Source organism: Novosphingopyxis baekryungensis DSM 16222 (assembly GCF_000420305.1).
GTDB lineage: Bacteria > Pseudomonadota > Alphaproteobacteria > Sphingomonadales > Sphingomonadaceae > Novosphingopyxis > Novosphingopyxis baekryungensis.
Window position 1 is genome coordinate 1 of the sequence record NZ_ATUR01000008.1, and the last position, 112607, is coordinate 112607.

At 62.9% G+C, this 112607-nt stretch carries 116 protein-coding genes (1 of these 116 running past the window's edge); 62 read left to right on the plus strand and 54 right to left on the minus strand.

Annotation, left to right across the window (positions count from 1 at the left end; genetic code table 11):
- Both G410_RS0112950 and G410_RS0112955 read left to right on the plus strand, forming a co-directional pair.
- Positions 1-336 (plus strand): IS5/IS1182 family transposase (locus G410_RS0112950; RefSeq protein ID WP_022673638.1); only part of this gene is annotated, 336 nt, incomplete at its 5' end.
- 46 nt (positions 337-382) lie between these two features.
- A complete protein-coding gene (locus tag G410_RS0112955; RefSeq protein ID WP_022674092.1) occupies positions 383-1084 on the plus strand; it encodes a DUF4145 domain-containing protein in 702 nt (233 codons plus the stop codon).
- A gap of 202 nt (positions 1085-1286) precedes the next feature.
- Here the strand turns inward: G410_RS0112955 and G410_RS18055 are convergent, their stop codons facing one another.
- Together G410_RS18055 and ubiG are read right to left on the minus strand one after the other, a co-directional pair.
- Complete coding sequence (locus G410_RS18055; protein ID WP_156851961.1) at positions 1287-2258, minus strand: hypothetical protein; 972 nt, start codon at positions 2256-2258, stop codon at positions 1287-1289.
- Positions 2259-2753: 495 nt separating this feature from the next.
- Positions 2754-3485 (minus strand): bifunctional 2-polyprenyl-6-hydroxyphenol methylase/3-demethylubiquinol 3-O-methyltransferase UbiG, encoded by a 732-nt coding sequence (gene ubiG, locus G410_RS0112970; RefSeq protein WP_022674094.1) that lies wholly within the window; start codon positions 3483-3485, stop codon positions 2754-2756.
- A gap of 89 nt (positions 3486-3574) precedes the next feature.
- Between ubiG and G410_RS0112975 the strand changes: the two genes are divergently transcribed.
- From G410_RS0112975 to G410_RS0112995, 5 genes are all read left to right on the plus strand, one after another.
- Entirely contained in the window at positions 3575-4846 is a 1272-nt protein-coding gene (locus tag G410_RS0112975; protein ID WP_022674095.1) for an aspartate kinase, read from the plus strand.
- A gap of 122 nt (positions 4847-4968) precedes the next feature.
- The gene (locus tag G410_RS0112980; RefSeq protein WP_022674096.1) at positions 4969-5973 is read left to right on the plus strand and encodes an NAD(P)H-dependent flavin oxidoreductase; all 1005 of its coding nucleotides are present in this window, start codon (positions 4969-4971) and stop codon (positions 5971-5973) included.
- Between the two features lie 49 nt (positions 5974-6022).
- Positions 6023-6544 (plus strand): PH domain-containing protein, encoded by a 522-nt coding sequence (locus G410_RS16780; RefSeq protein WP_022674097.1) that lies wholly within the window; start codon positions 6023-6025, stop codon positions 6542-6544.
- On the plus strand, positions 6541-8130 hold the full coding sequence (locus G410_RS16785) for a PH domain-containing protein (RefSeq protein WP_022674098.1): 1590 nt from the start codon (positions 6541-6543) through the stop codon (positions 8128-8130). Before G410_RS16780 ends, G410_RS16785 begins: the two co-directional genes overlap by 4 nt.
- 88 nt (positions 8131-8218) lie before the next feature.
- Complete coding sequence (locus tag G410_RS0112995; RefSeq protein WP_022674099.1) at positions 8219-10018, plus strand: DUF885 domain-containing protein; 1800 nt, start codon at positions 8219-8221, stop codon at positions 10016-10018.
- Between the two features lie 37 nt (positions 10019-10055).
- Here the strand turns inward: G410_RS0112995 and G410_RS0113000 are convergent, their stop codons facing one another.
- From G410_RS0113000 to G410_RS0113035, 8 genes are all read right to left on the minus strand, one after another.
- Positions 10056-10643, minus strand: coding sequence for a hypothetical protein (locus G410_RS0113000; protein ID WP_028971445.1), 588 nt, complete (start codon positions 10641-10643; stop codon positions 10056-10058).
- Positions 10644-10683: 40 nt separating this feature from the next.
- Positions 10684-11205 (minus strand): demethoxyubiquinone hydroxylase family protein, encoded by a 522-nt coding sequence (locus tag G410_RS0113005; RefSeq protein ID WP_022674101.1) that lies wholly within the window; start codon positions 11203-11205, stop codon positions 10684-10686.
- The gene (locus G410_RS0113010; protein WP_022674102.1) at positions 11202-11684 is read right to left on the minus strand and encodes a disulfide bond formation protein B; all 483 of its coding nucleotides are present in this window, start codon (positions 11682-11684) and stop codon (positions 11202-11204) included. Before G410_RS0113010 ends, G410_RS0113005 begins: the two co-directional genes overlap by 4 nt.
- A 7-nt stretch (positions 11685-11691) precedes the next feature.
- A complete protein-coding gene (locus G410_RS0113015) occupies positions 11692-13044 on the minus strand; it encodes a S41 family peptidase (protein WP_022674103.1) in 1353 nt (450 codons plus the stop codon).
- Positions 13045-13168: 124 nt separating this feature from the next.
- Positions 13169-14311 carry a murein hydrolase activator EnvC family protein gene (locus tag G410_RS16790; protein WP_084489227.1) on the minus strand — a complete coding sequence of 381 codons (1143 nt, stop codon included), beginning with the start codon at positions 14309-14311 and terminating at the stop codon, positions 13169-13171.
- A 4-nt stretch (positions 14312-14315) separates the two neighbouring features.
- On the minus strand, positions 14316-14738 hold the full coding sequence (locus G410_RS0113025) for a 23S rRNA (pseudouridine(1915)-N(3))-methyltransferase RlmH (RefSeq protein WP_022674105.1): 423 nt from the start codon (positions 14736-14738) through the stop codon (positions 14316-14318).
- A gap of 47 nt (positions 14739-14785) precedes the next feature.
- Positions 14786-15115, minus strand: coding sequence for a ribosome silencing factor (gene rsfS / locus G410_RS16795; RefSeq protein ID WP_245559370.1), 330 nt, complete (start codon positions 15113-15115; stop codon positions 14786-14788).
- Positions 15116-15183: 68 nt separating this feature from the next.
- Positions 15184-15831: a nicotinate-nucleotide adenylyltransferase gene (locus tag G410_RS0113035; RefSeq protein ID WP_022674107.1), complete on the minus strand. Its 648-nt coding sequence runs from the start codon at positions 15829-15831 to the stop codon at positions 15184-15186.
- A 221-nt stretch (positions 15832-16052) separates the two neighbouring features.
- Between G410_RS0113035 and G410_RS0113040 the strand changes: the two genes are divergently transcribed.
- Positions 16053-17198, plus strand: coding sequence for a M23 family metallopeptidase (locus G410_RS0113040; RefSeq protein WP_022674108.1), 1146 nt, complete (start codon positions 16053-16055; stop codon positions 17196-17198).
- Positions 17191-17631: a bactofilin family protein gene (locus G410_RS16800; protein WP_051137305.1), complete on the plus strand. Its 441-nt coding sequence runs from the start codon at positions 17191-17193 to the stop codon at positions 17629-17631. Before G410_RS0113040 ends, G410_RS16800 begins: the two co-directional genes overlap by 8 nt.
- A gap of 24 nt (positions 17632-17655) precedes the next feature.
- Here G410_RS16800 and G410_RS0113050 read toward each other — a convergent pair whose 3' ends face one another.
- The 3 genes from G410_RS0113050 to G410_RS16810 form a co-directional block, all read right to left on the minus strand.
- Complete coding sequence (locus tag G410_RS0113050) at positions 17656-19164, minus strand: YifB family Mg chelatase-like AAA ATPase (protein ID WP_028971446.1); 1509 nt, start codon at positions 19162-19164, stop codon at positions 17656-17658.
- Between the two features lie 203 nt (positions 19165-19367).
- Positions 19368-19931, minus strand: a complete 564-nt coding sequence (locus tag G410_RS17485) for a PEPxxWA-CTERM sorting domain-containing protein (protein WP_084489229.1) — start codon at positions 19929-19931, stop codon at positions 19368-19370.
- A 108-nt stretch (positions 19932-20039) separates the two neighbouring features.
- Positions 20040-21251, minus strand: a complete 1212-nt coding sequence (locus tag G410_RS16810; RefSeq protein ID WP_022674112.1) for an asparaginase — start codon at positions 21249-21251, stop codon at positions 20040-20042.
- A gap of 181 nt (positions 21252-21432) precedes the next feature.
- Here G410_RS16810 and G410_RS0113065 point away from each other — a divergent pair, with 181 nt between their 5' ends.
- Together G410_RS0113065 and G410_RS16815 are read left to right on the plus strand one after the other, a co-directional pair.
- Positions 21433-22659, plus strand: a complete 1227-nt coding sequence (locus tag G410_RS0113065; protein WP_022674113.1) for a GAF domain-containing sensor histidine kinase — start codon at positions 21433-21435, stop codon at positions 22657-22659.
- Between the two features lie 286 nt (positions 22660-22945).
- Positions 22946-23311: a hypothetical protein gene (locus G410_RS16815; RefSeq protein WP_156851962.1), complete on the plus strand. Its 366-nt coding sequence runs from the start codon at positions 22946-22948 to the stop codon at positions 23309-23311.
- A 317-nt stretch (positions 23312-23628) separates the two neighbouring features.
- Here the strand turns inward: G410_RS16815 and G410_RS0113075 are convergent, their stop codons facing one another.
- Positions 23629-25119 carry an amidohydrolase family protein gene (locus tag G410_RS0113075; RefSeq protein ID WP_022674115.1) on the minus strand — a complete coding sequence of 497 codons (1491 nt, stop codon included), beginning with the start codon at positions 25117-25119 and terminating at the stop codon, positions 23629-23631.
- Positions 25120-25304: 185 nt separating this feature from the next.
- On the minus strand, positions 25305-26840 hold the full coding sequence (locus tag G410_RS0113080) for a replicative DNA helicase (protein WP_084489254.1): 1536 nt from the start codon (positions 26838-26840) through the stop codon (positions 25305-25307).
- A 132-nt stretch (positions 26841-26972) separates the two neighbouring features.
- Between G410_RS0113080 and G410_RS0113085 the strand changes: the two genes are divergently transcribed.
- The 5 genes from G410_RS0113085 (at position 26973) to ctrA (ending at position 30127) form a co-directional block, all read left to right on the plus strand.
- Entirely contained in the window at positions 26973-27455 is a 483-nt protein-coding gene (locus tag G410_RS0113085) for a UPF0262 family protein (protein WP_022674117.1), read from the plus strand.
- Between the two features lie 68 nt (positions 27456-27523).
- Positions 27524-28210, plus strand: a complete 687-nt coding sequence (locus G410_RS0113090) for a GH25 family lysozyme (protein WP_022674118.1) — start codon at positions 27524-27526, stop codon at positions 28208-28210.
- A complete protein-coding gene (locus G410_RS0113095) occupies positions 28207-28671 on the plus strand; it encodes a cytidine deaminase (RefSeq protein ID WP_022674119.1) in 465 nt (154 codons plus the stop codon). The genes G410_RS0113090 and G410_RS0113095 overlap by 4 nt, the downstream gene beginning before the upstream one ends.
- A gap of 10 nt (positions 28672-28681) precedes the next feature.
- Complete coding sequence (dcd, locus tag G410_RS0113100) at positions 28682-29236, plus strand: dCTP deaminase (RefSeq protein ID WP_022674120.1); 555 nt, start codon at positions 28682-28684, stop codon at positions 29234-29236.
- Between the two features lie 183 nt (positions 29237-29419).
- Positions 29420-30127, plus strand: a complete 708-nt coding sequence (gene ctrA / locus G410_RS0113105) for a response regulator transcription factor CtrA (protein WP_022674121.1) — start codon at positions 29420-29422, stop codon at positions 30125-30127.
- A gap of 62 nt (positions 30128-30189) precedes the next feature.
- Here ctrA and G410_RS0113110 read toward each other — a convergent pair whose 3' ends face one another.
- The 3 genes from G410_RS0113110 to G410_RS16820 form a co-directional block, all read right to left on the minus strand.
- Entirely contained in the window at positions 30190-30942 is a 753-nt protein-coding gene (locus G410_RS0113110; RefSeq protein WP_342662471.1) for a metallophosphoesterase family protein, read from the minus strand.
- A gap of 139 nt (positions 30943-31081) precedes the next feature.
- Complete coding sequence (locus tag G410_RS0113115; RefSeq protein ID WP_022674123.1) at positions 31082-32251, minus strand: saccharopine dehydrogenase family protein; 1170 nt, start codon at positions 32249-32251, stop codon at positions 31082-31084.
- Between the two features lie 2 nt (positions 32252-32253).
- A complete protein-coding gene (locus G410_RS16820; RefSeq protein WP_022674124.1) occupies positions 32254-32745 on the minus strand; it encodes a DoxX family protein in 492 nt (163 codons plus the stop codon).
- Positions 32746-32941: 196 nt separating this feature from the next.
- Here G410_RS16820 and G410_RS0113125 point away from each other — a divergent pair, with 196 nt between their 5' ends.
- The 3 genes from G410_RS0113125 to G410_RS0113135 all read left to right on the plus strand — a co-directional run bounded on the left by G410_RS0113125 (position 32942) and on the right by G410_RS0113135 (position 35952).
- On the plus strand, positions 32942-34360 hold the full coding sequence (locus G410_RS0113125; protein WP_022674125.1) for an aldehyde dehydrogenase family protein: 1419 nt from the start codon (positions 32942-32944) through the stop codon (positions 34358-34360).
- Positions 34361-34669: 309 nt separating this feature from the next.
- Positions 34670-35395 (plus strand): chorismate mutase, encoded by a 726-nt coding sequence (locus tag G410_RS16825; RefSeq protein ID WP_022674126.1) that lies wholly within the window; start codon positions 34670-34672, stop codon positions 35393-35395.
- Positions 35396-35406: 11 nt separating this feature from the next.
- Complete coding sequence (locus tag G410_RS0113135; RefSeq protein WP_022674127.1) at positions 35407-35952, plus strand: prephenate dehydratase domain-containing protein; 546 nt, start codon at positions 35407-35409, stop codon at positions 35950-35952.
- Positions 35953-35981: 29 nt separating this feature from the next.
- Here the strand turns inward: G410_RS0113135 and G410_RS0113140 are convergent, their stop codons facing one another.
- The 4 genes from G410_RS0113140 to G410_RS0113155 form a co-directional block, all read right to left on the minus strand.
- Positions 35982-40193, minus strand: a complete 4212-nt coding sequence (locus G410_RS0113140) for a translocation/assembly module TamB domain-containing protein (RefSeq protein ID WP_022674128.1) — start codon at positions 40191-40193, stop codon at positions 35982-35984.
- Positions 40190-42391, minus strand: a complete 2202-nt coding sequence (locus G410_RS0113145; protein ID WP_022674129.1) for an autotransporter assembly complex protein TamA — start codon at positions 42389-42391, stop codon at positions 40190-40192. The genes G410_RS0113140 and G410_RS0113145 overlap by 4 nt, the downstream gene beginning before the upstream one ends.
- Positions 42392-42529: 138 nt before the next feature.
- A complete protein-coding gene (locus G410_RS0113150; RefSeq protein WP_022674130.1) occupies positions 42530-42982 on the minus strand; it encodes a DUF1465 family protein in 453 nt (150 codons plus the stop codon).
- A gap of 187 nt (positions 42983-43169) precedes the next feature.
- Entirely contained in the window at positions 43170-43367 is a 198-nt protein-coding gene (locus G410_RS0113155; protein ID WP_022674131.1) for a YdcH family protein, read from the minus strand.
- A 226-nt stretch (positions 43368-43593) separates the two neighbouring features.
- On the opposite strand from G410_RS0113155, the gene G410_RS17805 reads away from it, so the two are divergent.
- From G410_RS17805 to ftsH, 6 genes are all read left to right on the plus strand, one after another.
- The gene (locus tag G410_RS17805) at positions 43594-43758 is read left to right on the plus strand and encodes a YdcH family protein (RefSeq protein WP_022674132.1); all 165 of its coding nucleotides are present in this window, start codon (positions 43594-43596) and stop codon (positions 43756-43758) included.
- Positions 43759-43852: 94 nt separating this feature from the next.
- Complete coding sequence (gene ptsP, locus G410_RS0113165) at positions 43853-46120, plus strand: phosphoenolpyruvate--protein phosphotransferase (protein WP_022674133.1); 2268 nt, start codon at positions 43853-43855, stop codon at positions 46118-46120.
- A gap of 94 nt (positions 46121-46214) precedes the next feature.
- Complete coding sequence (locus tag G410_RS16830) at positions 46215-47033, plus strand: helix-turn-helix domain-containing protein (protein ID WP_022674134.1); 819 nt, start codon at positions 46215-46217, stop codon at positions 47031-47033.
- Between the two features lie 143 nt (positions 47034-47176).
- On the plus strand, positions 47177-48097 hold the full coding sequence (locus G410_RS0113175) for a tol-pal system YbgF family protein (RefSeq protein ID WP_022674135.1): 921 nt from the start codon (positions 47177-47179) through the stop codon (positions 48095-48097).
- Positions 48021-49040, plus strand: coding sequence for a tRNA lysidine(34) synthetase TilS (tilS, locus tag G410_RS0113180; RefSeq protein ID WP_156851963.1), 1020 nt, complete (start codon positions 48021-48023; stop codon positions 49038-49040). Before G410_RS0113175 ends, tilS begins: the two co-directional genes overlap by 77 nt.
- Positions 49041-49302: 262 nt before the next feature.
- Positions 49303-51258: an ATP-dependent zinc metalloprotease FtsH gene (gene ftsH / locus G410_RS0113185; RefSeq protein WP_022674137.1), complete on the plus strand. Its 1956-nt coding sequence runs from the start codon at positions 49303-49305 to the stop codon at positions 51256-51258.
- 170 nt (positions 51259-51428) lie between these two features.
- Here ftsH and rpoZ read toward each other — a convergent pair whose 3' ends face one another.
- The 3 genes from rpoZ to G410_RS0113200 all read right to left on the minus strand — a co-directional run bounded on the left by rpoZ (position 51429) and on the right by G410_RS0113200 (position 53465).
- Entirely contained in the window at positions 51429-51764 is a 336-nt protein-coding gene (gene rpoZ / locus G410_RS0113190) for a DNA-directed RNA polymerase subunit omega (RefSeq protein ID WP_022674138.1), read from the minus strand.
- Between the two features lie 98 nt (positions 51765-51862).
- A complete protein-coding gene (locus G410_RS16835; RefSeq protein WP_022674139.1) occupies positions 51863-53227 on the minus strand; it encodes a PQQ-dependent sugar dehydrogenase in 1365 nt (454 codons plus the stop codon).
- Positions 53228-53285: 58 nt separating this feature from the next.
- Positions 53286-53465: a hypothetical protein gene (locus tag G410_RS0113200; protein ID WP_022674140.1), complete on the minus strand. Its 180-nt coding sequence runs from the start codon at positions 53463-53465 to the stop codon at positions 53286-53288.
- 157 nt (positions 53466-53622) lie between these two features.
- Between G410_RS0113200 and G410_RS0113205 the strand changes: the two genes are divergently transcribed.
- Positions 53623-53832 carry a hypothetical protein gene (locus G410_RS0113205; RefSeq protein ID WP_022674141.1) on the plus strand — a complete coding sequence of 70 codons (210 nt, stop codon included), beginning with the start codon at positions 53623-53625 and terminating at the stop codon, positions 53830-53832.
- Positions 53833-53841: 9 nt separating this feature from the next.
- Here G410_RS0113205 and argC read toward each other — a convergent pair whose 3' ends face one another.
- The 3 genes from argC to G410_RS0113220 form a co-directional block, all read right to left on the minus strand.
- Positions 53842-54768 carry an N-acetyl-gamma-glutamyl-phosphate reductase gene (argC, locus tag G410_RS0113210; RefSeq protein WP_022674142.1) on the minus strand — a complete coding sequence of 309 codons (927 nt, stop codon included), beginning with the start codon at positions 54766-54768 and terminating at the stop codon, positions 53842-53844.
- Positions 54769-54857: 89 nt separating this feature from the next.
- Positions 54858-55253, minus strand: coding sequence for a MarR family transcriptional regulator (locus G410_RS16840; RefSeq protein ID WP_022674143.1), 396 nt, complete (start codon positions 55251-55253; stop codon positions 54858-54860).
- A gap of 74 nt (positions 55254-55327) precedes the next feature.
- Entirely contained in the window at positions 55328-56710 is a 1383-nt protein-coding gene (locus tag G410_RS0113220; protein WP_022674144.1) for a leucyl aminopeptidase family protein, read from the minus strand.
- Between the two features lie 56 nt (positions 56711-56766).
- Here G410_RS0113220 and G410_RS0113225 point away from each other — a divergent pair, with 56 nt between their 5' ends.
- Entirely contained in the window at positions 56767-57612 is an 846-nt protein-coding gene (locus G410_RS0113225; RefSeq protein ID WP_022674145.1) for a PdaC/SigV domain-containing protein, read from the plus strand.
- A gap of 12 nt (positions 57613-57624) precedes the next feature.
- On the opposite strand, the gene G410_RS0113230 is transcribed toward G410_RS0113225, so the two are convergent.
- Positions 57625-59130 (minus strand): flavin-containing monooxygenase, encoded by a 1506-nt coding sequence (locus G410_RS0113230; RefSeq protein ID WP_022674146.1) that lies wholly within the window; start codon positions 59128-59130, stop codon positions 57625-57627.
- Between the two features lie 224 nt (positions 59131-59354).
- The gene (gene rimO, locus G410_RS0113235; RefSeq protein ID WP_022674147.1) at positions 59355-60734 is read right to left on the minus strand and encodes a 30S ribosomal protein S12 methylthiotransferase RimO; all 1380 of its coding nucleotides are present in this window, start codon (positions 60732-60734) and stop codon (positions 59355-59357) included.
- Between the two features lie 191 nt (positions 60735-60925).
- On the opposite strand from rimO, the gene G410_RS0113240 reads away from it, so the two are divergent.
- Complete coding sequence (locus tag G410_RS0113240) at positions 60926-61318, plus strand: DUF1761 domain-containing protein (protein WP_022674148.1); 393 nt, start codon at positions 60926-60928, stop codon at positions 61316-61318.
- 9 nt (positions 61319-61327) lie between these two features.
- On the opposite strand, the gene G410_RS0113245 is transcribed toward G410_RS0113240, so the two are convergent.
- The 3 genes from G410_RS0113245 to surE all read right to left on the minus strand — a co-directional run bounded on the left by G410_RS0113245 (position 61328) and on the right by surE (position 64417).
- Entirely contained in the window at positions 61328-62389 is a 1062-nt protein-coding gene (locus tag G410_RS0113245; protein ID WP_022674149.1) for a potassium channel family protein, read from the minus strand.
- Positions 62389-63537: a LysM peptidoglycan-binding domain-containing M23 family metallopeptidase gene (locus tag G410_RS0113250; RefSeq protein WP_028971456.1), complete on the minus strand. Its 1149-nt coding sequence runs from the start codon at positions 63535-63537 to the stop codon at positions 62389-62391. Before G410_RS0113250 ends, G410_RS0113245 begins: the two co-directional genes overlap by 1 nt.
- Before the next feature lie 106 nt (positions 63538-63643).
- On the minus strand, positions 63644-64417 hold the full coding sequence (gene surE / locus G410_RS0113255) for a 5'/3'-nucleotidase SurE (RefSeq protein WP_022674151.1): 774 nt from the start codon (positions 64415-64417) through the stop codon (positions 63644-63646).
- Positions 64418-64526: 109 nt separating this feature from the next.
- On the opposite strand from surE, the gene G410_RS0113260 reads away from it, so the two are divergent.
- The 6 genes from G410_RS0113260 to G410_RS0113285 all read left to right on the plus strand — a co-directional run bounded on the left by G410_RS0113260 (position 64527) and on the right by G410_RS0113285 (position 67846).
- Positions 64527-64967 (plus strand): host attachment family protein, encoded by a 441-nt coding sequence (locus tag G410_RS0113260; protein WP_028971457.1) that lies wholly within the window; start codon positions 64527-64529, stop codon positions 64965-64967.
- A gap of 132 nt (positions 64968-65099) precedes the next feature.
- The gene (locus G410_RS16845) at positions 65100-65486 is read left to right on the plus strand and encodes a hypothetical protein (protein ID WP_028971458.1); all 387 of its coding nucleotides are present in this window, start codon (positions 65100-65102) and stop codon (positions 65484-65486) included.
- A gap of 51 nt (positions 65487-65537) precedes the next feature.
- Complete coding sequence (locus G410_RS18220) at positions 65538-65978, plus strand: hypothetical protein (protein ID WP_211215026.1); 441 nt, start codon at positions 65538-65540, stop codon at positions 65976-65978.
- A gap of 225 nt (positions 65979-66203) precedes the next feature.
- A complete protein-coding gene (locus G410_RS18225; RefSeq protein ID WP_022674154.1) occupies positions 66204-66344 on the plus strand; it encodes a hypothetical protein in 141 nt (46 codons plus the stop codon).
- A 531-nt stretch (positions 66345-66875) separates the two neighbouring features.
- Positions 66876-67352, plus strand: a complete 477-nt coding sequence (gene dksA, locus G410_RS0113280) for an RNA polymerase-binding protein DksA (RefSeq protein WP_022674155.1) — start codon at positions 66876-66878, stop codon at positions 67350-67352.
- A gap of 101 nt (positions 67353-67453) precedes the next feature.
- On the plus strand, positions 67454-67846 hold the full coding sequence (locus G410_RS0113285) for a PilZ domain-containing protein (RefSeq protein WP_084489256.1): 393 nt from the start codon (positions 67454-67456) through the stop codon (positions 67844-67846).
- 72 nt (positions 67847-67918) lie between these two features.
- On the opposite strand, the gene G410_RS0113290 is transcribed toward G410_RS0113285, so the two are convergent.
- The 5 genes from G410_RS0113290 to G410_RS0113310 form a co-directional block, all read right to left on the minus strand.
- Complete coding sequence (locus tag G410_RS0113290; RefSeq protein ID WP_028971461.1) at positions 67919-68623, minus strand: 6-phosphogluconolactonase; 705 nt, start codon at positions 68621-68623, stop codon at positions 67919-67921.
- Between the two features lie 59 nt (positions 68624-68682).
- On the minus strand, positions 68683-69444 hold the full coding sequence (locus G410_RS0113295; protein WP_022674158.1) for a proteasome-type protease: 762 nt from the start codon (positions 69442-69444) through the stop codon (positions 68683-68685).
- 75 nt (positions 69445-69519) lie between these two features.
- Complete coding sequence (locus G410_RS0113300; protein WP_022674159.1) at positions 69520-70320, minus strand: transglutaminase family protein; 801 nt, start codon at positions 70318-70320, stop codon at positions 69520-69522.
- Positions 70321-70325: 5 nt separating this feature from the next.
- Positions 70326-71267: an alpha-E domain-containing protein gene (locus G410_RS0113305; protein WP_022674160.1), complete on the minus strand. Its 942-nt coding sequence runs from the start codon at positions 71265-71267 to the stop codon at positions 70326-70328.
- Between the two features lie 3 nt (positions 71268-71270).
- The gene (locus G410_RS0113310) at positions 71271-72668 is read right to left on the minus strand and encodes a circularly permuted type 2 ATP-grasp protein (protein ID WP_022674161.1); all 1398 of its coding nucleotides are present in this window, start codon (positions 72666-72668) and stop codon (positions 71271-71273) included.
- A 156-nt stretch (positions 72669-72824) separates the two neighbouring features.
- Between G410_RS0113310 and G410_RS0113315 the strand changes: the two genes are divergently transcribed.
- The 9 genes from G410_RS0113315 to G410_RS17495 all read left to right on the plus strand — a co-directional run bounded on the left by G410_RS0113315 (position 72825) and on the right by G410_RS17495 (position 81309).
- Complete coding sequence (locus G410_RS0113315; RefSeq protein WP_028971463.1) at positions 72825-73004, plus strand: hypothetical protein; 180 nt, start codon at positions 72825-72827, stop codon at positions 73002-73004.
- 5 nt (positions 73005-73009) lie between these two features.
- Entirely contained in the window at positions 73010-74191 is a 1182-nt protein-coding gene (locus G410_RS0113320; RefSeq protein WP_022674163.1) for a BaiN/RdsA family NAD(P)/FAD-dependent oxidoreductase, read from the plus strand.
- A gap of 44 nt (positions 74192-74235) precedes the next feature.
- A complete protein-coding gene (locus tag G410_RS0113325) occupies positions 74236-76119 on the plus strand; it encodes an ABC-F family ATP-binding cassette domain-containing protein (protein ID WP_022674164.1) in 1884 nt (627 codons plus the stop codon).
- An 80-nt stretch (positions 76120-76199) separates the two neighbouring features.
- Positions 76200-76604 carry a hypothetical protein gene (locus G410_RS0113330; RefSeq protein WP_156851964.1) on the plus strand — a complete coding sequence of 135 codons (405 nt, stop codon included), beginning with the start codon at positions 76200-76202 and terminating at the stop codon, positions 76602-76604.
- A 114-nt stretch (positions 76605-76718) separates the two neighbouring features.
- On the plus strand, positions 76719-78611 hold the full coding sequence (locus tag G410_RS0113335; protein ID WP_028971465.1) for a M1 family metallopeptidase: 1893 nt from the start codon (positions 76719-76721) through the stop codon (positions 78609-78611).
- A gap of 159 nt (positions 78612-78770) precedes the next feature.
- A complete protein-coding gene (locus G410_RS17815; protein ID WP_022674167.1) occupies positions 78771-79604 on the plus strand; it encodes an RcnB family protein in 834 nt (277 codons plus the stop codon).
- Positions 79605-79713: 109 nt separating this feature from the next.
- Positions 79714-80109 (plus strand): hypothetical protein, encoded by a 396-nt coding sequence (locus G410_RS0113345; protein WP_022674168.1) that lies wholly within the window; start codon positions 79714-79716, stop codon positions 80107-80109.
- 3 nt (positions 80110-80112) lie between these two features.
- Complete coding sequence (locus G410_RS0113350) at positions 80113-80529, plus strand: VOC family protein (RefSeq protein ID WP_022674169.1); 417 nt, start codon at positions 80113-80115, stop codon at positions 80527-80529.
- A 141-nt stretch (positions 80530-80670) separates the two neighbouring features.
- A complete protein-coding gene (locus G410_RS17495; RefSeq protein ID WP_162604099.1) occupies positions 80671-81309 on the plus strand; it encodes an SOUL family heme-binding protein in 639 nt (212 codons plus the stop codon).
- 57 nt (positions 81310-81366) lie between these two features.
- Here G410_RS17495 and G410_RS0113360 read toward each other — a convergent pair whose 3' ends face one another.
- From G410_RS0113360 to G410_RS0113375, 4 genes are all read right to left on the minus strand, one after another.
- Complete coding sequence (locus G410_RS0113360; protein ID WP_022674171.1) at positions 81367-81948, minus strand: YqaA family protein; 582 nt, start codon at positions 81946-81948, stop codon at positions 81367-81369.
- A gap of 189 nt (positions 81949-82137) precedes the next feature.
- The gene (locus G410_RS0113365; protein ID WP_022674172.1) at positions 82138-83712 is read right to left on the minus strand and encodes an alanine/glycine:cation symporter family protein; all 1575 of its coding nucleotides are present in this window, start codon (positions 83710-83712) and stop codon (positions 82138-82140) included.
- Positions 83713-83970: 258 nt separating this feature from the next.
- Positions 83971-84528 carry a type 1 glutamine amidotransferase domain-containing protein gene (locus tag G410_RS0113370; RefSeq protein WP_022674173.1) on the minus strand — a complete coding sequence of 186 codons (558 nt, stop codon included), beginning with the start codon at positions 84526-84528 and terminating at the stop codon, positions 83971-83973.
- A gap of 205 nt (positions 84529-84733) precedes the next feature.
- Entirely contained in the window at positions 84734-85282 is a 549-nt protein-coding gene (locus G410_RS0113375; protein WP_022674174.1) for a hypothetical protein, read from the minus strand.
- Positions 85283-85542: 260 nt separating this feature from the next.
- Between G410_RS0113375 and G410_RS16860 the strand changes: the two genes are divergently transcribed.
- Positions 85543-86652 carry a sensor histidine kinase gene (locus tag G410_RS16860; RefSeq protein WP_022674175.1) on the plus strand — a complete coding sequence of 370 codons (1110 nt, stop codon included), beginning with the start codon at positions 85543-85545 and terminating at the stop codon, positions 86650-86652.
- Positions 86642-87367 (plus strand): LytR/AlgR family response regulator transcription factor, encoded by a 726-nt coding sequence (locus G410_RS0113385; protein WP_022674176.1) that lies wholly within the window; start codon positions 86642-86644, stop codon positions 87365-87367. The genes G410_RS16860 and G410_RS0113385 overlap by 11 nt, the downstream gene beginning before the upstream one ends.
- 41 nt (positions 87368-87408) lie before the next feature.
- Here the strand turns inward: G410_RS0113385 and G410_RS0113390 are convergent, their stop codons facing one another.
- Together G410_RS0113390 and thiS are read right to left on the minus strand one after the other, a co-directional pair.
- Positions 87409-88191 carry a thiazole synthase gene (locus G410_RS0113390; protein ID WP_028971468.1) on the minus strand — a complete coding sequence of 261 codons (783 nt, stop codon included), beginning with the start codon at positions 88189-88191 and terminating at the stop codon, positions 87409-87411.
- A gap of 150 nt (positions 88192-88341) precedes the next feature.
- Positions 88342-88542 (minus strand): sulfur carrier protein ThiS, encoded by a 201-nt coding sequence (gene thiS / locus G410_RS0113395; RefSeq protein WP_028971469.1) that lies wholly within the window; start codon positions 88540-88542, stop codon positions 88342-88344.
- A 106-nt stretch (positions 88543-88648) separates the two neighbouring features.
- Here thiS and aroQ point away from each other — a divergent pair, with 106 nt between their 5' ends.
- From aroQ to G410_RS0113440, 9 genes are all read left to right on the plus strand, one after another.
- Positions 88649-89089 carry a type II 3-dehydroquinate dehydratase gene (gene aroQ / locus G410_RS0113400; protein WP_022674177.1) on the plus strand — a complete coding sequence of 147 codons (441 nt, stop codon included), beginning with the start codon at positions 88649-88651 and terminating at the stop codon, positions 89087-89089.
- A 43-nt stretch (positions 89090-89132) separates the two neighbouring features.
- Positions 89133-89633 (plus strand): acetyl-CoA carboxylase biotin carboxyl carrier protein, encoded by a 501-nt coding sequence (gene accB, locus G410_RS0113405; protein ID WP_051137303.1) that lies wholly within the window; start codon positions 89133-89135, stop codon positions 89631-89633.
- Between the two features lie 52 nt (positions 89634-89685).
- Positions 89686-91047: an acetyl-CoA carboxylase biotin carboxylase subunit gene (gene accC, locus G410_RS0113410; protein WP_022674179.1), complete on the plus strand. Its 1362-nt coding sequence runs from the start codon at positions 89686-89688 to the stop codon at positions 91045-91047.
- 114 nt (positions 91048-91161) lie between these two features.
- The gene (locus tag G410_RS0113415; protein WP_022674180.1) at positions 91162-92211 is read left to right on the plus strand and encodes an aldo/keto reductase; all 1050 of its coding nucleotides are present in this window, start codon (positions 91162-91164) and stop codon (positions 92209-92211) included.
- Positions 92212-92240: 29 nt separating this feature from the next.
- Positions 92241-92900: a DsbA family oxidoreductase gene (locus G410_RS0113420; protein WP_022674181.1), complete on the plus strand. Its 660-nt coding sequence runs from the start codon at positions 92241-92243 to the stop codon at positions 92898-92900.
- A 54-nt stretch (positions 92901-92954) separates the two neighbouring features.
- Positions 92955-93698: an energy transducer TonB gene (locus G410_RS0113425; protein ID WP_022674182.1), complete on the plus strand. Its 744-nt coding sequence runs from the start codon at positions 92955-92957 to the stop codon at positions 93696-93698.
- Positions 93699-93814: 116 nt separating this feature from the next.
- Positions 93815-94942 carry an acyl-CoA dehydrogenase family protein gene (locus G410_RS0113430; protein ID WP_051137312.1) on the plus strand — a complete coding sequence of 376 codons (1128 nt, stop codon included), beginning with the start codon at positions 93815-93817 and terminating at the stop codon, positions 94940-94942.
- 37 nt (positions 94943-94979) lie between these two features.
- Entirely contained in the window at positions 94980-95891 is a 912-nt protein-coding gene (locus G410_RS0113435) for an SDR family NAD(P)-dependent oxidoreductase (protein ID WP_022674184.1), read from the plus strand.
- A gap of 156 nt (positions 95892-96047) precedes the next feature.
- Positions 96048-97130, plus strand: coding sequence for a hypothetical protein (locus G410_RS0113440; RefSeq protein ID WP_022674185.1), 1083 nt, complete (start codon positions 96048-96050; stop codon positions 97128-97130).
- Between the two features lie 3 nt (positions 97131-97133).
- Here G410_RS0113440 and G410_RS0113445 read toward each other — a convergent pair whose 3' ends face one another.
- Positions 97134-97475, minus strand: coding sequence for a DUF2794 domain-containing protein (locus G410_RS0113445; protein ID WP_022674186.1), 342 nt, complete (start codon positions 97473-97475; stop codon positions 97134-97136).
- The gene (gene epsC / locus G410_RS0113450; RefSeq protein ID WP_022674187.1) at positions 97475-98167 is read right to left on the minus strand and encodes a serine O-acetyltransferase EpsC; all 693 of its coding nucleotides are present in this window, start codon (positions 98165-98167) and stop codon (positions 97475-97477) included. The genes G410_RS0113445 and epsC overlap by 1 nt, the downstream gene beginning before the upstream one ends.
- A 156-nt stretch (positions 98168-98323) precedes the next feature.
- On the opposite strand from epsC, the gene G410_RS0113455 reads away from it, so the two are divergent.
- Together G410_RS0113455 and G410_RS16865 are read left to right on the plus strand one after the other, a co-directional pair.
- Complete coding sequence (locus G410_RS0113455) at positions 98324-99253, plus strand: hydrogen peroxide-inducible genes activator (protein WP_028971471.1); 930 nt, start codon at positions 98324-98326, stop codon at positions 99251-99253.
- Between the two features lie 118 nt (positions 99254-99371).
- On the plus strand, positions 99372-100208 hold the full coding sequence (locus G410_RS16865; protein WP_022674189.1) for a fasciclin domain-containing protein: 837 nt from the start codon (positions 99372-99374) through the stop codon (positions 100206-100208).
- Between the two features lie 6 nt (positions 100209-100214).
- On the opposite strand, the gene G410_RS16870 is transcribed toward G410_RS16865, so the two are convergent.
- From G410_RS16870 to hisB, 7 genes are all read right to left on the minus strand, one after another.
- Positions 100215-101390, minus strand: a complete 1176-nt coding sequence (locus tag G410_RS16870) for an acyltransferase family protein (protein ID WP_022674190.1) — start codon at positions 101388-101390, stop codon at positions 100215-100217.
- Positions 101391-101601: 211 nt separating this feature from the next.
- A complete protein-coding gene (gene groL / locus G410_RS0113470; protein WP_022674191.1) occupies positions 101602-103257 on the minus strand; it encodes a chaperonin GroEL in 1656 nt (551 codons plus the stop codon).
- A gap of 47 nt (positions 103258-103304) precedes the next feature.
- Complete coding sequence (gene groES / locus G410_RS0113475; protein ID WP_022674192.1) at positions 103305-103592, minus strand: co-chaperone GroES; 288 nt, start codon at positions 103590-103592, stop codon at positions 103305-103307.
- A 318-nt stretch (positions 103593-103910) separates the two neighbouring features.
- Complete coding sequence (gene hisF, locus G410_RS0113480; protein WP_022674193.1) at positions 103911-104678, minus strand: imidazole glycerol phosphate synthase subunit HisF; 768 nt, start codon at positions 104676-104678, stop codon at positions 103911-103913.
- Positions 104675-105403 (minus strand): 1-(5-phosphoribosyl)-5-[(5-phosphoribosylamino)methylideneamino]imidazole-4-carboxamide isomerase, encoded by a 729-nt coding sequence (hisA, locus tag G410_RS0113485; RefSeq protein ID WP_022674194.1) that lies wholly within the window; start codon positions 105401-105403, stop codon positions 104675-104677. The genes hisF and hisA overlap by 4 nt, the downstream gene beginning before the upstream one ends.
- Positions 105400-106020, minus strand: a complete 621-nt coding sequence (hisH, locus tag G410_RS0113490) for an imidazole glycerol phosphate synthase subunit HisH (protein ID WP_022674195.1) — start codon at positions 106018-106020, stop codon at positions 105400-105402. The genes hisA and hisH overlap by 4 nt, the downstream gene beginning before the upstream one ends.
- Before the next feature lie 97 nt (positions 106021-106117).
- Positions 106118-106711: an imidazoleglycerol-phosphate dehydratase HisB gene (gene hisB, locus G410_RS0113495; RefSeq protein ID WP_022674196.1), complete on the minus strand. Its 594-nt coding sequence runs from the start codon at positions 106709-106711 to the stop codon at positions 106118-106120.
- 110 nt (positions 106712-106821) lie between these two features.
- On the opposite strand from hisB, the gene G410_RS0113500 reads away from it, so the two are divergent.
- The 6 genes from G410_RS0113500 to gmk all read left to right on the plus strand — a co-directional run bounded on the left by G410_RS0113500 (position 106822) and on the right by gmk (position 111822).
- Positions 106822-107298, plus strand: a complete 477-nt coding sequence (locus G410_RS0113500) for an SspB family protein (RefSeq protein WP_022674197.1) — start codon at positions 106822-106824, stop codon at positions 107296-107298.
- Positions 107299-107461: 163 nt separating this feature from the next.
- Positions 107462-107905, plus strand: coding sequence for a hypothetical protein (locus G410_RS17820; protein ID WP_084489238.1), 444 nt, complete (start codon positions 107462-107464; stop codon positions 107903-107905).
- 209 nt (positions 107906-108114) lie between these two features.
- Positions 108115-109506 carry a class II fumarate hydratase gene (gene fumC, locus G410_RS0113505; protein ID WP_028971472.1) on the plus strand — a complete coding sequence of 464 codons (1392 nt, stop codon included), beginning with the start codon at positions 108115-108117 and terminating at the stop codon, positions 109504-109506.
- A gap of 283 nt (positions 109507-109789) precedes the next feature.
- A complete protein-coding gene (locus tag G410_RS0113510) occupies positions 109790-110701 on the plus strand; it encodes a mechanosensitive ion channel family protein (RefSeq protein WP_022674199.1) in 912 nt (303 codons plus the stop codon).
- A 3-nt stretch (positions 110702-110704) separates the two neighbouring features.
- Complete coding sequence (locus G410_RS17500; protein ID WP_022674200.1) at positions 110705-111097, plus strand: hypothetical protein; 393 nt, start codon at positions 110705-110707, stop codon at positions 111095-111097.
- Positions 111098-111183: 86 nt separating this feature from the next.
- Entirely contained in the window at positions 111184-111822 is a 639-nt protein-coding gene (gene gmk / locus G410_RS0113520) for a guanylate kinase (protein ID WP_022674201.1), read from the plus strand.
- A gap of 58 nt (positions 111823-111880) precedes the next feature.
- Here gmk and G410_RS0113525 read toward each other — a convergent pair whose 3' ends face one another.
- On the minus strand, positions 111881-112607 hold the 3' portion of the coding sequence (locus G410_RS0113525; RefSeq protein WP_033317672.1) for a hypothetical protein. The gene runs 158 nt beyond the window's last position; only the last 727 of its 885 coding nucleotides appear in the window; its start codon lies beyond the right edge, outside the window; the stop codon is at positions 111881-111883.

A 112607-nucleotide genomic window follows, 5' to 3' on the forward strand; every position in this document is an offset into this window, starting at 1 on the left:
TCCGACTTCAAAGGCTTCGATGCTCTGGTGGATGATGACCTACCGACGGCTCGCGTGTTCTTGGCTGACCGGGGCTACGACAGCGACCATATCCGAAGCACCATTGCGCTACGTGGCGGAACGCCGGTGATCCCGGCCAAGGCCAACCGCAAAGAGCCAATACCCCACGACACCGTCACCTACGCGTTGCGAAACCGCATCGAACGGTGCTTCGCGAAGCTCAAATGCTCACGCCGTCTCGCAACCCGATACGACAAAACATCAGCAAGCTACCTCGGCTTCATACATATCGCCGCCGCTCGCCTCTGGACCAATCAGTTTGTCAACAGAGCCTAGAACTGCTCCACCGGTTGATGAACCAGGCTTTACATAGGGGAATCGCATGTTCGACACCTTTAATCGCAGAGACAATTTGGATGGGCGCAAGAAATTACAATGCAATTACTGTAAGCGTCAGACGATCCACACGCTTGAAGCCCAGTGCGTCGGCGAATGGCAGGAAGAATTTAGCCATGGGCACCGTGCTGATGGTGGGACTGAATTCTCGCTCTATCGCTGCGGAGCCTGCGACGAGATTTGCTTTGAGACTTCATCGTGGTGCAGCGAAGAATTCGATCATGATCAACTGGGAAACACCTATTTGCCTCGGACAGAGGCCCAGTATCCGCCCCCTTCCTCTGCTGATTTCGCGTTCGACACCGATTTCACACCATATGACCTCAATGAGCTAATCGATGAAATGCTGTATGCATTGGCAGGCAGCAAGCTCAAGCTCGCGACCGTTGCTTTGCGGATGGTTGTAGAGTTCATCGTCACCGATACCAAGTGCTCCGGTCGGAATCTGATGAAGAAGATCGACGACTTACATACCAAAGGCCACGTTGATGAAACTCAGTTAGCATTACTTCACAAGATTAGGGAAAAGGGCAATGCGGGCGCCCATGAGCGGATAGCAATGAATCGGAACGAGATGGTTGCGGGAATCGGCATTGTAAATCTGCTGCTGGAAAAGCTCTATAATAGTCCCAAGCGACAGGATGAGATCGTCAAGAAAGCCAACCAGGCATTCCAGAACGGTGATTAGGCTGTATCGTTAGCCTTCGGCTTCAGGTTATAATGGACATTGGTGCACCACAAAGGCTGGTCGCGACCGCGTTTGGAGTCAACGACTTCGAAGCTGAATGATCGCAATTGGGGCACTTTGCCGACTGGCAGAATTTGGGCCGTAAGCGGCCAGGTAGCTCTTGGTGTGGTACTGGTGAAGAACGGAGATTCAGCTGCCCTCCTCACAGCGCCTCCCAGTAAGCTACAAGCCCTTTGCAATATATCTTACCCCTCAAGCCCCCCCCGAACCTCCCAATTGCTTTCTTGAAGTCGACTGCACGCTGCCCGGGCGGTACGGTAGAAAGAAGCGTAGGGTAAAGCTTGGCGTAGTAATTTACGGCTTCAAAGTCCCCGATGTGATTGTGCAAGAGAAAACGGTCTGTTTCTTGCGCAAAGCGCCATGCGGCGGTTCCGAGGCGAGCAACAGTTGTGCGAGTTACTTTTTCCATGGGCGCAATCTCGATTTGACCATGCTCCCTTGAAGCGTCAATATCCCGGCCAAACGCATGACCAAAGCGGTTCCGAACATTTCGGATCTCTTCCAGATCTCCATGCTTTTCCCGCATCGTTTCTGGTATGGGGCCAAAAAGACGTTCAATTGCCGCTAACCGGCTGCTCCAATCACCCTTAGTGCAGGCTATCACGTGCTCGGTGGTATTAGTGCGCGGTCCAGTCCCTTGCTTGAGTACATAAGCGCCATCGATTGCTCTACTTGGAGCGCTGATCAGGACGCTTGGATCTGACAAGATTGCAATTCCAACGACAGATGCCAAGTATGTTTCAAGATTGGAAGAAATAGTGGTTACGTTGCTGAGATTCACCCAATTATCAAATGAATTGAAGCCGTTCGACCAGTCTTTTACGTCCTCGAAGTTATCGATGCCGGTAGGGCATCCTGCAAATGCCTGCCCGATGGGGTCGGTCAGCGTCGCTCCGTTCTGCTTAAGTTGCCGATAGGTGTAGAACGATGACGCACGATGCGCTTCAATCAATCGATACAATTCTCGATTGTACTTTTTGTAAACTTGGAAAGCCCAAGTCGACTGGTCGTGCGGTTGCCACCGCTCGAAGGGTCTTTTGCTTTTGGACAGATACACCTCCCATTTTCTGGCATGATGGCGCGCAACAGAGCTATTTAAAAGCAGATTTGTCATTCACGGCCTGCGAATACGGTAGGTAATACGTTTACAGACCGGAGCCAGCGCACTTGGCGCTTGATCGGTGTGCGATAAAACTACCGAACCTGCTTACTGGAGTGATGATCCCATTTCGCTTTAGTTCTTCTCGCTTGCTAATCTACCGTGTCAGCCCCAACCAATATCGCCATCTAACTGGGTCTGAGCGAACGGCGGTTTACGGGTGGCGCTTCAGTCAGTGCGAATGACCCAGAATGGGGCGCAAAGCTGACTTCAGGTTGGGCTGGTTTTTACTTCTGCTATGATGTCGCAGCCACGGTCGGCACGCGCCATATCTTTCGGCTGCCAGAATGCCATGAGCAATCGCTCCAGCTCAATGCGCTCCGGTGTGAAGGTTTTTGGGCGGGCCAGGTCGACCCTTCTTTTAGTTCTTGTAGGAAATATTCGGTCGCGCTGGCGCAATGCGTTCGCGTTCACTTTGTCAACTTTGCGCCAGAATCGGTCGCGCTCCGCCTAGGTCTTCACCGCCGCCAGGATATAGTTGAGCATCTTGTTGTCGCTCAGATGCAGCCCCTGGCCGGGCCCGAAGGCGATGCCTTCGCTATCGATCACGGTCAGGCCCGCGTCGGTCAACAGCGCCTCGCATTCTTCGGGGGTCAGGAACTTGTCCCAGTCATGCGTGCCGCGCGGAATCTGGCCAAGCCGTTCGGCGCCTTCGACGAGCAGCGCGCGGGACGCCGGCGTGCGGTTGGGCGTGGACAGGATCAGCAGGCCGCCATCGGCCAGCTTGCCGGCCAGGGCGGCGGCAAAATGGTCCGGGCTGTCGACATGCTCGATCACCTCCATGCAGGTGACGAGATCGAACGGCCCGGCCTCCAGCGTCTCGACCGGCTCCGCGCGGTAATCGATCGCCAGCCCGGACTGCGCGGCATGGGCCTGTGCCGCCGCGATATTCTCCGGCGCAGCGTCGATGGCGGTAACCGCCGCGCCCAGCCGCGCCAGCGGTTCGGCCAGCAATCCGGCACCGCAGCCGACATCGAGCGCGGTCCTGCCTTCCAGCGGGGTCCATTCGCATTTGTCGCAGGCGAAATGCCGGTCGATATGCCGTCTGATATAGCGCAGCCGCACGGGATTGAGCTTGTGCAGCATCGCGCTGGAGCCCTTTGGGTCCCACCAGTCCGCTGCCATCTTGCCGAAATGCGCCGCCTCGGCGGGATTGATCGTCGCTATGCTTGCCTTGCTCATTGACGCTGCCTATCAGTTGCGCGGCGTTCCAACCAAGCAATTTTCTTTCGTTCAACCCGCAAAGCACGACAGGAGCAGCAGCACCCGCCATGGCCCGCATCGTCATGAAATTCGGCGGCACCTCCATGGCCGGGACCGAGCGTATCCGGCGCGTGGCGCAGATCGTCAAACGCCAGGCCGATGGCGGACATGAAGTCGCCGTCGTCGTCTCCGCCATGGCCGGCGAGACCGACCGGCTCGTGCAGTTCTGCCGGGAAGCCAACCCGCTGTTCGATCCGGCCGAATATGACGTGGTGGTGGCCAGCGGCGAGCAGGTAACCAGCGGCCTGCTGGCGATGACGCTGCAGGCCATCGGCGCCAGCGCGCGCAGCTGGATGGGCTGGCAGCTACCACTGCATACCGATACCGCCTATGCCAAGGCGCGGATCGGATCGATCGACCAAAACAATTTGCTTGGCTCTATGCAGGCCGGCCAGATCGCGGTGATCCCCGGCTTTCAGGGCATGACGGCGGAGCGGCGCCTGTCCACGCTGGGCCGCGGCGGATCGGACACCAGCGCTGTGGCCGTGGCCGCCGCAATCAAGGCGGACCGCTGCGATATCTATACCGATGTGGACGGCGTCTATACCACCGATCCGCGCATCGTCAGCCGCGCGCGCAAGCTCAAGATGGTGACCTATGAGGAGATGCTGGAGCTGGCCAGCGTGGGCGCCAAAGTGCTGCAGACGCGCTCGGTCGGCCTCGCCATGAAAGAAGGCGTGCGGGTGCAGGTCCTCTCCAGCTTCGTAGAGGAAGGCGCGCCGCCCGCCGACAGTCTGCCCGGCACGATGATCGTGAGCGACGAGGAACTCGCCGCCGCCCAGGAAAAGGACCCCAGCATGGAACGCCAGCTCATCACCGGCATCGCGCATGACAAGAACGAAGCCAAGATCACCCTCACCCGCGTGCCCGACACGCCCGGCGCGGTGGCACGCATCTTCGGCCCGCTGGCGGACGCGAACATCAATGTCGACATGATCGTGCAGAATGTCGGGCGCGATCGCGGCGAGACAGACGTTACCTTCACCGCGCCCCGGGCCGATCTTGCCAGCTGCACCGAGATCCTGGAGAATCAGCGCGAGGCGATCGGTTTCAACCGCATCATCACGGACAGCCGCATCGCCAAGATATCCGTCGTCGGCGTGGGCATGCGCAGCCATGCCGGTATCGCTGCCGATATGTTCAAGGCACTGAGCGACCGCAAGATCAACATTCAGGCGATCACCACGTCCGAGATCAAGGTGAGCGTGCTGATCGACGAGGACGAGACCGAGCTGGCCGTGCGCGTGCTGCACACCGCTTATGGTCTGGACGCGGACTAGGACTGGCTCCTACAACGGCGACCTTCCGGGCCCGCTCCGGAACCCGGCGCCATGGCAATTTGGCCGGGTCCTTGATCCCGGATCGACGTCCGGGATGACGTTGCAAGAAAGTATGTAGAGACATGACCCACCCGAATCTGCGCCGCCTGATGTCCCGCGGTACCGACTTTCTCGGCTGCGATTACGCGATCATGTGCGGCGCGATGAGCTGGGTGAGCGAACGCCATCTCGTCTCCGCCATTTCCAATGCCGGCGGGTTCGGTGTGATCGCCTGCGGCGCGATGACGCCCGAGCTGCTCGACAAGGAAATCGCGGCGACCAAGGAACATACGATCAAGCCGTTCGGCGTGAACCTGATCACCATGCACCCTGACCTCATGGAGCTGATCGCCGTCTGCGGGCGGCACAAGGTCACCCATATCGTGCTGGCGGGCGGTCTGCCGCCGCGCGGGTCAATCGACGCGATCCGCGAGACCGGGGCCAAGATCATCTGCTTTGCGCCCGCGCTCAGCCTCGCCAAGAAGCTGGTGCGCACCGGGGTCGATGCGCTGGTGATCGAGGGCATGGAAGCGGGCGGCCATATCGGCCCCGTGTCCACCAGCGTGCTGGCGCAAGAAATTCTGCCGGAAGTGGCCGATCAGTTGCCCGTTTTCGTGGCCGGTGGGATCGGACGTGGCCGGGCCATCGCCAGCTATCTGGAGATGGGCGCGGCGGGCGTACAGCTGGGCACGCGGTTCGTCTGCGCGACCGAGAGCATCGCGCATGAGAATTTCAAGAAAGCGTTTTTCCGCGCCTCGGCCCGCGATGCCGTGGCCAGCGTGCAGGTCGATCCGCGTCTGCCCGTCATTCCCGTACGGGCGCTCAAGAACAAGGGCACGGAAGCCTTTACCGCCAAACAGCGCGAAGTGGCCGCCACGCTCGACGAAGAAAAGCTGGAGATGAGCGAGGCCCAGCTGCAGATCGAGCATTATTGGGCCGGCGCGCTGCGCCGCGCGGTGATCGACGGCGATGTCGAGAACGGATCGCTGATGGCGGGCCAGTCGGTCGGCATGGTCACAAAGGAAGAGACCGCGGCCGAGATTATCGCGGCGCTGGCGAACGAAGCAGAGACCGCGCTGGCAAGATAAGGCCGCCAGCTGTCTTGCAATCGCAACACAGCCCGGCGATAAAAGCGGCATGACCGACGCAACCCCGCCCCCCTTCGCAGTCGAACCACTTTGGGGCACGTCCGATGGGCTTACCCGTGTCGAAGCGGACTATCGCTGGGTGATGACGATCCGCAGCGCCTTTTTCGGGCTGGCGCTGCTGGCGGCTGGGGGGATCGTTGAATATATATTGTCGCAGGAGACAGCCGCGCCGCCGGGAACGGTGATGGGCCCGGTCGCGCTGATCGTCCTGTGCCTGCTGGTGCTGCTGCCTGCACGCCGTTGGCACAGGCTGGGCTATGATATCAGCGATGACCGGTTGCGCGTGGCGCGTGGCTATCTGTGGCGCACCGACACCATCGTTCCCTTCGGTCGCATCCAGCATATCGATGTCGATCAGGGGCTGCTCGACCGCGCGTTCGATCTTGCCACCCTCGTGGTGCACACCGCGGGCACGCACAATAGCACCGTCAGCCTGCCTGGTCTGGGTGAAGCGCGGGCCGCCGAAATGCGTGAGCGTATCCGTGCGCACATCACACGCGAGACGCTGTGAGCGATATCGCCACCGAACCTGTTCGCCCGCAGCCCTGGGCCGATGCCAAAGACATCGCGGCGCAGGCGGCAGAGGGCGTGCCCCAGCGCACCGATCCGCGGTCCGTGGTGGCCGGCTTGGTCGCCAGCTTGCCGCAGATGCTCTATGTCATTCCGGCCTTGCTCGTGGGCGGAGACCAGGCACTGCCTTATCTGACCTTCGTCATTCCCGTGCTGATCGCGTTCGCCTCCTTCGGCCATTGGCTGCACTGGTGGCATTTCACCTATTGCATCCGGGCGGAAGATATCCGGGTCGAACAAGGCATATTCAGTCGCAAGAGCCGGTCCGTACCGTTCGAGCGCATTCAGGATGTCGGCATCGAACGCAAGCCCGTGGCCCGCCTACTGGGTCTGGCCGCCGTGAAGATCGAAACCGGTGGCGGCAAAGGCGAGGATGCTGAACTCAGCTATCTGAAACTGCCCGATGCAGAGGCGCTGCGCGATCTGATCCGCGACCGTAAACATGGCGTGGTCGGGACGGCCCCAGCGGCGGCGTTGGCAGGCGAAGATCTGACGGACAGCGGCGCAGAAGCCTCTCTGTTCACCATGGACAATCGGCGATTGCTGCTGGCCGGGCTGTTCAATTTTTCGCTGATCCTGATCGGTGTGATCGGCGCGCTCCTTCAGCAGTTCCAGAACCTGCTGCCGGATTATGTCTGGGACCCGCGTTTTTGGCTGGCTGAACTGGGCGGCATCGATGTCGCCATGATCCGCTCCATCGGGCTGGTCGCCCAGATCGTGGCCGGGCTTGCCCTTGTCCTGATGCTGTTGGCCATTGGCGTGATCAGCGGCATCGTGCGCACCGTGCTACGCGATTACGGATTTCGCCTGGACCGCGTGCCGGCCGGTTTCCGCCGCCGCCGTGGCTTGCTCACGCTGACCGATGTGGTGCTGCCCAAGCACCGTGTTCAGGCCGGGCTGATCCTGACCGGGCCGATCCGGCGTCACTTCGGCTGGAGGGAACTGAAGTTCCAGAGCCTGGCGCAAGACAGCAAGGCTGGCAGTGATCACAGCGTCGCGCCGCTCGCCAGCAGCGCTGAGATCGATCCGATCCTGGCGGAGGCAGCTCTGCAGAACAGCGCCGTGCCTGCCCAATATAGCCGCACGCGCATGGCCCCCTTCCTGTTCTTGTGGTGCATTCTCGCCATGGTCCTGTGCATCGGCGCAACCATGCTATGGCTGCTCGTGCACCCGCTGGCCGGCACGGCGATCTATGCCATTGCAGGGTTCCTGCCGCTGCTCGCCTGGCTGCGCTGGCGGCACCATCGCTACGCGCTCGTCGGCGGGCAGCTTTATGTGCACGCCGGCTGGTGGCGCCAGCGTTTGAGCCTGCTCCCAGCCATCAGGACGCAGACGGCAGACCTCAGTTACAGCCCGATCGACCGGCTGTTCGGCACCGCCAGCCTGGTGCTGGGCGTTGCCGGTGGATCGGCCAGTTTTCCGTTGCAGATACGCGCACTGCCGGAACTCGACGCGATCGATCTGCGTGAGCGGATCATGGCCGCTGTGACCAGTATCGACTTCTCCGATATGCATGCGCCAGCCTGACGCTGGTCAAGCCGCTCCGCGCAGCTTAGGCATAGGGGTACAAGCCTGTATTCAAGCAAAAGAACAGTCGTTGACGGGGAGAATGAGCATGCGCAACCTATTCGGATCGATCGCAGCTGCCGCCTTGGTGGTGTCGTTGCAGGCACCGCTCGCGGCGCAGCAGAGCAGCGATGCGCTGGCCGCCGAACCCAATCAGGACCAGGCGATTCTGAACGACGTGATGGATGGCTATTGGGCCTATGTGCTGGAACAGAACCCGGTGCTCGCCAGCTCCGTTGGCGTGGACGATTATGCCGGGCAGGTCGGCGATTATTCGCTGGAAGCCGCCGACCGGCAGGCCGCGCAGGCACAGCGTTTTCTGGACCGGCTGAAAACGATCGATCCGAGCGCGCTGGATGACAATGGGCAGGTCAACCTGGCCATCCTGCAACGCATGCTGGGCGAGCAGATCGAAAGCAATCGCTTCGGCCAAAGGGTGGTCAATTTCACCAGCTATTCCAGCTGGCATCAGAATTTTGCGGGGATGGCCAACAATCTGCCGTTCCGCACCAAAGCGGATTACCGCAGCTATATTGACCGGCTGGCGCAGTTTCCCGCCATCAACGCGCAATCGATCGCCGTCGCCAATCAGGCGATTGCCGGCGGCTATACGCAGCATTGCGTCACCCTGCAGGGCTTCGAAGGCACGATCACAGGCCTCATCACCGAAGATCCGGCCGAGAGCCGTTTCTACGAACCGTTCACCCGGCCGCGGCCCTCCACGATCAGCGAAGCAGAATTTGCCGCGCTGGGCCGTGAGGCGGCAGAAGTGATCCAGGCAAAGATCTATCCGGCACTGGCCGAGCAACGCGACTGGTATGTGCGCGATTACGCCCCGGCCTGTGCGCAGGAGATCGGCGTGTCCGCCCAGCCCGGCGGTACCGATTATTATGCGTTCCGTATCCGCGAGATGACGACCACGGACATGAGCGCGGACGAGATCCATCAGCTCGGCCTCACCGAAGTGGCGCGCATCCGCAGCGAAATGGAAACGGTGGCGAAAGCGGCGGGCTATGCCAGCCGGGAAGCCTTCATCGCGCATTTGCGGACCGATCCGCAATATTATGCTGACGATGCCGAAACACTGATGGAAAAGAACGCGCGGCAGGCCAAGACCATCGATGGCAAACTGCCTGGTCTATTCGGTCGCCTGCCCCGCCTGCCCTATGGCTTGCGGGCAATCCCGGCAGAGACCGCCGAAGGCACAACCACGGCCTCTTACAATCCGGGCTCTCCGGAAATCGGCGTGTCGGGCACCTATTATGTGAATACATCCAAGCTGGACCAGCGGCCCTATTGGGAGATCCCCGCGCTGACGGCACATGAGTCCGTGCCGGGTCATCATCTGCAGATCGCGCTGCAGCAAGAGCTGGACATGCCCGAATTCCGCAAGCAGCTCGCGTTCTTCACCGCATTTGTCGAAGGCTGGGGTCTTTATTCCGAACGGCTGGGCATCGAAATGGGCATCTATGACACAGCGGCCAAGGACATGGGCCGGCTGAGTTATGAGATGTGGCGCGCCTGCCGCCTCGTCGTCGATACCGGGATCCATTCCAAAGGCTGGTCGAAGGACCGCGCGGTAGCGTTCATGACCGATAACAGCGCGCTCACCGCCGCCAATATTGATGCCGAGGTGAACCGCTACATTTCATGGCCCGGCCAAGCGCTGGCGTACAAGATCGGCGAGCTGAAAATCCGGGCGCTCCGCACACGTGCAGAAGAAGCGTTGGGCGATCGGTTCGATCTGCGCGCGTTCCACGATGTGGTGCTGGGCCAGGGCGCTGTACCCCTCGACCTGCTGGAGCGCCGGATAGCCAGCTGGATCGCGCAGGAACAGCAGGCGAGCTGAGAGGGTCCGCCTGACAATTCAGCAATAGCCGCTGCTCTTAGCCTTCAGGTTCGGGCAGCGGCGCGTCCACTGGCGCCGGATCGGCCACCGCATCGGGATCCTGTCCGGCGGCAATCATCGCCTGACGGCGTTCGCGCTCATCGCGCTTGGCCAGTTCTTCCTGCACCAGACGTTCGGTCTCCGCAGCTTCCGCATCAATGGCAGACAGGCGTTCGGCGCGGGCTTCTTCCACCAGGCGCCCGGCCTGCATATTGCTGCCTTGCGCGCGCTCGGCATAGGCCTGCTGAATCAGCTGCTGGGTGCATCCGGTCACGCCGCCGGGACCAACCGGGGTACAGCTGCCAATGCCGCCCTGCCCCAGGGTTTCGAGCCGCTTTACACGTGCTGTCTGGCTTTCATTCTGCGGGCTGTCGCTGGAACGCAGATCCTGCGGAATGCGGTAACGCTCGCTTTCATCATAGCGTTTGCAGACCACGATCTCGTCGGCCGTGCTTTGCGGGCAATCGTCCTGGCCGTATACCGCGAGCACCTGCACGCGATCGCCTGCTTCATCCTGCGCCTGCGCCGGGGTGACAAGCGCCATGCCGAAACCGGCGGCGGCCATGGAAAGATAGATTGATTTCATCGACATAGCTCGTTCTCCGGCAGTTCGCGTGAACCGCGCCTTAAATGCGTTTCGAAACCGCGATGGCCACGCGGCACCCCATACGGATCGCCGCGCTCATCAACGGATAGCCCGGCGTATTTTCTGCGCCGGACGCGATCGCCGTGTCGCGATGTTCCAGTTCCTCTTCCCTGAAATCCGCGATCATGGAAGAGAGTTCCGGATCATCGGTGCCTAGCTCATCGAGCTGTTGGCTGTAATGCCGGTCGATCTCCGTTTCCACCGCCGCTGTGCAGGCCATGGCCGCCTCAGGCGATATGGCCGCTGTCACAGCGCCGAGCATGAAGCCCGCCCTGTCCCAGAACGGTCGAAGCGCTGTCGGACGCACGCCGCGCTTGGCCATCAGCGCATCGAATTCGGAGCAGTGCCGCTCCTCCTGCGCCGCCATATGCGCGATCGACCGGGCCACCGGCACACGGTCTCCCATGATCGCCAGCTGGCCCGCATAAATTCGTGTGGCACCGAACTCGCCAGCCTGATCGACACGGATCATGCTTTCGATCGCTTTGCTGCCAAGGGTCATCGTGATGGTCCTTTTGCTGCCGGTAGGAAGATCGCGATGGCACCGGCCACCGAGATCAGGAAATTATAGCCCGCAAGGGAAATGCCGAACAGCGACCATTGCACCTGATCGCACCGGACGATCGGCGCATTCATGATCGCATCGAGATAGCTGCCCTCCCCAGCGGCAACCGTAGTGGTGCAGCTGGTGATGCCTTCCCACCAGCCATATTCAACCCCTGCATGAAAGCCGCCGATGAGCCCGGACAGCAGGATCGCCACAGCCGCCAAAAGCACCGGCCACCGCGCCAGGTTTTTTCGCGGGACAAAGGCGATGACGGCCAGGGCAAGCGCCGCAAAATGCGGCCAGCGCTGCCACCAGCACATTTCGCACGGATAAAGATCGAACGCATATTGGCCGATATAGGCACCGCCGAGCAGCCCCGCCGGTATGAGCAGCGCCAGCCATCGCGCAGTCGTCAATCCCTGTATGCCGGCCATGCCTCCGTCAGTTCCGGGCCGAAGCCGCAGCCTTCAGGGCAGGCACGGAATTTCTGGCCTGCGCGGTCTTGCCGAGCCGCCCGATCGTTTGCAGCGCATAATGCAACTGAAAATCCTTGATCCCCTGCTTTTCCAGCTCTTCGGCGGTCATGGAGAAACGCGGATCATCCTTGTCGTCCTGTTCCAGCGTCTTGTCGTCCGCCGCCAGCTCATTGATGAGATGCTTGCGCAGATCGGACTCGCGAATGCGGGTGCGCGATGCATAATCCGGATCGCTGAGCTGCGGCACGCGGATATCCGGATCGATCCCGCCTTCCTGCACCGACCGGCCCGACGGGGTGTAATAGCGCGCGGTGGTCAGGCGCAGCCCGGTATCGTTGGTGAGCGGCACGATGGTCTGGACCGATCCCTTGCCGAAGCTGCGCTCGCCCATCACGAGCCCGCGATGGCGATCCTGCAAGGCCCCCGCCACAATCTCGGACGCGGATGCCGAACCGGCATCGATCAGCACGATGACCGGCAAACCATCGGCATAGTCGCCCTGCTTGGCGAAGAATTTCAGCGTATCGGCGCGGCGGCGGCCACGCTGCGATACGATCTCTCCGTCATTCAGGAACACGTCCGAAATGTTCACCGCCTCATCCAGCAGACCACCCGGATTGGAGCGCAGATCCAGAATATAGCCGAGCGGTTTCCTGCCCAGCTTGGTCTGGATGGACCGCATGGCCTCCACTACGTCCTGTCCGGCTCCATCGGTAAAGGTGGTCACCGTGATCACGCCGATATCGCCCTGCACATCCCATTTGACCGGCTGCAGATCGATGATCGCGCGCGTCAGGGTCACGTCGAACGGCTTGTCGCGGCCGGGCCGGAAAATGGTCAGCGTAATGTCCGATCCCGGCTCGCCGCGCATTTCTTCCACCGCATCGTCCAGCGTGCCGCCATAGATCAGCTTGCCGTCCAGATGGGTGATGTAATCGCCAGACTTGATACCGGCCTTGTCTGCCGGTGTGTCGGCCGTCGGCGCGATCACCTTGACCGCATCGTCCTCCAGCGTGACGGTAAGGCCCAGTCCGCCATATTCGCCGTCCGTCTGCGTGCGCAGATCCTCATATGCGCGCTCGTTCAGATAGGAACTGTGCGGATCGAGGCTGGACAGCATGCCGGAGATGGCGCCTTCGATCAGTTGATCGTCGTTAACATCGTCCACATAGAATGCCTTGATCCGCTGCATCACGCCCAGAATGTCGTTCACTTCGCGCGCCGAGCCCGCATCGACCTGCGACATGGCGGCGGTGGAGAGCGGCAGCAGCGATACCGCGCTGACAAGGGCAAGAGCTCGGGCGAAACGGCTGTTCATGTAACGGTGCAGACCTTTGGCTGGGAAGGCAGAACGGAGACTTGATCTCGATATAGGGCCATCGCGGCCCGCTTTCCAAATGGATTAACCCGGCATCGCTGTCCTTGGCGTGAACGGAGCCGCGTCAGAGCATGGCGGCGACATCCACCGGGCGGCCATGGCGGCGCAATTCCACGGTGATGCGCCCGCCACTGCGGCCCAGCAACTGCCCGGCACGAACGACACTGCCCTTCCGAATGGCCAGCCCGTTCATGCCAGTCAGCAAGCTGGTCCATCCCGCGCCATGATCCACGATAACGATCTGGCCGAAGCTGCGATAAGGCCCGGCAAAGCGCACAATGCCGGCTGCCGGCGCGGCCACCTTGGTGCCCGTCGGCGCTGCTATAGTCAGGCCACGCTCACGATATCCGCTGGGATTGATTTCACCGAACCCCGTTTCGACCATGCCGGAAACAGGCAGGCGATATACCGACGCGCTACGCTGCGCCGCGACCTGGCGCACGGCGATCCGGGGCGGTGACAGCTCGGCCAACCGAGCGGAAATGGCGGCGGCGCTGGCCCCTTGTTTGGTCGCGGCAACGATGTCCCGCGCTTCTTCACCAAGCGCCAGCGCGCGCGCGCGCTGGCGCACGGCTCCGCCCATCAGCCGGTTGGCCGCATTGCGCTCCTGCACCTCCGCGATGGCCAGCGCTTCGCGCCGTTGCCCCAGAGCAGCGCGCGCGCCATCGATACGGCGGAGCGTGGCAACACGGGCCGATCGCAGCGCCGCGATCCGGCGGAGCGCCAAACGGATCTGCTGCGTGCGCGCGTCGATCCGCGGCACGGTGCTATCCAGAATTGCGCGCACATGTACCAGCTCATCCAGCGAATTGGGCCGCAGCAAGGCATAGCCCGCCGGCTGGCGCGACACCCGCTCCAGCGCACCGGCCAGCCGCATCAAAGGCGCACGGGCGACGGCCAGTCGCCGCTCCTCCGCCATCCGCTGCCGGCCGATGGCGGCAAGGTCCGCCCGCGCCGTGCGCAGGGCGCTTTGCTGCGCAGCAATGTCCTGCTCGAGGATGCGGCGACGCGCGGCGGTGCGCGCCACGTCACGTTCGGCCAGCTCTGCCTTCAGGCGCAGGGCATCGCCGCGTGCATCGGCAGATTCCGCTTCGGCGCGTGCGTTCGCCACTGTTCGCTCGGGCGCCGCCGTCCGCTCGGGAGCCACCGCCGGGCTAGCACTGACAAGCAGCGGTGCAGCTGACAGAAGGACCACAGCACGCAGCATGCGCCTACCCTTCCCGGTGATAGGGGTGGCCGGCAAGGATCGCCGTTGCGCGGTACAATTGCTCGGCCAGCATCGCGCGTGCCAGAAGATGCGGCCAGGTCGCCCGGCCAAAGGACAGCAACAGATCGGCAGAGGCGCGGTCCTGCGCATCGAAGCCATCCGCGGCGCCGATCATGAAACGGGTCTCCCGCACGCCATCGTCGCGCCACAGCGCCAGCTGATCGGCCAGGTCGGTGGAAGACAAGGTCCGGCCGGTTTCATCCAGCATCACGATACGGGTCTGTGCCTCGATATCCGGCACCTTGCCGCCGCGATCGGGCAGTTCACTCAGTCGGGTAGGCCAGCGCATGCGCTTGAGATAGCGCGTCACCAGATCGGCCTCCGGTGACCGGCCGATCTTTCCGCGTGCGACAATGTGTAGCAACACGCGGCCTGTCCCCTAATCTGCCGCCTGATGGTTCCCGACTGGAACGGTCAGGCCTGGCCGGTCTCGCCCGATCCTTCGAACGCCCACATCCGTTCCAGATTGTAGAAGCTGCGCACTTCCGGACGGAACAGATGGACGATCACATCATCGGCATCGAGCAATACCCAGTCGGCATTGGGCAGCCCTTCGATGCGCGCGCGCCCCCCGGAATGCTTGATTTTCTCCGCCAGCTTCTGGGCCATCGATGCGACCTGTCTGGTCGAGCGGCCGCTGGCGATGACCATATGGTCGGCGATTTCACTTTTGCCCTTCAGAGCGATCGAGACCACTTCCTGAGCCTGATCGTCATCGAGCGACTTCAGGACGATATCCAGCAGCCCGTGCCCTGTCGGCGCAGGCGGGCTTGGTGCGGTTGGGCTACCCGGTGAGGGCGTGGCGTGATCGATCAATTCGACTCCTTGGAATTTGAAACGGACGAATCAGCGTCTGGCGATGCATCGCCATCCGACAGATATTCGCGATACCATTCGGGATCGGCCAGGCGAATGGCGGTGGCCGAGCGGGGATCGGGACGAAAGCGCATAAACACGAGCGCTGGCGTACTCCATGTCGTCCAGTTTCTTTTCTGATCCGAACGATGGACGAACCGTCGGAACCAGGCCATTGCGGGCGACGCAAGGGCACTGCCCTCATACCCCGGACGGGCGATAACCGCAATCGGCATCGTGCGGGCTATGGTGCGCCAGTCTTTCCAGCGGTGAAACTGCGCCAGATTGTCCGCTCCCATGATCCAGACGAATCGAGTCTTGGGGTAGCGCCGTTTCAGCGCGCGCAGCGTATCGACGGTATAGCGGGTGCCAAGCTGTCGCTCGACATCGCTGGCCGTGATGCGCGATCTGCGCGCCATGTCCCGGGCAGAGCCGAGCCGCGCCGCATAAGGCGCCATGCCTTTTTCGCTTTTCAGTGGATTGCCCGGAGAGACCAGCCACCACATCGCATCGAGCTGAAGCGCATCGATGGCAAACAGGCTGATTGAGCGGTGCCCACCGTGCGCAGGGTTAAACGACCCGCCCAATAGTCCGACGCGCCTCATGTCAGCCCCTCATGAAAACAGCGAATCGAACAAATTACGAACAAATCAAGCCTGGAAAAGCAAAGAGAATTCAAACTTGCCACGGGATGCGTTGGTTCCATCAAAAAATCCTCCATTCAACGCGGATCTGGCTCCAACCGTCCCAATTAGCCCCACGTCCGATTCGCATAACTATGGCCCGATGGCTAGGTCCGGCTCCGAAACGACAAAGGGTGGGTCTTTTGGTATTTCAGGATTTTGCGACCGGTCTACGCAGCCGGTTTGCCATTGCATTCGTCGATCGCGAATTCTTCATGCGATCGGGCGGCGACGTCAAGTTCATCAAGCTATCGGCAAAACTGCAGAAACGCGTCGCCGTTATCGGCGCACTTCTGTGCGTTGCGCTGCTCGCCATCACCAGCACTGCGCTGGCAGGCGTCATCATGACCGGCGCCGAGCAGAGCGCTTTGGCGAAACAGCAGCAGCGTGTAGCCTCCGCCCAGGAGCGCGTGGCCGCCTATCGCAGCTCGATCGACGATGTGGCGCATGATCTGAAGGCCCGGCAGGATCGGCTGGACCGCCTGTACGAAGGTCATTTCGGATCGCTGGAAGATGCTGCGCTGCCGGACGCCGAGGTTGCCGACACCACCGAGAAGGTCAGCACGCTGATACCGGAAGCGGCCCCGCTGGCCCGGCTCGAGGCACGGCAGCTCGCCTTTGTCAGCAGCCTGACCAGGCTGGCCGATCATCGCTCCAAAAGGGCAGAAGCGGCCATCCGCAAGTTCGGGCTGGATCCGCGCGGCCTTCTATCCTCTCAGGAAGCCAGCGGCGGTCCGTTCATTCCAGCAGGCAATCTCCAGGAAGATGACAGCGATCCGCGTTTTGCCAGTCTGGCGAGCAAGCTGAATCGGATGGACTCGCTGGAACGTCTGCTCGCGGCGATCCCCACCTCCAAGCCGGCCGCCATCACCGCGATGAGCAGCAATTTCGGCTATCGCCGCGACCCTTTTACCGGCGCGGGCGCCCTGCATAGCGGCATTGATTTTCGCGCGCCAAGTGGCACGCCGATCCTTGCCGCATCGGATGGAAAGGTGACGTTCGCGGGGACGAAAGGCGGTTATGGCCGCTGTATCGAGATTACCCATGCCAGTGGCATCGTCACTCGCTATGCCCATATGCGCAAGCTCATCGCCAAGCGCGGTGAGACCGTACAGCGCGGCGAGCAGATCGGCGCGATGGGATCGACCGGGCGTTCGACCGGATCGCATCTCCACTTCGAGGTCCGCGTGAACGGACGCGCCGTCAATCCCGCGAAATTCCTGGAGGCCAATCCGGATGTTTTCCAAATTCAAGCCGACGCCAGAAGCCGAACCGACCGCGATGCGTAATCGCACAGCCACCGGATCGTCGGCGTCCGGTAGCACCTTTTCGGTCATCGCGGCCGATGTAACCATCTCCGGCGATATCACCGCCGAAGTCGATCTGCATATCGACGGGACGGTCATTGGCGATGTCCGCTGCGCCAATCTGGTGCAAGGCGCCGGCAGCACCATCACTGGCGGTGTCATTGTGCAGTCCGCGCGTCTTGGCGGGAAGGTCGACGGGTCGATCGAAGCGGTCGACCTGGTGATCGAGGCGAGCGCGCAGGTCACCGGCGACGTGGCCTATAACAATCTCACAGTCGAAGCTGGCGGACGGGTGGAAGGGGCCTTGCACCGCCTCGATGCCAATGGGGAGCCATCTTCGGAATCGGACGGCGAAGCGTCTGCAAAGGTCGAATCCATCCAGAAGGCCCGCGACATCGGTGCCCTACGCGCCTGACCGCGATATCGCGTCGATATGGCCTCAGGCCCGGGGCGGCTGCCGCCTGTAACTGAGCGCTTCGGCCACGTGGATGCGCCCTACGCCCTCTGCCTGCGCCAGATCCGCAATCGTGCGCGCCACACGCAACACCCGCGTATATCCCCGCGCCGATAAACGCATGGCTTCCGCCGCCTGCGCCAGCAAGGCGCGCCCCGGCTCATCCGGCGTGGCGTAGGCTTCCAGCGCCTCGCCATCGATTTCCGTATTGGTTCGCGCGGCAATATCGGCATAGCGTGCGGTCTGGAGCCGCCTTGCGCCAGCCACGCGCGCGCGCACCTCGGCGGATCCTTCTGCGGCTGGCGGCAGCACCAGATCCGCGGCGGTCACCGCTTCCACCTCTACATGCAGATCGATGCGGTCCAGCAGCGGGCCGCTCACCTTGGACTGATAATCGGCGGCGCAGCGGGGCGCGCGGCTGCACGCCAAAGCAGCGTCGCCCAGATGGCCGCAGCGGCACGGGTTCATCGCCGCGATCAGCTGCACTCTGGCCGGGAACGTCACATGGCTGTTGGCCCGTGCCACCGAAACCTCGCCCGTTTCCAACGGTTGCCGCAAACTGTCGAGTACCGGGCGCTGGAACTCGGGCAGCTCATCCAGAAACAGAACGCCGAGATGCGCCAGACTGACCTCGCCCGGTTTCACCTTCAGGCCGCCGCCGACCAGCGCCGCCATCGACGCGCTGTGATGCGGATCGCGATAGGGCCGCTGCCGGGTGATCCGCCCATCGATCAGCGTGCCCGCAACCGATGCGACCATCGAAACTTCCAGCGCTTCTGACGGTGTCAGATCGGGCAGAATACCCGGCAGGCAGCTGGCGAGCAGCGACTTGCCCGCGCCGGGCGGCCCGATCATCAGCAGATTATGCCCGCCTGCCGCAGCGATTTCCAGGGCCCGCTTGGCCGTTTCCTGCCCCTTCACCTGCTTCAGGTCCGGCCCCGCCCGCCGCTCGCTTGCTTCGCCCGGCACCGGCGGCGTCAACACCGAGGTGCCGTTTAGATGATTGAGCAGCGCCAAGAGGTCGGGCGCCGCCAATAGGTTCAGGTCGCCAGCCCAAGCCGCCTCGGCGCCCTGCGAAGCCGGACAGATCAGCCCGCGATCGGTCTCAGACGCGTGCAGGGCGGCGAGTAAAACGCCGGGTGAAGGCGCGACACGCCCGTCCAGCCCAAGCTCGCCGACCACCACATATTCGCTCAATGTCTCGGCATCGGCCACGCCCATCGCGCCGAGCAGCGCGAGCGCGATTGGCAGATCATAATGCGAGCCTTCCTTGGGCAGGTCGGCAGGTGAGAGGTTCACGGTGATCCGCTTTGGCGGCAGCGACAGGCCGATGGCGGTCAGCGCGCTATGCACCCGCTCCCGGCTCTCGGCCACTGCCTTATCCGGCAGACCGACGATGGTAAAACGCGGCAGGCCGGGTGCGATCTGGCATTGCACCTCGACTGAGCGCGCCTCCAGCCCGAGATAGGCCGTCGTAGCCACCGTTGCGACGATATGCGCCTCCCCCCAGAAGCGGGCGCCCGGAATGGACACCTTGGCCGCGATACTGTCGCGTGCGGGAAAGGATGACAAGCCCGTTCAGGGCGGATGAAGCGGTACTCATAGTCGCGAAACACAGGATAAAAACGGTAATGGGCCGAACTTGCGCTGCAAATCCGGCCCGTCACCCATGTCGCTTTATCAAGCGCGCTGTGTTTTCAGGCGTTGGCCATCGCTCCGAGTGCGGTGCCAGTGCCCTTGCGCGAACGCAATTTTCTCATGGAGAAACCGATACCTGCGAATCCCAGGAGGAGCATAGCCCAGGTCGATGGCTCCGGAACGGCACTATTGACCTGTGAGATAGTCAAACTGCCACCGCCTGTGCCCGCCCCGGTATTGACCTGGCCCAGCCGGAACGTGCCCAGATTAAACATCGGATCAGTGAGCGAACCATTGAACAAATTCGGGCCACTGAAATTTCCGAAGCCGAAGCCGGGAGCGCTCAGGCTGATGGGCGCCAGAATTCCGGTGCCGAAAGAGATTGAGGTTGCCGTGGTGCTTGACGACTGCACACCGTTGAACATGCCCGAGACGTTGTTGAAAGTGATCTGATTGCTGCCGAATACGGAGCGGGCACCATCCGGTGTACGGGTCGAATCCAGCGTAAAGCTGAAACTGCGTGCACCGCCTGCGAAATTGAACAGGAGCGTGGCGGCATGGGATGGAGCGGCCATGGCAAAAGCGCTTATTGCAGCCGGAACCAGAAGAATTTTAGCAAACATAGTGTCACCTCATAAAAAGAATGAGGCTCAGGGAATTACGACAGCAAGTTCAGCCTCCAAGCCGCTACGGAGGAGCATTGGAAAAAGCTTCGCTGCATTAGCAATATATTAACCGTTTTCGGTTCCGCGCTCCACCACCTCACCGCACAGATTGCGCTGGAACAGCTGTTCGACCTGGCCGCGCGACCAGTCTTCATGCGGTGCGGCGGCAAGCAGGATGGTGAGCTTAGCCAGCGCCGCCACTGGCGTCATATCCGCTGCCGAGATGGCGCCGATATCGGGCAACCATGCCCCCGCCGCATAGCTGCTGCTCGCGAGCCGGCCGGCGATCACCTGCGTGCTGTCGACGATGGTTACGCCGTCTTCGCGGGCCTGTTTGAGCGACCGGTAGATCGCCCCGCGCTCCGGATCGTCCGGATGGCCGCTGGGGAAATTGCCATCGCCATAGCTTTGCAGCACCATCCCCTTGATCCCGGTGCCGACGCAGGCATCGATCAGCGCCGCGAGCCGCGCCGAGCCGCCGCCGGCATCATAAGCTGCCGGGAAAGCGCTGAACTGCATCACGGGCCAGTCGTCGATGGCATCGCTGATGGCCGCAAGCCGGGTGCGCATCGCGGCGCGGACATCGGGATTGGCGAGGCTGCTTGCCGCCCCCTGTGGGCCGGGCAGCATCAGGCTGCGCTCCAGCTCCAGCGTGATGCCATACTGCCCCAACGGCGCGAAATTGGGCGTGTCGAAGGCGCAGAAATCGCTGGCATTAACCTTGAGCACGCGGTTGCCGCGGAACAAGCGACTGTCGAAATAGACGCACACTTCGGGGACATTCTGCCGAGCACAGGCGACCGCGCCGCATACATTCTGAAAGGCGTCCGTGTTGAAACGCAGCGTGTCCGGATCGCCACGCTGGTACATGGGGACCTGGCTGCCGGTGACGATGACCGGCTTGGACAACAAGGCCGTTGGCGTGCCGGCAGCATCGAACGCGTTGAGCAGAAACGGCAGTGCGGACGCGGTGTAATCCATCGTATCGGTGCCGTGCAGCAGCACGAAGCCGTCATAGCGATCATAGAGCGACAGGATGTGATCGGCGATCAGGCACCAGTCGCGCGGCTGCAGATTGGTGCTGTCCAGCGTGCCGGTGCGCGATTCGGGAAAGGCGAGCCCCGTGTCCCAATCCAGCGCCAGATCCGGGAACATGGCCCGCAGCACCGGATCGATCAGACGGCGCGCATTGGCGGCAAATGCCTCTGCCCCCATGGGGGCGAGCGGCGCACCCACGCTGGCGATGGTCCCGCCGGTATTGATGATGCATATCCTCATGCCCCTGGCCCTACCGGCCTGCGGCAGGCGGGCGCAACAAGCTTGCGCAAAGTTGCCAAAGTGAGCGCGAGAGCATTGCCGGACTTTGTTCGATAATTTCCTACATCCGTCATCGGCCTCCTGCATCGGTCCGCCCCGGATCGGCCATCCGAATGCTGCCGCGCCTTGTCTTGCCTCAGGCATGCTCGAACCGAGTGACATCATAAGCGCGCCCCTCTATGATGCCGCAATGGCGGCCAAGTTTTCCCATGATATCGGCTTGGTTGGTGCCATCGATGCCGTGCCGTCCATATTGGAAGTGGTGTGCCAGGCGACAGGCATGGGCTTTGCCGCCGTCGCCCGCGTAACCGAAGATCGCTGGATCGCCTGCAGCGTGCGGGATGAGATCGCGTTCGGGCTGGAGCCCGGCGGCGAACTCAAGATCGAGACCACGATCTGCAATGAGATCCGCGCCCATCGTACGCCCGTCATCATCGAGGATGTCGACAAGGATCCGGTCTACAGCAAGCACCACACGCCGCAGGTTTACGGCCTGAAAAGCTATATCGCCTTTCCGATCATATTGTCCGACGGCACATTCTTCGGAACGTTGTGCGCCATTTCGCCCAAGCCGGCGCCCATCAATCAGCCCAAGATCCTTGGCATGTTCAAACTGTTTGCCGACATGATCGGCCATCATATCCAGGCCGGTCGATCCGTGGAAATGACCAAGACAGCGCTGCTGGACGAACAGCAGACATCCGCCTTGCGCGAACAGTTCATTGCCGTGCTGGGGCATGATCTGCGCAATCCGCTGGCCGGCATCATGGGCGGCATGCGCTTGCTGCGGACCGAAGAATTGAGCGAGCAGGGCGAAACCGTCGCCACCATGATCGATGCGACCGTGGCGCGCATGTCCGGGCTGATCGACAATGTCATGGACTTTGCCCGCGGGCGGCTTGGCGGCGGATTGAGCCTGGCCATGTCGCGCGCCAATGTCGCCATAACCTTGAAGCAGGTGATCGGGGAGCTGCAGTCCAGCCATCCGGACGCCACGATCCACATGGATATCCAGACCGATCTGGAGCTGAACGGCGATCATAGCCGCCTGGGCCAGCTATTTTCCAATCTACTGGGCAATGCGCTGCAACATGGCGATGCCGACATGCCGGTGCATGCCGCCCTGCGGGTGGAAGACGGGGAACTGATCTTCCAGGTGACCAATGTGGGAGACCCCATTCCGGACGATGCCATGGAGATGCTGTTCGCCCCTTTCTCGCGCGGCGAGGTCCGGTCCAGCCTGCAGGGCCTCGGCCTTGGCCTCTACATCGCCTCGCAGATCGCAGAAGCCCATCAGGGCAAGCTCTCCGCCGAGTCGGTCGGCCGCGAAACCACCTTCACCTTTCGCATGCCCGCCGGGCTCAGCTAGCGTTGGTCCGCGGCTGCGGAACCGCATGCCGATCCAGACTCCAAAGGTTCCTCCGGCAAATCGCCCCAGGCCCTGCCATGAATGTCCCGCGCTCGAGATGTGCAAGTAGGGCAGCGCGAGCATGATGCGTGAAGTGGAGAAGTTCTCGCAGCGGTGCTCCCCGGAGTTTCACTCCCGCTTCCCACGTCAAGTTCGCCTTAATTTGTCAGCTTTGCCATCGCCAAGATAGGGCAGGCAGCTTTGGCCGAGACTCAAAGAAAAGCGGACTGGCAGCAAGCGACCCATTGTGGACATCAACGACTGCGAGGTAAATGAGCGGATGCGCTCAGTCATTTTCCTAACCTTGGCTCTGCTAGGTTGCTCATCCGGTGCTCGCTTCGATGAACAAGCTTGGAAGAACGCTGACCTAAATGGTCGCGAACGCGCTGAGCTGCTCGACGACTTTACGTCTCGCTACCATTTGGAGGGTATGGCCGAAGCAGAAGTCCTAAAACACCTAGGGCCACCAACTCAGACGGACAAATGGGGTGGCGCGGATATGATCTATGTTCTCGGCAATGATTGCAGTTACATGCCCATCGACAACGAATGGCTTGTGATCGACCTAAATGATCAAGGACGGGTGGAGTCATTCAAGCGCACCCGCGATTGAACCAAACGTCCGCTTCCCACCCCTATTACCGCCGTTCGCTACCGGGCTCAGACCTGCTGAGAGCGGAACGGCGGCTAGCGCTTCATGTTGAGCGAAAGCGGCCGTCCAGTTAACGACCCATTTGTTGCCGTTCATCCGCGCTCGGCAACCGACTGGAATCCGCCCTTTGTTCATTCGGCGCCACCCGCCTCAAGGAACTAGGTCTGGATAACAGCAATCGGGTAAGAAGTTTCGCGCATCTTGGCTTTGCCTTGGGCGTCAAAGCCGCTCTCTCGCTAAGGTTGGTTTTTGAAGAACCGTTAGATCCCGCTATCCTGCTATAGCTCGGAACTGACCGAGCTCCCTGCAAAGCTCCACAAAAGCTTCGCCCAATTATGGACTGCGGCGGACTGGGCCCGAACGAACGTCAACAGCCCATCCAAGCGGTTGCGATCATATAGGCGCCCATCTTGGACCACCGCCCGTATCTGTCGCGTGTTCGCGATGTTCTCGAGCGGGTTGGCGTCTAATAGAACGAGATCAGCCCGCTTGCCGACCGCCACTGATCCGGAGCTATCGGCCATTCCCGCATAGCGTGCTGCATCGATTGTGGCGGCACGTAGAACGTCGGCGGGAGTCAAACCGGCGCTCACCAGATGCGCCATCTCATCATGGTAGCGAAAGCCGCCAATGGCGGTATCGGTGCCGACGAGGATGCCGACACCTGCCCTGTGGGCCGCTCCGGTCAAGCGGCGGCCGTGTTCGAAGTAGCGTCGCAGCGCGCGTTCACCGCGCCCGCCCGGGTAGTTGTTGCGCGTACCCGCGAGATCGTCGTTCCACGCCCAGCGAGACAGAGGGTCGAGATAGGCCAGCCTGGGATCGTCGGCGAGCGACGGGTCTCCTGCGCGGGCATCCTCTTCCCGCGTCACATGGGTCGGGACGTACCAAGCGCCCGCCTGGCGCATCCGTGCGAACGCGGCGTCACAATGTGGCGGGTCGTACTCGTCAACAATCATCTCGGCCAACGCAGTCGGCATCATATCGTCCAGCGCGCCTCTGCGCCATTCCTCCGCTCGCGCGAAACAGTGATGCGGTAGTACGCGCGCATGTTCGAAGCTGACCTGTCCGGCGTTAATAGCGTCGTCAAGACCGACAGCTTTGGGCAAGTGGCCCACGAGCCGGATCTGCTGTGACCGGGCTTCGGCCGCCACGGCGCGATAGGAGGCGGGGGACAGTCGGTTATAGACTTTGATCGCGTCGATGCCTCTTGCCTTGTAGGCTCGCACCCGCGCTCTCGCTTCCGCTGGCGATAAGTCGGGGTTCTCGAAGTAGTAGCTCGCCGTCTCGACGATACGAGGAGCGGCAAGTCGTCCGGCTGCGACAGCAGCGTTCCACCGCCGTTTATCGGCCACGCAGGCGATCAGGCTGTCCCGCTCTCCGGGGCAGTCCATCATGTCGCGCACGCTGGTAACGCCGTTTGCGATCCAGAGTGGGAAGTGCATCTGCGGCGATGCCTGAAAGCTATGGACATGCATGTCCCAGAAGCCGGGCACCAAGAACGCACCTTGACCATCAAGGCGGGGAACGTCGCTCGGCACCGGCCCAGTTCCGATCGTCGTGATCCTGCCATTGCGGATTTCGACCGAGCGGGGTGGTCCGACAACGCCCGCGACCACATCGACAATCCGAACGCCGACGATCACCCGATCCCGATCCTGGTCGGGCAACGGTGCATCGCTGGACGGCCACAACACCAAGGCGAAGAATGCCAGAAGGACCGCTCCTCCCAACATAGCGAAGGCCACGCTGATTGTCTTGACCGCCCTCATCGCCGCAGCTCCTAATCGCCGGTTCGTAGTAGACGGTCAGTCCTCGACGAAGACAAGCAACTTGGAGGGGCGGCTGACCGCCTTTCACCTCCGACAGCGGACTGTCGCCTAACCACCCCATTATCCGTCGTTCACCATTACTGGCATCACACTGAAGAGCGGACGCTCAGCGCGCTCCCCCACTCCTACTCGTCGCCGTAATCATCCTCGTAATAATCGCCCGCCAGGTCGCTGAATTTGGTGATTTCCGCCTGGAAGTGGAGCGGCACGTTGCCGGTGGAGCCGTGGCGTTGTTTAGCGACGATCAGCGTGGCGCGGTTGACGAGTTGCTGGTGGCGTTCTTCCCATTGCGCCCATTTTTCGACCACGTCGGGCGGGCTCGATCCGTCCTGATTGGGGGCATCGGGGCGCAGCGCGTCGTGATAATATTCGGCGCGGAAGATGAACAATACGATATCGGCGTCCTGCTCGATCGAGCCGGATTCGCGCAGGTCCGACAGCTGCGGGCGCTTGTCCTCGCGCTGCTCCACCGCGCGGCTGAGCTGGGATAGCGCCAGCACGGGCACGCTGAGTTCCTTGGCCAGCATCTTGAGGCCGCGGCTGATCTCCGAAATTTCGTTCACGCGGTTGTCCTGCGCGCGGCCTGATCCCTGCAGGAGCTGGAGATAATCGACGATGATCAGGCCGATGCCGTGGCGGCGCTGCAGCCGCCGGGCGCGGGCGCGCAGGCCCGCGATGGTGAGGCCGGCGGTATCGTCTATATAGAGCGGCAGATCCTGCAGATCGCGGCTGGCGCGGGACAGCTCGCGAAACTCCTCGCGGCTGATCTTGCCCATGCGCAGATGCTCGGACGAGATGCCGGACTGTTCGGCCAGGATACGCGTGGCCAGCTGGTCGGCGGACATTTCCAGGCTGAAAAAGGCGACCTTCGCGCCGACCGACTGCGCCGGTTCGATGCCGTCCGCCATATCGCGCATATAGCGCGCCGCCGCGTTGAACGCGAAGTTGGTGGCCAGCGCGGTCTTGCCCATGCCGGGACGTCCGGCCAGAATGGTGAGATCGGACGCGTGCAGGCCGCCGATCTTGCGGTTGATGGTGTCGAGGCCGGTGGTGGTGCCGGACAGATTGCCGCCCGCCTGCAGCGCGCGCTCGACCAGCCGGATCGCTTCGGTCGATGCGGTCAGAAAGTCGGTCGCCTGCCCGCTCTCGCTCTCGCCTTCGGACACCTTGTAGAGCGCGCTTTCAGCGTCCTCGATCTGCTGCTTGGGATCGATGCTCTCGCTGGTGTCGAGCGCGTTTTCCACCAGATGCCGCCCGACCGAGACCAGCTCGCGCAGCAGCGCCAGGTCGTAGATCTGCTCGGCGAAATTGCGCGCGCCGATCAGGCCGATATTGCTTTCGGTCAGGCGCACCAGATAGCCGGTGCCGCCCACTTCCTTCAGCGCCTCGTCCTGTTCGAAAAAGGGTTTCAGCGTGACCGGGGTGACGACCATGTTGCGATCGAGCAATTTGAGCACCTGGCCATAGATGCGGCCATGCAGCGGCTCGAAGAAATGATGCACCTGCAGCTTGGTCTGCACATCCTCGGCCACGCGATTGTCGAGCAATAGCGCGCCCAGAAGAGCGGCCTCCGCCTCGATATTATGGGGCAGGCGCGTGGGGCCATCGCCGCCGTCGCCATCCAAAGCCCCGTCGCTCACCAATCTGATTGCTTCTGCCATCCGCCCCTGATGAACCAGCGGTGCCATGGCTGACAAGCGCGCAGCCGAGATTCGCTGTGGAACGATCTGTGGATGATCGTGGATAAAGATTAGCGCTTGTCCTGACGCGTCCATCTTCTAACTGTGACGGCCATGGCCGATCCGCGCATCATCAAGGTCGAGCTCGACGAGGCGACCATTCTGTGGCGCAATGCCGATATCGAGCAGGAACGCCGCATCGCGATCTTCGATCTGATCGAGGAGAATCATTTTGCGCCCTGCCGCGATTATCCGGATGGCTATGCCGGGCCGTTCCAGCTGCATCTGTCCGTCAATGAAGGCCGGCTGGTGCTGGATATCCGCGACAAGGATGGCGCGCCGCTGGAGACGCTGATCCTGGCGCTGGGCCGCTTCCGCCGCCCGATCCGCGATTATTTCGCCATCTGCGACAGCTATTATCAGGCGATCCGCAAGGCCACCGCGCAGGAGATCGAGACCATCGATATGGCGCGGCGCGGCGTGCATAATGAGGCGGCCGAATTGCTCAAGGACCGGCTGGAGGGCAAGGTGGATGTCGATTTCGCCACCGCAAGGCGGCTGTTCACTTTGATCTGCGTTCTGCATATCAGGGGCTGACGGCAGGCGGCGATGGCCGGCTGGACGGCAGAACCATCTTCCACCCAATAAGGATCAGGGGAATTTCATTGACGCGACCGCGCGGCAAATTGCTGGTGATTGTCCTGTTTCTGCTTGTGCTGGGCGCGGCCACGCTAGGGGCGTGGCTGCTTGCCGCGCATTGGGCGCCGCCGCGCGGCGACTATCCGGTGCAGGGCGTCTATCTGGATTCGCACGAAGAACGCGCCACCTGGCCCACCATGCATGCCACGGGCGTGGATTTTGCCTATCTGCTGGCCACCACCGGCAGCGATGCGCGCGATCCCGACTTTCAGCGCCGCCTGGCCGCCGCGCAGAATGCCAATGTCCGCGTGGGCGCGGTGCACCGGTTCGATCTGTGCCGGCTGGCCGGTGATCAGGCGGGCAATTTCATCACCAATGTGCCGCGCGATCCGGCGATGCTGCCCCCGGTGATCGAGATGCGCTTTCTCGACAGCTGCAAGGACCGGCCCGGCCGCGCGCTCCTGCTCAGCGAATTGTCCACGCTGATCGCGCAGATCGAAGGGCATGCGGGCAAGCCGGCGATCATCAAGCTGAGCCCGGATTTCGAAGCGCTGTACGATCTCAGCCCGATCATCAATCGCACCATCTGGCTCAACAGGAATTTCTTTCCGCCTGATTATGCGGCAAGGCCCTTTGTCATGTGGACAGCGAACGAGAGCAGAACCATCAACGGTCTCGAAGGGCCCGGCCAATGGGTTGTGGTGCAGCCATGAGCGGCGATTATTCCGGGCTGGATCTGGCGCTGGTGATCGAGGCGCGCAAGGCCATGGCCAATGCCTATGCGCCCTATAGCCGCTTTGCCGTGGGCGCGGCGGTGGAGCTGGACAATGGCACCATCGTGCGCGGCTGCAATCTGGAAAATGCCAGCTATGGCCTGGCGCTGTGCGCGGAGGCCGGCGCGCTCAGCACCGTCAACGCGCATGGCGGCTTCGCCCGCATCCGCGCCATCGCCATTGCCGGCGGGCCGATGGATGCGGACCCGAACATGCCCAGCGCCATCGTGACGCCCTGCGGCCGCTGCCGCCAGCTGATCCGCGAAGCCCGCGATGTGGGCCGGGACCGGGGCCAGGCCGACATCCGCATCATCTGCGCCGGCGCACATGGCCAGGACCACCGCGTCTATTCCATCGATACGCTGTTGCCCGACGCCTTCGGGCCGGCCAATCTGACATAGGAGGCCATAGATGAGCATACTCTCCGACATCTGGATTCGCGAGCAGGCGCAGCAGCACGCCATGATCGAGCCGTTCGTGGAGGCGCAGCGGCGCGATGGGTGCATCAGCTACGGGCTCAGCTCCTATGGCTATGACGCGCGCGTGGCCGACGAGTTCAAGATCTTCACCAATGTCGACAGCGCCGTGGTCGACCCGAAGAATTTCGATTCCAACAGCTTCGTCGATCGCAAGACCGATTGCTGTATCATCCCGCCCAACAGTTTCGCCCTCGCCCGCACGGTGGAATATTTCCGCGTGCCGCGCGATGTGCTGGTGATCTGCCTGGGCAAATCCACCTATGCGCGCTGCGGCATCATCGTGAACGTCACCCCGCTGGAGCCGGGCTGGGAGGGGCATGTCACGCTGGAATTTTCCAACACCACCCCGCTGCCCGCGCGCGTCTACGCCAATGAAGGGGCCTGCCAGTTCCTGTTCCTGAAGGGCGAGCAGCCCTGCGAGACCAGCTATGCCGACCGGGCGGGCAAATATATGGGCCAGCGCGGCGTCACTCTGCCCAGATTATAGCGGCGGCAGCGCCAGGAGCCTTCGCCCGGCGGCGCGCATGAAAGGGCGCGACTCGCCCGTTTGCGCGGGTTTACATCTTATTAACCTTTTGCATTCATATCTTGCATGGTTAATGATGTTGGTAAGCGCCCGGATATTGGGAGAGGCGCATGCGGACAGAGTGTTTCACAAGGGGCGACCTTCATGCGTGTACTTCTGATCGAAGACGAACCGACCACCGCCAAGGCCATCGAAATGATGCTCGCGACGGAAGGGTTCAACGTCTACATCACCGATCTGGGCGAGGAAGGCCTCGATCTCGGCAAGCTATATGATTACGACATCATCTGCCTGGACCTCAACCTGCCGGATATGCACGGCTATGATGTGCTCAAGAAACTGCGCGTCGCCAAGGTGCAGACGCCGGTATTGATCCTGTCGGGCATCAGCGAGATGGATTCCAAGGTGCGCAGCTTCGGCTTCGGCGCCGACGACTATGTCACCAAGCCGTTCCACCGCGAAGAGCTGATCGCCCGCATTCATGCCGTCGTGCGCCGTTCCAAGGGCCATTCCCAGTCGGTCATCCGCACCGGCAAGCTGGCCGTCAATCTGGACGCCAAGACCGTCGAAGTGGACGGCAACCGCGTGCACCTGACCGGCAAGGAATATGCGATGCTGGAGCTGCTGTCGCTCCGCAAGGGCACCACGCTGACCAAGGAAATGTTCCTCAACCATCTCTATGGCGGGATGGACGAGCCCGAGCTCAAGATCATCGACGTCTTCATCTGCAAGCTGCGCAAGAAGCTCAGCCTGGCCTGCGCCGGTGAAAACTATATCGAGACCGTCTGGGGCCGCGGCTATGTGCTGCGCGATATCGATGAGGACGGCCAGGAACGCTCCAACGCCGCCTGAGCCAAGTCAGCACCGACAATCTGATCCGCTGACCGTGTAGCGCCAGCTGGCGCTGCGCCCCCTTATGCCGCTTGTAAAACGTCCGCGGTATCCACGAACCAGCGTTCGGTGCCTTCGAGCGCCACCGCCGTCAGCAAGCCGCTCGACCAGGCCCCGGTATCCACGCCGATCCGGTGCGGCCGCTCCTCCACCGCTTCGGTGACCGTGTGGCCATGCACGACCATCTTGCCCAAATACCGGTCATGATGGAGAAACTCGTCGCGAATCCAGCGCAGATGCCGCTGTTTCTGTTCTTCCATGGGCACGCCGGGTTTCACGCCGGCATGCACGAAGACATAATCCCCGATCGTCAGCTGATCGTCGAACCGCCCCAGAAAATCGATATGGCTTTGCGGCACCAGCGACGGCATGCGCTCTGCCAGTTGCAGGCTGTCGCATTCGATCAGTTCCTTTTCAGGCAAGCCATAGCTCAGCATGGTTTCGCCGCCGCCGATGCGATAGAAAAAGCGCGCGGTTTCCCGGCACGGATCTTTCAGCGCCTCCAGAAACACTTCCTCATGATTGCCCATCAGGAAGCGCACATCCCTGCCCGATTGCTCCAGCTCCATTGCGCGCTCGATCACCTGACAGGAACCCGGTCCGCGATCGATGAGATCGCCGAGCAGGATCAGCGTGGTCTCCGCAGGCGCGCGTGCGCCATCGTCCGCCGCGATCTTCTCCAGCAGATGATCGAACAGATCGGCCCGGCCATGAATATCGCCGACCGCGTAAACGCGCTGTCCTTCCGGGATGGCCGGCGGCGCTGCGCGCGACAAGCCAGCCGTTCGTTTGAGAAACTTCAACATTATATATAACTTCAGATTGCTGTTCGCGGCCTATCTCGCATCGGACGGCTGAACTCAAGCTTGACCGGAACGAGGCCGGACAAGCGAACGGCCCCGTTTCGGTTGAAGGTTACTCTACGGCAAAGCTGAGGCCGGCGCGCTCTTCCAGCCGATCCGCAAGCGCGCTGCCGAACAGCGCGCCGGGCGTCCACACGCCGCCTTTCCGGCCTGCCTGCGTTTCGGCGAGCATGATCGCGGTTTCCGAAATCATGCGGCTGGTCGATCCGTAACCGGGATCACGATCGCCCTTCACGGCAAAACGAACCGCGCGGCCATCGGGATATTCGCCGATGAACAGCAGGTCGTAAAAGCCATTGTCGCGCTCCTCCTTGCTTGGCCCTTCGCCCGGCTTCGGGCCTTTGTCATTGGCCAGCGGATTGGCCTTGGCCAGCATTTCTGCCGCCTGCTTGCCCATCTCGCCGGGGCTGGTCACCACCATTTCATCATAGGTAAAGTCGGTGCCATAATCATGGCCGAGCAGATAATTGGTGCGGTGCACATTCTTCGTATTGATGGCCGCCATCACGAACGGCGCGACCCAGCTGTCCAGCGCGTCGTCGATATGCGGCACCAGTCCCTTGGGCTGCTCCGGCCCGTCGAAACCGGGCGCGAGCGAAAAGGGGTTGGTCAGCAGCTTGATGACATTGGGGTCCCTGGCCGCCGCGGCCATGGTGGCCTTCAGGCTGGCCGCGGTGCCGCCGGAAAAGCCGCCTTCCATCGCACGCACACGGCCCTTCACGCGCGGCGCAGGCGCGCCATGCTGGGCGCGCGCCGCCTTTTGCAGCAGCAGCACACCGAGATCGAACGGGATCGAATCGAATCCGCAGGAAAAGGTAATGCGTGCACCGGTGCGCGCCGCCGTCTGCGCGTGCAGATCGATCTGCTGCCGCATCCAGGCCGGTTCGCCGCACAGATCGCAATAATCCGTTCCGGTTTCCGCGCAGGCCGCCACCAGCGCGTCGCCATGCAGCTGATAGGGACCCACCGTGGTCAGCACCACCTTGGTGCGATCGCACATCGCCTTGAGCGACGCCGGGTCGGATGCGTCGGCGGTGATCAACGGCGTATCGGCGGGCGCGCCAATCTCATCGCGCACCTGTTCCAGCTTGGAAAGATTGCGGCCCGCCATGGCCCATGTCAGGCCATCCTCGCCATGCGCCTGGGCCAGATATTCGGCCACCAGCCGGCCGGTAAAGCCGCTGGCGCCATAGACCACGATATCGAATTCTGGGGCAGTCATGCTCATTCTCCCGGCCGTGTGGCCACATCAAATTCACCATTTTTCAGCGCCGTTTCACGCGCGCGCCGCTCGGCGATTTCCCTCTCGCGCAGCTCGCGCTCCCGGTCTCGCTTGCCGCGCATCCGGTCCAGCCCATGCGCGACATTGCCGTAGGAAAAGACCATGATCAGGCCGCCCGCCACCGCAAGATTTTTGAGGAACATCGCCTGCTGAATCGGATCGCCCCAGGCATTGTGGAACACCAGCCCGGTGATGATGCAGAAGCCCGCCAGCAGGATGGCGCTCAGCCGCGTGAACAGCCCCAACAGCAGGCACAGCCCCAGCACGACCTCGAACGTGGCGGCAGGTACGGCAAGACCTGCAGGCAGGCCGGTCGACTGAATATATTGGTCGGTCCCGGCCAGATCCAGGAATTTGCCCAGACCCGCCAGAATGAACAAGGGGGAAATCAATATGCGCGCGATCAGCGCGGCGAATTTGCTGATGAAGTGCATGGCCCGGCTCCTACTCCCTGCGCAGGACGCTGCCTAACGCCGCCCCTGCCCATTGCGGAGCGCATGGTGCGGCTTTGGGTTCCATTGCGCAAGCGTGACGATTTTTGCCCGGCATGCCTGCGCCGCACTGCGGGCCATTGTTAATTGCACCATACCGCGCATATGAAAGGACAGATCATGAAGGAGAGACAAGACCATGCGCGAACATCTGAAACAGTTCATCGACGGGCAATGGGTGGAGAGCGAGGGCGGCCAGCGTCATGAGGTGATCAACCCCGCCACCGAAGAGGCCGTGACCGCCATCACGCTGGGCACCAAGGCCGATGTCGACAAGGCGGTCAAGGCCGCGCGCAAGGCGTTCGCCAGCTTCTCCCAGACCAGCCCGGCAGAGCGGATGGAGCTACTCGCCCGGATCGCCGAGGAATATAAGAAGCGCATGGGCGACATGGCGCAGGCGATAAGCGAGGAGATGGGCGCACCGATCAGCTTCGCCACTGCCGCGCAGGCGCCGGCAGGCCTCGGCCATTTCCTCTCCGCCGCCAAGGCACTGAAGGATTTCAGTTTCGAGGAGGAGATCGGCAAGGCGCGCGTGCTGCATGAACCGATCGGCGTGGTCGGCCTCGTCACGCCGTGGAACTGGCCGGTCAACCAGATCAACGCCAAGGTTGCCCCCTGTATTGCGGCCGGCAACACCATGGTGTTGAAACCGTCCGAAGAATGCCCGTCCAACGCCGTCATTCTGGCCGAGATCATGGAAGCGGCGGGCGTGCCGGCGGGCGTGTTCAATCTGGTGCAGGGCGATGGCCCCGGCGTGGGCGAAGCCATTTCGTCGCATCCCGATATCGACATGGTGAGCTTCACCGGATCGACCCGCGCGGGCATTGCAGTGGCCACCGCCGCCGCGCCCACGGTGAAGCGTGTGCATCAGGAACTGGGCGGCAAGGCCCCCAATCTGGTGCTGCACGGCGCCAAGCTGGACGAGGTGCTGCCCCCCACGGTGCAGGGCATTCTGGCCAATAGCGGCCAAAGCTGCATCGCGCCCACACGCCTTCTGGTGCATGAAAGCCAGAAGGATGACGCGGACGCCTTCCTGAAAGGCATGTTCGGCCAGGTGCAGGTCGGCAGCCCTGCAGACGAGGGCATGCATATCGGCCCCGTCGTCAACAAGGCGCAATATGACAAGATCCAGGAGCTGATCGAGAGCGCGATCGAGGAAGGCGCGACCTTGCTGGCCGGTGGCCCCGGCCTGCCCGAAGGCGTCAATCGCGGCTATTATGTGCGCCCCACCGTGTTCAGCGACGTGACGCCGGAGATGCGCATCTTCAAGGAAGAGACGTTCGGCCCCGTCGCCACGCTGACCAGCTATGCCAGCGATGAAGAGGCGGTGACGCTGGCCAATGATACCCAATATGGCCTGTCGGCCACCATCTCCGGCGATCCCGAACAGGCCCGCCCGATCGCCAGCCAGCTGCGCGCCGGGCTGGTCACCATCAACAGCTGGGGACCGGACAGCAACGCGCCCTTCGGCGGATACAAACAGTCCGGCAATGGCCGCGAATATGGCAAATATGGCCTGCGCGACTTCATGGAAGTGAAAACGGTGGTGGGAAGCTGACCGCAGCCACCACGCAATAATATTTCAAATACGGCACCGCCAACGCATGGGTTGACATGCGCGGGCGGTGCTGCCACCCAGCAACCAGCGCAATCATGCGTTGCAGGAGCTTTTTTTCGCCATGACCAACGGACGGGACACCCTTCTTCCCACCTCGGCCGGGGCACGCTTCTTCTATTATTATCTCGGCTCGTTTAGCAGCCGGTACGCTTACTGAGGCGTATCGGAGCTTTCTAAACATCGTCCCGAAATGTGGACGCCCCATGCTGATTGTGGCCCTTTGCCGCCCGGAATCCGAGAGATAATATCATGACCGCCAAGACTTCCCAGACCGCCGCGCCGCGCCCCATCGAAACCCTGCGTCAGGAAATCGACGCGCTGGACGATGCGCTGCTCGATCTGGTCGAAAAGCGCCTGTCGCTGTCCAAGTCCATCGCCAGCGCCAAGAGCGCCGAGGACGATCGCCATCTGATGATCCGCCCGCGGCGCGAACGGGAGCTGATCGAACGGCTGAGCGGCCGCACCCGCGCGGTGCCCAAGGCCAGCGTGTCCGCCATCTGGCGCGAGCTGATGAGCCTCAACCTGCAATCCCAGCGCAGCACCGAACTGGCGCTGTGCGCGGACGAGCGGCGCATGCATGTGGCCGATCAGGCGCGCCGCCGCTTCGGCACCGTGGCGCCGATGGTGGAAGTCGCCAAGCCCGAGGCGGCGCTGGAGCGCGCCCGCACGCGGGAAACCATCGCGATCATCGAACTCAATCCGAAGGCCGACTGGTGGACGGTGCTGGCCGACGATTCCGATCTGGTGATCTTCGATGCGCTGCGCGAAGAAGGCGGCTGGGTCACCGCCATCGTGGTGGGCCGGCTCGATGCCAGCCATGTGCCCGAAGACCGCCGCTACTGCGTGGTCAGTGCCGATGAGCTGCTGGCCCGCGTAACCCAGGGTGAACCGATCTGCCCGCTGGCCAGTGCCGGCGAGTGGCGGCTGTGTCTGACCGATCTGAGTTCGGTCGACGCGCTCTCCAACGCCGCCTGAAAGCCAGCATCATGACCCGCAAAGTCGCCTATCAGGGCGAACCCGGCGCGTTCGGCGAAATGGCCTGCCTGTCCGCACTGCCCGGCTGGGAGCCTGTGGCCCATGACAGCTTCGAACAGGTGGCCGACGCCGTGGCCGCCGGCCGGTTCGAACGCGGCATGGTGCCGGTGGAAAACAGCAATGCCGGGCTCGTCCCCGGCGCGCTGGACATGCTGGCGCGCAAGGCGGTGGCGATCCTGGAACGCCATCCGCTGCATGTCGCCATGCACTGCCTTGGCCTGCCCGGATCGTCGCTGGACAGCATCCGGCTGGTGCGCAGCCACCCGATGGCGCTGCGCGAATCGATGACGTTCATCGATAAGCATGGCTTTGCCATCGAGGAATCGCGCAACACCGCGATCGCCGCGCACCGGCTGAAGGAAATGGGCGATCCGTCCATCGCCGTGCTCGCCTCGTCCCGCTCGGCGGAGATTTACGGCCTCGATATGCTGGCCACCAATGTGCAGGACAGCCCGGACAACACCACCTTCTTCGCGATGATCGCCCCGGCGGGCTGAAACGCCCGCGCCGGAGGCGTGGCCCCGGCTCAGTAATCCTTCGAAACGCGGGCGTTCACGCTCTGCCGGCCGATGGTCGAGATGCTCGACAGCAGGCTGAGCCAGCGGGTGATCTGAAATTCCACGCGCGTGGCCGAATAGCCGCGCCCGTCGGTGATCAGCTCCACATAGGTCCGCCGTGTCAGATATTTGCCCGCGGCCAGGCTGGTGCCCTGCCCGGTTTCGGTATCGGCCGGCAGGATGCGCAGCCGGTCCAGCCCGGCGGCGCGGCGCACGGCGTTGATCGGGTCCAGCCCACCGCCGCTGCGCAGGCCCGCCACCGCGCTGGCCAGCTGCACCGCTTCGGGCGCGCTGAGATTGGTGACCGAGGAGCCGAACAGCAACCGCGCAAGCAATTCCTCCTCCGGCAAGGCGGGGGTGCTGGCAAAGCGGATTTCCGGCTTCTGCCCCGTGCCGGTGACGTTGATGGTGGCATTCAGATCGCCGGTATCGGCCAGCGCCACGATGTCGAGCGCGGGATTGGGCGGCGTATCGCCCTGAAAGCGGATGAATCCGCGCGACAGGCGAAATTCGCGGCCGGCAAATTCATAATCGCCGCGTATCAGCTCGGCCGTGCCGTCGATCGCGGGATTGTTGACCTGCCCGGTCACCCGGAAATCGCCCTGCCATTCGCTGTTGAGGCCCAGACCGGTGACGATCACCTCATTCGGTGCGCGGGCATCGATGGCGAAGCGCCATTCCCCGCCGCGCTGGCGCACCACGCGGTCGTCGGCGGGCCGGTTGACCTCGCGCACGGCCAGATCCGGCAGCTGCTCGCGCGCCTCGGCATTGCCCAGCGCAAAGCGGCTTTCGTTGATCAGCACGTCGCCCGAAATGGTGCCGCCCTGGCCGCTGGACTGGACCTTCAACGGACCGGTCACGGTGGCGGCAAAATCCTTGCGATCGATCAGCTCCGCCCGGTCGGCCCGCAGATCGAGATTGATGCCGACGCCGCGCCCGCCGGAAAAGTCGAAACTGCCCGATCCGGTGACGGTGCCGCGGCCCACCTTGCCGCTGACCTTGCCCAGCAACAGCCGCGAGCCATCGAACCGCCCCTGCGCCGAGATATCGCGCACGACCGTGCCCGATACGCCGCTTTCCAGCCGCGCGCCCTGCGTGCGCAGCAACCCGCGGATGACCGGATCGGTCAGCGTGCCGCCGATATCCGCGCCCAGCTCGACCGGGCCGGACAGATCGAACAGCTCGAATCCGGTCAGCCGCCACAGCGTGCCCGCCTCCCCGGAATAGCGGGCCTGCGCAAACAGCTGCCCGCGCTGCAATCGGTCCGCGATCGATCCGCTGATCGGCAGGTTGGACACCCTGCCCTGCACGCGGCCCACCGTCTTGCCGTCATTGGCAATCACCGCGCGCATGGCCGCACTGCCGCTCGACAAGGCCGCGTTCACGCCGATATCGATGGGCCGCGAGCTGGCGAACAGGCCCGAGCGGCTGAGGCCGCGCACCCGCATGCTCGCCTTGCCACTGGGCTGCGGACCGCCGGCATAGCTGAGCGTGCCCGTGGCCCGCCCACTCAAGCCCAGATCGGCGGACGCCAGATCGAGCAGCGCCAGCGGCAGATCATTGAGCCGCAGATCGATGGCGTTGCGCCCACCGAACTGCCCCGAAGCGCGCGCGCTGCCGCCGCCATAGGTCAGCGTGGTCGGGCGCAGGCGCCAGCCATCGTCGCCGCGCAGAAAAAGGGCGGGGCCGGACAGCCGGATCGGTTGCCGCCGGAACGCGCCCGATCCGGTCACCGACACCCGGTCCGGCGCCACCGCCGCCTGCGCATCGAAGGCAAAGCGGCTGCCGCGCGTACCGGCCAGCTTGGCGGTCACCTTCCCGCGCCCGTTCTGGATCCTGGCCTGGGCATCCAGCGTGCCGAGCACGAAATTGCCTTGCGTGATGCCCTGTGCCCGCACGGTGCCCTCGATGTTCGATCGCCCTTCGGTGAAGAATGCATCGATACTGCCACTGGCGGTGCGGATCGAAAGCCCGCCGGTGGCGGCAAAACGGGCATTGTCTGCGCGGAACGAGCCCTGCATACGCTGCCCCTCCGGCAGGCCGATGAGGCGCAGATTGCCATCCACGCCGCCGCCGCTGATCGCCAGCTGGCCGGTCAGCCCGCCATTTTCGGGGCGCAGCTGCCCACGCGCCAGCGTCCTGCTGACGCGCAGATTCTGGATATCGAAGGTGGCGCCGCCATTTTTCGGCAGTAGGATAGCGCCATCGCTGGTGAACGGCCCGAGCAGCGATCCACCCTCGGCCGTATAGGCGAAACCGGCCGCCGTCGGATCGAGCACAAGGCGCACGTCGGCAAGGCTGGCCGCGTCGAACGGATTGTCGAGATCGAGCACCAGCCGGGGCCGCTGCAACTGGCCGACCAGCGCCATGTCGAACCGGCCCCAGCGCTGATGCTCGCCCACGCCGCTGATATCGAAGGTGCCGTCCCGATTGCGCAGGCCGCCGCCGGAAAAGCGCAGCAGCGGCGCGGTCACGGTGAAGTCCGGAAAACGGAACAGGCCATCCTCGCGCCGCACCAAGCGGGTGCGCAGACGCGGCTGGCCGCCCGCCAGATCGCGCAGGAACGCGTTGTCGAACCGGGTGGTCACGGCGTCGATATCCCCGCCGACCACCAGCTTGCCGCCCATGCCGGGCGCCACGTCGATATCCGCGCCGATATCGACCAGGCCCAGGCCCTGCAGCGCAAAATCATCGGCGCGGCCGGTGAGGTTGATCAGGAAATCGCGCCGGTCCAGCGCCACATCGACATTGGCGCGGCCCCGGAAGCTGCGCGTGCTGACCGCCAGCCCCTCGCCGCGCAGACGGCTGCCTGCCACCCGCAGACGCCCCTCCGCCGTCAGATCGGAAAACAGCTTCTGGCCGAGCGGTCCCAGCCCGTCGAGCAGACCGGCCTGCAGGCGGATGGGCAGGATGCCGACGCCGTTGACCAGCCGTCCATCGCCGGCTGCGCGCACGCCAGACAGCTCGGCCTTGCCGATCTGCAGGCTGTCGGCGGTCACCCGGTAATCGAAGCGCAGCCCCTTTGGCGGCCCGTCGAGGCGCGTCAGGATGCGCAGATTGCCCGCGCGCAGATCGCGCGACAGCGCCGACGGATCGAGAATGCGCAGGTCCGCGCGCATCGCATCGAACCCGCCCTCGCGCACATCATAGCCGCCGTTCAGCAGCAGGCGCATGGCGCGTGCGCTAATCTCGCCGCGGCCGCTCCAGATGCCATCCTCCACCCGGCCCGCCAGATCGACCGACAGGCGCGGGGCCGACAATCGTGCCAGCGCGCCGCCAACGAAGCGCTGCACATCCAGCGCGCCCATCAGCGTATAATAGCCCGCGCGCGCCGCCAGCGTGACATCGGCCAGTTCCGCGCCGCCGGAATTGGCCATCAGCCGCCCGTTCCAGCGCGCCCAGCCGCCCTTGCCGTCCAGCCGCACCGACAGGCCCTGATCGAAGCCCAGCAGCGCGGCGACCACCCCGCCCTTGGGCGCGAGCAGATCCCCGTCCAGCGCGAACTTCTCCGCGTCCGGATCGATATCGATGTTCAGATCGATCGTGTCGCCGGTATCCTTCGCCAGCGCGGTGAGCATGGCGCGCAGCTTGTTGTCGCGAATATCGGCATTGCCGCGCAGCTCGGCGAACTGTTCGCGCCCGGCAATCGCCGAATCGATCCTCAGATCGGGCACCAGCAGCTCGCCGATATAGACGTCGAACGCGGGTAGAAGCGGGCCGCCGGTGGATTCCAGCGCGGGCTTGGCCAGCAGCTCCGCGCCGCGCAGCTCCAGCCGGTCGATCGACAGACGGTTGCCCAGGAAAAACAGCGGAAACCAGTCCAGCGAGGCTTCGCGCACCCGGAAAAACGGCCCGCGCCGATCCCGCAGGGTAACGCCGCGCAGCTCCGTCTCGCCATAGATCGAGCCTTCGATCCGATCGATCTGGACGCGCAGGCCATTGTCCTGCTCGCTGGCCGATATCCTGGCCGCCAGCCAGCGATGGCCGGCGCTGCTGTCGAGCCAGGCCAACCCGCCCACGGCGATCAGCACCAGCAAGAGCGCAATGCCCAGCACCACCGGCTGCCAGAAGCGGCGTTTGCGCGAACGGTGTTCCGGCGTTTGCGCCGACGGATCGGGCGCGGCCATGGGCGTGTCGCCCGCCGGGTCCTGCGCCCCGTCCATGTCCTGCGCTTCGGTCAAAAAGCCTGTCCCAGCGACACCGCCACGGCAATCGGTCCGTCGCCCGGCCCGGGATTGAGCGGCGTGCCGACATCGATGCGGATCGGCCCGAAATCGCTGTAATAGCGCAGGCCGATGCCCGCCCCGAACTGCAAATCGGACAGATCGGGAAACTGATCGGCGGTCACGCTGCCGGCATCGACGAAGGGCACCACGCCGAACGCTCCGAAACGGAAACGCGCCTCCAGCGAGAATTCGGACAGGCCGCGCCCGCCGATCGGATCGCCATTGGGATCGCGCGGGCCGATCCGCTGATAGCCATAGCCGCGCACCGATCCGCCGCCGCCGGCATAGTTACGGCGCGACGGGGCGATCAAGCCGAGCCCGGTGCCGCTGATCGCGCCGAACCGCGCGCGCCCCGCCAGCACCAGCCGATCGGTGACCGGCTGATAGGCGCTGGCATCGATCTGGCTGCGCGCATAACCGTCCGCCGTACCGAGAAAGGATATTTCCGGAGACAGCGTTGCCCCCAGGCGAAATCCGCGGGTCGGGTCGAGCAGATTGTCGGTGCCGTCATAGAACAGGCCGGAGGGGAAGGCGCCGATATAAAAGGTCTGCTGGTCGCGCGCGCCGAGCGCGATATTATAGGCGCGCTCCTGCGTGTAGAGCAGCTCCGGCCCGGCAAACCAGGTCCAGCGCTTCTGGAAGATCAGCGTGGTCAGCCGCTCGTAATTGGCGGAGATCGACAGCGTCTTGGCCTCGAACGCATCGAGCTGCGCGCTGCGGGCCAGCACGCGTGCCGACAGCACCCGGTCCCGCCCCAGAAAATTGTTGCGCCGGTAGGTCGCGCTGACCAGCTGCTCACGCGTACCGGCGACACCGGCCAGCCGCAGGGCACCCTCTGGCGGGAAGAAGTTGCGATGCTCCCAGCTTGCCTCGACCCGAAACCCCTCACCCGTGCCATAGCCGATTTCGCCTGCGATGGTGCGCGGCGGGGCCGGTTCGATATCGACGGCCAGATCGACCTCGCCCGGACGGTCGGACGTCACCGGATCGATGGTGACGCGCGAGACGAGGCCGGTGGCGATCAGCGCGCTGTTGAGATCCTCGACATCGGAGCGGCGGAAGAGGTCGCCCGGATCGAAGCGCGCGATCCGGCCCAGATGGCGCGCGCCGAACAGATCGTTCTTGCGCGGCACGATGCGCCCGAAGACGAACCGCCCGCCGGGCGTAACCGGCAGATCCAGCGTGCCGCTGTCCGCCGCGCGGTCCACCACCAGATCCGGCTCGCCCGTTTCGAAAAAGGGATAGCCGCTTTCCGCCGCCACGCCGACCAGACCGGTGCGCGCCGCCACCACCGCGTCCTGATTGACGGGATCGCCCTCGTTCAGATCGAACGCACTGCGCAGCCGCCCGCTATCCGCTCCCGCCGCATCGATGCCGGGCAGCGCCACCCGGCTGAACCGGTAGAGCGACCCCGGCTCCACATCCAGCAGCACCTCGATACGGTTCTGCCCGGCGCCCAGAAGCTCGGAATAGGTGAGCGCGTCATAATAGCCCTCGATGCGCAGCAGATTCTGCAGCAGATCGGCATCGTCGCTGGCCCGGCGCGCGATCTGCGCAGCGAAGGTCGCGTCTTCATCATTATTGCGCAGGGTGGACAACGCATCGAAGCGCTCGTCCAGCCGGTCGCTGGCGGCATCGGGGATGCCGGACAGGCGCACGCTATAGGCGAAAGGCCCATTGCCCACGATCGGCCGGGCCGTTGTCGCCAGACCATCCTGATCGCGCGGATCGTCGCTTCGGTCCGCCGCCAGCACCGGCTGTGCCTGGACGCCGACGGCCGGATCGTCGGCGATATCGTCCTGCGCCAGCGCATCGCCGGATGCCGCCTCTCCGGGAAGACCATCGCCATCGCTGGCGGCGTTACCGGCATCAGCATCGCCCGCATCGGAAAAATCCAGATCGGAAAGATCAGGCGAAGGAATATCCGGTTCGGCGGGAAGCGGCGCATCGAGATCCGGCCAGTCGACGCCAAGGTCGGGCAAAGGCGCCATGTCCGAATCCGGATCGAGCGGAGCGTTCAGAAACGCATCATCGTCCAGTTGCTGCGCAGGCGCGGCGACGGGGCTATCGGAATCCTGCTGCGCCTGTGCAGCCAGCGGGAAGCCGCAAAGCGCAGCGGCCAAAGGCACAATGGCGGCGCGGCGGCATCCCAAAACTGCACTCCCAACCCGGCCCGTCGCGGGCTATGGACAGCGCATAGGAAAATCGGTCTGAACCGGCAACAACAGGCTTTGCCGCCCTCTGAGAGAATGCGCGGCGATATCCGGCGTCAGCGGCCGGGTGCAGCCGCGTCAGAAAGCGCGTTCGATCCGGTCGAACAAGGCATGCACCGGCTCGGCATCGTGATACCTGCGCGTCAGGCGCGCCGCCATCCGGTGCACCCGGTAATAAAGCTCCTCGCTGGCGCGCGCCAGATTTGCGGCATGGGCAGGCAATTGCTGAAGCACCGCCTCATCGCTGGCCACCGCATAGCCCAGGCTGCGCTGATCGCTGTAGAGCTCGTCCAGCGTCAGCTCGCCGGCCCGATAGGCCTTCTGGTTGAGCAGCCATGCGATCACCTGCATCAGCCGCGTCGTCACCTTGAGGGATTCGCAGGACAGCGCGAGCGATATGCGGGCGGGCAGGTCCGCCTCCACATGTTCGAACATAGACCGCGCCTCGTCCGCCATGACCAGCGCTTCGCTGTAAAGCGAATCCAGAAGCTTCGGGGTCAGACAGTCTGTGGCGTTACGATCTTGGTACATCACGCATCAATGCCAGACGCGAATCGCGCAGGACAGTGCGTTTACCATCTTTGCGTCCGCCGCCCGGTCCGCCGTATCAACTTGGCACGGATGCAGTGGCAGGAATTTCTTTCCGGATGCCCCTGCCCCCCCCCCGATGGAACCTGCCCCATGGAAGATGCGCGGCCCTGGCGCATCGATGGACGGCTCAGGCGATGATATCCGGCGTCAGCTCATCTTCCATCCGGCCGATTCGGTCCTTCAGCTGCAGTTTCCTGCGTTTCAGCCGGGCGATTTGCATCTGATCGGGTACGGCCTGCTGCGCCAGCGCGGCGATCGCATCATCCAGATCGCGATGCTCGGTCTTCAGCACATGCAGTTGCTGCCGATATCCTTCGTCGTTCATGCGCGCCCCATCTTGTCCTGCCTGCGTCCTAGCAAGAGCGGGGGCGCCATTCCAGCGCATGTTCCCGAGGGGCCTGCGCGCGCGACATATTGGCCACGACATATATTGTCATCCGTCTGTCGCAAATCTTGCGCTTTCTGGCGAGACATCAGGACATTCCTAATCATTTATGTTTTACTTCGACTCACCGGCCGGATTGCCCGGGCGGCCATGCAAGGAGAACGCTATGCAACACAGCCATCTGTCCGCACTGGAAAACAAGCATGCCAGGCTCGAGTCGCAGATCGCTTCTGAGGCCAACCGTCCCTCTCCCGACAATGTGAAGCTCCACGCCCTGAAGAAACAGAAGCTCGCCCTGAAGGACGAGCTGGCCGTGGCCCGCACACACTGAATCGTCGCAAAGACGAAACCGCTACAGGCGGGAGCGGCATGCAGACGCATCGCCGCTCTCGCGCAAGCCACCGCGCTCTGATAGGCGTGTCGCCATGACGCAGACCGCCGCCATTTCTGCCCGACAGATCCTCACCGGCCTTCATGACGTGATGGCCAGCCGCACCCATGCGCAGGGCAAGCTCAACAATGTCGTCGAGATTATCGGCGAGGCGCTGAACAGCGAGGTCTGCTCGATCTATCTGCTGCGCGAAGGATCGCTGGAGCTGTTCGCCACGCGCGGGCTGAACGCCGATGCCGTCCATGTCACCCGCTTGGCCAATGGCGAAGGGCTGGTGGGCACGATTGCCGAAAATGTGGACACGCTCAATCTAGCCGAAGCCGCGGCGCATCCCAATTTTCTCTACATGCCCGAAACCGGCGAGGAAAAGTTTCACAGCTTTGCCGGGGTGCCGATCGTGCGCTCCGAACGCGCGGTTGGCGTGCTCTGCGTGCAGCATGTCGAACCGCGCAAATATGAAGAGGTGGAGATCGAGGCGCTGCAGACGGTAGCCATGGTGCTGGCCGAGCTCATCGCCAATGCCGAATTGATCGACGATCAGCGCACCCAGGCGGTGACTGACACCGGCTCCACCCGCCTTACCGGCCTGCCGCTGGTCAAGGGCATGGCCGCCGGCGTCGCCATCTTCCACCAGCCGCGGATCACCATCGAACATGTGGTGGCCGAGGATACCGAGGCCGAACGGCACCGGGTCTATTCCGCGTTCGACAAGATGCGCGAACAGATCGACCGCATGGCCAGCCAGGCCGATTTCGGCGTGGGCGGCGAGCATGAGGAGGTGCTCAGCACCTACAAGATGTTCGCCTATGACGAAGGCTGGAGCCGCCGGATCAACGAGGCGATCGACAGCGGCCTGACCGCGGAGGCCGCGATCGAACGCGTGCAGCAGCGCACCCGCATGCGCATGCGCCAGATCGACGATCCGCTGCTGGCCGAGCGGATGCACGATCTGGAGGATCTGTCCAACCGGCTGCTGCGCATCGTATCGGGACAAATGGGCACCGCCGCGCAATTCGGCCTGCGCACCGACAGCATTCTGATTGCGCGCAATCTGGGCCCGGCGGAGCTCTTGGAATATGACCGGCGGCGGCTGAAGGGCGTGATCCTGGAAGAAGGATCGCTCACCGCGCATGTCACCATCGTGGCGCGCGCCATGGGCGTGCCGATGATCGGACGCGCGCGCGGCATCCGCAGCCATGTGCGCGAGGGTGACGAACTGTTGCTGGACGCCGAATCCAACAGCATCTTCATCCGGCCCGACGATCAGGTGGTCGAAAGCTATGAGACCAAGCTGGCCCGGCGGCAGGAACAGCGTGCCCATTATGCCACGCTGCGCAATGCCGAACCGATCACCAGCGACGGCACCCGCATATCGGTGATGGTGAACGCCGGGCTGCGCGACGATGTCGGCGCCGTGGCGATGACGGGCGCGGACGGGGTGGGCCTGTTCCGCACCGAGTTCCAGTTCCTCGTATCCTCCACCTTGCCGCAGCGCGAGCGGCAGATGCGCTTCTACCGCGACGTGCTGGATGCCGCCGGAGACAAGCCGGTCACTTTCCGCACGCTGGATATCGGCGGAGACAAGGCGCTGCCCTATATCAAGGATGCCGGCGCGGACGAGGAAAACCCCGCCATGGGCTGGCGCGCCGTGCGCGTGGCGCTGGACCGCAGCGGGCTGATGAAGGCGCAGGCCCGCGCGCTGATCGAGGCGGCATCGGGCCGTTTGCTGCAGGTCATGTTCCCGCTGATCGCCGAGCCCTGGGAGTTTTTCGAGGCGCGCGACCTGTTTTACGAACAGGTGGAGTTTCTGCGCGCGCGCAAGAAGCAGCTGCCCACCCATATCCGCTATGGCGCGATGCTGGAGGTGCCCGCTTTGGCCGATGCATTGGACCAGCTGGTCGGCGAGCTGGATTTCCTGTCGGTCGGCACCAATGATCTGACCCAGTTCCTGTTCGCGGCGGATCGCGCGCATCCCCGGCTGGCGGAGCGCTATGACTGGCTGTCACCTGCGATCCTGCGGTTCCTGCGCCGCATCGCGCAGCAGCTGGAAGGCACGCAGGTGCAGCTGAGCGTATGCGGGGAAATGGGCGGTCGTCCGCTCGAGGCGCTGGCGCTGCTGGGCCTTGGCTATCGCCGTCTGTCGATCACGCCGGCGGCTGTCGGGCCGATCAAGGCGATGGTCCGCTCGCTCGATCTGGCGGCGGCCAGCAGCTTCATGGAAGCATGCCTGGCCAACCCTCCGCGCGATATGCGCGCAGCCCTGACACGGTGGACCACCGAAAATGGTGTTGATATCGGCTGAATTGCCCGGCCACCGGCATTGACAACGCCCCCCCTGCCGCCGCATTCGGTGGAGGGGTTAGTTTCTTTCCGATTAACGGAAAGCTGGAGGGATTGTGCACGACGACCAGGAGCAACCCGAAGAGGCCTTCGCTTATGAAAGCGTTGGCACGATGTTGCGGCAAAAGCGTGAGGCGCAGGACCTGTCGCTGGCGGATATTGCGGACAAGACCCGCGTGCCGATACGCCATCTGAAGGCCATCGAGGCATCGGACCATGACGCGCTGCCCGCGCTGACATATGAGATCGGTTTCGCCAAGGCCTATGCCCGCGCCGTGGGCGTGGACGAGCAGCTGGTGGCCGATCAGCTGCACGAGGAAGTGGGCGACGAACCGCGTCAGCAGCGCCGGGGCGAGCAGGACAATTTCCAGCCCGCCGATCCGGCCCGCACGCCGCCGCGCATGCTGGCGTGGACGGCGGCGCTGATCGCGGTGCTGCTGGTGATCGGTTATGGCGTCTGGCGTGGCCTGTTCTGGTCCGGCGAATCCGATGATCCCTATCTGCCCGAGCAAACCACCGTGGCGCAGAGCGCCGCCGCCGTGCCCGCCGTCACCGCGCCCACCCCGCCCGCCGGCCCCACTGCCGATGGCCAGGTGGTGCTGACCGCGAGCAAGGAAGTCTGGGTGCGCGTCTATAATGCCGACAATGAAACGCTGCTGATCAAGACACTGGAACCGGGCGAGCGCTATGAAGTGCCCAAACAGGCCAATAATCCGATGATCAATATCGGCCGTCCGGAAGCTGTGACGGTCACGATCGATGGACAGAATGTCGCACCGCTCGGCCCGCCGGAGCGCGCGATCAAGGATGTCGGCATCAGCGCGCAGGCGCTGATGGCTCGGGACGAGGGCGGCACGCAGCAACCAGCGGCCTGATCCTTGTGATGGGCCACCATCATTCATGCAGCTGTCAGCCTGCACATGGTTGAACTGGCCGAATGCCGCGCCAGGCACCTGCCACCTGTGCCGGGCGAAAACTGAACATCCGGCGCGGGGGCGCCAGAGAGGGAAACATCGAGATGCGTCTGAAATTTCTTATCCTGGCCGCGGCCATGCTGACCCCGGTGGCCGCCACCGCGCAGGATGCCACCGTGCCGGGCCGGCTCGACCGGCTGGAAAAGGAAGTGCGCGCGCTGCAGCGCAAGGTTTTCCCGGGCGCATCGGGACAATATTTCGAACCGGAGATCCAGCCGGAAGCGCAGCGCACCGTGCCCGGCACCACCGGCGATACGACCGTGGGCAATCTGATGGCGCGGGTGGACGCGCTGGAGTCGCAGCTCGCCAGCCTGACCGGACAGGTCGAGGAACGCGGCTTCCAGATGCGCCAGCTGGAAACGCAGCTGAAGGCGATGCAGGACCGTCTGGCGCGGCTGGAAGCGGCGCCCTCCGCCTCCACTTCGGCTCCGGATGATGACAGCCCGGTGAGCGCGGCCCCGGACCGTCCGGCCGCCCGCCCGGCTCCTGCTGCCGAAAAACAGGTCAGCCAGCCGGCGGCTACAGGCACATCGCGCCAGAAGGCCGTGGCCGCCATCGATCGCCCTTCCACCGGCGACGCTGCGGAAGACAGCTATATCTATGGCTATCGCCTGTGGGAGGCGGGCTTCTATCCCGAAGCGCAGGTGCAGCTGGCCAAGACGGTGAAGGATTATCCCAAATATTCGCGCGTCAGCTATGCGCGCAATCTGCTGGGCCGTGCCTGGCTGGATGACAAGAAACCGGCCACCTCCGCCCAGCATTTCCTAGAAAATTACCAGAAGGACCCGCGCGGCGACCGCGCGCCCGACAGCCTGTATTTTCTCGGCGTGGCGCTGACCGATCTCAACAAGAAGAGCGAAGCCTGCCAGGCCTATGCCGAGCTGACCGATGTCTATCCCGATGTCGCCGCCGGGCGTCTGGCGGAACGGGTCAAGTCCGGCCGGGCGAAGGCCAATTGCAAGTGATCTGACCGCCGAGGACGCCATTGCGCGCTTTGGCAGCGGGCTGGAACGGGCGGCCGGCGCACCGGTGCCGCGCCTGGGGCTGGCCGTGTCCGGCGGGCCGGACAGTCTGGCGCTCCTGCTTCTGGCGCAGCAGGCCATGCCGGGCCGGATTGCTGCGGCCACCGTCGATCATCGCCTGCGGCCTGAAGCGGCGGCGGAGGCCACCTTCGTGGCGGGCATCTGCGCCAGCCGGTCGATCCCGCATCGTATCCTGACGCCCGACCAGCTACTCACCGGCAATGTGCAATCCGCCGCGCGCGAAATGCGCTATCGCCTGCTGAAAGACTGGGCCGACGCGCAGGGCCTGCCCTTCATCGCGACCGCCCATCATGCGGACGATCAGCTGGAAACCCTGCTGATGCGGCTGGCGCGCGGCAGCGGCCTGTCCGGCCTGGCTGGCATCCGGCGGCGCAATGGGCCTGTGCTGCGCCCACTGCTCGCCTTCGAAAAGATGGAGCTGGTCGCGATCTGTCGCGCGGCCGGACTGACGCCGGTGAACGATCCGAGCAACAGCGATCACGCGTTCGACCGGGTCCGCATGCGGCACTTGCTGGCCGATCATGCCGCGGCCTTTGCGCCGCGCGCCGCCCAGCGCACCGCCGATGCCATGCAGCAAGCCGAGGCGGCGCTGCAATGGGTAATGCACCGGGAAGCCGCGCTGGCCATTGCGCCGGACGATGCGGGCGGGCTGCTTCTGCATGCGGCGCCGTACCCCCGGGAGATTCAGCGCCGCTTGCTGGCCGAGGCGATGGCCCGCCTCGGCGATCCGCCGCGCGGCGACCGCTTGAACAGCGCGCTCGACCGGCTGCGAGGTGGGCAGCGATGCAGCCTTGGCGACCATCTGGGCGTGCCGACTGACGGTGCCTGGCATATCAAGCCGGCGCCGCCGCGTGCGCAGCGATGACGACGATGGGCTGGCCACGCCTTCGGCAAACGCCCTCCCTATGCGCCTCTCCTGATCATCGCCGCCCCGATTCGCCCGGTCTGGCTGTGGCGGCGACCTCTAGTGACGCTTGCGACCTTTCAGCGACCTGCAACGTGGTTAAAGCGCCCCGCGAATCGGCCCGGCTCCGGTTTCGCGCGATCAATCGGCGATTCCGGCCCATCCGTTATATTGCCATTCACCATCGCCGCCTTACATTAAGCCGGTTGGATTGGAGCAAAATATGAACGACGATCAGGAGCCGAAGGGCAATCCCTGGATGAAGAGCATGATGATCTGGGCAGGTGCGATCCTGGCCGTGCTCCTCGTATTCTCGGTTTTCGATGGTGGCCGCGCCACCGATGCGAACGGGGTCAGCTATTCCACGTTCCGTGAGAAGGTGGCTTCGGGCACGGTAAAAAGCGTTCAGATCGGCCCCGAGCGGATCATCGGCACCTATACCGACGACACCAAGTTTCAGACCATTCCGGTACCGAACGACACCAGCCTGAACCAGCTTCTGGAAGCCAATGGCGTGGAAGCCAGCGGCATGGCGCAGGATCAGCCGAGCATCTGGCAGTATCTGCTGGTGCAGTCGCTCCCCTTCGTCCTGATCATCGGCATCGCCTTTTTCGTGCTGCGGCAGATGCAGAAAGGCGGCGGCGCCAGCGGCGCGATGGGCTTTGGCAAGTCCAAAGCCAAGCTGCTCACCGAAAAGCATGGCAAGGTGACCTTTCAGGACGTCGCCGGCATCGATGAAGCGCGCGAGGAGCTGGAAGAAATCGTCGAATTTCTGAAGGACCCGACCAAATTCTCCAAGCTGGGCGGCAAGATTCCGAAGGGTGCGCTGCTGGTCGGCTCGCCCGGCACCGGCAAGACCCTGCTCGCCCGCGCCATTGCGGGTGAGGCAGGCGTTCCTTTCTTCACCATCTCCGGCTCCGATTTCGTGGAAATGTTCGTCGGCGTGGGCGCATCCCGGGTTCGGGATATGTTCGAGCAGGCGAAGAAGAACGCGCCCTGCATCTTGTTCATTGATGAAATCGACGCCGTCGGTCGCCATCGCGGCGCAGGCGTCGGCAATGGCAATGACGAGCGCGAGCAGACGTTGAACCAGCTGCTGGTGGAGATGGATGGTTTCGAGGCCAATGAAGGCATCATCATCATTGCGGCGACCAACCGTCCCGATGTGCTGGATCCGGCCCTGCTGCGCCCTGGCCGTTTCGATCGCCAGGTCGTCGTCCCGCGTCCCGATATCGAGGGCCGCGAGAAGATCCTGAGCGTGCATATGAAGAAGCTGCCGCTGGCACCCGATGTCGATGGCCGCACCATTGCGCGCGGCACGCCCGGTTTTTCCGGTGCGGACCTGGCCAACCTGGTCAACGAAGCCGCCTTGCTGGCCGCGCGCCGCGCCAAGCGCCTCGTCGCCATGCAGGAGTTCGAGGACGCCAAGGACAAGGTCATGATGGGATCGGAGCGCCGCTCCATGGTCATGACCGACGATGAGAAGAAGATGACCGCCTATCATGAGGCCGGCCATGCCATCGTCGCGATCCACGAGCCGGCATCCGACCCGATCCACAAGGCCACCATCATTCCGCGTGGCCGTGCGCTGGGTATGGTCATGCGTCTGCCGGAGCGGGACAGCTACAGCTATCACCGCGACAAGATGCATGCGAACCTGGCCGTTTCCATGGGTGGCCGCGTTGCCGAAGAAATCATCTTCGGTTATGACAAGGTGAGCTCCGGCGCATCGAGCGACATCCAATATGCCACCAAGCTCGCCCGCGACATGGTGACGCAGTGGGGTATGTCGGACGAAATGGGTCCGCTGCAATATGAAGAGCCGCAGGGCGAGACCTTCCTCGGCTATTCGCAATCGCAGCGCAGCCACATGTCGGACGAGACCGCCAAGAAGATCGACAAGGAAATCCGTCGCATCGTCGAGGAAGGCTATGAGCGGGCCAAGTCGCTGCTGAGCGAGCATGACGAACAGCTCCACCAGCTGGCCAACGCAATGCTGGAATATGAGACGCTGTCGGGTGATGAGATCAAGCAGCTGCTCGAAACCGGCAAATTCGAACGCGAGAATGGCGAGATCGTGAAGCCTTCGGAAACCCCGCAGGTCGGCACGCTCATCCCGTCCGCCGGGCGCGGAAAGCCGAAGAACCCCTTTGGCGATCCCACCCCGCAGGGCGCCTGATCAGGTCAATCAATATCTGAATAGAAAAGGGCCCCTCGGGGCCCTTTTTTTTGCGCTACGGCCGCAACTCGCCGATCGCCATGCGCAGCGATTCGCTCCCTCACCAGGCGCACAGGCCACAAAAAAGGCGGCATGGAAGCCGCCCTTTTCGCCAATCGCTTGGTCAACCGTCAGTCGCGGGCGACACCCGCAGAGCGGGCCGGAGCGGCGGCGGTTACGCGCAGCGCTTCGGCGGACTGGCTGAGCGAACCGACTTCCTCAATCTCGTCATCATCATCGACCTGCACCTTTTGCAGCGACTGGATGAGGCCTTCTTCGAGATGCTTCGGCTTGACCGTGGTCTCGGCAATCTCGCGCAGCGCCACGACGGGGTTCTTGTCGCGGTCACGATCGATCGTCAGATCGGCACCACCGGAAATCTCGCGCGCCCGCTCGGCAGCGAACAGCACCAGGTCGAAGCGGTTCGAGACCTTGTCGACACAATCTTCAACGGTTACGCGCGCCATGGACGGCTCCTTACTTCATGAAACTGACGGGGTATAAGACCGACCGCAGGTAGGCGGCGGGGCGTTCCAAGTCAAGCGATGCGGCACCAGTCAGCGGATCAGCGCGTCTCGCCCGGCGTCGTGCCACCCGCCTGTGCCCGATCCGCCGGACGCACGCGCCAGATCACATTGCCGACATCGTCGCTGACCAGCAGCGCGCCGGTGCGGTCCGCGCCGAGCATGGCCGGGCGGCCTTGCGCATTGCCCTCCTTGTCCACGAACGCGCCGAGCACATTCACCGGTTTGCCGGTGGGCCGGCCATTGCGGAAGGGCACGAAAATCACGTCATATCCGGACAGCGGCTCACGGTTCCAGCTGCCGTGCCGCGCCACGAAAGCGCCGTTGTCAAAGGGTGCGCCGAGCCGGGTGCGGTCCGCAAACAGCATCCCAAGCGGCGCGACATGCGGCCCCAGGGAATAGTCGGGGCGCCGCTCATATTGCCGTTTCTCCGGCCGGCCGGGCTCGACGCGCGGATCGATATAGCCGCCCCAATAATGCCAGGGCCAACCATAATCCGCGCCAAACTCCACCTCGGCCAGATAATCCGGCACCAGATCGGAGCCAAGCATGTCCCGCTCGTTCACCGTCGCCCAGAGCGTGTTGCTGCCGGGATAGAAGGCAAGGCCCACCGGATTGCGCATGCCCACCGCATAGGGAATGCCCTTGCCGGTCGCGATGTCATATTCGATGACCATCGCCCGGCCCTTTTCCGTTTCCAGACCATTCTCGCCGACATTGCTGTTGGAGCCGACCGCGATGTAGATCTTCGTCTGATCGGGGCTGACCGCCAGATTGCGGGTCCAGTGGTTGTTTGGCGCCTTTGCGTTCAGGGCATAGATACTGCGCCCCTTTTCGGTGATTTCGGTTGCCCCCTCTTTGTAGGGGAAAGCCAGCAGCGCGTCGGTGTTGGCGACATAGAAAACATTACCGATCAACGCCATGCCGAAGGGCGAGTTGAGGCCTTTCAGAAATGTCGAACGCAGATCGACCGTGCCGTCGCCATTGCTGTCCCTGAGCAGGGTGATGCGGTTGGCGGAGGTCGTGTCCGCCCCGGCCTTGCCCATCAAATGCTTCATCACCCAGCCCTGAATGCCGCCATTCTCTCGCGGAGGGCTGTTGCTTTCGGCCACCAGAATATCGCCATTGGGCAAGGTGTAGAGATTGCGCGGATGATCCAGTCCGTCGGCGAAGCGCTCCACCACCAGACCCTGGGCCGGCACGGGCTTTTCATCGGCGCTCCAGCGCGACACATCGGCAATATCCACGGTCGGAACCATTTGCGGACGCGGATCGACCAGCACCGGGTCGACGCCGACCATCTTGTCCATCGGCACCGTGGCCTCGTCCGGACGGGTCACCCAGAAGATGACCACGATGGCCAGCAGGATGACGAGGATCGCAAGATTGCGGACATGTTTCAGCATGGCGCAGATCTAAACTTTGCGGCGCGGGCTGGCAAGAATTGCCTACCCAGAATCCGCTTCAGCCGCGCCGCCTGTCGATCAGCCAGATGGCAAGCGCTGCAGCGCAGCCCAAGCCCAGCCCGATGATCATGTATAGCGAGGGCTGGCCATTGAAAGCGCCCAGAATGGCGCCGCCGAGCATGCCGGCCGCGATAAAGAATCCACCGGCAATCGGGTTTTTCGTTGGTGTGTTCGCCATGCCAAACGGTGTCGCACGCCGGGCCATGGGGAGCAAGGAAAAGCCTCAACGGCGTGTAAACCAACCCCCTCCATCCTTCCTGCACAGGACCTGTCCTACACGGCCTGCAGCAGGGCCATCCGGCCCCCGCTCATCTCGATCAAATATGAGGCATGGCATGCAGGCGCCAACATTCCTGAACCGCGACGATGTGGCTCAGGCGGACCGGTTGATGAAAAGCTTTGGCCCGGAGGCGGGGCTGGAAGCGGCGGAGCGCGCCGAGCAGAGCCGGGACTGCGGCAATGCCCTGCAATTCTGCCGCTGGCGGCAGATCGAGCGGCTGATCATCTACCTATCCACCGCGCAGGCACCGGGTGCGGTTCACTGACAGGATAGCCTAAAGCCGCAGACCCTCGGTCTCCGGCGCACCGATCATGAGGTTCAGATTCTGGACCGCGGCGCCGCTGGCCCCTTTCCCGAGATTGTCGAGCATCGCGATCAGCCGCGTGCGCCGCCCGTCACCGCTTGCAAACACAAACAGGTCGAGCCGGTCGGACGGTTGTTCGGCGCGTGCGACCAACAGCTCATCCGCATCTCTGTTTTGATGGACGGTGATGAGCGGTTCGCCGGCGAAATGTTCGGCCAGCGCTTCGGAAAACGCGCGCGGTGAACCGTCCATTGTCATCGCCGCCGCCGGTACGGGCACCTCGACGATCATGCCGCGAAATCCGGACACCACTCCGGGTGAGAATATCGGCAGATCGGTCAGGCCGGCCTGCATCTGCATCTCGGCCAGATGCTTGTGCTCCAAGGAGAGCCCATAGCTGCGAAATGCCGGGGCGTCCGGCTGCTCGAACCGGGCGATCATGGCGTTCCCGCCGCCGGAATAGCCGGACACGGCGTGGACGCTGAATGGCCAGTCGGCCTTCAACAGGCCATGCGCCACCAGCGGCGCGACGAGCGCCAGAAAACCGGTCGGATAGCAGCCTGGATTGGACAGCAGCCGCGCATCGGCGATGGCGGTGCGGCGATCGGACGTGAGTTCGGCAAAGCCATAGGTCCAGTCCGGATGGGTGCGGTGCGCGCTCGATGCGTCGATAAAGCGCGCATCGGCCGATGCCATGGCAACGGCATCTCGCGCCGCATCGTCCGGCAGGCAAAGGATGGTCACATCGGCGCGTTCGATCGCAGCGCGCCGCGCCTCCGGGTCCTTACGATCGGCCTCGTCCAAAATGATCAAATCGAGCGTAGGGCGCTGCGACAGGCGCTCGCGTATTTCGAGGCCCGTCGTACCGGCAGCGCCGTCTATGAAAATACTGGCCATCGGCTCGTCCAATAATGATGAGAAAATCGCCTACCCTGAAAGGGCAATGCCCTGTTCAATTCAAGGACGAAATGGCGCGCGGGCGGTGCCTAGTGATTGACGAGGCTCGGCAGGTCGCTCCGTTTCGGGAAACCACCGTCGCGTCCGTCGCGGTCCGATCGGATAAACCGCTCGAACCGGTCAAGAAACCCGGCCCCCTTGTCGGTGCCGACCACAAAGACGTTCCGTCCGTCATCTTCATCGCGCTGACGGCGCAGATAGCCCAGCTGGCCAAGCTTGTTCAGTGCACGGGTGATAACGGGCTTGGACACCTTCAGGCGTTCCGCCAGCCCACGAACCGTGTGGGGCCCCCGCCGCGTATAGACGGTGAAGATAATGGCCATCTGGCGATTGGTCAGGTCTGGATCGCCCGATCGCACATATGCGATCAGCGTTTCCATCCAGTCCAGCATCGCATCGGTGGTCGAGAGCGGATCTTGGTCCATTGCCATGCCCTAAAGAACGGCCCCGCACAGAATTGGTTTCCTTTGCGTTATATTCTCCTGCGATCGCGGCCGCCTCAGCCGTACCGGGCTTTCAGATAGTGAAAGCTGGCGCGCAGGCCCAGCGCCTCGCCGCCCTTCGGCCGACCGGGTTTGGCGCTCGGGCGCCAGGCAAAGGTGTCGAAATGCGCCCAAGCGGCCGTCGCAGGCGCGAACTTCTTCAGGAAGAGCGCCGCCGTGACCGATCCGGCGAACCCGCCGGTGGCGCTGTTCGCGCAATCGGCGATGTCGCTGGACAGCATCTCCAAATACCCGTCCCACAGCGGCATCCGCCAGATCGGGTCTCCTTCCAGATTGCCGCCCGTGATCAACCCGTCGGCCAGATTGTCTTCGGAGGCGAACATGGCCGGTAGATCGGGGCCAAGCGCGACCCGCGCTGCGCCGGTGAGCGTGGCGAAGTCCAGTACCAGTTCCGGATCGTCTTCCCCCGCCTTGGTCAGCGCGTCGGCCAGGATCAGGCGGCCCTCCGCATCGGTGTTGTCGATCTCCACCGTCGTGCCGCTGCGCGCGGTGATGATGTCACCCGGACGCAGGGCGTTGCTTGCAATCGCATTTTCCACCGCCGGCACCAGCATGTGCAGCCGCACGGGCAGCCTGGCTTTCATCACCAGTTCCGCCAGCGCAAGCGCATGGGCAGCCCCGCCCATATCCTTCTTCATGAAGCGCATGCCGGTGGAGGATTTGACATCCAGTCCGCCCGAATCGAAGATCACGCCCTTGCCGACAATGGCGAGGCGCGGATGATCCTCACGGCCCCACCGCAGCTCGATCAGGCGCGGGGCATGTTCCCGCATGGCGGCCTGCCCCACGGCCTGGATCAAGGGATAACCGGTGGCCAGAGCGTCGCCCCGGTTGACGTCCACGGTCCCGCCATGCTCCTTGGCGATTCGCTCCGCCTCGGCTTCCAGGGCGGGCGGTCCGCAGTCGATCGGCGGGGTGTTGACCAGATCGCGCACCAGCGCCGTGGCCTGCGCCAGCATCACGGTTTCGTCGATCCGGGCCGGCTGATCGGTCAGCAAAACCCGCGGACCATCGGGCGTCTTGTCCAGATAGCGATCGAACTTGTAATGGCTCATCAGCCAGCCGAAGCTGGCCGCGCCGGGGCTGCACTCGGCCAAACGATAGGTGCCTGCCGGAAGGCTTTCGGCCAATTTTGCGAGGCACCAGGTGGTAAGCGCGGCAGGATCATCCACCCCGGCCACCACCGACCAGCTTTCCCCATCCTGCGGCAGGATGGCAAAACTGGCGGCATCGCCGCTGAACTTCTGGCCCGCCATCGCCGCGCGTTCCGGCGCGCTTCGGCTTTTGGACCAGGTTTCGAATCCATCGGCGGATACAAGGTGGATCATATGGGCGTCTTGCCCATTGTCCGGGCGCAGGAGCTTGCTGTAATCTGTCATGTCACGACCATAGCCGGTCGCAGGGCGGCCTGCCCAGCCCAGAACGGAGAATATCGATGCGCGTCAGTCTTTTGGCCCTTTCATCCGCCCTCATCCTTGCAGCATGTTCCTCTGCGCAGACCGATGAAACCGGGCAGACGACCAGCAGCACCGCGTCCGCCACGTCCACGCAAACCGGCGACGGCGCCAGCGCATCGAGCAGCAGCAGCGCCAACAGCAGCGCGTCCGCTTCCGGCGAGACCAGCGCCTATAGCTATAAGCAGGATAATGCCCTGTACGCGTTCACCTATGACGTTCCTGCCGTGCCCACCGCGCTGGCGAACATCTTGAAACGCGACGCGCAAAGCAATGAGGCTAAGCTCAAGGCGCTCGCCAGCGAAGGGAAGCGGGAACGGGATAGCAGCGACTTTCCTTTCCATCCCTATGAACAGCAGCATAGCTGGAAAAAGGTGGCGGATATTCCCGGTTTTCTGAGCCTGTCGGAAGAGATCTATGCCTTCACCGGCGGCGCGCACGGCAACAGCGGCTTCGACACGCTCATATGGGACAAAAAGGCCGATACCGAGCGCAAGCCGATCGATTTCTTTACCTCGCCCGCCGCGTTGAACGCCGCGATCCGGCCCGCCTTCTGCAAACAACTGGCGGCAGAACAGCGCAAGAAGCGGGGCGGCGACGTCGATGCGGCTGGAGATGGCTTTAGCGACTGTATCGATCCGCTGGAGCAGACGCTGATTCTGGGGTCTTCCAACGGCAAGACCTTCAATCGCCTGGGCTTTCTGATCGGCCCCTATGCCGCCGGACCTTATGCCGAGGGCAGTTATGAAGTCACCCTGCCCATCACCAAGGCGGTGCGCGATCAGGTGAAGGCCGATTATGCCGACAGCTTCTCGGTCATGCGCTGAGCAGGGGCCGATCTATTCGGCTGGCTCCAGCGCGGCGTCGCGCGTCTGCGGCGCGGCGGCCCGATCCGCGGTGCGGAACTGCAAGACACCGTCGTCCAGCGCGCCCTTCAACAGGATCTTGCGGTCGAGCAGATAATCCTGGTTGAGCTTCCATGGCTGTTCTGCACCGTTCTTGGGCAGGATAGCCATCGAACGCTGGAAATAGCCTGACGAGAAGTCGAACGCATCTTCCGCCTCCCCCTTCGCGTCCGGCGCCAGATAGGGCAGCGCAAAATCCGCGCCCCTGGCATCTACCGTGTTGATGAGCCGGCAGAAATAGCGCGCGACAAGGTCTGCCTTCAACGTCCAGCTGGCGTTGACATAGCCGAACACCACCGCGAGGTTCGGGATGTTGGAGAACATCGCGCCCTTATAATAATATTGCTCGTTAAAGGCGACCGGCGCGCCATCCACCTGGAACGCGATCTTCCCGGCGACCGCCAGTTTCAGGCCTGTCGCGGTCACGATCAGATCCGCATCGAGATGCTGGCCGGATTGCAACTGGATACCGCTTTCATCGAACCGATCGATCTGATCGGTCACGATCTCGGCATCGCCGCGATTGAGCGCCGCGAACATGTCCGCATCCGGCACCAGACACAGCCGCTGTTCCCACGGATTATAGGGCGGCTGGAAGTGCTTCTTGTCCATCTCCCCATCCAGCGCATCGCGCACCTTGCCGTGCAGAAATTCGCCCACCTGATCCGGGCGCTTGCGCGCGCGATTGTAGATGAAGCGCTGCAACAGCACGTTGCGCGTGCGGATCAGTTTATAGGCCCATTTGTCCGGCAGGATCTTGCGCAGGCCATTGGCCAGCGCATCTTCCGACGGGCGGATGGCATACCAGGTCGGCGTGCGCTGCAGCATGGTGACATGCGCCGCTTTCCTGGCGATAGACGGCACCAGCGTGACAGCCGTGGCGCCCGATCCGATCACCACCACCTTTTGGCCGCTATAATCCAGATCTTCGGGCCAGAATTGCGGATGGACGATCTGTCCGGCAAAGGCCTCGCGCCCCTCGAAGGGCGGCTCATGCCCCTGTTCATAATCATAATAGCCGGACGCCAAATACAGGTAGCTGGCGGTATAGCGGCTGTGTGCGCCATCATCGCCGCTGCATTCGAGCGTCCATGACGCGGTCTCGCTCGACCAGCTGGCGGTCATCACCTTCTGGCCGAAGCGGATATGCTGCTCGATGTTCCGCTCTTTGGCGACACGGTGCAAATAGCGCCAGATCGAAGGGCCGTCGGCAATCGCTTTCTGCTCGGTCCAGGGTTCGAAATCGAAGCCCAGCGTGTGCATGTCGCTGTCGGACCGAATGCCGGGATATTGAAACAGATCCCAGGTCCCGCCCAGGTCCGCGCGCTGTTCCAATATGGCGAAGCTTTTACCGGGGCAATCGCGCTGCAGATGCACCGCCGCGCCAATGCCGGAAATGCCCGCGCCCACGATCAGAACGTCGAATTGCTGCTCGCTCATATCATGCTCTCCTCGCGAGAGCTTATCCCGTCCGTTGCATAAAGCAATGGATTAGCGGCAATTCGCAGCAGCGCCGCATTTTTACCGCATGGAAGGATGCGTTCGTCGCGATACGCACCCTGCCAGATGCCGCCCGCCCCAGCCCCTATCGCTGCAAGCCCGACGGAGGCGGACGACATGGACATGGCCGAAGCCTGAGCCAGCCCTGCCCCATGCAGGACAGGTCAGGCGGTCGGCACACCGAACAGATCATGCTCGTCGGCATCCTCGATCTCGGCCTGGACGATGTCGCCCGGCTTCAGATCGGCAGACACGTTGCGCAGAAACACATTGCCGTCGATTTCCGGCGCATCGGCCTGGCTGCGCGCGGTGGCGCCGATATCGCCATCCTCGTCCGCCTCACCGACGTCGTCCACGATCACAGGCAGGGTGCGGCCGATCTTGGCCTGCAGCTTGGCCGCCGAAATCGCGGCGGTCTTCTCCATGATGCGGGCATAGCGCTCTTCCTTCACCGCTTCGGGCACCTGATCGGGCAGCGCATTGGCCGCCGCGCCCTCCACAGATTCGAAGCGAAACGCGCCGACCCGGTCCAGCTGGGCCTCATCCAGCCAATCGAGCAGATAGTCGAAATCCTCTTCCGTCTCGCCCGGAAAGCCGACGACGAAGCTCGATCGTACCGCGATGTCTGGGCATATCTCGCGCCAGCTTTTCAGGCGGCCCAGCACCTTGGCCTCATTGGCCGGACGTTTCATGCGCTTGAGCACCGACGGCGCGGCATGCTGGAACGGAATGTCGAGATAGGGGGTCAGCAGCCCCTCGGCCATCAGCGGGATGACCTGATCGACATGGGGATAGGGATAGACATAATGCAGCCGTACCCATGGCGGCGCGCCGTCGCTGGTGCGCAGGCCGCCCAGTTCGCGCGCCAGATCGGTCATGTGCGCGCGCACGTCGCGGCCCTTCCAGGCGCGCGGTTGATGCCGGATATCGACGCCATAAGCCGAGGTATCCTGACTGATGACGAGCAGCTCTTTCGTGCCCGCCGCCACCAGCTTTTCCGCCTCGCGCAGCACCGCATCGATGCGGCGGCTGGCCAGATCGCCGCGCAGGGACGGGATGATGCAGAAGCTGCAGCGATGGTTGCAGCCTTCGGAAATCTTCAGATAGCTGTAATGGCGCGGCGTGAGCTTCAGCCCGCCGATGCTGTCCAGATTCGGAATGAGATCGACATAGGCACCGCGCGCAGGCGGGGCCGCAGCATGCACCGCGCCCACGACATCTTCATATTGATGCGCGCCGGTGATCGCCAGCACATCGGGAAAGCGGGCGCGGATCGCCTCGGCCTCATTGCCCATGCAGCCGGTCACGATCACGCGGCCATTGGAGGCCATCGCCTCGCCGATCGCCTCCAGGCTCTCTTCCTTGGCGGAGTCCAGAAAACCGCAGGTGTTGACCAGCACAACGTCCGCGCCGTCATAATCGGGCGCCATGTCATAACCATCGGCGCGCAGGCGCGTCAGAATGCGCTCGCTATCCACCAATGCCTTGGGACAGCCCAGCGATACCATGCCGACCTTCGGCGCCTGTTCGATTTTCGTTGCCATGATGTGACGCCAGATAGGCGCGGTGGAGGGGATTGTCACGTGGGGCCGCACGGCCCATGGTTTTGCGTGACCGCACGATTGCGCGCGAGACCTGGGATTCGGGGCATAAGGCGGGTAGCGTCTTTCCTGCATTCCCGCTCTCGCCGAAATTACAGAGGTGGACGCTGGATGAACCATAAAGGCCCCGATCGATGAATATCCTCACCATCCTGCTCGCCGCGCTAGCCGCCTTTCTGGTCGGCGGGCTGTGGTACGGGCCTTTGTTCGGAACGGCCTGGATGCGCCTCATCGGGCGGACGGAGCATGATGAGGGGCGCGGGCATCTCTACAAGATCTACGGCGTCGCCTTCCTGTTTGCGCTGCTGCAGGCAACCATGCTGGCGCATCTGTTCGCGCGGATCGGCCAGCCGCCCTTCCACATCGTGATGATGATCTCGACCGGCATTGCGCTGGGCTTTGTGATCCCGGCGATCGGCACCAATTATCTTTTCCGCCGCGAACCGGGGAAGCTGTTCTTCATCGATGCCGGCTACTGGCTCGCCTTTTATGCCGCGATGGGGCTGGTGTTCGCGTTTCTGGGTTGAACAGGCAGCCTATTTGTCGCCGCTAGTACCGGTTCCCGGCACGATCTCAACCACAAGATCGCCCGCCTGCAAAGACTGGGCTTCCTGCTGCCAATAGCCGAAGGGCTGGCCATCGCGGTACAGCCGCACGCCGACGCCGCTTTTCAGACCGGTCATCGGGATGCCATATTCTTCCGGAGAAATGGCGCGTTCGGCCAGCGCCACGCGGCCCGTGACCGAGGCGAGATCGGCAATATAGTCGGCGATATGCTCACCATGGCAGCTGCCCGCCAGCAGCAGGCCGGCAAAGTTCACCGGGTTGATCACATTGTTTGCGCCCGCCTGCCGCGCAAGCAGCTCATTGTCCGTCGCGCGCACGGTCACGCTGATCGGCACGTCGGGCGCCAGATGGCGCACCGTCAGCACGATCAGGATCGACGTGTCGTCCGAACCGGCCGAGACGATCACCGAACAGGCCGTCTGGATGCGCACATCGTTCAGCGTCTCATCGCGCGTGGCATCGGCGTTCAGCACGGTGCAGCCCATGCTTTCGGCGGCGGCGATCGCGTCATTGTCCCTGTCCACCACCACGATGGTCTTGGGGTCCTGCCCGCGCGCCAACAGCTCCTTGGTGGCCTGCTGCCCGCTGACGCCGAAGCCGGCAACCACGATATGGTTCTGCAGGTTGTTCTGGAGGATTTTCATACGCCATCTGTCCCAGGTTCGCTTGAGCACGAAATTATAGGCCGTGCCGACAAAGATAAGCACCACGAAGATACGGATCGGCGTCACGATCAACGCATCAAACATCCGCGCCCGCTCGGTCACCGGGGCAATATCGCCATAGCCGGTGGTGGTGATGGAGATCATCGTGAAATAGACGACGTCCAGAAAGCTGACATCGCCGTCATAATTGTCCTGCAGGCCCGTCCGGTCAAACCAGTGGACCGCCACCGCCAGTCCGATCAGCGCGAAGACGAACAAGGTGCGCATGATCGCATCCGCCCACACCGGCACCGAGCTTTTGCGGTGCAGCGTCGCGGTGCGGCTGCGCTGGCGCGAGCGCGCCTGACTTTCCTGCGGTTTGGCCATCAGGCGTTGGGCAACTTTTTCATGGGATCGACGGGTTTGCGCTTCTGCCGTATTTCGAAATGCAGCTGCGGTTCGCTCACATAGCCGGTCTGGCCGACAAGGCCAATCGGTTGTCCGCCAGAAACTTTCTGGCCGCGCACCACGTCCAGCTGGCCCAGATGGCCATAGGCCGTGATCCAGCCGCCGCCATGGTCGATCAGCACCAGCCCGCCGAACACGCCGATCTCATCGCCCGAATAGGCCACCACGCCGCTGCCGGCAGACAGCACGGGCGTGCCGATCTTGGCCGCGATGTTGATGCCGTCATTGATCCGCCCGTCCCGGTTGGAGCCGAAACCGGACAGCGTTCTGCCCCGCAACGGCCAGCGGAAATTGCCGTCGAACGCCTTGGGCTGCGCGATGGCGGTCTGCACCGCCGCGGCGGGCCGGGACACCGCAGCCGTCGCGCGCCGTCCTTCGGCCAGCGCGGGCTGGCTGCCGGTCACGATATCGTCGATGCCGATCGAAAAGGCGGCGGCGCGCTGCTCCAGCCTGCCGGTTGCGGCGGAGGATTGCGCGAGCGGGGCGGACGGGCTGTAGGCGTTCCCAGCGGCAGATGGGGCCGCTCTCGATCGCGCCGCAGGACCGGCTGCGGCGGTGGCGGTGCGGGCGACGGCGCCATTCGGCACGCGCAGCTTCTGGCCGATCCGCAGAATATAGGGCTCTTCCAGTCCATTCAGCGCCACCATGTCGGACCAGCTGATGCCATAGGCCTGCGCGATGGCGATGCCCGTCTCGCCCGCCGCTACGCTATGATAGTTGCCGCCCGGGATAACGAGGCGCTGGCCCGCATAGATGGTGAACGGCGGAGCCAGATTATTGGCCGCCGCAATCGCCTCCGATCCGGCGCCGCTGCGATTTCCGATGCCGCGCAGCGTATCGCCGCGCTGAACGACATAATGGCCGCCCGGCACATCGCGCACGCGCCTGATCACCTGGCCGCCATCCCATGTAGGGCGCGGCGGCGCGATCAACGCGCCGTCATCGGTTTCGAGGAGCGGCCCCAGCCGCGTCGGCCCATTGCGCGCACCGTCTGCGCTGGCTGTGCGCGGCGCGGGTCCGGAGCCTTGGGGGATGCAAGCGGTGAGCAAGGCCGTGGCGCATAGCATGCCGGCGCCCGTCAAGCTGCTCTTGCGCCACCTCACCGAAATTCCCCGCATATCCGGGGTTCTAGGCACAGCCACCCGACTTTGCCAGCATTCTTAGCAAACAAGGTTAAATGGCAGCATAGGCCTGAGCGATGGGATCGAGCGACGCATTATGCGTGAGATCGAGCTGCAGCGGCGTGACCGAAACAAAGCTGTCCTGGATCGCCTCCAGATCGGTCTCATGGCCGGGCGTGTGTTCCACACCCTGCAGACCGAACCAGTAATAATCATAGCCGCGCGGATCGGTGCCCTTGACGATGCTGGAGCGCCGATAATCGTGGAAGCCCTGCCGCACCACGCGCACACCTTCCACATGCTCGGCAGCGCAGGGCGGAAAGTTGATGTTGACGAGCGTGCGCTGCGCGAAGGGGGTGTCGAGCAGGGGGCGGATCACCTTTGCACCCCAACCGCGCGCCGCTGCAAAGGGGACATCATCGCCCATCCCTTCGCGCGAATAGACCTGACTGAGTGCGATCGAGCGGACCCCGGCCAGCGCGCCTTCGACAGCGGCGGACACGGTGCCCGAATAGGTTACATCGTCGCCTAGATTCGCGCCGCGATTGACGCCGGACAGGATCAAATCCGGCCGCCGATCCTTCCCGAGCACCTGGCTCAGCCCCATCATCACCGAATCGGTGGGGGTGCCACTGACCGAAAAACGCCGCTCGCCATGCTGGCGCAGCCGCACCGGGCGGGTCAGCGTGAGCGAATGGCCGGCGCCGGACTGTTCCTCGCTGGGAGCCACGATCCAGATATCGTCCGAAAGCTCGGCAGCGATCTCTTCGAGGATTTTGAGGCCGGGGGCATGAATGCCGTCATCATTGGTCAAAAGAATACGCATGACGCGAGCCTATGCCGGTGGGTTGTTGCACAAGCAAGGCACGGCGCGCGCGCTCTTTTGCAACCGCCCGTGATGCCGCCCGTTGGGTGAGATGAAGGAGACGAAAAATATGAACATTCCCCATGATGTCGCCATCATCGTTTGCGATGGAGAGAAGCTGCTCTGGCTGCGCAATGACGGCGATTCCGATTATCCGAACCTGGAAGTCGAAGGAAAGCGCAAGGACGACAATCCGCCGGACCGCGAACTGACCGCCAACCGGCGTGGCCGCGTGCAGGAAAGCTCCGGCAGCGCACGCAGTGCCTATGAGGAAACCGATTTCCATCAACTGGCCGAGGATCGCTTTGCTGCGGACGCGGCGGACATGCTGAAAACCCGCGCGCTGAAGAATGAATATGAGCAGCTCATCGTCGTGGCGCCGCCACGCACGCTCGGAGAGATGCGCAAACATTATCACAGCGAAGTCGAGAAGCGCCTGATTGGTGAGATCGACAAGGAACTGACCGGGCATCCGCTGGACGAGATCGAGAAGATCATCAAGGCCAGCTGACCTCGTGGCCTAGCCAGTACTGCAGAGCGATAAACAGAAAAGGGCGGCCCTCACAGGCCGCCCTTTTTTACATCTGCCGTGCCGCTACAGGCGGATCAGGCGTCGTCCCGCTCTTCAGCGGAATCGCTTTTCTTGCCGAACTTCTTGCGTGCGAACAAAGCTGCCGCGCCGGCACCGAACAACAGGATCATCGGCGGGGCCGGCACGTCGGTGCCACCGGTCGAACCGCCAGAGCTGCCGCCGCTCGAAGAACTGCTCGATGAGCTGGAACTGCTGCTGGACGAAGACCCGCTGGAACCGCTGCTGGTCGAGCTGCCCGACGAACCGCTGGACCCGGTGCTGGACGAGGTGCCGCCGAAGCTGGAAGAACCGTTGCTGCCGCCGAACGAGGACGATCCGGACGAACCCGAACTGGAGCCGGAGGAACTGCCCGAGCTGCTGGAGGAACCGGAGGATCCGCTCGAACCACTGGAACCGGAGGAGCCGGACGAGCCGCTGGAACCGGATGAAGCGCCGTAGCTGGACGAACCACCAAAGCTGGACGAACCGCTGCTGCCAGGATGGCCGGGCTTGCCTGGTTTCCCTGGCTTGCCTGGTTTGCCACCGCCGCTCGAGCTGGAGGATCCGGATGAGCTGGAAGAGGAAGAGGAGCTGCTGCTGCTTGACGAACTGGACGAAGAGCTGCTCGACACATTGCCCGAGCTGCTCGACGAACTGGTACTGTTGTTGCCGGACGAGCTACTGATATCGACATTGCCCGAGCTGGTGCTGGAACTAGAACCGCCTGTCGAAGTGCTGTTGTTCACATTGCCCGAACTGGTGCTGACGCCGCCAGTCGAGGTGCTCACACCGCCGGTCGAGGTGCTGACGCCGCCCGTCGAGGTGGAGACACCGCCGGATGTAGAGGAGGTCGAGGTCGATCCGCCCGTGCTGGAAAATCCGCCGGTGGAGGTAGAGGTCGAGCTGCCGCCATTGGACACGTTGACGTCGACATTGACGCCCTGCCCCTGATCCTGGCCCTGCCCTTGGCCTTGGATGACGATATTGCCGCCGCCCCCACCGCCGCCGAAGAAGCCGCCAAAGAAACCGCCGCCGCCGAAGCCGCCGCCAAACCCACCGGACCCACCGACCAATATGGGCACGCCGCCCGATCCACCCGCGACCGTTTCGGTGGGCGGATCATAATAGGTCGGCGCCGTTTGGTCGGTCGGCAACCGGGGTAGAGGCCCTGGATCATTGGACGCCACCGTCACCACGGTGGGCGTGGCCGCGCATGTCGTCGTCGTGGTCGTGCGCACCAGCTTGGCCGTGCGCTTCACCCGGCGCGCGGGCTTGCCCTTGGATATCGAGCGGGACCGCAGTTTCTGGACGGGATAGCTTTCTTTGGCGACCTGCTGCACCTGTTCTTGCGCCGTCGCCGGGCTGTTCGTGATCTGCATTACGCCGCCACCGATGATCGCACCACCGCAAGTGCAGGCACATAATTTTGCCATAGCCATCTTTACGGACATGAATGTTCTCTCTCATTATGGGTCGGGTAAGACGGTCGATCCGCCGATTTCCGCCTTCGTCATGCGATAGAAGCCAGAATAAACGGTTAAACTCAATGCAGTTAACCCTGATTCTATGTTAACCTATGCCTTATCGATGGTAAAGCGTGCCGGCGAAGGGGCTCTGTCCCGTCATGGCACTCTGCGGCGCCAACATGTTGCATATCGCGCGCAACTAGCCCCTGAGCGCCGCCTTGCCCAGCTCGCGAAGCTGCCTGACCACCGGCTTAATCCACAGAGAGCCTGGTCCATAGAGAGCTTGTGCCCGCCCGGCGGCCTGTCTATAGGCCGCGCCCATGGCAATACCGGTGGGCCGCCGCCCCGGCAATCGGGGGAGACCCCGTGTCGGAGAGTGAGTATGGAGCACGCCTTGGATCGCGACGAGCAAGCCCTGCCTGGAACAGACCATGGCGGCCTGGCGCAAGCCGCGCCGGCCGACGGATATTTCCCGTCTGACGACGAAGAGTTCATGAACGATCGTCAGCTGCGCTATTTCGAAAATATGCTGCTGGAATGGAAACGCGCCATTCTGGATGAAGCCAGCGGCACGCTCAACAATCTGCAGGAAGGCCCGATTCGCGAGGCCGATCAGAATGATCGTGCGTCCAGCGAGACCGATTGGGGAATCGAACTGCGCACCCGCGATCGGCAGCGCAAGCTGGTAGGCAAGATCGATGCCGCGCTGCGCCGGATCAAGGATGGTGAATATGGGTATTGCGAGGTGACGGGTGATCCGATCTCGCTAGGCCGGCTGCGTGCACGCCCGGTAGCGACCATGACGGTCGAGGCGCAGGAACGCCATGAACGGCGCGAGAAAATCTCCCGCGACGACTAAAGCGCAATCTGCAATTTTCCAAACAGCGTTAACGCTTTGCAGATGATCGCACGGCTATGGTGGCCGATAGAAAAGCAGCTATCGAGGCCACAGACGCGATCATGACCAAGCCGTTCCTGCCCCCGTTCAGTGCTGACACTGATGGCTCCGTGCAGCGCGACAAGGATCGGGACAGTCTGTTTCTGAAGGCCACGATGCGGCTCGCATCCGCGCCAGGCGATATCGCGGTGCGCGTGCGCAACCTGTCCGCCGGCGGCATGATGGGCGAGGCCCCGGTTCAGGTGGAACGTGGGGACGTTGTCCATGTCGATCTGCGCAATGTCGGCGATGTACCAGGCAAGGTGGCGTGGAAGGCCGAAGGCCGTTTCGGCATCGCGTTCGACCATCCGATCGACCCGAAGCTGGTCCGCCAGCCGCTCAGTTCAAAGGACGATCGGCCCAATTTCATCCGCAAGATCGACAGCATGAGCCGCCCGCTCGGCCGCAAGGGCTGAGCCGGGACACCGATTCTTTCGAGGCCCGGTCATCTGGACGTCGCGGCTTTGCCAAGGCCCCCTACGTCGGGATCAGCCCTCCAGCCAATAGATGTCGACCGGCACTTTCAGTTCGCCGAACAGCCGACCGATCGGCACGGACGAGGATGCCCCTTCGGCAATCGCGGATTCCAGCACGGTCTTCTCATCGTCGCCAGAAATGGTGAACAACACGGTGCGCGAATCGCGAATGGCGGGCACTGTCAGCGTGACGCGGTCTACCGCGGCACCTTCCGGCATCGGATCGGGGCGCACGCCGACGGCGCGGCGCTCGCTTGGTCCGGCAATGGCTTCATCCATATCCGGCCCGGCATAGATCGCCGCAGTGCTGCCGTCGGTGCCCGCACCCAGCCAGACGAGGTCCGGCGGCCAGTGCAGATCCTTCAGACGCGCATCGGCCGCGCTGCCTGCCAGCTTGTAGTCGGCGGCATCGCTGGTGATCGGCAGCACGCGGGCACCCAACGGCAGGAAAGTGCGTGCGATATTGGCAATGTTGGAGCGCGGATCGTCCACCGGCACCAGACGATCGTCGGTTGGAATGATGGTGACGTTCTTCCAGCGCAGATCGCGTGCGGCCAGCTTGTCGAACACTGGCTGCAACTCAGGATCGCCCGGAAAGGCGACCAGCGCCTGTCCGCGCGCTTCCAATGCGCTTTCGATAATGAAGCCGATATCGCCCGAAACGGCATCGGCCATTTCGTTCTCGTCTTCAAACTCCCACCATTCGACTTCCGTCATCGCGACTTCGCTTTCTTCCTTGCTCATGCCCTTCGCCATAGGCCGCTAGTGCGCTGCGATCAAACGATGCCGGTGTCATCCCTGGGCGTATCGAAACTAAAATCTGGCAGCGAATTGAAGGCCTGTTTCAACGCATCCCCCCAGCCTGTGGAAATCTGCGCAAAATAGGGATCGTGCGGTTGGAAACGGCCACTATGCAGCACGCTCTTGCTCTCGGGATCCACCACCATCATGTCGATTGGCGGATCGACGCCGGCATTGGCGCGGATGGTGGAATCGAACGACACGAGCATGAGCTTGATTGCCTGCTCGAAAGTCATCTTGGGATCATAGGCCCGCACCAGGATGGGCCGCCCATATTTGGTTTCGCCTGACTGAAAAAAGGGATTGTCCAACCCGGCTTCGATGAAATTGCCTTCGGGATAGACATAGAACAGCGTGGGATCGCCATCGCCCACCTGCCCGCCGACGATCAGCGTGCCGCTGAACGATCCCGGCTTTCCGCCGCTTTCCTTCACCTGCTTGCGAATCACCTCGCGCAGCGTATCGCCCACGATCGTGGCGACCTGGAACATCGAGGGCGCGCCCATGATGGTCGGCGTGCGATCCGCCGGTGCCTTGGACCGCTCGTCGATCAGGCTGATGACCGCCTGCGTGGTCGCCAGATTGCCAGCACTCAGGATCACGATCACGCGATCCCCGGGCACCTCCCAGCACGTCATCTTCTTTACCGTTGAAATGTCGTCGACACCGGCATTGGTGCGGGTGTCCGACATGAAAACGAGGCCCCGATCAAGTTTGAGGCCTACGCAATAGGTCATGAAATCGTCTTTCCTGTGCGGCAGCGACGGGCTGCCTGACTGAGCGGGCGGCGCAAAGACCGCCAGATATTTCTGTTACTGCTGCTGTACCTGCAAATCGACATGCAGCTTTTCGGACGCGCTGCCATAACGCATGCCCGATATCGGAGAAGCCCCCGGATAGTCCAGCCCGGTGGCCACGCGAACATAGCGCTCATCTGGCGAAATAACGTTGGACACATCGAAACCGATCCAGCCGATGCCTTCGACATAGGCCTCCGCCCAGGCATGGGTCGCATCCTGATCGACCACATCGTCGATCTTCAGATAGCCCGAGACATAGCGGGCCGGATAGCCAAGGTTGCGCGCGGCGGCGAGGAAGATATGGGCATGGTCCTGACACACGCCATGGCCGGATTCGACAGCGTTTTCCGCCGTCGTTTCCACCCCGGTCGTGCCGGTTTCATAGCTGACCTGATCACGGATGGTGGCTGAAAGTTTGTGCAGCTGAGCGATCCCGTTATCGGTGCTGCGCACCTTTTCGATGATCGCGCGCACCCCATCGCCCACGGTGGTGAGCGGGGTTTCCCGGCGGAACAGCCAGAGCGGTGCATAGCCGCCGTGCACACCGAGAATGCCGTCATTCTGCGGTGTCTCGACTTCGCCCCGGCAGACGATGGACAGCTCCGTTGCACCCTGATCGATACGGACCAAGTCGACCGCATTGTTGTGCTCGTCCTCGAACGACAGCTCCTTATGGCCGCCTTCGACGTCGATCGACCAGTCGATGATCCGCTGCCCCGCCCGCGCCTTGGGCGTCAGGCGGATCTGCTGCAGGCCGTAGGAAACCGGCGCGTCATAGGTATAGGATGTGCGATGAAAGATCTTGATACGCATAATGATTATTCCAGAAACCGGTAGTCTTGCTCGATAGCAGCCGCCACGGCCGCATTCTGATCAAGAAAACCGTTGAGAAATTCGTGCAGGCCTTCGTCGAAGACCGCTTCGATACTGCTGTTGCGCAGCATGCCCGCAATGGTGCGGGCCTTGGCACAACTGTCCAGCTCTTCGCCATATTCCGCTGCGATCTCATTCGTGCAGTTGGCAATATTGTCATAGCAAAAAGCCAGACTGCGCGGCAGCTGCCGATTGAAGAGCAGGAATTCGGTGATCGAGCGCGCCGTCGGCTCGCCGCCCACTGCCCAGCGATAGGCACTGTGCGCGGATACGGAGCGCAGGATCGTCTCCCACTGCACATTGTCGAAGCTGGAGCCGACGCTGATCGACGACGGCAGAAGTACGAAATATTTTACGTCCACGATCCGTGCCGTGCTGTCCGCCCGCTCGATAAAGGTGCCGAGACGAGCAAAATGAAAACCGTCATTGCGCAGCAGCGTGCCGAGCATCGCGCCGCGCACCAAGGCGCTTTGACGACGAATCAGATCGATCATGTCCGGCAGATCGCGGTCCGCAACTGGCGCGGCCAGCGCGTCTTTCAACGTCATCCAGCATTCGTTGACCGATTCCCACACTTCACGGGTGAGCGCGGTGCGCACAAGACGGGCATTGTCGCGTGCCATCTTGACCACGCTGAGCACACTCGATGGGTTTTCGCGGTCCCGCAGCATCCAGTCAATGATCTGCGATTGCCGGAATTCGTCATATTTGCGGCGATAGGCTGACCGCCCGCCAGCGGTGGTGAGCACGGACGCCCACTCCTCGCTTGCTGCGGAACTGCGCGTCATCGCAATGCGTAAACCCGCTTCGAGCAGCCGCGCATAATTTTCGCTGCGCTCCATGTACCGGGCCATCCAATAAAGGCCCCCTGCTGTTTTCCCTAGCATCGCTTATTCCTCCAGCACCCAAGTGTCCTTGGTGCCGCCTCCCTGACTGCTGTTCACCACCAGTGACCCCTCGGTCATCGCCACGCGGGTGAGACCGCCCGGCGTGATGTCGATACCCGCCGGCGAAACCAGCACGAAGGGACGCAGATCGACATGCCGCGGCGCCAGTCCGCTGTCGGCAAAGATCGGCACGGTAGAAAGCGACAGCGTGGGCTGCGCGATATAGCCTTCCGGCTTGGCCTTCAGCTTGGCGCGGAATTCCTCCACCTCGGCAGCGGTCGCCGCCGGGCCAACGAGCATGCCATAGCCGCCCGATCCATGCACCTCCTTCACCACCAGCTCGGCCAGATTGTCGAGCACATATTGCAGGCTTTCCGGATCGGAGCAGCGCCATGTTTCCACATTTTTCAGGATCGGCGCCTCGCCAGTATAGAAGCGGACGATCTCGGGCATGTAGCTGTAGATCGCCTTGTCGTCTGAAATGCCGGTGCCCGGCGCATTGGCAATGGTGATGCCGCCGGAACGATAGACATCCATGATGCCTGGCACGCCCAGCAGCGAATCCGGATTGAAGTTCAGCGGATCGAGGAAATCATCGTCGATCCGGCGATAGAGCACGTCGACCGGCTCATAGCCGCGCGTGGTGCGCATCGCGATCTTGCCGTTGGTAACGCGCAAGTCATGGCCTTCGACAAGCTCGACGCCCATCTGATCGGCCAGAAAGCTGTGCTCGAAATAGGCACTGTTGTGAATGCCCGGCGTCAATACGGCAACGCGTGGCTTGCCCTCACAGCGCGGCGGGGCGCAGGCAGCAAGCGACCGGCGTAGCGACTGCGGATAGTCCGACACCCGCTGGACCGGCACCTTCGCAAACAGCTCAGGAAAAATCTGCAGCATCGTCTCGCGATTTTCCAGCATGTAGCTGACGCCAGACGGTGTGCGGGCATTGTCTTCCAACACGAAGAACTCATCATCACCGGTCCGCACGATATCGGTGCCGACAATGTGGGTATAGATATCGCCGGGCGGGGACACGCCGACCATATTGGGCAGATAGGCCTCGTTATTGGCGATCAGCTGCCACGGCACCTTGCCGGCCCGCAGGATTTCCTGGCGATGATAAATGTCGTGAAGGAACGCGTTCAGCGCACGCACCCGCTGCTCGATACCGCGCGAAAGCTTGCGCCATTCGCGGGCGGACAAAATGCGCGGGATAATATCGAAAGGAATGAGGCGCTCTTCGGCCTCTTCGCGTCCGTACACGTTGAACGTGATGCCGGTGCGGCGAAAAAAGCCTTCGGCCTGCTCAGACTTTCGGTTGAGCCTGCCGGCGTCTTCGGAATCGAACCATTGCCGATATTCCTGATATGGCTCGCGTGTTGCGTCGCCACTCCCTAGCATTTCATCGAACAGATCGTTTCCCCTTTGGTGGCTTGAGAGAATGACGGTCGTTTCGCCGCCGTGTCGATTAACCTACGCTTGGACTGGCGGACAGTTCCGGCATACCGGCTCTCCCGGCCATTGCGCCCGCCGCCCACCCGTGGGATGGCCCGGATCATGAGTGATAAATTCGAACGACACAAGCAGCCCTGGACTCCGGACGAGCTGCAGGCGCTGCACCGGCTGGCGGCCAAGGGGATGGGCCTGAAGGCCATCGCCAAGGCGCTCACCCGCAGCGAGGAATCGATCAAGGCCCGCGCCAAGCAGGACAAGCTTAAGATTGCCAAGAAGCGCTGACCGTCGTGGAAGGCTATGACGCCATCGTGCTGGGGGCGGGCGCAGCGGGCCTGATGTGCGCGGCGCGTGCCGGGCAGCGGGGCAAGCGCGTGGCGCTGATCGATCATGCCGATCGCGTCGGCAAGAAAATCCTGATTTCCGGCGGCGGGCGCTGCAATTTCACCAATATCCACACCGCTGCGGACCGCTACCTTTCCGCCAACCGCCATTTCGCCAAGTCCGCCTTGGCCCGCTACACCGCGCAGGATTTCATCGATCTGGTGAACGCCTATGACATTGCCTGGCATGAGAAGACGCTGGGGCAGCTGTTCTGCGACGGATCGGCCAAGCAGATCGTCGAGATGCTGCTGGAGGAATGCGCCAAGGGCGGCGTGGACGTGCTGCTCGGCGCGGCTCCGGGGGCGGTGGCACATGCCGACGGGCAGTTCACCGTCACGCTCGGCAATCGCCAGCTCGCTGCCCCAGCATGCGTGATCGCCACCGGCGGGCCATCGATCCCCAAAATGGGTGCGACCGGCTTTGCCTATGATCTGGCCCGGCAGTTCGGGCTCAAGATCGTTGAGCCACGTCCGGCGCTCGTGCCGCTGACGCTGGGCGGCGAAGATGTGCTGTTCCGCGCGCTCTCCGGCGTGGCCGCGCCGGTCGAGGCCGGCTGTGGCAAGACGGCGTTTCGCGAGGCGGCCTTGTTCACCCATCGCGGGCTGTCCGGCCCGGCCATCCTGCAGATCAGCAGCTATTGGCGGCCTGGCGACAGCGTGCGCATCGATTTTCTGCCCGATCGCGGCTCGGATTGGCTGATCGAGGCCAAGCGCACTCAGCCGCGCACCACCATCAAACGGCATCTTGGGGAAGCCCTTCCCGCCCGCCTTGCCGAGACGCTGGCCGAGCGGATCGGCGAGACCGGCGAGCTGGCCAATATCGCGGACCGCAAGCTGGAGAGCGTCGCGCGGCAGTTGGCCCACTGGACCTTTGTGCCCAATGGCAGCGAAGGCTTTGCCAAGGCGGAAGTCACCGCCGGAGGTATCGCCACCACCGGCCTGTCTTCCCAGACGATGGAGGCCAAGGCGATGCCCGGCCTCTATGCGATTGGCGAGGCGGTGGACGTCACCGGCTGGCTGGGCGGCTATAATTTCCAATGGGCCTGGGCCAGCGGCGTGGCGGCAGGCGAGGCCATCGGGGCAGACTGAACAGCCCGCTTTCGCTGCAACGCACAAAATGCTAGGCGCGCGCCGTGCTTAGTCTCAACGCCATAACCGTCCGCCTTGGTGGGCGCCTGATCCTCGATGGAGCGAAGGCCGCGCTGCCGCCCGGCTCGCGCGTCGGCCTTGTCGGCCGCAATGGCGCGGGCAAGACCACGCTGGTGCGCGTCATCGCCGGATCGCTCGACCCCGACAGCGGCACCGCCGATATGCCCAAAGGCACCCGGCTGGGCTATGTGGCGCAAGAGGCCCCCGGCGGCACCACCACGCCGTTCGAGGAGGTGTTGAACGCCGATGCCGAGCGCGCCGCGCTGATGGAAGAAAGCGAGGATGGCGACGCGATCAGCCCCGAGCGTCTGGCCGAAGTGCATGAGCGGCTGATCGCCATCGACGCCTATAGCGCGCCATCGCGCGCCGCCCGTATTCTAGCCGGTCTGGGGTTCGATGAGGACGCACAGCACCGTGCGCTGGACAGTTTCTCCGGCGGCTGGCGGATGCGCGTGGCCCTGGCCTCGCTGCTGTTCTCCGCGCCCGACGTGCTGCTGCTCGACGAACCATCGAATCATCTCGATCTGGAAGCGGTGCTGTGGCTGGAGGATTTCCTCAAAAGCTATGCCGGCACCATATTGCTGGTCAGCCATGAGCGCGACTTTCTCAACAATGTGGTCGATCACATCCTGCATCTGGAGCGCGGCCAGCTGACGCTCTATCCCGGCGGCTATGACGCGTTCGAACGGCAGCGCGCCGAGCGTCAGGCCCAGCTCGCCTCCGCCAAGGCCAAGCAGGATATCGAGCGGGACAAGCTGAAGGATTTCGTCGCCCGCAACTCCGCCCGTGCATCGACCGCCAAACAGGCCCAGTCGCGCGCCAAGGCGCTGGCCCGCATGCAACCGATTGCCGAGCTCGTCGACGATCCCTCATTGAGCTTCGACTTTCCAGATCCAGGCGAATTGCGCCCACCGCTGATCACGCTGGATATGGCCAGCGTCGGCTATACCGAGGAGCCGATCCTTAGCCGGCTCAATCTGCGGCTCGATCCGGACGATCGCATCGCGCTCCTTGGTCGCAACGGCAACGGCAAGACCACGCTCGCCCGCCTGCTCGCCGCGCAGCTGGAGCCGATGGACGGCGAGATCAATATGAGCGGCAAGATGCGCGTGGGCTATTTCACGCAATATCAGGTGGAGGAGCTCGATCGCGACGAAACCCCGCTGACGCACATGCAGCGGCTGATGAAAGGCGAAACGCCGAGCAAGGTGCGCGCGCAGCTGGGCCGCTTCGGCTTTGGCCCGGACAAGGCGATGACGCTGGTCGGCAAGCTGTCCGGCGGGGAGCGCGCACGCCTCGCGCTGGCGCTGATCACGCGCGACGCGCCGCACATGCTGATCCTCGATGAGCCGACCAACCATCTCGACGTCGATGCGCGCGAGGCACTGATCCAGGCGCTCACCGCTTTTCAGGGTGCCGTGGTGATCGTCAGCCATGACCGGCACATGCTGGAAATGACCGCCGACCGACTGGTGCTGGTCGACAGCGGCACGGCCAGCGAGTTCGATGGATCGATCGACGATTATATCGGCTTCGTGCTGGCCAAGGAGCCCGCGAACGAGGGCAAGAAGTCCAGCGAGCCGAAAATGAGCAAGAAGGAAGCCCGCCAGGCCGCCGCCCAGCAGCGCGAGAAGAACAAGGGCCTGCGGGATGCCGCCAAGAAGGCCGAGGCTGCGCTCGCCAAATTGACCGCCACCCGCAGCGCGATCGACAAGGCGATGTTCGATCCCGCCAGCGCAACCGGAGAGCTGGCCAATCTCAACATGACCGAGCTGATGAAAAAGCGCGGCGAAACCGAGAAAAAGATCTCGGCTGCCGAAGCCAGCTGGATCGAGGCCAATGAAAAGTTGGAAAGCATTCCCGCCTGATCATTTTGCCATCCGTTTGCTTTTTCTGACTATTTTCGACAGAATATCTCTCATGGATTAAAGTCCGGGAGATAGACCAAGTGATTACAGTATCGGTCGACCATGCGCGCAAAACAGTCATCGCACGTATGTCCGGCTTCCTGTCCACCGAAGATGTCGAGGCGTTCGCGCGCAAGGAGCAGGAAGCCGTCGAATCGATGGACCTTGGCTCCGGCCAGTTCTACCTTCTGATCGATACGGCCGAGGCCATCATCCAGCCGCAGGACGTCGTTGCGGCATTTCAGCATCTTGTTCAAAATGCCGTCTATAAGGCGGCGCGGATTGCGGTTGCCCGGCACGGTTCGCTCACCAAGATGCAGACCGAACGTATTCTGCGCGTTCGGGGCGATGCCGCAATGTTCGAAACATTGGCGGAGGCGGAGGAATGGCTGTTCTCCGAGCCGCTCGGCGCAGACAAGGATGGACCGCGCAGCCGGGACGACTGATCCCCGCTCCCGGTTTCAGCCAAGGTAAATCCAGACCATTCTAGGGTTTTGGACAAAGCGGCGCTGTGTCTATGGTCAGCGCTTGCGCCCGCAACAGCCGAACAGGATTTTTTCATGCGATCTTTCATATCCGCCGCCGCCCTCCTTCTCCTGACCGGCGTCAGCAGCATGGCGCTGGCACAGGACGCGCAGCCAATGGCTGATGGCGCGCAATCCGCCAGCTTCGCCGACGACGTCTGGACCTATGCCGAACCGGAAACCGCGCGGGTGTCGCATGTCGATCTCGATCTCGTCGCCGATTTCGAGAATAAGCGCGTGTACGGCACGGCGGTTCTCGATATCGTGGCCGAGCCGGGCGCACAGAGCGTGGTGCTGGATGACAAAGGCCTGCGGATCGACCTTGTGACCGATATGGATGGCACGCCGCTGCCGATCAGCGTGGGCGAGCAGGACGAGATGCTGGGCGCGCCGCTGCGGATAAGGCTGAACGGCAACAGCAAAATCAAGATCAGCTACGCCAGCGCGCCGGGTGCCGAGGCGCTGCAATGGCTGCCGAAGGAAGCCACGGCGGGCGGCGAGAAGCCCTATCTGTTCAGCCAGGGCCAGCCGATCAACAATCGCAGCTGGATTCCCACGCAGGACAGCCCCGGCATCCGCCAGACCTGGGAGGCACGCATCACCGTGCCCCAGGGCCTGGTCGCGGTGATGAGCGGCGACAAGCTGACCCCCGATGGAGTACCGACCGCCGATGGCCGGGTGAGCTATCGCTTCAAGATGGACAACGCCGTGCCGCCCTATCTGATCGCGCTGGCGGTGGGAGATCTGGCGTTCAAACCGCTGGGGCCGAATAGCGGCGTGTATACCGAGGTGGCCATGCTCGATGCCGCTGCGGACGAGTTTCAGGATGTCGAAAAAATGATTGCCGCGGCGGAAGACCTGTACGGCCCTTATCGCTGGGGCCGCTACGACATGCTCGTCCTGCCGCCAAGCTTTCCCTATGGCGGCATGGAAAATCCCACGCTGACCTTCCTCACCCCCACCATCATCACCGGCGATCGCAGCAACACCGATGTCGTGGCGCATGAGCTGGCGCATAGCTGGTCCGGCAATCTGGTGACCAACGCCACCTGGTCGGACAGCTGGCTGAACGAAGGCTTCACCACCTATTTCGAGAACCGCATCATGGAGGCGGTCTATGGCAAGGACCGCGCGGCGCTCTACGCCGATCTGGATTACGGCACCATGCTGAGCGATATTGCGGCAGCGGGCGGCATGGACGCGCCCGCCACCCGCCTGCACGGCGATCCGGGCGAAACCGCCGGGCAGCTCGATTATTTCAAGGGCTCCACCTTTTTGCGCACCATCGAAAAGGCTGTCGGTCGGGACCGGTTCGACGCCTATCTGCGCGGCTATTTCGATCGCTTCGCTTTCCAGCCGCAGACCACGGCGGGCTTTCTGACCGATCTGCGCGCACATCTGATCAAGGGCGATGCCGCGCTGGAGCGCGAGTTGAAGCTGGACCAGTGGGCCTATCAGCCGGGCCTCCCCGATAATGCCGTGCATATCCAGTCCGCCACGCTGGCGCAGGTCGACAGGGAACTGGCCGCGTTCAATGCGGGCGGGCCGGTATCGGCGGTGGATACACAGGGCTGGAGTACCCAGCAGTGGATGCGCTTCCTGCGCGGCATTCCCAGGGAGCAGAGCGCGGCGCGGCTGCAGGAACTGGACGAAGGGCTGAACCTGTCCGGCAATGGCAATGCCTATGTCCGCTCCGCCTGGTACGAGATCGCGATTGCCAATCGCTACGATCCTGCCGTGCCGAGCCTGAAGCAATATCTCACCACGGTGGGCCGCATGCTGCTGATCCGCCCGCTCTATCAGGGGCTGGCCGCACAGGGCAGCTGGGGACGGCCGATCGCCACGGACGCGTTTGCGCAGGCGAAATCGGGCTATCATCCGATGACGGCCGCCATGACCGAGCGGATTCTGGCCGAACCGACAAATTGAACGAACCCGCGAAGCGTTCAGGAAAGTGCATCCTTTCCTGAACATTTCCGGATGGTTCAGCAACAGGTCAGCCGCTCTGGATGAAAAGGATACAGGCAAGGGCGATATGGGATTGCCCGCATGCGGCGGATGGGTCTGCCGATATAGAAGGAGCAGATCATGCGTATTGTGATGCTTGGCGGCCTGATGGCAGCCACATTCCTCAGTCCGGCAGCATTGCAGGCCGCCATTGTACCGACCGCCGACATTCAGGTGACATCCGATGCGCGCGCCGCCCTTCCGGGGCTTGCCGATGCCGCCAACCAGCAGCGGGACCGGCGCGGCGACCGGGCGCGGGGCGACGGCGCCCGCGGCGACCGGCAGCGGGGCGATCGGGGCAACCGCAACCGCGCGAACCGCGGCCAGGGCCAGAGCATTCGCGCGCAGCAGGATGCCGCCTTGGCCCACGCGCAGCGCATGGCCCACCAGTCCCGCGCTGATACCCGTAATGACCGCCGGGACTATCGCAACGATCGGCGGAATGACCGCAATGATCGGCGGGACTATCGTAATGATCGCCGCGACTATCGGCGTGACCAGCGAAACGATCGGCGTATTTACCGCGATCAGCGCCGCAACATCCGGCAGGATTATCGGCGCGGCCAGCAGATCGACAATCGCTTTCGCTATAATGGTCGCAGTTTCAATCGCTGGAACAATGGCTGGCGCAACGACCGCCGCTATAACTGGCGCAATTACCGCGCGAACAATCGCGGGCTGTTTTCCAGTCGCTATTATTCGCCCTATCGCAACTATCGTTACAGCCGCCTGTCCATAGGCGCGACGCTGGGATCGCTCTTCTACGGCAATCGCTATCGCATCAACGATCCTTATCGCTATCGCCTGCCAGCGGTTTACGGCCCCTATCGCTGGGTGCGCTATTTCGGTGATGCGGTGCTGGTCGATGTCCGCAATGGCCGCACAGTCGATGTGGTTTACGACTTCTTTTACTGAGACAGCGCTCTAGGCGCATCGACGGCAAGGGCCCGGCGCGCAAGCGTACGGGCCTTTCGCTTTGCACGTCCGGCCTTATAGACTGTGACCGATCACCAAAGGACATCTCATGAGCCTTCTTCTTGCCCTGCTACTGCAATCGGCTGCCCCCGTCGCCAGCATCGCGCCGATGCAGCAGCGTGATATCGATTGCGTGGCCAGCTTTGGCCTGATCGCCTTTCAGCAGGCCCAGGGCACGCCGGGGGCCGATCGTCTGCCCGCCATGGCCGCGCCGGGCAAAACCTATGCCGGGCTGGTCGGCACGCGGCTGCTGGAGGAAACCGGGCTGCCGCGCGATGTCATCGCGTCCGCCATCGCCGAATCGGCCCGTGCGCAGAGCGCGCAAGCCGGCCTGGAAGATCCGATGGCCTTTCTCGGCCAGCGCTATGCCCAATGTGCGCCGCTGATGGCAGCCGAGATCGCCGCCGGCGGCGACCTGCCCCTGCCCGTGCCGCGGGGCCGCTGAGCCATGGCGCTGCGTCCGTTCCACCTCGCCTTTCCGGTGCATGACCTTGCCGCCGCGCGCGCTTTCTACGGCGATGTCATGGGCTGCGCCGAGGGCCGCAGTAGCGACGCGTGGATCGATTTCGATTTCTACGGTCACCAGATCGTGGCCCATCTGGGCGGTGAGAAACGCACGGCCCATCATAATCCGGTTGACGGCCATGACGTCCCGGTACCGCATTTCGGCGTGGTGCTAACCATGGCGGACTGGGAGACGCTGGCTGACCGGCTGCGCGCTGCCGACACGATGTTCATTATCGAACCCACGGTGCGCTTTCGCGGGCTTCCCGGCGAACAGGCAACGATGTTCCTGACTGATCCCAGCGGCAATGCCCTGGAGTTCAAGGCTTTTTCCGACGATGCAGCGTTGTTCGCGCGCTAGGCCTGCGGATCGTCGGCGCTCGCCGCTATAGCGCAATACGCTCCGGCACGTGCGGATGCGCAACCGGAACGCGCCTCAATCATTCTCTGTGCAAGCAATGACCTCCGCCCGCTGGCGGAGACCCCTTTGATGGAGAGCATGATGACCCCGAAAACAAAGAAAGCCCTGATCGGCGGCGGCGCGGCGCTGGCAGCCGGCGCCATCGGCTATGGCCTGTACGCCCGCTCCGAAACCAAGACCGAGAGCCCGGCATTCCGCCCGGTGCGCACCGACGGCATTTTCGAACTGCGCCGTTACGCCCCCTATCTGGTGGCGGAGACAGTGGTCACCGGCTCCCGCAAGCAGGCGGAAAAGGACGGTTTCCGCATCCTGTCCGATTATTTCTTCGCCAAATCGCGCGATGGCGACAAGCTGGATATGACGGTGCCGGTCACCGCGTCGATCGAAGGCCCCGGCGCGCATGACCTTGATGAGGAAGGTGGCCGCTGGGCGGTGCGCTTCGTCATTCCCAACGGCATGACCAAGGGCAGCCTGCCTGCCCCGCCGAGCGAGGTTGCCCTGCGCGATATGCCCGAGCGTCTGATCGCCACCGCCCTCGTGGAAGGCGCGCCCAATGATGCCAACTGGAACGTGACCATGGAAAAGCTGGATGCCTGGATTGCCGAGCGCGGCTGGACCGGTATCGGCGCGCATGAGCTGGCCAGCTATAACAGCCCGATCATCGTTCCCCCGATCCGCCGGGACGAGGTTTTCCGCGCGGTCGAAGAACCGCTCGGCTGATCCTGCCTTATAAGATTACCGCATGCGCTCCGGCTTCGATTGGCCGGGGCGCATTTTTTATATCAGATATTTGACGGCGACGAAGCCGAGCACGGCCAGAACGCCCAGCGCCGTGGTGGCCAGCGCGAAATGCTTGTCGATCCAGGCCTTCATCGGCGGCCCGAAGAAACGCAGCAGCGCGGCCACGATGAAGAAGCGCGCTCCGCGCGACAGGATTGCAGCAAACAGCAACACCTGCAGCGGCATGCCGGTCGCGCCTGCTGCAATGGTAATGACCTTGAACGGCAAGGGCGTAAAACCAGCGAGCAGCACGATGATCCAGCCCTGCGCATTGAACTGCGCGCTGAACGCGGCGAACTCTTCCCCCACCCCGTAGAAATCCAGGATTGGCTGTCCGATGGTATCGAACAGGAAATAGCCGATCGCATAGCCCAGCAGCGATCCCAGCACCGATGCGATGGTGCAGACCAGCGCATACCACCAGCTGCGTTCCGGCCGGGCCAGACACATCGGGGCCAGCAGCACATCCGGCGGGATCGGAAAAAAGCTCGATTCGGCAAAACTGATACCGGCCAGCCAGCGCGGCGCGGTGCGATGCGCCGCTTTTTCCAGCGTCCATTCATAAAGGCGTTTGAGCATATTGGCTTCCGTAGAAAAGCCCCCTCCCGCCGGCGGGAAGGGTCTGGGGTGTGCGTTCCTGCGTCCTTGAAAGAGACCAGCTCCGTTGAGCGGCGCTGGTTCGTCAGACGCGCCCTGCTTGTTCCATTGCGCCGCTGCAATCACAAAGGCCGCCACCGCCCCCTCCCGCATGCGGGAGGGGCGCCGGGATCAGTGGCCCGGCGCGCCGGTCACCTCTTCGCTCAGCTCGGCCGGCGTCTCGCGGCCATGATCCTTGCCGGCCGTGCGCACGCCGCGGGCCAGTGCGAACACCACACCGCTCAAAGCCAGCACCGCGATCATGTTCGGGATCACCATCGCCGCGTTGGAAATGTCGCCAAGCCGCCAGATGAAATCGAGCGGTGCCGATGCGCCGATGTAGATGAACACGCACCACACCACGCGCCAGATCATATGCAGGATCTTTTCGCCGCGCTCGCTGGAACCTGGCAGTTGGTCATAGAGATAGGTGATCGCCCGCTCGCCATAATAGCTCCACGTCAACAGCGTGGTAAAAACGAACAGGATCAGTGCGATCGAGGCGATCAGCGTGCCGATGGGCACGCCCGCTATGTCGACGGGAAAGGCTGCGGCAAAAGCGCCGCTGGTCATGCTGAAGCCTTCCAGATTGGTGGCCTGCCAGGCATGCTTCACCGGCTCGGCAATGCCGGTTACCGGATCGATCGCCTGAAAGGGACCTTCCACGGTCAGGATTACCAGCGCCGTCATGGTGCAGATCACGATGGTATCGATGAAGGTGCCGAGCATGGCGAAATTGCCCTGCGCGGCGGGATCGTTCGTCTGCGCCACGGCATGGGCGATGGGGGTGGAGCCCTGCCCAGCCTCATTGGAGAACAGGCCGCGCGCCACACCGGCGCGGATCGCCAGCATCAGACCCGCGCCGACAAAACCGCCGCTCGCCGATTGTGCATTGAACGCGCCGCCAAAGATGCGGCTGAAGGTTTCCGGTATATCCGCAATGTTGATGAGGATCGCGATGACCGCCATGATGATGTACAAAATGGCCATCACCGGAATGATCTTCTCGGCCACCGCGCCGATCGACTTGATGCCGCCGATGATCACCACGAACACCGCGATCGCCACGATGATGCCCCCGATCCACTCTTCCAGACCGGTCAGCTCATTGATCGAATCGGCCACCGAATTGGCCTGGATGCCGTTGCCCGTCACCAGCGCGCTGAACAGGGTGCCGATGCAGAACAGGATCGCCAGCCACTTCCATTTGGGGCCAAGGCCGTAGGTAATATAGCTCATCGGGCCGCCGCGATATTCGCCCTCGGTCGTCTTTTCGCGGAAGCGCACCGCAAGAGCGCCTTCGCCAAATGCCAGCGCCATGCCGATCAGGGCGGTGATCCACATCCAGAAGATCGCGCCCGGTCCGCCCAGCGTGATGGCCGTGGCCACGCCCGCCAGATTGCCGGTACCGACCTGGCCGGACAGGGCCGTGGACAGCGCCGCGAAAGGGCTGATTTCGCCGGCACCGCCTTTTTCCGATTTTTTGAACAATTTGCGGAAAGACGGGATCAGCTGGGTGATCGGATAGCCGCGCAGGCCGAACATCATCCACAGGCCGCCGCCCAAGAGGATGATGACCATCGGTGGAAAAGGTATGACCTCCACGCCGTTCCAGGTGCCGCCCCAGACGAAATCCGAGAAATTGATGACCGGATCGGTCCAGCGTTCAAAGGCGGCAGCGATCGTGCCCGTTTCGGCGGTTGCCATGTCTGTTACTTCCCCTCGCGGCACGTTGGCCGCTCCCAGTCCATTATTGGCGCATAGGCTTAGCGAACCGATTGGGCTTGGCAAGGGTCAGGGCCGTCGGCGGCCTGCATCGCTGGCGAATGACATGAAAAACCCTCCCCGAGCAAACCCGGAGAGGGTGACATTTTGTATAGGGGGCTGGCTGTATCGGAGGCTGGTGCAAGGCGCTTCGCTTGCACCAGCGCGCTATGGATAGGCCGACAACCCCGCCCGATTGCCTCAGGCGTCGGCGCCCTCAAGCACCGTTTCCGCGATCGCGGCGCAAAAGGCGTCGAGATCATCGGGATTGCGGCTGGTGATGAGATTGTCGTCCACCACCACCGTTTCATCCACCACTTCGGCGCCGGCATTGGACAGATCGGTACGGATGGATTTGTAGCTGGTCGCCTTGCGGCCGTTCACGATCTCGGCTTCGATCAGCAGCCACGGCGCGTGGCAGATGGCCGCCACTACCTTGCCGGAACTGTCGAACTCGCGGATAAGATCGAGCACGCTGTCTTCCACGCGGAGAAGATCGGGATTGATCTGGCCACCCGGAAGCACAAGGGCGTCATAATCGTCCACGGACACATCGGCGACGATCTTGTCGACCTCTACGCTGTCACCCCAGTCATCCTCGTCCCAACCCTTGATTTCGCCTTCTTCCAGCGAGGCAATATGCACGGTCGCCCCGGCATTGCTCAGCTGATCGCGCGGCTCGATCAGTTCGGACTGTTCGAAGCCATGGGTGGCGATGATGAGAATGTTCAGACCGGTCAGATCCTGTTCGATAGCCATGAAATACGCTCCTTTATCTAGGCCGCCTTTGCGGCGGTTTCGATGATCAACCGCGCATGTCGTCTGCGGTTCCGTGCCCTGACGATGCATGCGAGACGGCGAACGCCGTAACGGCAAGCATGCACCAGGCGGCGATGCCGGTGCCCAACGAAAAGGGCGCCCGATACCGGACGCCCCTTATAGTTCCATTCGGGGAAGGACGGCGTCAGCCAGCCTTGCCGGCGTCTACTTTTTCCACCCATTCGGGGAAGAAACTGGGGGACCGCTTGGACCAGCCAGTGGCCGTGGCCGCCGCTTCGGTGATGGACTGTAGCAGCGTCTTGCGCTGCTCGGGCTGCAACTGCGGCAAGGTTGCTGCGGCACAGAATGCGCCCGGCAGCCAGGGCCGCGCGTCCGCGCCAAGCAGACGCTCGTAAAGGAACCGATAGGCGGCGAAACTGTCGATACGCCCCTGCCCGAGATCGAAAGCCGACACCGTGATCAGCGGGGCCATGAACGGTTCGGCGGCATCGATATCGCTCGATGTCGGGATGGTGTCGCGCAGCTTTTCCAGCCGCTCATAGAGCCGGTACTGCGCGCGGATACTGGCGACTTCGCCGACATCGCGGCTCCAGCGCTTGACCGCATCCTCGCGTTCGAACGCGACATCCAGCGAGCGGCGCACATAGCGCTGTGTCGCCGCGGTGAAACTGGCAAATTCCTTCATCTCGGCCAAGGTCACCATTCCCGGTGCTTCGCTGGTCTGGTCCGTCATGATATTAAGGCTCCCAACCCGATTTTGATGCCATGCCGGTATCGCACAGCCATGGTTAACGGCATCTTAAAGCGCAGGATAGCGCCCATCAGCAAGCTTCGTGCGCCAAACTGCCATAATTTGTTTTAAAACTGTGACATTGCCGCACGGCAAGGCCATCGCCGAGGCGCCGCACGGCGGCGCGTCCTTCGCGCGCGATGCCTGCTCATGAGAAGATCCCCACAAGACAGACCGTGGCGCACGCGGTAGTGGTTCGGGCGATGAAAACCGCCGACCAACATCGCAGCAGAACGTCGCTTCGCCTCGCGCTCGGATCGATCATTCTCTTCTGGCTGATCTACGCCATCGTCAACAGCGCGCGCGCGGCGGTGATGGATTTTCCGGCGCAGGAAGAATTGCTGTGGCGACGCATGGCGGTGACCCTGGTCGGCATCGGCCTGACCTTTTGCCTGTGCCTGATCCTTCGGCTGGTCGATCGGCAGCCGCTGGGCTGGCGCGTGGTGGCCGCTTTTCTAGGCGCGGCCCCGACCGCCTTTCTCATGAGCCTGTTCAATTACTGGCTGTTCAATATCTACGATGCGGAGCGGATTTTCGCCGGAGCACCCGATGTGGGCATCGTGCAGCCGCTCACCATGGCGCAGACGCTGGCCGAGCTGACGCTGAGCCGCTATTTCTTTCTGGTGGCGTGGGCCATGCTGTTTCTCGCGCTCAGCTATGCACGGCAGGTGCGCGCATCGGAACGCAGCGCCGCGCATTCGGCCCGCGTGGCCCATGACGCGGAGATGCGGGCGCTGCGCTATCAGGTGAATCCGCATTTTCTGTTCAATACGCTCAATTCGCTGAGCTCCCTGGTCATGCGCGGCGACCATGAACGGGCCGAGAGCATGATCCTGAACCTTGCCAATTTCTATCGTATGAGCCTGACCAGCGATCCTCTGGCGGACGTCACGCTGGAAGAAGAGGTCCGCTTCCAGCAGCTCTATCTGGATATCGAGGCCGTGCGCTATCCGGATCGGCTGCGGTGCCGGTTCGATCTTGGCGCGGGCACGGCGGACCGGCCGGTGCCTGCGCTGATCCTGCAACCGCTGGTGGAAAACGCCATCAAGCATGGCGTGTCGCGCGCGCGCAGCCAGGTGACGATCGGCATTGCGGCGGTGATCGCCAATGGCGTGATGCGCATTACGGTGTCCGACGATAGCCCGTCGGACCCCGGGCCGCAGGAACCGCGCGAGCATCCCGGCGGCATCGGCCTTGCCAATGTTCGCGACCGGTTGATAGCACGCTATGGCCGGGCAGCCGGGTTTACCGCACGCCCGCGCCCGCACGGCGGATTTATGGCACAATTGGAGATCCCGACGGATGAACGCTGAGACCCTGGGCACGCTGATCGTCGATGATGAACCGCTGGCGGTCGAGCGGCTGCAACGGCTGGTCGAGCGAATGAACGCGCTCGATCTGGTGGGCACCGCGTCCGACGGAGAGGCGGCTCTTGCCCGCGTGGCGTCCGGCGGGGTCGATCTGTTGCTGCTCGATATCGCCATGCCGGGGCAGGACGGCATCGCCGTGGCCCGCGCGCTGGGCAAGCTGGCCCATCCGCCCGCAATCATCTTCTGTACCGCCTTCGATGGCTTTGCCGTGCAGGCGTTCGATCTGGGTGTGGCGGACTATGTGCTGAAACCGGTGGCGCAGGACCGGCTGGAACAGGCCGTAAGCCGTCTGATGGCAGCGCGGCAGGAGCGCCCCCTCCGCCCGCAGGGGACCCAGGAATTCTGGGTGCCCCATCGCTCAGAACTGGTGCGTATTGCCGCGCAGGATATCGACCGGATCGAGGCGGAGCGCGACTATATGCGCCTGCATGTCGGGGAGCGCAGCTATCTGCTCCATGAAACGATCGGCGCGCTGGAAGAACGGCTGGACAAGGATGCCTTCCTGCGCATCCACCGCAGCCATATCGTCCGCCGGGATTTCATCACCGGCTTGCGCCATGAGGGCGGCGGCGTGTGGCACGCACAGCTGTGCAATGGCGAAAGCCTGCGGATTGGCCGGAAATATCTGGCCCAGACCAAGGACATGACCGGACGATAGCCGGAAACCCCTGCCGGCCCCCCGGATCACATCAGGTCAGCTCAGATCAAACCAGCCAGCGGACTGCTGGGATCGGCATAGCGGCGCAGGCCCATACGGCCGGCCAGATAACTGTGCCGCCCGGCCTGAACCGCCAGCTTCATCGCCTCGGCCATGCGGATCGGTTCTTTCGCTTCGGCGATAGCGGTATTCATCAACACGCCGTCGCAGCCCAGTTCCATCGCGATGGCGGCATCGGACGCGGTGCCTACCCCGGCATCGACCAGCACGGGCACGCCGGCCCCCTCCACGATCAGCCGGATGGTCACGCGGTTCTGAATGCCGAGACCACTGCCGATTGGCGCGCCCAGCGGCATGATTGCCACCGCGCCCGCCTCTTCCAGCTGCTTCGCCGCAATCGGATCATCGACGCAATAGACCATCGGTTTGAAGCCTTCGGCCACCAGCGTTTCGGTCGCCTTCAGCGTCTCGCGCATGTCGGGATAGAGCGTCTTCGCCTCGCCCAGCACTTCCAGCTTCACCAGATCCCAGCCACCCGCCTCACGCGCCAGCCGCAGCGTGCGCACCGCCTCATCCGCCGTGAAACAGCCCGCCGTGTTGGGCAGAAAGGTATAGTCCTTTGGGCTGATATGATCGGTCAGCATCGGCTGGCTGGGGTCCGACACGTTCACCCGTCGTACCGCCACCGTAATGATCTCCGCCCCGCTCGCCTTCAGCGCAGCGGCGTTTTCGGCAAAATCCTTATATTTGCCGGTGCCCACGATGAGGCGCGAAGTGAAGGTCTGGCCCGCGACGGACCATGTGTCTGGAGAAGAATCAGTCATGCCGGTGACTTAGGGACGCGGGCGGTTGGAATAAAGCCTTGGCTTCACCGAAGCGGCCGCCGCTCCATGGCCCGCTGATGCCGAGCCCATCGATTTCGCACGGGCGCACGGGGACTGAAAACGGGCTTGCTGGGCCTGCGCCCCAAACGCTCAGCCGCCGCCGACAAAATGGACGATCTCGAACATGTCCCCATCCGCCACCATCACCTCGCCCAGCATCGAGCGGGGCACGATTTCGCGGTTGCGCTCCACTGCCAGCTTTTCCGGCTGGAAACCCAGCGCGCGCACCATATCGGCGACGCTGCCGGGGGAAACGCGCTTGTCTTCGCCATTGATGATGACCTTTAGCATGGGCGTTCTTTAGCTGCCTACGCACCGCTTCGTCGAGGGGCGCTCGACTTTTGCTTCGTCCGCCGTGTAAAAGCGCCCGCGAACCGCGTGGCAAACAGGGGCATCCATGGCCGAACGGCAGACCATCTTCGTCCTGAATGGACCCAATCTCAATCTGCTGGGCATGCGCGAGCCCGATGTTTACGGCGCGCAGACGCTGGACGACATCGCCGAGGCGTTGGAGGATCAGGGGCAGGAACTGGGCTTCGACATCGATCTGCGCCAGTCCAACCATGAAGGCCACCTGATCGACTGGCTGCACGAGGCGGCGGCCACCAAGGCCAAGGCGGTGCTGCTGAACGCCGGCGCCTTCACCCACACATCCATCGCGCTCTACGATGCGATCCGCGCGATCGACGTGCCGGTGATCGAGGTGCATCTGTCCAACCCGCACGCCCGCGAAAGCTTCCGCCATGAGAGCTGGATCGCGCGCGCAGCGAAGGGCACGGTGAGCGGTTTCGGGGCGCTTTCCTATGAACTGGCGCTGGACGCGGCGGCGCGGCTCTGATTAAGCACAAGTTTGAAAGATCATAACAGGGGTGTGAAAGCCTATGTCGGACGACCATAAGAAACATTATGACGGTGCCCCAAGCGAAGGGCCAATGAATATCGACGTGTCGATGGTGCGGGAGCTGGCTGAAATGCTGGACGATACCGGCCTCACCGATATCGAGGTGGAAGACGGCCCGCGTCGTATCCGCGTGTCGCGCAAGGTGCACGCCGCGCCCGTAGCGGCACCGGCCCCAGCCGCTGCAGCGCCCGCGCCTGCGCCCACCGGTGGCGCCGAACCGCCGCAGACGGACAGCGCCGATGATCATACCAATGCCATCCGCTCGCCCATGGTCGGCACCTGCTATCTGGCGTCCGAACCGGGCGCCAAACCGTTCGTCAGCGAAGGCCAGACCGTTGCTGCGGGCGATACGCTGGTGATCGTGGAAGCCATGAAGGTGATGAACCCGATCAGCGCGCCCAGCGCCGGCACGGTGAAAAAGATCCTCGTGGAAAACAACCAGCCGGTGGAATTCGATCAGCCGCTGGTCATCATCGAATAATTGACGCCTTTCCTGCCGGTCGGCCCGAACAACCAAAGCAAGCGAAAGCCTTATGGCCATTAATAAACTGCTGATCGCGAACCGGGGCGAGATCGCCCTGCGTATCCACCGCGCCGCCCATGAGATGGGTATCAAGACCATCGCCGTGCACAGCACCGCCGATGCGGACGCGATGCATGTGCGGCTGGCGGACGAGGCCATCTGCATCGGCCCGCCCTCTGCCACCGACAGCTATCTCAATATCCCGTCGATCATCAGCGCGGCGGAAATCAGCCAGGCCGATGCGATCCATCCGGGCTATGGCTTTCTGTCCGAAAATGCCAAGTTCGCCGAGATCGTGGAAAGCCACGGCATCATCTGGATCGGGCCCAAGCCCGAACATATCGAGACGATGGGCGACAAGGTTGCCGCCAAAAAGACGGCCGGTGCGCTCGGCCTGCCACTGGTGCCCGGCTCCGCAGGCGCGGTCGAGGATTTTGACGAGGCCCGCGTGATCGCCCGCGATATCGGCTATCCCGTCATCATCAAGGCGGCGTCCGGCGGCGGCGGGCGCGGCATGAAGGTGGTGAACAACGAGGAAGAGCTGGAAAGCCAGATGGGCCAGGCCCGCAGCGAAGCGAAATCGGCCTTCGGCGATGCCACCGTCTATATCGAGAAATATCTCGCCGATCCGCGCCATATCGAATTTCAGGTGTTCGGCGACGGCAAGGGCAATGCCATTCATCTGGGCGAGCGCGACTGTTCGCTGCAGCGCCGCCACCAGAAAGTTCTGGAAGAAGCGCCGTCCCCCGTCATCACCTCCGAGGAGCGTGAACGCATGGGTGCCGTCGTGGTCAAAGCGATGGCCGACATGGCCTATCGCGGCGCGGGCACCATCGAGTTCCTGTACGAAAATGGCGAATTTTTCTTCATCGAGATGAACACCCGCCTGCAGGTGGAGCATCCGGTGACCGAGATGATCACCGGCATGGATCTGGTGCGCGAACAGATCCGCATCGCCAGCGGCGAACCGCTGTCCCGCACACAGGATGAGATCACCTTCAGCGGCCACGCGATAGAATGCCGTATCAACGCCGAAGATCCAGAGAATTTCACACCCTCCCCCGGTAAAGTGACCGCTTATCATGCGCCCGGCGGCCTGTTCGTGCGCGTGGATAGCGGCCTGTATCAGGGCTATTCGGTGCCGCCTTACTATGACAGCATGATCGCCAAGCTGATCGTGTTCGGCCACACGCGCGAAGGCTGCCTGATGCGGCTCAATCGCGCGCTGGAAGAATTCGTGATCGAAGGCATGAAGACCACTATTCCGCTGCACCAGCGCCTGCTGGAAAATGCCGAGTTTCGCAGCGGGGATTATACGATCAAATGGCTGGAGAAATGGCTAGCCGATGAGCGTGAGGCCAGAGAGAGCTGAGGGGCGGTTTTCATTCTCCAAACATAGGGCGCAACCGAAGCTGTCCCTGACGCATTGATCCTGTGAAAAGCCGGCCTGCCCCAAGGCCGCCACCCCAACACAGGATCTATCCCAATGCGCTACAACAAGCTCGGCTCCACTGGCCTTTTCGTCTCCGAACTGTGCCTCGGCACCATGACCTTCGGCGGCGGCGACGGCATGTGGGGCAAGATCGGCACATTGGGTCAGAAGGACGCCGAGACGTTGATCGGAACGGCACGCGACGCCGGCGTCAATTTCATCGACACCGCCAATGTCTATCATGCCGGCCAGTCCGAGGAGATTACCGGGCAGGCGCTGAAAAATCTCGACATCCCGCGTGACGAGATGGTGGTCGCCACCAAGGGCTATGGTCAAATGGGCAAAGGCCCCAATGGCCGGGGCAATTCGCGCTATCATATCATCGATGCCTGCAAGGCCAGCCTGAAGCGGTTGCAGCTCGATCATATTGATCTCTATCAAATCCACGGTTTCGATCCGGCCACGCCGATCGAGGAAACCATGCATGCGCTCGATACGCTCGCGCAGCATGGCCATGTCCGCTATATCGGCGTGAGCAACTGGGCCGCCTGGCAGATCAGCAAGGCGATCGGTATCAGCTATAATCGCGGCCTGGCCCGGTTCGAATCGTTGCAAGCCTATTATACGCTGGTGGGCCGGGATCTGGAGCGCGAGATCGTGCCCATGCTCGATAGCGAAGATGTGGGCTTGATGGTGTGGAGCCCGCTGGCTGGCGGCTATCTCACCGGCAAATATTCTGGCGACGGCGCGGATAAAGACGGCCGCCGTGCAGATTTCGATTTCCCCCCGGTTGACACCGGACGCGGCGACAAGGTGATTGAAGCGATGCGCCCGATCGCAAAGGCGCATGGGGTGTCGATGGCGCAGATTGCCCTGTCCTGGCTGCTGCACCAGAAGGCGGTGACAAGCGTGATCGTGGGCGCCAAGAAACTGTCCCAGCTGGAAGACAATCTGGCATCCACCAAAATCGCGCTCACCGACGAGCAGCTCTCATCGCTCGACAAGGTCAGCGCCCTTCCGTCGGAATATCCCGGCTGGATGTTCGAGCGGCAGGGCGAATATCGCCGCAACCTGATGACGCCCGCGCCGCGCGGCGACAACTGATCGCACGCGCAAGATTGGAGAAGCCGACAATGCCCCAGACCATGACCTTCGATTTCATCTCGGACGTTTCGTGCCCCTGGTGCATCGTCGGCCTGCGCGGGCTGGAGATCGCACTGGAGGAACTGAGCGATACGATCGAGCCGGCCATCACCTTCCATCCCTTCGAACTGAACCCGCACATGCCACCCGGCGGACAGGATATCGGCGAACATGTCGCGGAAAAATACGGATCGACGCCCGAGCAGCGCAAGGCGAATGGGGCGATGATCCGCCAGCGCGCCGCCGATGTCGGCTTCGACATGGCGGACCGAAGCGATGGCCGCATCTACAACACATTCGACGCGCACCGCCTGCTCCATTGGGCGAAGCTGGAAGGCAAGCAGCTTGCGCTCAAGCACCGGCTGTTCACCGCCTATTTCACCGAAGGCGGTGCGACCGAGGATCATGATGTGCTGATCGACTGCGCTGGTGATGCAGGCCTAGATACCGACGAGGCGCGCGCGCTGCTCGCGAGCGACCGGTACGCCGCCGATGTTCGCGCAGAAGAGGAACGCTGGCGGCGCGAAGGCATCAATTCCGTGCCAACCATCATCATCGACAAGCGCTACGTCATCAGCGGCGGCCAGCCCCCGGAAGCGTTCGAACGCGCATTGGCGCGCATCGCGGAGGAAAAAGCAGCGGCGGCCTGACACCGCACATGTGGCCATCAGAATTCGTTCAGCTAATACTGCTATAATCTGAATATGGATCTCAGCATTCTCTGGCGGCACCATCGGGCCAAATCGATTATCGCGGCGATCGCGATCCATCTGCTGCTGGGCTATGCCTTGATCTCCGGCCTGGGCGGTGAGCTCGTGCGGCAGACGAGTGACAGCCTCAAGACCTTTACGATCGAAGAGCCTGCACCTCCGCCTCCACCGCCCCCTCCGCCCGTCACACCAAAACCCGATGCGAAGGAAGAGGGCGCGGCGTCTCCGCCCAATATCCAATCCAAGGCCAGCGCCGTGGTGGCGCCCGAACCGGTGGTAAAGCTGCCAGTTCCCCCGCCGCCGATCACTGCCGCGCCCGAGCCAAAACAGGGCACCGACCGAACCAGCGGCGCGTCCGATATCGCGGGCCCCGGCAGTGGCGCGGGCGGCATTGGGAACGGTACCGGCAGTGGCAATGGCGGCGACGGCGCGGGCAGCGGCGGCTTCCCACCCACCCAGGCGCGTCTGGTCAGCGGGCGGATCACGCCGAAGGATTATCCCCCCTCAGCAGCCAGAGCGCGCGTGGAAGGCATTGTCGGCGCCAATCTCTACATCGGCCCCGATGGCCGGGTGACGCGCTGCGTGGTGAAGATTTCCAGCGGCAATCAGGCGCTGGACGACACCACCTGCCGCCTCATCATCCAGCGCTTTCGCTATGAACCCGCCCGCGACACCGATGGCCGCCCCGCATCCGACATCGTGGGGTGGGAACAACGCTGGTGGCTGGGGCGCCGCTAGACCGAAAGCCTGCCTTGCCCCTGCCCCGCGCGCCTCATATATCGGGCGCAACAATCTTACAGGCGAGGACCAGCGTGACCGTAGCAACCCCCGATTTCGATTTCGGCCTTCCCGAAATGGCCGAGCAGATCCGCGAAACCGTCCGCCGCTTTGCCGATGAGCAGATCGCCCCCCTTGCGGACCGCGTCGACCGGGAAGATTGGTTTCCTAAGGATGAGCTGTGGAAGCAAATGGGCGATCTCGGATTGCACGGCATCACCGTAAGCGAGGACGATGGCGGGCTCGGTCTCGGCTATCTGGAGCATGTCATCGCGGTGGAAGAAATCAGCCGCGCCAGCGCTTCGATCGGCCTCAGCTATGGCGCGCACTCCAATCTGTGCATCAACCAGATCGCGCGCTGGGCCAGCCCGGAGCAGAAGGCGAAATATTTGCCCGGCCTCATCAGCGGCGCGCATGTCGGCTCTCTTGCCATGAGCGAGGCCGGGGCCGGTTCCGACGTGGTCTCGATGAAGCTGAAGGCGGATGCGGTGCAGGGCGGCTATCTGCTGAACGGCACCAAATATTGGATCACCAACGCGCCCTATGCCGAAACGCTGGTGGTCTATGGCAAAACGGACGCTTCGGCAGGATCGAAGGGCATCACCGCCTTCCTGATCGAAAAGGGCATGCCGGGCTTCTCCATCGGCCAGAAGATCGAAAAGGTGGGCATGCGCGGCTCGCCCACGGCAGAGCTGGTGTTCGACGACTGCCATGTGCCGGCAGAAAATGTGATGGGCCCCGTCGGCGGCGGCGTGGGCGTGCTGATGAGCGGGCTGGATTATGAGCGCGTGGTGCTGGCCGGGCTGCAGCTGGGCGTGATGCAGGCCTGTCTCGATACCGTGATACCTTATGTTCGCGAGCGGCAGCAATTCGGCAAGCCGATCGGCGCGTTCCAGTTGATGCAGGCCAAGGTGGCGGACATGTATGTCGCGCTGAATTCGGCACGCGCCTATGTCTATGCCGTTGCGCGGGCCTGCGACAATGGCAAGACCACGCGCTTCGATGCGGCGGGCGCGATCCTGCTGGCGTCGGAAAGTGCGGTGAAAGTGGCGCTGGAGGCCGTGCAGGCGCTCGGCGGCGCGGGCTACACCACCGACTGGCCGGTGGAACGCTATATGCGCGATGCCAAGCTGCTCGATATCGGCGCGGGCACCAATGAAATTCGCCGTATGCTGATTGGCCGCGAGCTGATCGGCGCAGGCTGACCTACCCTTTAAAATCCCTCAATCCGGAGCATCCATCATGACCATCGATTTCACCGGCAAGGTTGCCATCGTCACCGGCGCGGGCGGCGGGCTGGGGCGCGAATATGCGCTGGAACTGGCCAAGCGCGGCGCACATGTCGTGGTGAACGATCTGGGCGGATCACGCGACGGCACCGGCACATCAGACGCTGCCGACAAGGTTGTGGCCGAGATCGAGGCGGCGGGCGGCACGGCCATGTCCAACGGCGGTTCGGTGACGGAATATGATCAGATGGTCGCCATGGTGGAGGCGGCCAAGGCCAAATGGGGCCGCGTCGATATCCTGATCAACAATGCCGGCATCCTGCGCGACAAGAGCTTCGCCAAAATGGAGCCCGCCGATTTCGATCTGGTGGTGCAGGTGCATCTCATCGGCTCCGCCAACGTCACCAAGGCGGTGTGGGAAACGATGCGTGAGCAGAATTACGGCCGCATCCTGATGACAGCCAGCTCCACCGGGCTGTTCGGCAATTTCGGCCAGGCCAATTATGGCGCGGCCAAGCTGGGCCTCGCTGGGCTCACCAAGACGCTGTATCTCGAAGGCGCGAAATATAACATCAAGGTCAACACGCTGGCCCCCACCGCGGGCACCCGCATGACCGAGGATATCCTTCCCGAGCAGGCGTTCGAGGCGTTCGATCCGGTTAATGTCGTTCCCGCCGCGCTCTATCTGGTGAGCGAAGACGCGCCGACCAACGCCATCATCGGCGCAGGCGCGGGCGTCTATCAGGCCAGCTATGTCACGCTGACACAGGGCGTCGCCCTGCCTCCGGAAAAACGCACCGTGGAAGGCGTGGCCGAAGCGTTCGAACAAATTACAGACCGCAAGGGCGAAACCGTGCCGCAATCGGGCAGCGAGCAGGCCATGAGCATCATGAAAGCGCTGCAAGCGCTGCAAGCGCTCGGCTGACTTATTCTAAGATCTTGTCATCGCGCTGCCTTTCGGCATGCGTGATGGCAGGCAAGGGCAGCCCCGGCGGCAACATCCGCCGACGTGCCCTACCGTGTTGACATACTAACACAGCCAGCATAGCTTCCCTTGCAATCAACAGGGGAGAAGCGCGCCATGTATAGCGAAACAGATCTGCAATCCGCCGTGGCGGCGGGGGCCATCAGTGCGGAGGCGGCGGATTCGTTTCGCGCGCATATCAGCACCGCGCGTCAGTCACCGATGGTGGATGAGGAACAGTTCCGCCTGCTGACCGGTTTTAACGATATCTTTGTGGCGATCGCGGTCGTCATCATGCTGGTGGCCGTTGGTGGCATCGGCCAGGCATTAACGCCTGTTTTCGACGGACCTCCACCCTTTGCCGGATTGTTCGTCGCTGGTGCAGCCTGGGGCCTTGCCGAGTTTTTCACCCGCAAGCGCCGCATGGCGCTGCCCAGCATCATCCTGCTGCTCGCCTTTGTCGGCGGTCTGTTTGAGGCATGGCTTGGCTTCGGTTTCATGACCGGCATTTTCGAAAGTGGTTCGGCCACGACGAACAATCTTGGCGAAGCCCTCTGGGTGGCATTGAGCGCGTTGCTGACCGGGGGCGGTGCATGGCTGCACTGGCGCCGGTTCCACGTCCCCATCACTATTACCGCCGGCGCCGCGGCGCTGGCAGGCACGGTCGCCGCCTTGATCGTCTCTGCCATTGGCGCAAACAATCAGGATCTTGGCGACATCATGCTGGCCATCGTCTTTCTTCTAGGCCTCGCCGTGTTCGCCTTCGCGATGTGGTGGGACATGTCCGATCGGCAACGGGAATCACGGCGCAGCGATGTCGCCTTCTGGCTGCATCTGCTGGCCGCACCGATGATCGCTCACCCGCTTTTCTCGCTTCTTGGAGTCACGGATGGCGGCATGGTCGGTGTGGCGGGGGCAATCGGCGTGATCGCCGTTTATCTGCTGTTCGCCATTGTCGCTCTGGCGATCGACCGGCGCGCCTTGCTCGTCTCGGCGCTGGCCTATGTGCTGTTTGCGCTGACCGAGCTGTTCCGCCAGTTTGGCGTGGTTGAGTTTAACGTCGCGCTGACCGCGCTGGTCATCGGATCGGCACTGCTGACGCTCTCCGCCTTCTGGACACCGATCCGCCAGATGGTGGTGGAGAGGCTGCCTGGCACATGGCAGGCGCGGTTGCCGATCTCGGGCCTCGTGGTCGCCTGACCGTCAGTTGCCGACCAGTTTCATCAATTTACGTTCAACAGGGGCCAGCACAGGAACAAGCTCATGCCCCCGCTTCAGGACGGCGCCACCCTCACCCACCAGCGCCCACATGCCTTGGCGCTGGCGCAGGGCGGGCCGTTTCTCGATGCGATATTCCGGACGTTCGGCGGCGCGGCGGAAGCAGCTGAACACGGCGGCATCCTTGCCAAAATCGATGGCATAATCCTTCCAGTTTCCCGCTGCCACCATACGGCCATATAGATCGAGGATGCGCATCAGCTCCACCCGGTCGAACCCGACCTGGGAGGGTTTTCCAGCCGGGGGAAAAGGCAGGATATTGCTCATCAGGCGCGGTCGCGCTGCTCCGCCTGATCCTGCCCATGCTCAGTCTGCTCCCGGCCAAGGCGGGCCTCCAGCGCATCGATCTTGGCCTGCATGATCTCGAGCCGCTGCATCATCGGATCGCCGCTCTGCGCACATGGCGTGCCATATGGCACGAAATCCTGCGTGTAATTTTCCGCGGCCACAAGGGTGGAACGCGCCTTCTGCCCCACCATGGTCGCGCCATCCGGCACATCGCCGGTTACCACGGCATTGGCACCGACGCGCGCACGTGCGCCGATCGTGATCGGCCCCAGAATTTGCGCGCCTGAGCCGATAATGACATCATCTTCAATTGTGGGATGGCGCTTGCCGGGCTCGCCATTGGTCGGGTTGGTCCCGCCCAGCGTCACGCATTGGTAGATGGTGACATTGTCGCCGATTTCCGCGGTTTCCCCGATCACGGTAAAACCATGATCCAGAAAGAAATGCCGCCCGATCCTGGCGCCGGGATGAATGTCGATCGCCGTCAGCATGCGCGAAATATGGTTGACCAGCCGCGCGAGGAAATAGAGCTCGCCCATGAACAGCCAGTGCGCGATGCGATGGAATCCCAGCGCCCACACGCCAGGATAGGTCAGAATTTCCCACCGTGAACGCGGCGCGGGATCGCGCTCCTTGATCGATTCCAGATAGGCTATGAGGTCCCGAAGCATGGGCGCGCTCCTTGTAGTTCAAGGTGCAAGATAGGAAAGCGGGCACGGCTTGACCAGTGCCGCCTTGTGCAGTTGCAGCAGAGCATGGATCCGGCCGGCGCTGGACTTATCGAGTTTTCCGCTTATTTTGGCGGAAATAATCGACAGGACCCAGATTTGAGCAACTATCTCCCCACGCTGAAACAGCTGCAATATCTCGCCGCGCTGAAGGAGCATGGCCATTTCGGCCGCGCAGCGGAAAGCTGTTTCGTGACGCAGTCGACATTATCGGCCGGGCTGCGCGAGCTGGAGTCGCTGCTGGGCGTGACGCTGGTGGAGCGCACGCGGCGGGTGGTGCGGTTCACTCCGCTGGGCGATGCCATCGTGGCCAAGGCCCATCAGGTGCTGCGCGGCGCGGAAGAGCTCAGCGACATGGCCAAGTCTGCCGGACAACCGCTCAGCGGCGATCTGCGGATGAGCGTGATCCCCACCATCGCGCCGTTCCTGCTGCCGCGCCTGCTGCCCGATCTGCGGCGCAACCATGCCGATTTGAAGCTGTATCTGCGCGAAGAAACCAGCTCAGACGCGTGTGAGGCGCTGCACCATGGGCAGGTGGATTGCGTGCTGCTCGCCTTGCCCTACCCCTGCGGCGACAGCGAGCATGAACCGCTGTTCGAGGACCGGCTGTTCGTGGCCTTTCCCAAGGATGATCCACGCGAATTGCCGGCCTATATTCCGCCCAATTTCATCGACGAGACCCGGCTGCTGCTGCTTACCGACGGGCATTGCCTGAAGGATCATGCGCTGGCCGCCTGCAACCGCCCGGAACTGCGTGCCTCGGCCACGATGATGGGCACCTCGCTGCACACGCTGGTGCAGATGGTGGACAATGGCCTCGGGCTGACATTGCTGCCCGAAATGGCGATCCGCGCCGGCTTGCTGCACGGTACGCAGGTGGAGGCGCGCCCGCTGAAAGCCAGGAACGCATCCCGCCAGATCGCGCTGCTATGGCGCAAGGCTTCTCCGCGCGAGGAGGAGTTTCGCCTGCTGGCGCGCGAGCTTCGTGGGCTCTACGCGGCCGAACTGGGCGCCAAGCTCGACGAATAGCGCGGCGAAAGCGCCCAGCCGCCGCCATATCGCTTGGGTTCATCAACGCTTTGCGATAGCGATGCGCAGTCATTTCAGCCCCCGGACGGGGCCCGCGCATTCGGGAGTATCGAGCGTCATGAAAAGCATTTTTATCGGGGCCGCGCTGTCCACCATCCTCGCCTGGCCGCTGGCTGCGCAGAATGTCGAGCCGCTTCCCCCGCAGGGTCAGCCAACGCATCCGCCGGCGTCCACCGGCCAGGCCGCGCAGACCACCACGCCGCCTCTGCCGGGCCAGGCCGCACCGCGCCCCTATCCCGCGCCAACCCCGTCGCAGACATCTGCGCTGCCGGCCCAGTCCGGAACGGCGCAGCCGGCGCCCGCGCAGCTGCCCTATGAGCAGCCCGCCGACAACGGCCAGATCAGCTCTCCTTCCGCACAGGCAACAAATGCGCCGGCCACACCGTCGGCCCCGGCCTATAAGCCCAGCGACTTCACGACGGTGGTCGATCTGATTCAGCAGTCGCCCGCGCATACCCGCCTCGCCGAATTGCTGGGCGATGGCATGATGGTCGGCGCGCTGGAGGAGCTTGGCCCCTTCACCATCTTTGCGCCCAGCAACAGCGCCTTCATGGCCATGGATCAGGCCGAGCTGGTCAGCCTGCTCGAGACCGAGAACAAGGCCACGCTCGACCGCCTGCTGAAATATCATGTGGTGAAGGGCTATCTCGCCTCATCCGAGCTGGTCAAGCAGCTGAAGGCCAATGGCGGGCGCGGCAGCCTGCCCACCTTGTCCGGCCAGACGCTGGTTGCCGGCCTGTCGCCCGAGGGCAAGGTGACGCTGACCGATCCGGAAGGGCATGTCGCCACCATTACCGCTTATGATCAGCCCGCGTTCAACGGTCTGGTGCATGTAACCGACACGGTCATGATCCCAGCCGAGCCCGACACAGGCAAGAAAAAGCGCCGCCGCTAAGCCCTATCAGCCCGGCTTGTCCGCCAGCACACCGCGGCGGGCCGGGGTCTCGAATGGAATGCCGTTGAACAGCCACAGCGCGACGGCGCTTCGGCTGATCAACTGGTGCATGGCAAAACTGAGCGCCAGCGCCGCTGCCGACACGCCGATCCAGCCGATCAGCGGCGGCACGGCATTGGCAACGCTGAGCAGCGTGAGCGCCAGAATGATCGGATGATGAAACAGGTAGACGGTGAAAGACGCGTCCACCCATTTGCGGACAAAGGGCGAGGGTCTGGCCGCCCATCTCGTCAGCAGCGCGAACAGGCTGGACACAAGACAGAGCGCGGCAATGCCGGACAGGACTTCCAGAGATGCCGTGGCCACGCGGCTATCGGACCCCTCCAGCATGGCATAGCCGATCAGCGCCGCCACGCCGATGGCGAGGTTGATCGGCTGAAACCGTTCCAGCGACGCGCGCACATCGGCTGAACGCTGGCACAATATACCGGCAACGAACCAAGGCAGATTGCCCAACAGTTCCTCGACATGAATGAAGCCCATCGCGAACACCGGCTGCGCGCCGAACAACAGGGCATATAGATGCATGCCCACCAGCCACAGCCCCGCCAGCAGGCCCAGGATCGGCCAGATCAGCGGCAGGGCCAGAAACCGCTGCATCGCCCGGCTGTCGATCAGCCTGCACAAGGTCGGCCAGCTGAGCGCCAGCAACACGCACAGCATCATCATGCACGGCAGGAACCAAAGATAGTCGAGCGGGTGCGGCCAGGGCAGCGTAAAGATCTGCCAGCCTATGACATGCCCGTTCTGTGCGTATGCTAGCATGGCCCGCTGTAGCGGCAGGAGCAGCAGGCCAGCGGTGAGCAGCGGCAGGCCGAGGCGCGTAAGGCGTGCCTGCAGCCAAAGGCCGCGCGCGCGGCGCGCCAGCAGGAATGCCGAAAAGAAACCGGCGATCAGGAAGAACCCCGGCATGCGAAAGCTTTGGGTGACGAAGGCCACCATGCCGAGAAAGGCGGAGGTCTGGCCCGAATGCACCAGCCAGTGCCCGCTGGGCACATAAGCGAGCGCAGCATGAAAGGGGATGCCCAGCAGCATGAACAGCGCGCGCGCGGCATCGAAATGATGGAGCCGGTCTTTCGAGGCGGAGACGGTGGCCAGCTTGGTTTCCTCTGGGACAAACATGCTTTCAGATCTGTCCCGCATAGCGCGATAGCTTTTCGATCCGTTTAAACGGCACGACGTGAAACGACATAAGGCAGCAAAAAGCTGCATCACGCCGATCCGGCAGATGCCCGTCCGGAAGAGATCGCACCGCCTGAACCCGCTTAGCGCATGAAAAAAGGGGCACCCGGATGGATGCCCCTCTCTCTGTTTGAAACGGTGGTGACCGGACTTAGAAGTCCATGCCGCCCATACCGCCCATGCCGCCCATGCCGCCGCCGGGCATGCCGCCGCCGCCATTCTTGTCTTCGGGCAGCTCGGCCACGCACGCTTCCGTGGTGATGAGCAGACCGGCGACCGAACCGGCGTCCTGCAGCGCAGTGCGCACAACCTTGGTCGGATCGATCACGCCAGCTTCGACGAGATTTTCATATTCGTCGCTGAACGCATTGAAACCGAAGTCCGTATTGTCCTGATCGAGCAGTTTGCCGGACACGACGGCGCCGTCGAAGCCTGCATTCTGTGCGATCTGACGGACCGGAGCGGTCAGCGCCTTGCGGACGATATCGATACCGCGGGTCTGGTCGCTGTTCGCGCCTTCCATGCCGTCGAGCGAGCGCGTGGCGTAGAGAAGGGCCGTACCGCCGCCGGGGACGATGCCCTCTTCGATGGCCGCCTTGGTGGCGTGACGCGCGTCTTCCACGCGGTCCTTCTTTTCCTTCACTTCGACTTCGGTGGCACCGCCAACCTTGATCACGGCCACGCCGCCGGACAGCTTGGCGCGGCGCTCTTCGAGCTTCTCGCGGTCATAGTCAGACGTGGTGGATTCGATCTGTGCGTTGATGGCGTCCACGCGGTCCTTGATCGCTGCGGCATCACCCGAACCATCGACGATGGTGGTGTTGTCCTTGTCGATCGTTACGCGCTTGGCTTCACCGAGCATGTTCAGCGTGACGTTCTCGAGCTTGATGCCGAGATCTTCGCTGACCATTTCGCCGTTCGTCAGAATAGCGATGTCTTGGAGCATGGCCTTGCGGCGGTCGCCGAAGCCCGGTGCCTTCACGGCTGCAACCTTCAAGCCGCCGCGCAGCTTGTTCACGACGAGCGTGGCCAGAGCCTCACCCTCGATGTCTTCTGCGATGATTAGCAGCGGACGCCCGGCCTGTACCACGGCTTCCAGAATGGGAAGCATCGCCTGCAGGTTGGACAGCTTCTTCTCGAAGATCAGGATGTACGGATCGTCGAGCTCAACCGTCATCTTCTCACTGTTGGTGATGAAGTATGGCGACAGATAACCGCGGTCGAACTGCATGCCTTCCACGACGTCGATCTCGAACTCGAGGCCCTTGGCTTCTTCCACGGTGATCGGCGCGTTGTGGCCAACCTTGTCCATAGCTTCTGCAAGCTTCTCGCCGATTTCCTTGTCGCCATTGGCGGAGATCGTGCCGACCTGTGCAATTTCCTTGGAACCGGAAATGGCCTTGGAGCGGCTCTTGAGGTCTTCGACAACCTTGATCACGGCCAGATCGATGCCGCGCTTCAGATCCATCGGGTTCATGCCGGCGGACACCGACTTCATGCCTTCGCGCACGATGGCCTGCGCCAGCACGGTTGCGGTGGTGGTGCCGTCGCCAGCTGCGTCATTGGTCTTGGATGCGACTTCGCGAAGCATCTGCGCGCCCATGTTCTCGAACTTATCCTTCAGTTCGATTTCCTTGGCTACGGACACGCCGTCCTTGGTGATGCGCGGTGCGCCGAAGCTCTTGTCGAGCACGACGTTGCGGCCCTTGGGGCCGAGCGTTACCTTTACGGCGTCGGCGAGGATATCCACGCCCTTCATGATGCGCTCACGCGCGTCGCGGCCGAATTTTACGTCTTTGGCTGCCATGTGATAAATTCCTTTATTGGGTTGAAGTTATAAAAAGCGCCTGTCGCTCAGCCGATGATGCCGAGGATGTCGCTTTCCTTCATGATGATCAGATCTTCCCCGTTCACCTTAACCTCGGTGCCCGACCATTTGCCGAACAGGATCTTGTCACCGGACTTTACGTCGAGCGGCGTGACGGTGCCGTTATCGGCGCGAACACCGGTGCCGATGGCGACGACTTCGCCTTCCTGCGGCTTTTCCTGAACGCTATCGGGAATGATAATCCCGCCGGCGGTTTTCTGTTCGGCTTCGACGCGGCGTACGAGCACGCGGTCGTGGAGCGGACGAAAGTTCATAAATTGTCCCTTTCCTTAAGGTTTCTGATCATGTGCGGTTCTGCCCTACCAATGGATGGCCACAGGCATTCGTTGCAAAATTTCTGTTAGCACTCTCGACTGGTGAGTGCCAACGCAGCGGGATATGGCCGGTTTTGATGACAGATCAAGGGCGATGGTGAGGTATTTTTTGCGGCGCAATCACTGCAAAATGCAGGCTAGCGGACACGTCAGGGATAGGAACAACGCCCCGCTAATTGAAAGGCCGATCCCAAACGCTTGCGAACATCGGTCTTTCCGGCCTTCGCCGGGATGACGCGCGCCGGGCAGCGCTTTCGGTTACGCAGAGCGCGCCGGAAGCCCTGCCGCCCGCAACGCGGCATGCGCCTCGCCGATCGTGGCTTCGCCGAAATGGAAGATGGAGGCGGCCAGCACGGCGCTGGCACGGCCCTTGGTCACGCCCTCCACCAGATGATCGAGTGAGCCCACGCCGCCACTGGCAATCACCGGCACGGACACTGCGTCCGCCATGGCGCTGGTCAGCGCCAGATCAAAGCCTTCACGGGTGCCGTCGCGGTCCATCGATGTAATCAGCAATTCGCCAGCACCCAGATCGACCAGCCGCCGCGCATGTTCCAGCGCATCGATGCCGGTGGCCTTGCGCCCGCCATGGGTGAAAATTTCCCAGCCGTCGCCATCCTCGCGTCGCCGCGCATCGATTGAGGCAACCACGCACTGGCTGCCGAAGCGTGCGGCGATATCGCTCACCACTTCGGGCCGTGAGACGGCGGCGCTGTTCACCGCCACCTTGTCCGCGCCCGCCATCAGCAGCGCGCGCGCATCGTCTGCCGTGCGGATACCACCGCCCACGGTCACCGGCATGAAGCAGACCTCTGCCGTGCGCCGCACCACGTCGACGATGGTTTCGCGGCCTTCATGGCTGGCGCCGATATCCAGAAAGCACAGCTCGTCCGCGCCTGCCGCGTCATAGGCGCGCGCCTGCTCGACCGGGTCACCGGCATCGACCAAATCCACGAAATTGACGCCCTTGACCACGCGGCCATCGGCCACGTCGAGACAGGGAATGACCCGAATGCGAACGGTCAAGCGCCTGCCCCCAGCGCGATCGCCGTCGCCAGATCCAGCGTGCCGTCATAGATGGCCCGTCCGGTGATCACGCCCTCGATTCCCTGATCGGCCTGCAGCGCGAGCATGCGGATATCGGCAATACCCTTCACCCCGCCGCTGGCGATCACCGGGATATCGACCGAGCGCGCCAGATCGACCGTCGCCTCGATATTGCAGCCCTTCATCATGCCGTCGCGGCCCACATCGGTGAACAGCAAGGCCGCAACCCCGGCATCCTCGAACCGGCGGGCCAGATCGACCACCGTTATATCGCTCTTTTCTGCCCAGCCGTCGGTCGCCACCATGCCATCGCGCGCATCGACCGCCACGACAATGCCGCCTTCCCAGTCCCGCGCGGCAGCCTTGACGAACTCCGGATCCTTCAGCGCCGCCGTACCGATCACCAGCCGCGATACCCCGAGTGCGAACCAACGGTCCACCGCCGCCCGGTTGCGAATGCCGCCACCCAGCTGCACATGGCCGGGGAATGCCGCGACGATGGCCTCCACCGCGGCAGCATTGCGCGCTTCCCCCGCAAAAGCTCCGTCCAAGTCCACGACGTGCAGATATTGCGCACCCAGTTCGGCAAAGCGCAGCGCCTGTGCAGGCGGATCGTCGGCATAGACGGTGGCGCGGTCCATATCGCCTTCGGCCAGACGGACCACTTCGCCGCCCTTCAGATCGATCGCGGGAAAAATGATCATGGTTTCCACTCCAGAAAGCGTTTCATGAGCGCGATGCCATAGCCCTGGCTCTTTTCAGGGTGGAACTGCACGCCCAGCATATTGCCGCGCGCCACCGCCGCAACCACAGGGCCGCCATGATCCGTCACCGCCAGCACATCCGCCTGATTGCTGGGTTCAAACGCGTAGCTGTGCAGGAAATAGGCCTCACCAGGCTGCACCACATCATGCGCTCTATCCAGCGTCACCGCGTTCCAGCCCATATGCGGCACCCGCACTTCGCGCAGTTTCGGATCGAGCGCGCTCACCGTGCCGCCGATCCAGCCGAGCCCGTGATGCTTGCCATGCTCCAGCCCCACGCCTGCCATCATCTGCATGCCCACACAGATGCCCAGGAACGGCACACCGTCCCGCCGCACCCGGTCGTTCAGCGCCGCGACCATGCCGTCGATCCCGAACAGCGCCGCACGGCAATGGGCAAACGCCCCCACGCCCGGCAGCACGATCCGGTCCGCCGCGGCCACCACCGCCGGATCGCTGGTCACCGCCACATCATCTGCGCCCGCCGCCTTCAGCGCATTGTGCACCGAATGCAGATTGCCTGCGCCAAAATCGATCAGGGCTGTCCTGCTTGCCATATGTCCGGTTCGTCCTGCGCCTGTTCGCCTGAGCTTGATGGCCTAAGTCTGATGACCTGAGTCTGATGAGAAGCGCCTGCTCAAAGGCGCCCGGGGATCATCCGCCCAGCTGCCCCTTGGTGCTGGGTATCGCATCGCCCTTGCGCGGGTCCAGCTCCACCGCCTGCCGGATCGCGCGGGCAAAACCCTTGAACAGGCTCTCACAGATATGGTGGTTGTTCTTGCCGTAAAGCAGCTCGATATGCAGCGTGATCCCGGCTGCATCGGCCACCGAATGGAACCAGTGTTCGATCAGCTCGGTATCCAGCTCGCCCAGTTTTTCCTGCGTGAAGCCGGCTTTCCAGACCAGCCAGCTGCGGCCCGAAATGTCGAGCGCCACGCGGCTCAGCGTTTCGTCCATCGGCGAATAGGCCTGGCCGTAACGGTGGATGCCCGCCTTGTCGCCCAGCGCCTCCAGCAGTGCCTGCCCCAGCGCAATGGCGCTGTCTTCCGCCGTATGATGCTGATCGACATGCAGATCGCCGTCCACCTTCAGCTCCAGATCGATGAGCGAGTGACGGGCGAACTGCTCGATCATGTGATCGAGAAAGCCGATCCCGGTCGACACGTCATATTGCCCGGTCCCGTCCAGATTCAAATGGACGCGGATTGCGGTTTCCTTGGTCGAGCGGTCGATGGTTCCTGTGCGCATGGGCCGGATATACGCCCCCGCCCGCGCTTTGAAAGCCCCCGCCCGGTCTTATCGCGGCAAAACTCTTAACCGCCTGGATTCAATAGGCGCTTCGGTCCACGAGTCCGCGCATGAGTGATGATATGCCAGACAGCCTGATTCCCTATGACGAAATCGTGCAGGAAGCCCTGCGCGCCGTGGTGGGCCGCGTCCTGACCGAAGTCGAGGCGGGCGGTCTGCCCGGCGAACATCATTTCTACATCACCTTCAAGACGCACGCTAAGGGCGTCTCCATCCCCACCCATCTCATCGAACGGTTCCCCGATGAGATGACGATCGTGATCCAGCATAAATATTGGGATTTGAAGGTGGGCGACAGCCATTTCGAGGTGGGCCTGAGCTTCAACCAGATCCCCAGCCATCTCATCATCCCCTTCTCCGCCATCACCGCCTTTGTCGACCCGGCGGTCGATTTCGCCCTGCAGTTCCAGGTCGACGGCGAACTCACCGCGATGGACCATGAGGACGCTGCCGAGAATGACGGCCCGACGATCGAGCAGGAAGACGGCAGCAATGTTGTCAATGTGGACTTCGGCAAGAAAAAGTAACGCGTTGTCCTAAACAGTTATTCGGCAAATGATTGCGAGCTGTCATCTAAAAACCCCTCCAAAGTCGTTATTGTAAGCCGGTGAGGCCTATCGTAATGGTGGCGCCCCTAGTGGGTTATAAAGTTGGTTGCTTTGTATCGTAGATTTGGGCGGAGAAAAAATAGTGAATAATTCAACCCGAGCTTCCGTTTTTTATGCGGCTTTCGTAGCATTGACCGGACAAGCTCTTGCGATTGCGCCTAGTTCTAACGATGAAGCTGACTTTTGCACGCGGCTTGGCAGGTCTATTGGGCTTGATGAAGCCAAGCTCGCTGATGGCAAGGGCAAGTGGAAAGCGAGCCCATTCAACTTCGGCCAACGCTTCCTGTTCGGTGGTAGTGCTGCAACATCGGTCAATGTTGAGCCGATAGAACCCACAACAGTTGACGACTTTAAACGGGCAGAAGGGATGTGCGAGGCCGATGGCAAGGGTGCGGCCTGCCGCCTTGTTGGACCGGTTAATTTTACGTTCGGCTGGAAAGGCAATAAAACGGTGACCTTTGTTCTGCCCAATGAGACCGCAACGGTTAGGGTTGAGGGGTCAAAGACCACATGTCAGTCTGGCTAAAACAATGCGAAAGATTGATCGGTTCGTTTGACGAGTGATCGGCAGAAATCCCCCTCCCCTGCAATCCCGGCCCTTCGCGGAACATCTCGCCCCCTGGAAAAGCGGACAGCATTTTGCAGGCACAGCGTCGCGATCAAATCTGGATTTGACTTCTGCTGCACGTGGATGGGAGAGGGATGGCAAAGTCCAATCGCGAAAGATGTGATCCCATGACCAACACCCGCACCGAAACCGATTCCATTGGCCCGATCGAGGTTCCTGCCGACAGCTATTGGGGGGCGCAGACGCAGCGCAGCCTGGAGAATTTCCCGTTCGCCGAGCGCGAGCGGATGCCGATCCGGCTGGTGCATGCGCAGGCCATCGTGAAGCAGGCGGCGGCGCGCGTGAACCGGTCCCATGGGCTCGACGCCAAGTTCGCCGATGCCATCGAGGCGGCGGCCAGCGCGATCACCTCCGGCGAGTATGACGATCAGTTTCCGCTCACCATCTGGCAGACCGGATCCGGCACGCAGACCAATATGAACGTGAACGAGGTGATCGCCGGGATCGCCAATGAAAAGCTGGCGGGCACACGCGGCGGCAAGGAGCCGGTCCACCCGAACGATCATGTGAACCAATCCCAATCCAGCAACGACACTTTTCCCACCGCGCTGCACATCGCCAGCGCCGTGGCGGTGCATGAGCAGCTGATGCCCGCGCTCGACCGGCTCACGCAGGCGCTGGAAAAGAAGGCGCGCGACTGGGACCATATCGTCAAGATCGGCCGCACGCATTTGCAGGATGCCACGCCGCTGACGCTGGGCCAGGAATTTTCGGGTTACACCGCGCAGCTGATCAGCTGCAAAAAGCGCATCGAAGGAGCGGTGAACGGCAATATCTTGAAGCTGGCGCTGGGCGGCACCGCCGTCGGCACCGGATTGAACGCGCCCAAGGGTTTCGACGTGGATGTAGCCGCGCAGATTGCCGATATCACCGGTTTGCCGTTCGAGACCGCGCCCAACAAGTTCGAGGCGCTGGCCGCCAATGACGGCGCCGTGTTCCTCGGCGGCGCACTCAATACACTGGCCGTGGCGCTGACCAAGATCGCCAACGACATCCGCCTGCTCGGCTCCGGCCCCCGTTCCGGCCTTGGTGAGCTGGACCTGCCCGCAAACGAGCCGGGCAGCTCGATCATGCCGGGCAAGGTGAACCCTACCCAGTGCGAGATGCTGACCATGGTCGCAGCCCAGGTGATGGGCTGTCAGCAGGCGATCACGATCGGCGGGCTGCAGGGCCATATGGAACTGAACGTGTTCAAGCCGCTGATCGGATCGAACATCCTGCGCATGATCGATCTGATGGCCGTCGGTATGGACAGCTTTGCCGAGCGCTGCGTGGATGACATGACCGCCAATGAAGACCGCATCAAGGAACTGGTCGATCGATCGCTGATGCTCGTCACCGCGCTGGCACCCGTGATCGGCTACGACAATGCCGCCAAGATCGCCAAGCATGCCCATGCCAATGGCCAGACGCTCAAGCAGGCCGGGCTGGACCTTGGGCTGGTCGACGAAGCGACGTTCGACGAACATGTGAAGCCGGAGAATATGGTCGGCCGCTGATCGCGGATGGCATCTGGCCCGGACGCGCATCCACGCCCGTCCGGGCCGGGCGCCCTTTCCTACAGAGCATAGGCCGCGCTATCAGCGGCCCATGGATTTTCGCCCGACGCCCCAGCCGCCGCCATGCCCGTTCGAGGGATCGACGATATGCTGAGATTTGGGCCGAACGCATAGCGTCCTTTGCGAACTTCCGCACGGTTTCGGACAATTTCGGAACCGAGCCAATGCTTTGCCGTTCATATTCGAAACGTAACGACCGCAACGAAAGCGAGCATGGCAGGGCATGAATAAAGCGACCGATCAGTTTCAGGGGCCCGTACAGTCGCTGTTAGAACAATTGGCCAGCATGGCGGATGGCTTTTTCAAATTATTGCCGCTTCTGGCGATCGCCATTCTCGTCATCTTCATCACCTGGCTGTTTGCCAAAGGTGGACGCAAGATTGCCGACCGGGTGACTGGGCGCACCGAAATCCGTCCGTCGCTCAAGGCGCTGATCGATACGCTGGTTACCATCGCGATCTGGGTGGTAGGCCTGATGATTGCCGCAACGATCTTGCTGCCCGGCCTGACCCCGGCCAGCCTGCTTGCCGGCTTGGGCATTGGCGCCGTCGCCATAGGCTTTGCCTTTCAGGATATTTTCGAGAATTTTCTGGCCGGCGTGCTCATCATGGTGCGCAAGAAGATGCGGATCGGCGATGTGATCAGCTGCGAAGGCATTGAAGGCCGCGTGGAGCACATCACGCTGCGCGAAACGCACATCCGCCGCCTCAGCAATGAGGTGACGATCGTACCCAACTCCATGCTGTTCAAGAACCCGGTCGAGATATTCACCGATGACGACGAACGCCGCCATGAGGTGTCTGTCGGCGTGAGTTACGATACGGATCTGGAAGAGGCGCGCGAAGTGATCCTGAAAGCCGTGGAAGATGCCGACGGCGTCAACACGGACAAGCGCATCGACGTCTTTGCCTATGAATTTGGCGACAGCAGCATCAATTTCCGCCTGCGCTGGTGGGCGGGTTCCAAACCGCTCGAAATGCACCAGACGCGCGACACGGTCGTGCGGTCGGTCAAGCGCGCGCTCGACAGTGCAGGTATAGAAATTCCGTTCCCTTACATCACCCACACGTTCAAGGAGCCGGTGCCGCTGGATCAGGCCGCCACGCGCACCGAGAGCCCTTCCACCGGAGACTGACGCATGAACTTTTTCAAAACGCTCGCCACCACATTGATCGGCAAGAAGGTCAGTCAGAAGGTTGGTGACCGCACGCTCGGCAGCAGCATGGTTGGCGCTGGCGTCGGCTTTCTGGTCACCAAGGTCGCAACCCGCTCACTGCCCGGTGCAGCCTTGGTGGGTGGCGGCTATCTGGCCAAGAAGCTGTACGACAAGCGCAAGGCCGACAAGGCTCGCGAACAGTCGGCATCGAGCGGACTGAGCAACGAAGATACCGACATGGCCATGGCCCGCGCAGGCGGCGAAACCGATATCGTGACCAGCGAAATGGACGCGGCGCAATCCGATGCCGCCTTCGACACGAGCCGCGATGCGGAACAGCTGGACGCCATTCTGCCCCGCCCCGTCACTGGATAAACGCGGCAGATCCTGGCCTGTCTTTTCGCGGGATCGCTTTCACCATCGGCCTTGACGCAAGAGGTCGATGGTGGCCATGAACCGCCATGGCCGAACCGCTCCCACTAGAACGCTACGGCGTCCTTTTCGTGTTGTCCTCGCCCTCCGGCGCAGGCAAATCGACCATCGCACGCATGCTGATGCAATCGGACCCTCATATTTCGCTCTCCGTCTCCGCGACGACGCGCAAACCGCGGCCCAATGAGAAGGACGGCGTCGACTATCATTTCGTGGACGATACCGAGTTCGACCGAATGGTAGCCGAAAACCTGTTCCTTGAATGGGCGCATGTGTTCGATCACCGTTACGGCACGCTGAAAGCATCGGTCGATACGCTGCTTGGTCAGGGCAAGGACGTGCTGTTCGATATCGATTGGCAGGGCGCGCAGCAATTGCACCAGCGCGCCGGCAGCCAGGTGGCGCAGGTGTTCATCCTGCCCCCATCGATCGATGAACTGCGCCGCCGCTTGAAGAAGCGAGCTAGCGATACGGAGGACGTGATCGCCGGCCGCATGGCGCGGGCCCGTGCAGAGATCAGCCATTGGGACGGCTATGACTATGTCGTGGTCAATGACGATGTGGACCGCTGCTTCGGCGATGTCAGCACCATCCTGCGGGCCGAGCGCATGCGCCGCCGCCGCCAGACCGGGCTGATCGAGTTTGCCCGCGAATTGATGACAGACTGAAACGAAAAAGGGCCCCGCATCGCTGCGAGACCCCGTAGTTCCAAAGCTCTATCCCGGCTTAGCTGCCGAGCAGAGGCTGCACCACTGGAGCAAGCGCTGGATCGAGCGTACCGGCGGTGTTCAGGGCCGTCGCGATCGACTTCACCTTGGCATACCATTCCGGATCCGATGTGGCATTGTTCATGCCGATCGCCGCCGTGAGATAGGCATTGCCCAGCGCCGCATTGGTGGAATCGGCCTCATAGCCTTCTTCCGCCACGGTGGCGGCTTCTTCGAAATATGGCTGCGCGGTCGGCTTATCGGCCGTCTGCAACACGATGTTGCCGGTGCTGTTGAGCGCGTTCACGAACGCCAGGCGGGCATTGGCGTCGCCCATATTGGCTTCGTAAACCGCGCGGCGGGCGGGAACGGCTTCGATCAGCAGCGCATCGACATTGGCCATGTCGCCCGACTGCGCCTTGGCGATCGCAACCGTGGTCAGCGCATCGGCGAGAAAGCCCTTGCTCTGTGCGTCGCCGGTTTCGGCCATGGCACGGATCGTGTCGAGATGCGGGTTCAGCGCGGCAACGGCACCGGCAAAATCGCCACTGGCCTGCGCGGTCTGTGCCTTGCTGAAGCCTTCGATGGCGGCATTGCGCTGCTCGACGGGAATAGCCCCGGCATCGGCATCGGCGGTTACGTCGGCCTGCGCCGCGCCATCGCCGGACAGCATTTCGGCGTCGGTGCCGGCTTCGGCCTGCACATCGACATCACTGGTCGCGTCACCCTGCATCTGGGTGTCTTCC

Bases quoted from the DNA above. Each gene is read 5' to 3' on its own strand.
- G410_RS0112955 (WP_022674092.1), top strand. From the start codon at position 383: ATGTTCGACACCTTTAATCGCAGAGACAATTTGGATGGGCGCAAGAAA.
- G410_RS18055 (WP_156851961.1), bottom strand. From the start codon at position 2,258: ATGACAAATCTGCTTTTAAATAGCTCTGTTGCGCGCCATCATGCCAGA.
- ubiG (WP_022674094.1), bottom strand. From the start codon at position 3,485: ATGAGCAAGGCAAGCATAGCGACGATCAATCCCGCCGAGGCGGCGCAT.
- G410_RS0112975 (WP_022674095.1), top strand. From the start codon at position 3,575: ATGGCCCGCATCGTCATGAAATTCGGCGGCACCTCCATGGCCGGGACC.
- G410_RS0112980 (WP_022674096.1), top strand. From the start codon at position 4,969: ATGACCCACCCGAATCTGCGCCGCCTGATGTCCCGCGGTACCGACTTT.
- G410_RS16780 (WP_022674097.1), top strand. From the start codon at position 6,023: ATGACCGACGCAACCCCGCCCCCCTTCGCAGTCGAACCACTTTGGGGC.
- G410_RS0112995 (WP_022674099.1), top strand. From the start codon at position 8,219: ATGCGCAACCTATTCGGATCGATCGCAGCTGCCGCCTTGGTGGTGTCG.
- G410_RS0113000 (WP_028971445.1), bottom strand. From the start codon at position 10,643: ATGAAATCAATCTATCTTTCCATGGCCGCCGCCGGTTTCGGCATGGCG.
- G410_RS0113005 (WP_022674101.1), bottom strand. From the start codon at position 11,205: ATGACCCTTGGCAGCAAAGCGATCGAAAGCATGATCCGTGTCGATCAG.
- G410_RS0113010 (WP_022674102.1), bottom strand. From the start codon at position 11,684: ATGGCCGGCATACAGGGATTGACGACTGCGCGATGGCTGGCGCTGCTC.
- G410_RS0113015 (WP_022674103.1), bottom strand. From the start codon at position 13,044: ATGAACAGCCGTTTCGCCCGAGCTCTTGCCCTTGTCAGCGCGGTATCG.
- G410_RS16790 (WP_084489227.1), bottom strand. From the start codon at position 14,311: ATGCTGCGTGCTGTGGTCCTTCTGTCAGCTGCACCGCTGCTTGTCAGT.
- G410_RS0113035 (WP_022674107.1), bottom strand. From the start codon at position 15,831: ATGAGGCGCGTCGGACTATTGGGCGGGTCGTTTAACCCTGCGCACGGT.
- G410_RS16800 (WP_051137305.1), top strand. From the start codon at position 17,191: ATGCGTAATCGCACAGCCACCGGATCGTCGGCGTCCGGTAGCACCTTT.
- G410_RS17485 (WP_084489229.1), bottom strand. From the start codon at position 19,931: ATGTTTGCTAAAATTCTTCTGGTTCCGGCTGCAATAAGCGCTTTTGCC.
- G410_RS16810 (WP_022674112.1), bottom strand. From the start codon at position 21,251: ATGAGGATATGCATCATCAATACCGGCGGGACCATCGCCAGCGTGGGT.
- G410_RS0113065 (WP_022674113.1), top strand. From the start codon at position 21,433: ATGCTCGAACCGAGTGACATCATAAGCGCGCCCCTCTATGATGCCGCA.
- G410_RS0113075 (WP_022674115.1), bottom strand. From the start codon at position 25,119: ATGAGGGCGGTCAAGACAATCAGCGTGGCCTTCGCTATGTTGGGAGGA.
- G410_RS0113080 (WP_084489254.1), bottom strand. From the start codon at position 26,840: ATGGCAGAAGCAATCAGATTGGTGAGCGACGGGGCTTTGGATGGCGAC.
- G410_RS0113085 (WP_022674117.1), top strand. From the start codon at position 26,973: ATGGCCGATCCGCGCATCATCAAGGTCGAGCTCGACGAGGCGACCATT.
- G410_RS0113095 (WP_022674119.1), top strand. From the start codon at position 28,207: ATGAGCGGCGATTATTCCGGGCTGGATCTGGCGCTGGTGATCGAGGCG.
- dcd (WP_022674120.1), top strand. From the start codon at position 28,682: ATGAGCATACTCTCCGACATCTGGATTCGCGAGCAGGCGCAGCAGCAC.
- ctrA (WP_022674121.1), top strand. From the start codon at position 29,420: ATGCGTGTACTTCTGATCGAAGACGAACCGACCACCGCCAAGGCCATC.
- G410_RS0113115 (WP_022674123.1), bottom strand. From the start codon at position 32,251: ATGACTGCCCCAGAATTCGATATCGTGGTCTATGGCGCCAGCGGCTTT.
- G410_RS16820 (WP_022674124.1), bottom strand. From the start codon at position 32,745: ATGCACTTCATCAGCAAATTCGCCGCGCTGATCGCGCGCATATTGATT.
- G410_RS0113125 (WP_022674125.1), top strand. From the start codon at position 32,942: ATGCGCGAACATCTGAAACAGTTCATCGACGGGCAATGGGTGGAGAGC.
- G410_RS16825 (WP_022674126.1), top strand. From the start codon at position 34,670: ATGACCGCCAAGACTTCCCAGACCGCCGCGCCGCGCCCCATCGAAACC.
- G410_RS0113135 (WP_022674127.1), top strand. From the start codon at position 35,407: ATGACCCGCAAAGTCGCCTATCAGGGCGAACCCGGCGCGTTCGGCGAA.
- G410_RS0113150 (WP_022674130.1), bottom strand. From the start codon at position 42,982: ATGTACCAAGATCGTAACGCCACAGACTGTCTGACCCCGAAGCTTCTG.
- G410_RS0113155 (WP_022674131.1), bottom strand. From the start codon at position 43,367: ATGAACGACGAAGGATATCGGCAGCAACTGCATGTGCTGAAGACCGAG.
- G410_RS17805 (WP_022674132.1), top strand. From the start codon at position 43,594: ATGCAACACAGCCATCTGTCCGCACTGGAAAACAAGCATGCCAGGCTC.
- ptsP (WP_022674133.1), top strand. From the start codon at position 43,853: ATGACGCAGACCGCCGCCATTTCTGCCCGACAGATCCTCACCGGCCTT.
- G410_RS0113175 (WP_022674135.1), top strand. From the start codon at position 47,177: ATGCGTCTGAAATTTCTTATCCTGGCCGCGGCCATGCTGACCCCGGTG.
- tilS (WP_156851963.1), top strand. From the start codon at position 48,021: ATGTCTATCCCGATGTCGCCGCCGGGCGTCTGGCGGAACGGGTCAAGT.
- ftsH (WP_022674137.1), top strand. From the start codon at position 49,303: ATGAACGACGATCAGGAGCCGAAGGGCAATCCCTGGATGAAGAGCATG.
- rpoZ (WP_022674138.1), bottom strand. From the start codon at position 51,764: ATGGCGCGCGTAACCGTTGAAGATTGTGTCGACAAGGTCTCGAACCGC.
- G410_RS16835 (WP_022674139.1), bottom strand. From the start codon at position 53,227: ATGCTGAAACATGTCCGCAATCTTGCGATCCTCGTCATCCTGCTGGCC.
- G410_RS0113200 (WP_022674140.1), bottom strand. From the start codon at position 53,465: ATGGCGAACACACCAACGAAAAACCCGATTGCCGGTGGATTCTTTATC.
- G410_RS0113205 (WP_022674141.1), top strand. From the start codon at position 53,623: ATGCAGGCGCCAACATTCCTGAACCGCGACGATGTGGCTCAGGCGGAC.
- argC (WP_022674142.1), bottom strand. From the start codon at position 54,768: ATGGCCAGTATTTTCATAGACGGCGCTGCCGGTACGACGGGCCTCGAA.
- G410_RS16840 (WP_022674143.1), bottom strand. From the start codon at position 55,253: ATGGACCAAGATCCGCTCTCGACCACCGATGCGATGCTGGACTGGATG.
- G410_RS0113220 (WP_022674144.1), bottom strand. From the start codon at position 56,710: ATGACAGATTACAGCAAGCTCCTGCGCCCGGACAATGGGCAAGACGCC.
- G410_RS0113225 (WP_022674145.1), top strand. From the start codon at position 56,767: ATGCGCGTCAGTCTTTTGGCCCTTTCATCCGCCCTCATCCTTGCAGCA.
- G410_RS0113230 (WP_022674146.1), bottom strand. From the start codon at position 59,130: ATGAGCGAGCAGCAATTCGACGTTCTGATCGTGGGCGCGGGCATTTCC.
- rimO (WP_022674147.1), bottom strand. From the start codon at position 60,734: ATGGCAACGAAAATCGAACAGGCGCCGAAGGTCGGCATGGTATCGCTG.
- G410_RS0113240 (WP_022674148.1), top strand. From the start codon at position 60,926: ATGAATATCCTCACCATCCTGCTCGCCGCGCTAGCCGCCTTTCTGGTC.
- G410_RS0113245 (WP_022674149.1), bottom strand. From the start codon at position 62,389: ATGGCCAAACCGCAGGAAAGTCAGGCGCGCTCGCGCCAGCGCAGCCGC.
- G410_RS0113250 (WP_028971456.1), bottom strand. From the start codon at position 63,537: ATGCTATGCGCCACGGCCTTGCTCACCGCTTGCATCCCCCAAGGCTCC.
- surE (WP_022674151.1), bottom strand. From the start codon at position 64,417: ATGCGTATTCTTTTGACCAATGATGACGGCATTCATGCCCCCGGCCTC.
- G410_RS0113260 (WP_028971457.1), top strand. From the start codon at position 64,527: ATGAACATTCCCCATGATGTCGCCATCATCGTTTGCGATGGAGAGAAG.
- dksA (WP_022674155.1), top strand. From the start codon at position 66,876: ATGGAGCACGCCTTGGATCGCGACGAGCAAGCCCTGCCTGGAACAGAC.
- G410_RS0113285 (WP_084489256.1), top strand. From the start codon at position 67,454: ATGACCAAGCCGTTCCTGCCCCCGTTCAGTGCTGACACTGATGGCTCC.
- G410_RS0113290 (WP_028971461.1), bottom strand. From the start codon at position 68,623: ATGACGGAAGTCGAATGGTGGGAGTTTGAAGACGAGAACGAAATGGCC.
- G410_RS0113295 (WP_022674158.1), bottom strand. From the start codon at position 69,444: ATGACCTATTGCGTAGGCCTCAAACTTGATCGGGGCCTCGTTTTCATG.
- G410_RS0113300 (WP_022674159.1), bottom strand. From the start codon at position 70,320: ATGCGTATCAAGATCTTTCATCGCACATCCTATACCTATGACGCGCCG.
- G410_RS0113305 (WP_022674160.1), bottom strand. From the start codon at position 71,267: ATGCTAGGGAAAACAGCAGGGGGCCTTTATTGGATGGCCCGGTACATG.
- G410_RS0113310 (WP_022674161.1), bottom strand. From the start codon at position 72,668: ATGCTAGGGAGTGGCGACGCAACACGCGAGCCATATCAGGAATATCGG.
- G410_RS0113315 (WP_028971463.1), top strand. From the start codon at position 72,825: ATGAGTGATAAATTCGAACGACACAAGCAGCCCTGGACTCCGGACGAG.
- G410_RS0113335 (WP_028971465.1), top strand. From the start codon at position 76,719: ATGCGATCTTTCATATCCGCCGCCGCCCTCCTTCTCCTGACCGGCGTC.
- G410_RS17815 (WP_022674167.1), top strand. From the start codon at position 78,771: ATGCGTATTGTGATGCTTGGCGGCCTGATGGCAGCCACATTCCTCAGT.
- G410_RS0113345 (WP_022674168.1), top strand. From the start codon at position 79,714: ATGAGCCTTCTTCTTGCCCTGCTACTGCAATCGGCTGCCCCCGTCGCC.
- G410_RS0113350 (WP_022674169.1), top strand. From the start codon at position 80,113: ATGGCGCTGCGTCCGTTCCACCTCGCCTTTCCGGTGCATGACCTTGCC.
- G410_RS17495 (WP_162604099.1), top strand. From the start codon at position 80,671: ATGACCCCGAAAACAAAGAAAGCCCTGATCGGCGGCGGCGCGGCGCTG.
- G410_RS0113360 (WP_022674171.1), bottom strand. From the start codon at position 81,948: ATGCTCAAACGCCTTTATGAATGGACGCTGGAAAAAGCGGCGCATCGC.
- G410_RS0113365 (WP_022674172.1), bottom strand. From the start codon at position 83,712: ATGGCAACCGCCGAAACGGGCACGATCGCTGCCGCCTTTGAACGCTGG.
- G410_RS0113370 (WP_022674173.1), bottom strand. From the start codon at position 84,528: ATGGCTATCGAACAGGATCTGACCGGTCTGAACATTCTCATCATCGCC.
- G410_RS0113375 (WP_022674174.1), bottom strand. From the start codon at position 85,282: ATGACGGACCAGACCAGCGAAGCACCGGGAATGGTGACCTTGGCCGAG.
- G410_RS16860 (WP_022674175.1), top strand. From the start codon at position 85,543: ATGAAAACCGCCGACCAACATCGCAGCAGAACGTCGCTTCGCCTCGCG.
- G410_RS0113385 (WP_022674176.1), top strand. From the start codon at position 86,642: ATGAACGCTGAGACCCTGGGCACGCTGATCGTCGATGATGAACCGCTG.
- G410_RS0113390 (WP_028971468.1), bottom strand. From the start codon at position 88,191: ATGACTGATTCTTCTCCAGACACATGGTCCGTCGCGGGCCAGACCTTC.
- thiS (WP_028971469.1), bottom strand. From the start codon at position 88,542: ATGCTAAAGGTCATCATCAATGGCGAAGACAAGCGCGTTTCCCCCGGC.
- aroQ (WP_022674177.1), top strand. From the start codon at position 88,649: ATGGCCGAACGGCAGACCATCTTCGTCCTGAATGGACCCAATCTCAAT.
- accB (WP_051137303.1), top strand. From the start codon at position 89,133: ATGTCGGACGACCATAAGAAACATTATGACGGTGCCCCAAGCGAAGGG.
- accC (WP_022674179.1), top strand. From the start codon at position 89,686: ATGGCCATTAATAAACTGCTGATCGCGAACCGGGGCGAGATCGCCCTG.
- G410_RS0113415 (WP_022674180.1), top strand. From the start codon at position 91,162: ATGCGCTACAACAAGCTCGGCTCCACTGGCCTTTTCGTCTCCGAACTG.
- G410_RS0113420 (WP_022674181.1), top strand. From the start codon at position 92,241: ATGCCCCAGACCATGACCTTCGATTTCATCTCGGACGTTTCGTGCCCC.
- G410_RS0113425 (WP_022674182.1), top strand. From the start codon at position 92,955: ATGGATCTCAGCATTCTCTGGCGGCACCATCGGGCCAAATCGATTATC.
- G410_RS0113430 (WP_051137312.1), top strand. From the start codon at position 93,815: ATGGCCGAGCAGATCCGCGAAACCGTCCGCCGCTTTGCCGATGAGCAG.
- G410_RS0113435 (WP_022674184.1), top strand. From the start codon at position 94,980: ATGACCATCGATTTCACCGGCAAGGTTGCCATCGTCACCGGCGCGGGC.
- G410_RS0113440 (WP_022674185.1), top strand. From the start codon at position 96,048: ATGTATAGCGAAACAGATCTGCAATCCGCCGTGGCGGCGGGGGCCATC.
- G410_RS0113445 (WP_022674186.1), bottom strand. From the start codon at position 97,475: ATGAGCAATATCCTGCCTTTTCCCCCGGCTGGAAAACCCTCCCAGGTC.
- epsC (WP_022674187.1), bottom strand. From the start codon at position 98,167: ATGCTTCGGGACCTCATAGCCTATCTGGAATCGATCAAGGAGCGCGAT.
- G410_RS16865 (WP_022674189.1), top strand. From the start codon at position 99,372: ATGAAAAGCATTTTTATCGGGGCCGCGCTGTCCACCATCCTCGCCTGG.
- G410_RS16870 (WP_022674190.1), bottom strand. From the start codon at position 101,390: ATGTTTGTCCCAGAGGAAACCAAGCTGGCCACCGTCTCCGCCTCGAAA.
- groL (WP_022674191.1), bottom strand. From the start codon at position 103,257: ATGGCAGCCAAAGACGTAAAATTCGGCCGCGACGCGCGTGAGCGCATC.
- groES (WP_022674192.1), bottom strand. From the start codon at position 103,592: ATGAACTTTCGTCCGCTCCACGACCGCGTGCTCGTACGCCGCGTCGAA.
- hisA (WP_022674194.1), bottom strand. From the start codon at position 105,403: ATGATCATTTTTCCCGCGATCGATCTGAAGGGCGGCGAAGTGGTCCGT.
- hisH (WP_022674195.1), bottom strand. From the start codon at position 106,020: ATGGCAAGCAGGACAGCCCTGATCGATTTTGGCGCAGGCAATCTGCAT.
- hisB (WP_022674196.1), bottom strand. From the start codon at position 106,711: ATGCGCACAGGAACCATCGACCGCTCGACCAAGGAAACCGCAATCCGC.
- G410_RS0113500 (WP_022674197.1), top strand. From the start codon at position 106,822: ATGAGTGATGATATGCCAGACAGCCTGATTCCCTATGACGAAATCGTG.
- fumC (WP_028971472.1), top strand. From the start codon at position 108,115: ATGACCAACACCCGCACCGAAACCGATTCCATTGGCCCGATCGAGGTT.
- G410_RS0113510 (WP_022674199.1), top strand. From the start codon at position 109,790: ATGAATAAAGCGACCGATCAGTTTCAGGGGCCCGTACAGTCGCTGTTA.
- G410_RS17500 (WP_022674200.1), top strand. From the start codon at position 110,705: ATGAACTTTTTCAAAACGCTCGCCACCACATTGATCGGCAAGAAGGTC.
- gmk (WP_022674201.1), top strand. From the start codon at position 111,184: ATGGCCGAACCGCTCCCACTAGAACGCTACGGCGTCCTTTTCGTGTTG.